The organism is Arthrobacter crystallopoietes (assembly GCF_002849715.1).
Taxonomy (GTDB): domain Bacteria; phylum Actinomycetota; class Actinomycetes; order Actinomycetales; family Micrococcaceae; genus Crystallibacter; species Crystallibacter crystallopoietes.
Genome location: NZ_CP018863.1, coordinates 3,290,837 through 3,403,094 on the forward strand (window position 1 = coordinate 3,290,837; position 112,258 = coordinate 3,403,094).

General features: G+C 64.6%; 109 protein-coding genes (2 of these 109 cut by a window edge). 57 read left to right on the top strand and 52 right to left on the bottom strand.

The window, feature by feature from the left end; translation table 11 throughout:
- The 5 genes from AC20117_RS15360 to AC20117_RS23735 all read left to right on the top strand — a co-directional run.
- A protein-coding gene (locus tag AC20117_RS15360) for an IclR family transcriptional regulator (RefSeq protein WP_158300478.1) crosses the window boundary here: on the top strand, positions 1-139 show its 3' end. 1,418 nt of this gene lie to the left of the window's left edge; the window shows 139 of its 1,557 coding nt (coding positions 1,419-1,557); the start codon falls outside the window, past its left edge; its stop codon occupies positions 137-139.
- A gap of 212 nt (positions 140-351) precedes the next feature.
- Positions 352-1,446 carry a Gfo/Idh/MocA family protein gene (locus AC20117_RS15365; protein ID WP_074698901.1) on the top strand — a complete coding sequence of 365 codons (1,095 nt, stop codon included), beginning with the start codon at positions 352-354 and terminating at the stop codon, positions 1,444-1,446.
- A gap of 4 nt (positions 1,447-1,450) precedes the next feature.
- A complete protein-coding gene (locus AC20117_RS15370) occupies positions 1,451-2,335 on the top strand; it encodes a sugar phosphate isomerase/epimerase family protein (RefSeq protein WP_074698898.1) in 885 nt (294 codons plus the stop codon).
- 27 nt (positions 2,336-2,362) lie between these two features.
- Complete coding sequence (iolG, locus tag AC20117_RS15375; RefSeq protein WP_074698895.1) at positions 2,363-3,379, top strand: inositol 2-dehydrogenase; 1,017 nt, start codon at positions 2,363-2,365, stop codon at positions 3,377-3,379.
- Positions 3,380-3,543: 164 nt separating this feature from the next.
- Complete coding sequence (locus AC20117_RS23735) at positions 3,544-3,732, top strand: LacI family DNA-binding transcriptional regulator (RefSeq protein ID WP_211482266.1); 189 nt, start codon at positions 3,544-3,546, stop codon at positions 3,730-3,732.
- Positions 3,733-5,329: 1,597 nt separating this feature from the next.
- Here AC20117_RS23735 and AC20117_RS15385 read toward each other — a convergent pair.
- The 3 genes from AC20117_RS15385 to AC20117_RS15395 form a co-directional block, all read right to left on the bottom strand.
- Positions 5,330-6,418 (bottom strand): Gfo/Idh/MocA family protein, encoded by a 1,089-nt coding sequence (locus AC20117_RS15385; RefSeq protein WP_074698892.1) that lies wholly within the window; start codon positions 6,416-6,418, stop codon positions 5,330-5,332.
- An 83-nt stretch (positions 6,419-6,501) separates the two neighbouring features.
- On the bottom strand, positions 6,502-6,702 hold the full coding sequence (locus tag AC20117_RS23645; RefSeq protein ID WP_074698890.1) for a hypothetical protein: 201 nt from the start codon (positions 6,700-6,702) through the stop codon (positions 6,502-6,504).
- An 83-nt stretch (positions 6,703-6,785) separates the two neighbouring features.
- On the bottom strand, positions 6,786-7,667 hold the full coding sequence (locus AC20117_RS15395) for a sugar phosphate isomerase/epimerase family protein (RefSeq protein WP_101632616.1): 882 nt from the start codon (positions 7,665-7,667) through the stop codon (positions 6,786-6,788).
- A 582-nt stretch (positions 7,668-8,249) separates the two neighbouring features.
- On the opposite strand from AC20117_RS15395, the gene AC20117_RS23740 reads away from it, so the two are divergent.
- Together AC20117_RS23740 and AC20117_RS15405 are read left to right on the top strand one after the other, a co-directional pair.
- Positions 8,250-8,438, top strand: a complete 189-nt coding sequence (locus tag AC20117_RS23740) for a hypothetical protein (RefSeq protein WP_074698885.1) — start codon at positions 8,250-8,252, stop codon at positions 8,436-8,438.
- 300 nt (positions 8,439-8,738) lie between these two features.
- Positions 8,739-10,235, top strand: coding sequence for a sugar porter family MFS transporter (locus tag AC20117_RS15405; protein ID WP_074698882.1), 1,497 nt, complete (start codon positions 8,739-8,741; stop codon positions 10,233-10,235).
- Between the two features lie 556 nt (positions 10,236-10,791).
- Here AC20117_RS15405 and AC20117_RS15410 read toward each other — a convergent pair.
- Both AC20117_RS15410 and AC20117_RS15415 read right to left on the bottom strand, forming a co-directional pair.
- Entirely contained in the window at positions 10,792-11,868 is a 1,077-nt protein-coding gene (locus tag AC20117_RS15410; RefSeq protein ID WP_236777330.1) for an ROK family glucokinase, read from the bottom strand.
- 131 nt (positions 11,869-11,999) lie between these two features.
- Positions 12,000-13,016: a sugar phosphate isomerase/epimerase family protein gene (locus AC20117_RS15415; protein ID WP_074698881.1), complete on the bottom strand. Its 1,017-nt coding sequence runs from the start codon at positions 13,014-13,016 to the stop codon at positions 12,000-12,002.
- 673 nt (positions 13,017-13,689) lie between these two features.
- Between AC20117_RS15415 and iolC the strand changes: the two genes are divergently transcribed.
- From iolC to AC20117_RS15455, 8 genes are all read left to right on the top strand, one after another.
- On the top strand, positions 13,690-14,682 hold the full coding sequence (iolC, locus tag AC20117_RS15420) for a 5-dehydro-2-deoxygluconokinase (protein ID WP_074698878.1): 993 nt from the start codon (positions 13,690-13,692) through the stop codon (positions 14,680-14,682).
- The gene (locus tag AC20117_RS15425; protein ID WP_074698876.1) at positions 14,679-15,596 is read left to right on the top strand and encodes a Cgl0159 family (beta/alpha)8-fold protein; all 918 of its coding nucleotides are present in this window, start codon (positions 14,679-14,681) and stop codon (positions 15,594-15,596) included. Before iolC ends, AC20117_RS15425 begins: the two co-directional genes overlap by 4 nt.
- Positions 15,597-15,610: 14 nt before the next feature.
- Entirely contained in the window at positions 15,611-17,554 is a 1,944-nt protein-coding gene (gene iolD, locus AC20117_RS15430) for a 3D-(3,5/4)-trihydroxycyclohexane-1,2-dione acylhydrolase (decyclizing) (RefSeq protein WP_074702807.1), read from the top strand.
- Positions 17,555-17,584: 30 nt separating this feature from the next.
- A complete protein-coding gene (locus AC20117_RS15435) occupies positions 17,585-19,081 on the top strand; it encodes a CoA-acylating methylmalonate-semialdehyde dehydrogenase (protein ID WP_074698874.1) in 1,497 nt (498 codons plus the stop codon).
- 56 nt (positions 19,082-19,137) lie between these two features.
- Positions 19,138-20,058, top strand: coding sequence for a sugar phosphate isomerase/epimerase family protein (locus AC20117_RS15440; protein ID WP_074698871.1), 921 nt, complete (start codon positions 19,138-19,140; stop codon positions 20,056-20,058).
- Between the two features lie 44 nt (positions 20,059-20,102).
- Entirely contained in the window at positions 20,103-21,116 is a 1,014-nt protein-coding gene (locus tag AC20117_RS15445) for a Gfo/Idh/MocA family protein (protein ID WP_074698868.1), read from the top strand.
- A gap of 97 nt (positions 21,117-21,213) precedes the next feature.
- Entirely contained in the window at positions 21,214-22,086 is an 873-nt protein-coding gene (locus AC20117_RS15450; protein ID WP_074698866.1) for a sugar phosphate isomerase/epimerase family protein, read from the top strand.
- A 23-nt stretch (positions 22,087-22,109) separates the two neighbouring features.
- Positions 22,110-23,582: a sugar porter family MFS transporter gene (locus AC20117_RS15455; RefSeq protein WP_083339896.1), complete on the top strand. Its 1,473-nt coding sequence runs from the start codon at positions 22,110-22,112 to the stop codon at positions 23,580-23,582.
- Between the two features lie 199 nt (positions 23,583-23,781).
- Here AC20117_RS15455 and AC20117_RS15460 read toward each other — a convergent pair whose 3' ends face one another.
- Positions 23,782-23,997, bottom strand: a complete 216-nt coding sequence (locus AC20117_RS15460) for a hypothetical protein (RefSeq protein WP_074698863.1) — start codon at positions 23,995-23,997, stop codon at positions 23,782-23,784.
- 422 nt (positions 23,998-24,419) lie between these two features.
- Here AC20117_RS15460 and AC20117_RS15465 point away from each other — a divergent pair, with 422 nt between their 5' ends.
- From AC20117_RS15465 to AC20117_RS15475, 3 genes are all read left to right on the top strand, one after another.
- A complete protein-coding gene (locus tag AC20117_RS15465) occupies positions 24,420-25,868 on the top strand; it encodes a sugar porter family MFS transporter (protein ID WP_074698861.1) in 1,449 nt (482 codons plus the stop codon).
- Between the two features lie 106 nt (positions 25,869-25,974).
- Complete coding sequence (locus tag AC20117_RS15470) at positions 25,975-26,997, top strand: LacI family DNA-binding transcriptional regulator (RefSeq protein WP_074698858.1); 1,023 nt, start codon at positions 25,975-25,977, stop codon at positions 26,995-26,997.
- A 313-nt stretch (positions 26,998-27,310) separates the two neighbouring features.
- Entirely contained in the window at positions 27,311-27,715 is a 405-nt protein-coding gene (locus AC20117_RS15475; protein ID WP_074698856.1) for a tautomerase family protein, read from the top strand.
- Between the two features lie 2 nt (positions 27,716-27,717).
- Here the strand turns inward: AC20117_RS15475 and AC20117_RS15480 are convergent, their stop codons facing one another.
- The 6 genes from AC20117_RS15480 to AC20117_RS15500 form a co-directional block, all read right to left on the bottom strand.
- Complete coding sequence (locus tag AC20117_RS15480; RefSeq protein ID WP_074702805.1) at positions 27,718-28,488, bottom strand: SDR family oxidoreductase; 771 nt, start codon at positions 28,486-28,488, stop codon at positions 27,718-27,720.
- A 17-nt stretch (positions 28,489-28,505) separates the two neighbouring features.
- A complete protein-coding gene (locus tag AC20117_RS23945; RefSeq protein WP_236777331.1) occupies positions 28,506-28,991 on the bottom strand; it encodes a Gfo/Idh/MocA family protein in 486 nt (161 codons plus the stop codon).
- Positions 28,982-29,293, bottom strand: coding sequence for a Gfo/Idh/MocA family oxidoreductase (locus tag AC20117_RS23950; RefSeq protein ID WP_236777629.1), 312 nt, complete (start codon positions 29,291-29,293; stop codon positions 28,982-28,984). Before AC20117_RS23950 ends, AC20117_RS23945 begins: the two co-directional genes overlap by 10 nt.
- Entirely contained in the window at positions 29,256-29,918 is a 663-nt protein-coding gene (locus AC20117_RS15490; protein WP_236777332.1) for a phytanoyl-CoA dioxygenase family protein, read from the bottom strand. Before AC20117_RS15490 ends, AC20117_RS23950 begins: the two co-directional genes overlap by 38 nt.
- Positions 29,919-30,042: 124 nt before the next feature.
- Positions 30,043-30,945: a 5-deoxy-glucuronate isomerase gene (iolB, locus tag AC20117_RS15495; protein WP_074698850.1), complete on the bottom strand. Its 903-nt coding sequence runs from the start codon at positions 30,943-30,945 to the stop codon at positions 30,043-30,045.
- Between the two features lie 61 nt (positions 30,946-31,006).
- Positions 31,007-31,747, bottom strand: coding sequence for a GntR family transcriptional regulator (locus AC20117_RS15500; RefSeq protein ID WP_074698847.1), 741 nt, complete (start codon positions 31,745-31,747; stop codon positions 31,007-31,009).
- A 303-nt stretch (positions 31,748-32,050) separates the two neighbouring features.
- Between AC20117_RS15500 and AC20117_RS15505 the strand changes: the two genes are divergently transcribed.
- The 6 genes from AC20117_RS15505 to AC20117_RS15530 all read left to right on the top strand — a co-directional run bounded on the left by AC20117_RS15505 (position 32,051) and on the right by AC20117_RS15530 (position 38,324).
- Positions 32,051-33,046, top strand: coding sequence for a substrate-binding domain-containing protein (locus AC20117_RS15505; protein WP_074698844.1), 996 nt, complete (start codon positions 32,051-32,053; stop codon positions 33,044-33,046).
- Positions 33,047-33,112: 66 nt separating this feature from the next.
- The gene (locus AC20117_RS15510) at positions 33,113-34,153 is read left to right on the top strand and encodes an ABC transporter permease (RefSeq protein WP_074698841.1); all 1,041 of its coding nucleotides are present in this window, start codon (positions 33,113-33,115) and stop codon (positions 34,151-34,153) included.
- A 41-nt stretch (positions 34,154-34,194) separates the two neighbouring features.
- On the top strand, positions 34,195-35,109 hold the full coding sequence (locus AC20117_RS15515) for an ATP-binding cassette domain-containing protein (protein WP_418202221.1): 915 nt from the start codon (positions 34,195-34,197) through the stop codon (positions 35,107-35,109).
- 51 nt (positions 35,110-35,160) lie between these two features.
- Positions 35,161-36,165, top strand: a complete 1,005-nt coding sequence (locus AC20117_RS15520; RefSeq protein ID WP_074698839.1) for a Gfo/Idh/MocA family protein — start codon at positions 35,161-35,163, stop codon at positions 36,163-36,165.
- Positions 36,162-37,244: a Gfo/Idh/MocA family protein gene (locus AC20117_RS15525; RefSeq protein WP_074698837.1), complete on the top strand. Its 1,083-nt coding sequence runs from the start codon at positions 36,162-36,164 to the stop codon at positions 37,242-37,244. Before AC20117_RS15520 ends, AC20117_RS15525 begins: the two co-directional genes overlap by 4 nt.
- A 57-nt stretch (positions 37,245-37,301) precedes the next feature.
- Positions 37,302-38,324: a Gfo/Idh/MocA family oxidoreductase gene (locus tag AC20117_RS15530; protein WP_074698834.1), complete on the top strand. Its 1,023-nt coding sequence runs from the start codon at positions 37,302-37,304 to the stop codon at positions 38,322-38,324.
- 82 nt (positions 38,325-38,406) lie between these two features.
- Here AC20117_RS15530 and AC20117_RS15535 read toward each other — a convergent pair whose 3' ends face one another.
- On the bottom strand, positions 38,407-39,252 hold the full coding sequence (locus AC20117_RS15535; protein ID WP_074698831.1) for a TIM barrel protein: 846 nt from the start codon (positions 39,250-39,252) through the stop codon (positions 38,407-38,409).
- Positions 39,249-40,364 carry a Gfo/Idh/MocA family oxidoreductase gene (locus AC20117_RS15540; protein ID WP_074698828.1) on the bottom strand — a complete coding sequence of 372 codons (1,116 nt, stop codon included), beginning with the start codon at positions 40,362-40,364 and terminating at the stop codon, positions 39,249-39,251. The genes AC20117_RS15535 and AC20117_RS15540 overlap by 4 nt, the downstream gene beginning before the upstream one ends.
- Before the next feature lie 205 nt (positions 40,365-40,569).
- Here AC20117_RS15540 and AC20117_RS15545 point away from each other — a divergent pair, with 205 nt between their 5' ends.
- The gene (locus AC20117_RS15545; protein ID WP_236777333.1) at positions 40,570-41,592 is read left to right on the top strand and encodes a LacI family DNA-binding transcriptional regulator; all 1,023 of its coding nucleotides are present in this window, start codon (positions 40,570-40,572) and stop codon (positions 41,590-41,592) included.
- On the opposite strand, the gene AC20117_RS15550 is transcribed toward AC20117_RS15545, so the two are convergent.
- The 3 genes from AC20117_RS15550 to AC20117_RS15560 all read right to left on the bottom strand — a co-directional run bounded on the left by AC20117_RS15550 (position 41,589) and on the right by AC20117_RS15560 (position 44,008).
- A complete protein-coding gene (locus AC20117_RS15550) occupies positions 41,589-42,797 on the bottom strand; it encodes an MFS transporter (RefSeq protein ID WP_083339495.1) in 1,209 nt (402 codons plus the stop codon). The two genes, AC20117_RS15545 and AC20117_RS15550, sit on opposite strands and share 4 nt — an antisense overlap.
- An 86-nt stretch (positions 42,798-42,883) precedes the next feature.
- On the bottom strand, positions 42,884-43,528 hold the full coding sequence (locus AC20117_RS15555; protein WP_074698821.1) for a DUF998 domain-containing protein: 645 nt from the start codon (positions 43,526-43,528) through the stop codon (positions 42,884-42,886).
- A 15-nt stretch (positions 43,529-43,543) separates the two neighbouring features.
- A complete protein-coding gene (locus AC20117_RS15560; RefSeq protein WP_074698819.1) occupies positions 43,544-44,008 on the bottom strand; it encodes a GNAT family N-acetyltransferase in 465 nt (154 codons plus the stop codon).
- A 119-nt stretch (positions 44,009-44,127) separates the two neighbouring features.
- Between AC20117_RS15560 and ppk2 the strand changes: the two genes are divergently transcribed.
- Entirely contained in the window at positions 44,128-45,063 is a 936-nt protein-coding gene (gene ppk2 / locus AC20117_RS15565) for a polyphosphate kinase 2 (RefSeq protein ID WP_074698817.1), read from the top strand.
- 48 nt (positions 45,064-45,111) lie between these two features.
- Positions 45,112-46,431 carry an alanine racemase gene (locus tag AC20117_RS15570; RefSeq protein ID WP_083339494.1) on the top strand — a complete coding sequence of 440 codons (1,320 nt, stop codon included), beginning with the start codon at positions 45,112-45,114 and terminating at the stop codon, positions 46,429-46,431.
- Here AC20117_RS15570 and AC20117_RS15575 read toward each other — a convergent pair.
- The 3 genes from AC20117_RS15575 to AC20117_RS15585 all read right to left on the bottom strand — a co-directional run bounded on the left by AC20117_RS15575 (position 46,403) and on the right by AC20117_RS15585 (position 49,390).
- On the bottom strand, positions 46,403-46,924 hold the full coding sequence (locus AC20117_RS15575) for a hypothetical protein (protein ID WP_074698811.1): 522 nt from the start codon (positions 46,922-46,924) through the stop codon (positions 46,403-46,405). The genes AC20117_RS15570 and AC20117_RS15575 overlap by 29 nt on opposite strands.
- A gap of 61 nt (positions 46,925-46,985) precedes the next feature.
- A complete protein-coding gene (locus tag AC20117_RS15580; RefSeq protein ID WP_236777586.1) occupies positions 46,986-48,584 on the bottom strand; it encodes a RecQ family ATP-dependent DNA helicase in 1,599 nt (532 codons plus the stop codon).
- 353 nt (positions 48,585-48,937) lie between these two features.
- Positions 48,938-49,390, bottom strand: a complete 453-nt coding sequence (locus AC20117_RS15585; RefSeq protein ID WP_074698806.1) for an Lrp/AsnC family transcriptional regulator — start codon at positions 49,388-49,390, stop codon at positions 48,938-48,940.
- A 124-nt stretch (positions 49,391-49,514) separates the two neighbouring features.
- Between AC20117_RS15585 and AC20117_RS15590 the strand changes: the two genes are divergently transcribed.
- A complete protein-coding gene (locus AC20117_RS15590; protein ID WP_074698804.1) occupies positions 49,515-50,849 on the top strand; it encodes an MFS transporter in 1,335 nt (444 codons plus the stop codon).
- A gap of 2 nt (positions 50,850-50,851) precedes the next feature.
- Here the strand turns inward: AC20117_RS15590 and AC20117_RS15595 are convergent, their stop codons facing one another.
- From AC20117_RS15595 to AC20117_RS24230, 4 genes are all read right to left on the bottom strand, one after another.
- A complete protein-coding gene (locus AC20117_RS15595) occupies positions 50,852-51,292 on the bottom strand; it encodes an Hsp20/alpha crystallin family protein (protein WP_074698801.1) in 441 nt (146 codons plus the stop codon).
- 92 nt (positions 51,293-51,384) lie between these two features.
- The gene (locus AC20117_RS23550; RefSeq protein ID WP_170064961.1) at positions 51,385-51,537 is read right to left on the bottom strand and encodes a hypothetical protein; all 153 of its coding nucleotides are present in this window, start codon (positions 51,535-51,537) and stop codon (positions 51,385-51,387) included.
- 36 nt (positions 51,538-51,573) lie between these two features.
- Complete coding sequence (locus AC20117_RS15600; protein ID WP_335644189.1) at positions 51,574-52,788, bottom strand: ABC transporter ATP-binding protein; 1,215 nt, start codon at positions 52,786-52,788, stop codon at positions 51,574-51,576.
- Positions 52,785-53,411 carry an ABC transporter transmembrane domain-containing protein gene (locus tag AC20117_RS24230; protein WP_335644190.1) on the bottom strand — a complete coding sequence of 209 codons (627 nt, stop codon included), beginning with the start codon at positions 53,409-53,411 and terminating at the stop codon, positions 52,785-52,787. The genes AC20117_RS15600 and AC20117_RS24230 overlap by 4 nt, the downstream gene beginning before the upstream one ends.
- A gap of 126 nt (positions 53,412-53,537) precedes the next feature.
- Between AC20117_RS24230 and AC20117_RS15605 the strand changes: the two genes are divergently transcribed.
- A complete protein-coding gene (locus AC20117_RS15605; RefSeq protein WP_074698798.1) occupies positions 53,538-53,999 on the top strand; it encodes a MarR family winged helix-turn-helix transcriptional regulator in 462 nt (153 codons plus the stop codon).
- A gap of 73 nt (positions 54,000-54,072) precedes the next feature.
- A complete protein-coding gene (locus AC20117_RS15610) occupies positions 54,073-54,321 on the top strand; it encodes a hypothetical protein (protein ID WP_074698795.1) in 249 nt (82 codons plus the stop codon).
- A 45-nt stretch (positions 54,322-54,366) separates the two neighbouring features.
- Here AC20117_RS15610 and AC20117_RS15615 read toward each other — a convergent pair whose 3' ends face one another.
- Positions 54,367-54,714: a hypothetical protein gene (locus AC20117_RS15615; RefSeq protein WP_139186713.1), complete on the bottom strand. Its 348-nt coding sequence runs from the start codon at positions 54,712-54,714 to the stop codon at positions 54,367-54,369.
- 220 nt (positions 54,715-54,934) lie between these two features.
- Between AC20117_RS15615 and AC20117_RS15620 the strand changes: the two genes are divergently transcribed.
- Positions 54,935-55,630 (top strand): response regulator, encoded by a 696-nt coding sequence (locus AC20117_RS15620; RefSeq protein ID WP_074702803.1) that lies wholly within the window; start codon positions 54,935-54,937, stop codon positions 55,628-55,630.
- A 48-nt stretch (positions 55,631-55,678) separates the two neighbouring features.
- Here AC20117_RS15620 and AC20117_RS15625 read toward each other — a convergent pair whose 3' ends face one another.
- A complete protein-coding gene (locus AC20117_RS15625; RefSeq protein WP_074698791.1) occupies positions 55,679-57,253 on the bottom strand; it encodes a GAF domain-containing protein in 1,575 nt (524 codons plus the stop codon).
- A gap of 381 nt (positions 57,254-57,634) precedes the next feature.
- On the opposite strand from AC20117_RS15625, the gene AC20117_RS15630 reads away from it, so the two are divergent.
- Positions 57,635-57,892 (top strand): hypothetical protein, encoded by a 258-nt coding sequence (locus AC20117_RS15630; RefSeq protein WP_074698789.1) that lies wholly within the window; start codon positions 57,635-57,637, stop codon positions 57,890-57,892.
- A gap of 240 nt (positions 57,893-58,132) precedes the next feature.
- Positions 58,133-58,483 (top strand): hypothetical protein, encoded by a 351-nt coding sequence (locus AC20117_RS15635; RefSeq protein WP_074698787.1) that lies wholly within the window; start codon positions 58,133-58,135, stop codon positions 58,481-58,483.
- Positions 58,484-58,513: 30 nt separating this feature from the next.
- On the opposite strand, the gene AC20117_RS15640 is transcribed toward AC20117_RS15635, so the two are convergent.
- On the bottom strand, positions 58,514-59,017 hold the full coding sequence (locus AC20117_RS15640) for a hypothetical protein (protein WP_074698785.1): 504 nt from the start codon (positions 59,015-59,017) through the stop codon (positions 58,514-58,516).
- Between the two features lie 231 nt (positions 59,018-59,248).
- On the opposite strand from AC20117_RS15640, the gene AC20117_RS15645 reads away from it, so the two are divergent.
- The 3 genes from AC20117_RS15645 (at position 59,249) to AC20117_RS15655 (ending at position 63,350) form a co-directional block, all read left to right on the top strand.
- On the top strand, positions 59,249-59,809 hold the full coding sequence (locus AC20117_RS15645) for a hypothetical protein (RefSeq protein WP_074698782.1): 561 nt from the start codon (positions 59,249-59,251) through the stop codon (positions 59,807-59,809).
- A gap of 30 nt (positions 59,810-59,839) precedes the next feature.
- Positions 59,840-61,171 (top strand): DUF2254 domain-containing protein, encoded by a 1,332-nt coding sequence (locus tag AC20117_RS15650; RefSeq protein WP_074698779.1) that lies wholly within the window; start codon positions 59,840-59,842, stop codon positions 61,169-61,171.
- 112 nt (positions 61,172-61,283) lie between these two features.
- A complete protein-coding gene (locus AC20117_RS15655) occupies positions 61,284-63,350 on the top strand; it encodes a transglycosylase domain-containing protein (RefSeq protein WP_236777334.1) in 2,067 nt (688 codons plus the stop codon).
- On the opposite strand, the gene AC20117_RS15660 is transcribed toward AC20117_RS15655, so the two are convergent.
- Positions 63,347-63,772 (bottom strand): hypothetical protein, encoded by a 426-nt coding sequence (locus AC20117_RS15660; protein WP_074698773.1) that lies wholly within the window; start codon positions 63,770-63,772, stop codon positions 63,347-63,349. The two genes, AC20117_RS15655 and AC20117_RS15660, sit on opposite strands and share 4 nt — an antisense overlap.
- 464 nt (positions 63,773-64,236) lie before the next feature.
- Here AC20117_RS15660 and AC20117_RS15665 point away from each other — a divergent pair, with 464 nt between their 5' ends.
- The 3 genes from AC20117_RS15665 to AC20117_RS15670 all read left to right on the top strand — a co-directional run bounded on the left by AC20117_RS15665 (position 64,237) and on the right by AC20117_RS15670 (position 67,622).
- On the top strand, positions 64,237-65,346 hold the full coding sequence (locus AC20117_RS15665) for a heparan-alpha-glucosaminide N-acetyltransferase domain-containing protein (protein WP_074698770.1): 1,110 nt from the start codon (positions 64,237-64,239) through the stop codon (positions 65,344-65,346).
- A 380-nt stretch (positions 65,347-65,726) separates the two neighbouring features.
- Positions 65,727-65,867: a hypothetical protein gene (locus AC20117_RS23375; protein WP_158300479.1), complete on the top strand. Its 141-nt coding sequence runs from the start codon at positions 65,727-65,729 to the stop codon at positions 65,865-65,867.
- A 234-nt stretch (positions 65,868-66,101) separates the two neighbouring features.
- Positions 66,102-67,622 carry an SLC13 family permease gene (locus AC20117_RS15670; RefSeq protein WP_083339491.1) on the top strand — a complete coding sequence of 507 codons (1,521 nt, stop codon included), beginning with the start codon at positions 66,102-66,104 and terminating at the stop codon, positions 67,620-67,622.
- 69 nt (positions 67,623-67,691) lie between these two features.
- Here AC20117_RS15670 and AC20117_RS15675 read toward each other — a convergent pair whose 3' ends face one another.
- Both AC20117_RS15675 and AC20117_RS15680 read right to left on the bottom strand, forming a co-directional pair.
- Positions 67,692-68,735, bottom strand: coding sequence for a matrixin family metalloprotease (locus AC20117_RS15675; protein WP_083339490.1), 1,044 nt, complete (start codon positions 68,733-68,735; stop codon positions 67,692-67,694).
- Between the two features lie 67 nt (positions 68,736-68,802).
- A complete protein-coding gene (locus tag AC20117_RS15680; protein ID WP_074698767.1) occupies positions 68,803-69,111 on the bottom strand; it encodes a hypothetical protein in 309 nt (102 codons plus the stop codon).
- 221 nt (positions 69,112-69,332) lie between these two features.
- On the opposite strand from AC20117_RS15680, the gene AC20117_RS15685 reads away from it, so the two are divergent.
- The 5 genes from AC20117_RS15685 to AC20117_RS15700 all read left to right on the top strand — a co-directional run bounded on the left by AC20117_RS15685 (position 69,333) and on the right by AC20117_RS15700 (position 75,418).
- The gene (locus AC20117_RS15685) at positions 69,333-72,212 is read left to right on the top strand and encodes a GH25 family lysozyme (RefSeq protein ID WP_335644191.1); all 2,880 of its coding nucleotides are present in this window, start codon (positions 69,333-69,335) and stop codon (positions 72,210-72,212) included.
- 175 nt (positions 72,213-72,387) lie between these two features.
- The gene (locus AC20117_RS24365; protein WP_244520179.1) at positions 72,388-72,603 is read left to right on the top strand and encodes an SRPBCC family protein; all 216 of its coding nucleotides are present in this window, start codon (positions 72,388-72,390) and stop codon (positions 72,601-72,603) included.
- The gene (locus AC20117_RS24370; RefSeq protein ID WP_244520178.1) at positions 72,600-72,872 is read left to right on the top strand and encodes an SRPBCC family protein; all 273 of its coding nucleotides are present in this window, start codon (positions 72,600-72,602) and stop codon (positions 72,870-72,872) included. The genes AC20117_RS24365 and AC20117_RS24370 overlap by 4 nt, the downstream gene beginning before the upstream one ends.
- A 337-nt stretch (positions 72,873-73,209) precedes the next feature.
- Positions 73,210-73,554, top strand: a complete 345-nt coding sequence (locus AC20117_RS15695) for a PRC-barrel domain-containing protein (protein ID WP_139186712.1) — start codon at positions 73,210-73,212, stop codon at positions 73,552-73,554.
- Between the two features lie 211 nt (positions 73,555-73,765).
- Positions 73,766-75,418, top strand: a complete 1,653-nt coding sequence (locus tag AC20117_RS15700; RefSeq protein WP_158300480.1) for an LpqB family beta-propeller domain-containing protein — start codon at positions 73,766-73,768, stop codon at positions 75,416-75,418.
- Positions 75,419-75,475: 57 nt separating this feature from the next.
- Here the strand turns inward: AC20117_RS15700 and AC20117_RS15705 are convergent, their stop codons facing one another.
- The 3 genes from AC20117_RS15705 to AC20117_RS15715 form a co-directional block, all read right to left on the bottom strand.
- Positions 75,476-75,946 (bottom strand): DUF4383 domain-containing protein, encoded by a 471-nt coding sequence (locus AC20117_RS15705; protein ID WP_074702798.1) that lies wholly within the window; start codon positions 75,944-75,946, stop codon positions 75,476-75,478.
- Between the two features lie 124 nt (positions 75,947-76,070).
- The gene (locus tag AC20117_RS23955) at positions 76,071-76,316 is read right to left on the bottom strand and encodes a hypothetical protein (protein WP_236777335.1); all 246 of its coding nucleotides are present in this window, start codon (positions 76,314-76,316) and stop codon (positions 76,071-76,073) included.
- Positions 76,317-76,801: 485 nt separating this feature from the next.
- Entirely contained in the window at positions 76,802-77,092 is a 291-nt protein-coding gene (locus tag AC20117_RS15715; RefSeq protein WP_074698762.1) for a DUF1540 domain-containing protein, read from the bottom strand.
- A 435-nt stretch (positions 77,093-77,527) separates the two neighbouring features.
- Here AC20117_RS15715 and AC20117_RS15720 point away from each other — a divergent pair, with 435 nt between their 5' ends.
- The gene (locus tag AC20117_RS15720; protein WP_074698759.1) at positions 77,528-78,859 is read left to right on the top strand and encodes a S8 family serine peptidase; all 1,332 of its coding nucleotides are present in this window, start codon (positions 77,528-77,530) and stop codon (positions 78,857-78,859) included.
- Between the two features lie 173 nt (positions 78,860-79,032).
- On the opposite strand, the gene AC20117_RS15725 is transcribed toward AC20117_RS15720, so the two are convergent.
- From AC20117_RS15725 to AC20117_RS15740, 4 genes are all read right to left on the bottom strand, one after another.
- Positions 79,033-79,254, bottom strand: coding sequence for an SCO4848 family membrane protein (locus AC20117_RS15725; RefSeq protein WP_074698756.1), 222 nt, complete (start codon positions 79,252-79,254; stop codon positions 79,033-79,035).
- Positions 79,255-79,267: 13 nt separating this feature from the next.
- On the bottom strand, positions 79,268-79,768 hold the full coding sequence (locus AC20117_RS15730; RefSeq protein ID WP_074698754.1) for a DUF2505 domain-containing protein: 501 nt from the start codon (positions 79,766-79,768) through the stop codon (positions 79,268-79,270).
- Positions 79,769-79,844: 76 nt separating this feature from the next.
- On the bottom strand, positions 79,845-80,054 hold the full coding sequence (locus AC20117_RS15735; RefSeq protein ID WP_074698751.1) for a helix-turn-helix domain-containing protein: 210 nt from the start codon (positions 80,052-80,054) through the stop codon (positions 79,845-79,847).
- Positions 80,055-80,169: 115 nt separating this feature from the next.
- Positions 80,170-82,269, bottom strand: a complete 2,100-nt coding sequence (locus AC20117_RS15740) for a M1 family aminopeptidase (RefSeq protein WP_083339487.1) — start codon at positions 82,267-82,269, stop codon at positions 80,170-80,172.
- 281 nt (positions 82,270-82,550) lie between these two features.
- On the opposite strand from AC20117_RS15740, the gene AC20117_RS15745 reads away from it, so the two are divergent.
- Complete coding sequence (locus AC20117_RS15745) at positions 82,551-82,829, top strand: DUF1707 domain-containing protein (RefSeq protein ID WP_074698746.1); 279 nt, start codon at positions 82,551-82,553, stop codon at positions 82,827-82,829.
- A 9-nt stretch (positions 82,830-82,838) separates the two neighbouring features.
- Here the strand turns inward: AC20117_RS15745 and AC20117_RS15750 are convergent, their stop codons facing one another.
- Positions 82,839-83,774 (bottom strand): HNH endonuclease, encoded by a 936-nt coding sequence (locus AC20117_RS15750; RefSeq protein ID WP_074698743.1) that lies wholly within the window; start codon positions 83,772-83,774, stop codon positions 82,839-82,841.
- Between the two features lie 23 nt (positions 83,775-83,797).
- Positions 83,798-85,111, bottom strand: coding sequence for a UDP-glucose dehydrogenase family protein (locus AC20117_RS15755; RefSeq protein ID WP_074698741.1), 1,314 nt, complete (start codon positions 85,109-85,111; stop codon positions 83,798-83,800).
- A 282-nt stretch (positions 85,112-85,393) separates the two neighbouring features.
- Between AC20117_RS15755 and AC20117_RS15760 the strand changes: the two genes are divergently transcribed.
- The 3 genes from AC20117_RS15760 (at position 85,394) to AC20117_RS15770 (ending at position 89,061) form a co-directional block, all read left to right on the top strand.
- Complete coding sequence (locus tag AC20117_RS15760) at positions 85,394-86,248, top strand: hypothetical protein (RefSeq protein ID WP_074698740.1); 855 nt, start codon at positions 85,394-85,396, stop codon at positions 86,246-86,248.
- Between the two features lie 24 nt (positions 86,249-86,272).
- A complete protein-coding gene (locus AC20117_RS15765; RefSeq protein ID WP_083339486.1) occupies positions 86,273-87,322 on the top strand; it encodes a M20/M25/M40 family metallo-hydrolase in 1,050 nt (349 codons plus the stop codon).
- Between the two features lie 206 nt (positions 87,323-87,528).
- Positions 87,529-89,061, top strand: coding sequence for a M28 family peptidase (locus tag AC20117_RS15770; protein WP_236777336.1), 1,533 nt, complete (start codon positions 87,529-87,531; stop codon positions 89,059-89,061).
- A gap of 24 nt (positions 89,062-89,085) precedes the next feature.
- Here the strand turns inward: AC20117_RS15770 and AC20117_RS15775 are convergent, their stop codons facing one another.
- Complete coding sequence (locus AC20117_RS15775; protein ID WP_158300481.1) at positions 89,086-89,724, bottom strand: VanZ family protein; 639 nt, start codon at positions 89,722-89,724, stop codon at positions 89,086-89,088.
- Positions 89,725-89,774: 50 nt separating this feature from the next.
- Positions 89,775-91,493: a sensor histidine kinase gene (locus tag AC20117_RS15780; protein ID WP_074698736.1), complete on the bottom strand. Its 1,719-nt coding sequence runs from the start codon at positions 91,491-91,493 to the stop codon at positions 89,775-89,777.
- Positions 91,494-91,707: 214 nt separating this feature from the next.
- On the opposite strand from AC20117_RS15780, the gene AC20117_RS15785 reads away from it, so the two are divergent.
- A complete protein-coding gene (locus AC20117_RS15785) occupies positions 91,708-92,538 on the top strand; it encodes a response regulator transcription factor (protein WP_074698734.1) in 831 nt (276 codons plus the stop codon).
- 64 nt (positions 92,539-92,602) lie between these two features.
- Here AC20117_RS15785 and AC20117_RS15790 read toward each other — a convergent pair whose 3' ends face one another.
- The 4 genes from AC20117_RS15790 to deoC all read right to left on the bottom strand — a co-directional run bounded on the left by AC20117_RS15790 (position 92,603) and on the right by deoC (position 95,868).
- Positions 92,603-92,995 carry an Hpt domain-containing protein gene (locus AC20117_RS15790; RefSeq protein WP_158300482.1) on the bottom strand — a complete coding sequence of 131 codons (393 nt, stop codon included), beginning with the start codon at positions 92,993-92,995 and terminating at the stop codon, positions 92,603-92,605.
- 226 nt (positions 92,996-93,221) lie between these two features.
- A complete protein-coding gene (nhaA, locus tag AC20117_RS15795) occupies positions 93,222-94,568 on the bottom strand; it encodes a Na+/H+ antiporter NhaA (protein WP_074698730.1) in 1,347 nt (448 codons plus the stop codon).
- A 296-nt stretch (positions 94,569-94,864) separates the two neighbouring features.
- On the bottom strand, positions 94,865-95,104 hold the full coding sequence (locus AC20117_RS15800; protein ID WP_074698728.1) for a hypothetical protein: 240 nt from the start codon (positions 95,102-95,104) through the stop codon (positions 94,865-94,867).
- A 56-nt stretch (positions 95,105-95,160) separates the two neighbouring features.
- Positions 95,161-95,868: a deoxyribose-phosphate aldolase gene (gene deoC, locus AC20117_RS15805; protein WP_074698725.1), complete on the bottom strand. Its 708-nt coding sequence runs from the start codon at positions 95,866-95,868 to the stop codon at positions 95,161-95,163.
- Between the two features lie 130 nt (positions 95,869-95,998).
- On the opposite strand from deoC, the gene AC20117_RS15810 reads away from it, so the two are divergent.
- The 3 genes from AC20117_RS15810 (at position 95,999) to AC20117_RS15820 (ending at position 100,091) form a co-directional block, all read left to right on the top strand.
- Complete coding sequence (locus tag AC20117_RS15810; protein ID WP_074698723.1) at positions 95,999-97,654, top strand: ATP-binding protein; 1,656 nt, start codon at positions 95,999-96,001, stop codon at positions 97,652-97,654.
- Between the two features lie 94 nt (positions 97,655-97,748).
- Complete coding sequence (locus AC20117_RS15815; RefSeq protein WP_074698721.1) at positions 97,749-99,284, top strand: putative bifunctional diguanylate cyclase/phosphodiesterase; 1,536 nt, start codon at positions 97,749-97,751, stop codon at positions 99,282-99,284.
- Positions 99,285-99,293: 9 nt separating this feature from the next.
- The gene (locus AC20117_RS15820; RefSeq protein ID WP_074698719.1) at positions 99,294-100,091 is read left to right on the top strand and encodes a class I SAM-dependent methyltransferase; all 798 of its coding nucleotides are present in this window, start codon (positions 99,294-99,296) and stop codon (positions 100,089-100,091) included.
- A 30-nt stretch (positions 100,092-100,121) separates the two neighbouring features.
- Here the strand turns inward: AC20117_RS15820 and AC20117_RS15825 are convergent, their stop codons facing one another.
- From AC20117_RS15825 to AC20117_RS15835, 3 genes are all read right to left on the bottom strand, one after another.
- Entirely contained in the window at positions 100,122-100,349 is a 228-nt protein-coding gene (locus AC20117_RS15825) for a hypothetical protein (RefSeq protein WP_074698717.1), read from the bottom strand.
- A gap of 133 nt (positions 100,350-100,482) precedes the next feature.
- A complete protein-coding gene (locus AC20117_RS15830) occupies positions 100,483-101,319 on the bottom strand; it encodes a hypothetical protein (protein WP_074698715.1) in 837 nt (278 codons plus the stop codon).
- 151 nt (positions 101,320-101,470) lie between these two features.
- On the bottom strand, positions 101,471-102,256 hold the full coding sequence (locus AC20117_RS15835; RefSeq protein WP_074698712.1) for a VOC family protein: 786 nt from the start codon (positions 102,254-102,256) through the stop codon (positions 101,471-101,473).
- A gap of 261 nt (positions 102,257-102,517) precedes the next feature.
- On the opposite strand from AC20117_RS15835, the gene AC20117_RS15840 reads away from it, so the two are divergent.
- Positions 102,518-103,981, top strand: a complete 1,464-nt coding sequence (locus tag AC20117_RS15840; RefSeq protein WP_074698710.1) for an aldehyde dehydrogenase family protein — start codon at positions 102,518-102,520, stop codon at positions 103,979-103,981.
- Positions 103,982-104,127: 146 nt separating this feature from the next.
- Positions 104,128-104,466, top strand: a complete 339-nt coding sequence (locus AC20117_RS15845; protein ID WP_074698707.1) for a hypothetical protein — start codon at positions 104,128-104,130, stop codon at positions 104,464-104,466.
- 23 nt (positions 104,467-104,489) lie between these two features.
- Here AC20117_RS15845 and AC20117_RS23380 read toward each other — a convergent pair whose 3' ends face one another.
- The 4 genes from AC20117_RS23380 to nirB all read right to left on the bottom strand — a co-directional run bounded on the left by AC20117_RS23380 (position 104,490) and on the right by nirB (position 110,762).
- Complete coding sequence (locus AC20117_RS23380; RefSeq protein ID WP_074698706.1) at positions 104,490-105,470, bottom strand: hypothetical protein; 981 nt, start codon at positions 105,468-105,470, stop codon at positions 104,490-104,492.
- Between the two features lie 266 nt (positions 105,471-105,736).
- Positions 105,737-106,936: a uroporphyrinogen-III synthase gene (locus tag AC20117_RS15855; RefSeq protein ID WP_236777337.1), complete on the bottom strand. Its 1,200-nt coding sequence runs from the start codon at positions 106,934-106,936 to the stop codon at positions 105,737-105,739.
- The gene (gene cobA, locus AC20117_RS15860) at positions 106,933-107,958 is read right to left on the bottom strand and encodes a uroporphyrinogen-III C-methyltransferase (RefSeq protein WP_074698701.1); all 1,026 of its coding nucleotides are present in this window, start codon (positions 107,956-107,958) and stop codon (positions 106,933-106,935) included. The genes AC20117_RS15855 and cobA overlap by 4 nt, the downstream gene beginning before the upstream one ends.
- Before the next feature lie 35 nt (positions 107,959-107,993).
- On the bottom strand, positions 107,994-110,762 hold the full coding sequence (nirB, locus tag AC20117_RS15865) for a nitrite reductase large subunit NirB (RefSeq protein WP_074698698.1): 2,769 nt from the start codon (positions 110,760-110,762) through the stop codon (positions 107,994-107,996).
- 396 nt (positions 110,763-111,158) lie between these two features.
- Here nirB and nirD point away from each other — a divergent pair, with 396 nt between their 5' ends.
- Both nirD and AC20117_RS15875 read left to right on the top strand, forming a co-directional pair.
- The gene (nirD, locus tag AC20117_RS15870; protein WP_074702795.1) at positions 111,159-111,581 is read left to right on the top strand and encodes a nitrite reductase small subunit NirD; all 423 of its coding nucleotides are present in this window, start codon (positions 111,159-111,161) and stop codon (positions 111,579-111,581) included.
- Positions 111,578-112,258, top strand: the 5' portion of a protein-coding gene (locus AC20117_RS15875) for a sirohydrochlorin chelatase (RefSeq protein ID WP_236777338.1). The gene runs 237 nt beyond the window's last position; 681 of the gene's 918 nt are visible here — the first part of the coding sequence; the start codon lies at positions 111,578-111,580; its stop codon lies beyond the right edge, outside the window. Before nirD ends, AC20117_RS15875 begins: the two co-directional genes overlap by 4 nt.

Genomic DNA, 112,258 nt, shown 5'->3' on the forward strand with positions numbered 1-112,258 from the left:
TGTGGTCGCTTCCCTGTCGGTCAGCGGGTTACGCGACGGGATTCTTACCTCAACACCTGAGTCTGCGGGTGCAATCGCCTTGGCCAGCGAGGGGGCCCGGGAGTTGTCAATCTACCTGGGTGCCCCTTCCATGTCTTGAACGGCCCCGGCTGCCGACGCGCCTGCGGATGCATGATGTGACCCGGCGTACTTGACCGGTGGGGTGTGAGATGAAATACTTTGGACAAGTTGTCCACCCAGCGGCACTTCGGGAATGAAGAATCAAATTCCTCCCCCATCTTTCCCCCTCGGTCCCGGACGCCGGTTCCGGTTCCATGGGAACCCTTGTACCAAACAAACAGGAGACACGTCATGAAGCCTATCGTTGTCGGATTGCTGGGTATCACACACCCCCACGCCTCAGCACGGGTTCGGGCCCTGCGGGAGATCGAGAACGTTGAAGTCGTCGCCGCAGCCGACACCGATCCCCGGCTGACATACTTCACCGAAAAGTACGATGTTGAAGCCCGCAGCATCGAGGACGTGCTGGGCGATGACCGAATCAACGCAATTATGGTTCATTCCAAGAGCAAGGACATGGTTCCTCATGCGCTCCGCGCGCTTGCCGCCGGAAAATCGGTGGTCGTGGAGAAGCCCGGGGGCGGTACCGTGGAGGACCTTCTTCAATTGGCCGAGGCAGAACGTACGGCTGCCCAGGACCAGATTGTCCAGGTGGGATACAACGTGCGTCTGGCCCCGAGTATTGAGCGGGCACGCGAGCTCATCGCTGGAGGCACCATAGGAGAGGTCGTCACTGTATCGGCCCGGGGGTCGGCGATGGTCGGTGAACATCTGACTGACCACTTGAACCAGCCGGCTGACATGGGGGGAGTGCTGTGGATTCTGGGGTGCCATATGCTCGATTCGCTGGTACACATGTTCGGCGCTCCGCAGTCAGTCAATGCCCGCGTTCATAAGTCCCCCAGATTGTCGGACGGGAAGAGCCGCGAAGACTCGGCGTCGGTGCTATTGAATTACCCGGATCTATCCGTTACGTTCAGCTTTGACGGGCATGACAGCCTGGAATGGTTCGAAAGCTCGCGGATCTTCGTTTACGGCACACGCGGAATGCTCGAAATTGGTGTTCTGCCGCAAACGTTGCGCGTACACGTTGATCAGGCCCGTGACGGCTACTTGCCCGGTTGGAATGAATGGACCGAATCCCATTTCACACCACCGTTTGCCCGCACCGAAGCCAATAAGTTCTCTGAGCTCCCGGAGTTGGGGAACATCTCGAATTTCCATACCGAGATGCGAGGCTGGGTGAATTCGATGCGAACCGGAGCGCCAATCGTAGCTCCGGTCGCCGACGCGCTGAGCGTCGCTCAAATCGTTGAAGCCAGCTACCGATCCAACAACGCCCAGGGCGCTGAAGTTTCACTGGCTGCCCAGGTCCCCGTCAGCTAGGAGCATGATGAACACGCATTCCCCCACCAGCGCTCCCGCGCTGATCGCCACCTGCTGGACCAGCGCGGGAGACGCTGCTCCACTACGCCCCAGTGAGGCGAGTCCAATTGCCCTCAGCGACCGCATTGCGGCCATCGCCGCAACTGGGTGGGCGGGCATTGGTTTGGTTCATGCCGATTTGATACTGGCCCGGGAAACTATCGGTTACCCGGAACTGGCCCGACAGATCAGCGAGGCAGGGTTGTCAATCACCGAAATTGAGTTTCTAAACGATTGGTGGGCCACAGGTAGCGCCCGTGAATCCTCCGACACGATCCGTGCAGATCTGTTCGAAGCGGCCACCGCGCTGGGGGCCCGCCACATAAAGATCGGTGCTGGCAACGCCGACGTGCCGCTCCCCATCTCCGTGCTCACTGATGCCTTCGGCGAGCTGGCAGACGATGCGGCATCCACGGGCATCCAACTTGCTCTGGAAGCCACCCCTTTCTCAAACCTGCGCACCACACAGGACGCAATCAAGGTAGTCACGGCAACCGATAGCCCATCGGCCGGACTGATGATCGACATCTGGCACACCGCGAAGACCGGACTGTCGCATGAGGAACTATGGTCCATCGTCCCGATGGACCGGGTAGCTGCCGTAGAGATCGACGACGGCTATTACGACACCCTGGGCACGATCTTCGAGGACACCATCAATCGACGGACCTATTGTGGCGAGGGCGAGTTCGACACCGCTGGTTTCGTGCAACATGCCCTTAAAGCAGGCTATCGCGGCCCCTGGGGCGTGGAAATCATCTCCGAAACCCACCGCAACACCCCGGTATACGAAGGCCTGCAGCACGCCTTCAACACCGCTGTTGCCAGCTTTCCCAACGTCTCCTCCTAAGCGCCATAACCGAAGGAATACACAATCATGAGTTCATCCCGTCCTCTCCGCCTTGCGCTGTTCGGCTCAGGCCGCATCGGACAGGTCCATGCCCGCAACCTCGCGGCAGATCCCGATATCGAATTGGTACTGATTGCCGATCCGTTTATAGACGCAGCCCGTGCCTTGGCTTCCCAAACAGGAGCCCGCGCAGTCCAGGACCCCGAGGAGGTGTTCGCTGCACAGGATCTTGACGGGGTCATCATCGGCTCACCGACCAACACTCACGTGGACCTCATGACCCGTGCTGCGGAGCGGGGCCTAGCAGTCCTCTGCGAGAAACCCATTGACCTGGACCTAGACACGGTCCTGGCCTGCCGTGATCGAGTCAAGAACGCCACAGCCCCCATCATGCTCGGATTCAACCGCAGATTCGACCCGGGTTTCGCAGCGGTCAACGCGCGTGTGGAAGCCGGCGAGATTGGGCCTCTGGAACAGCTGACCATCATCAGCAGGGATCCGGCGCCGGCCCCACGCGGCTACCTCGAGACTTCCGGAGGAATTTTCCGGGATATGACCATTCACGATCTGGATATGGCACGTTTCTTCGTGCCGGATATCGTCGAGGTCACGGCTGTTGGCGCCAACCAGTTCAGTGATGATATTCGAGAGCTTGGCGACTACGATTCCGTGGTCGTGACACTGCGTGGACGCGGCGGCGAGCTCATATCGATCACCAATTCGCGCCATTGTTCTTACGGATACGATCAGCGTCTGGAGGCTTTCGGCCCTGAAGGCATGCTCGAAGCGCGAAACTTGACTCCAACCGCTGTGCGCAAGCACGACGCCAGCGGTACAGAGCTACAAGACCCCATTATGAATTTCTTTCTGGAACGATATGCCGAGGCATACCGCTTGGAGTTGCAAGCTTTTGCCCAAGCGATCCGGAGCGGGACCACGCCGAGTCCCGGGTTCGCGGATGGGCTAGCTGCGTTGGTGTTGGCCGATGCCGCCGTCGAATCTGCTCAGAATGGAAAAACCGTTACGGTCGAACAGATTTGGTGACATTCTCGGTCTACCAGCCGAAAAGGCCGCCAACTTCAAGATCGTGGCCATTGGAAAGGATCGATTGACCGCTGGTCGATTTTCGGATGCACCCGTCGCGCTCGGCCAGACGAAGCCGGCGGCAAAGCTGAAAACTACCTGTCAGGGGTAAGTCGGGGTGAAGCATGGCACATCCGTTTACAGTGCGTGAGATTGCCCGTCAGGCGGGTGTCAGCGTTACAACGGTTGACCGGGTTCTACACGGTCGACCGGGGGGTGCGGTCCGGGACTGCCGGGCAAGTGCAGCAGGCAATTCAGGACTTGGAAGCGCAGCGACACCAAATGTAGCTGGTGGGACGCCGTCTCATGATTGACGTCCTGGCAGCTACGCCGGCCTGGTTCCATATGACGGTTCGCAGGGCGCTGGAAGACGAGCTGCCTTCCTGCGGCCGGCGGTTTTCCGAACTCGTTTCCATCTGCATGAACGCTGGCCAAAGGAGGATTGTGTTACCCGGATGGATCAAATCGCGGCCAAGGGCAGCCACGTGGTTCTTATGGCACCGGACGTACAGGAGGCGGTTGCGGCCGTCGATCGATTACAAGCGGTTGGCATTCCTGTGATCACCCTCGCCTCCGACCTGCCGGTAAGCCGGCGGTTAGCCTACGTAAGCATCGACAATCGTTCAGCCGGTGTCACCGCGGATATCTCCTTTCCCACGAGGACAGCCGGGCGACATCGCAGTGATCGGGGGCAGCGATTCCTTCCGCGGTGAAGAGGAACGGGAGATGGGATTCCGGGCGGCGCTACGCCGTATGGAACCGGAGCGCCCCGTGCACTACCTGGACGGTTCGCACGGATTGAATGAGAACCGCGGGAGACCATGATGGGGGAGCTGAACGAGGATCAGTGCTTGGCGGGCGCCTACTCCATCGGAGGTGGCAATTCGGGAATCTTGGCGGCCTGTGACGCTGCAGGGCGCCAGCCAACCGTGTTTATTGGACATGACCTGAACGACGATAATCTTGCGCTGCTGCGGACCGGCAGAATCGACGCGCTGCTGCACCACGATCTGCGGCAGGATCTCAACCGATGCTGCAGGATCCTGATGCATCGCCACGGGCTTTGTCCAATGAGCCGCCGATCGAGGCTTCGAGAATGGACGTCGTTACCCCATATATAACATCCCGGGTCGGCCTGTAGCCGCGGTCCGGCACGGCCTGATACCTCAGGACCCGCAGGCTCATAATCCGTGAGCGATGGTTTCGTATGGCGTGCGCCATGCGTTAATGCCAACTGCTCGTTAACCCCGAACTTGGGCGTCTCTTCAATAAGATCCATTCGATCCGAAGCCGCTTGCCTCTTCTCGCCTGGCGGTTCTGCAATGTTCGTCGCGGGGAACCGCAGGGCACGCGTAACTCGGGTCAGGGCTCGGCTCTGGCAGTGGTCTGCCAGGAGCGTCTCTCGTCCCGGAAGTTGACGGAACGTACGCAGGGAAGTGCAGACTGATCCTTCCGTCGAAGATAACTACCAAGTCCTCACCGCTCATTAGGACGAGCTGGACTGATGTGAGAGTCGGTAAAGCGCTACGACGTCTTCCCGGAACCTGGCCTTGGAGATATAAAGATCCAGGGTGGAATCGATACGCCGGTTCGCCGTATGCGCGAGGTCGGCGAGGTCTCCATCGACTGCAGGAGCTTGACGCCACCTAGCTTCGACGAGGTACGTGTGGTCCCGCTGTCTAGTGGAAGGTCCCTCTCATGGAATGCATGTGCCCTTAGACGGCAATCGAGCTATTGGAGCGGGACCATCGAGAGTAGCAGCTGGCCACCGGTCAGGCCACGGCGCGTTCTTTGACTACACCGATGAAAGCGTCCAAGGGCTAAGCCATGGGCGCTTATCCGATCAGATCCGTCCTCCGGAGGATCCATTGTTCGCGGATCCTCCGGGCCAGAACAGGCGCGACCGTAGTACTAGGCGGAGAACGGCACCAGGTCGACAGCGGGGACCGGCTCGGCCGTGCCGTCGAGGACGTCGCGCAGCGCCGGGACCGCTACCGGTTCACTACGGGCGAGGGACAATTGGGCTGCATCTGCCACGAGGGACGCGGCTACGGCGTCGAACGGCGTGCACGGGTTCTCACGCTCCCCTAGGACTAGTTCGACAAACGCGACCAGTTCGGCCACGTACGCGTCGACGAACCGCTCGGCGAACGTCTGATGGGCGGTCCCGGCCGGGAACCCCACGTCGGGTTCCGCGGAACGCAGGGCCGACCGGTCGTCGAGGCCAACGACCACGGTGTCCTTGGATCCCTGTACGTCGAGGCGTACATCGTGCCCCGCCCCGTTGTAGCGGGTGGCCGTGGCCATGGCGACGGTGCCATCGGCGAGGGTGAGCGTGGCCTGCGCCGTGTCTACGTCACCCACAGCGCCGATTTCAGGATCGCCGTTGTTGGTGCCCCGTGCGTAAACCTCGACGATCTCCTGACCGGTCAACCAGCGGATCACATCGAAATCGTGCACAGCCATATCGCGGAAGATCCCACCGGAGGTCGCGAGGTACTCCACCGGGGGTGGAAATGCGTCCCCTGACACGGCCCGAAGTCCGTGGAGCCACCCGAGATCGCCAGCGTCGAACCGGCGTTTGGCCTCCTGATAGCCCACGTCGAAGCGGCGCTGATGGCCAATCTGTACGACGCCGGAAGCTGCCTCGATTTCTTTCAGCAGCGGCAGCGCGCCGACGACGTCGGAGGAGACGGGCTTCTCGCAGAACACCGGTATCCCGGCGGCGAGGCCGGCACGAATCAGGTCGGGGTGGGTTGCGGTGTTGGTCGCGATGACGAGGCCGTCGATGCCTTCGCTGATCAGTGTGTCGACACTCTCGGTGGCCCGCAGACCGAACCGATCGGCAACCTGGCGGGCTGTCTCCGGCGCGGCATCCGCAAGCACGATTTCGAGCTGCACGCCGCGAGCTGCCACTTGGTCACGAACCGTCAGCAGGTTCTGGGCATGCATCTGGCCGATCCGGCCGACGCCGACGAGTCCCAGGGTCAAAGTTTTCATTTGTCTCTCTTTTCTCTCAAGTCTCTTCGATAAGCGAGTCGTCCGTGATCACGGACGCAACTCGAACGGGTGTCTCTGTAGGCTTATCCAGCACTGGCTGCGGCGACCCCGGCGACCGCCACCGTCCGGCCTTTGGCGGCGGATTGGGCGAAGGCTTGCGGCTCGTCATTGTATGCCTGTGCGTAACGCTCGAGGAAGAACGGCATGTATGGCTCTGCCTGCTCCGTGCCCGTCGAGTTGTACTTCTTGACCAAAGTTGGCGTGACGTTTCCGACGGACAGCATGCCCTCGGGGCCGAAGGCCTCGAGGCGCTGGTCATAACCGAAGGAACAGTGGCGTGCGCCGGGGTCAAATTCCGGTCGGTTCCCTAGCCAGCCGTCGGGAAGCAGGCGAGTGCGGTGTCCTGGGCTTTCTTCAGACCATCGAGGACGGGGAGGGCACGGTGCTCCGCCGAGATTATCTCGACACCCCACGGTCCCGTCCATCCCGCTTCCAGAGTGCGCTCGACGAACGTCCGCGAATCGAAGTCGCCCTCGCCGCAATATGCACGGTTGTTGATGGTGTCCTCGAAGATGGTCCCGACGGTTTTGTGGTAGCCGTCGTCGACCTCGATCGCCGCAACGCGTTCCATCGGTACCACCTTCCACAGTTCCTCGTGGGATAGCCCAGTCTTGGCGGTGTGCCAGATGTCGATCAACAAGCCCGCGGATGGGCTGCTCGAACGTCCCACGACCTCCACGGCTTCCTGCGTGGTACGAAGGTGGGAGAACGGGGTGGCCTCCAAGGCCAGCTGGATGCCCGCTTCGGCGGCCTCGTCCGCGAGGTCGGCGAAGGCGCCAGCGATTGTCGATAGGGGCAGCGGCTGTTCGGTCATACCCGCTCCGACTTTGATATGCCGGGCTCCCAGCACCTTTGCGGCCTCGAACAGGTCTGCACGGATACCGTTAGCTGCAGCACGCTCTTCACCGGTGGTCCACCAGTCGTTGAGGAACTCGACCTCGACGATTCCGATGCCGGCGTCGCGGATCATGCGCGACAGTTCGGGGTAGCCGATCGTATCGCGAGCCGCAACAAGGTCGGCATGCACCAGGCCGATGCCGGACCACCCGGTCTGGGCGACAGCGGCAATGCGCTTGGCCAGGGGCACTGGGCTTGTCTCATCGGCCCGCATGGGCGCGGCGTCGCCGGCGCTGGTCCAACAGGTGGCGATCAGTTGAGGGGTCATGGTCTCTTCTTTCGTCGTGCTCATGCTGGGTCCACCTCGATCGAGGTGCCCTGCTGGTTTCGGATCGGTAGGTATCGACGGCGGGCTACGGCCAGCGCATCCGTGACCAGGGACACGATGGGCCAGCCAGCGCGGATGCAGTCGACCTCATCCGCGCATGCCAAGTGGGCTTGGCGACCGCGAGTGACCGGCGTCCGCTTACCGTCGCAGTCCCGCGTAATGGACAATGTGTCCAAAGCATTTCACGAACACTGCTCGAGGGTCAAACTATGACCCAGAACACTTCGGATGCCTCCGGCCCCTGGCCCATGGGATCCGATTCTGCCTGCGGGGCACCAAGGTGCCGGTCGGCCTCCATGCTTTCTTGACGCACCGGCTCGGCGACAGGCAGGCCTTGCATAGCAGCTGAATGACGGCCCCTGCTTACCCCACTCTTCGTTGCTTGGCCATCCCGCGCCCGGCGCCCCAGGGGTGGCAGGCCTGCCTGCGGTAGCGTAGGCCACCTTCATGTCGCACCAGCGTCCGCCCCCAGGAATAGACTCGATCGAGAAGTAATCTGGATCACTTTTAGCGCGTTTTTATGCTACTGTATGAACGTCTTGTCCGTTGTGTACTACTTGGCAGAACTGGGAATACGCTCAAACTGGACGTGATCGCCGTAGCTTCATCAGCGGTGCCACCGCGGCCACCGCGGCCGGCGCGGCCGGCGGGGTCGGCAAGGCCGTCGGTGCCATCGCCGGCGGATTGATCATCGCTGCGATGAGCAACGGCGTGCAGCTGATGGACGTCGACTAGTCGGTTCAGCCCGTCGTCAAGGGCCTGGTGCTGCTGCTGGCCGCGGTCTTCCGCACCTACAACAAGCGCAGCTGCGATTCCCGCTGAACCACCAGGCCACCCACCCGTTCGTTCTGTCGGAAGGTCCTCACATGTTTGCCCGGACATTCGAGCCGCACTCCACCCGCACCCGCCACAGCACCACGTAGCATCCTGCATTTCCGGCCGAAACGCCGCATTCAAATTACGACCAATCCATCATTTGAGGGCGCCATGCGCGATTCACAAATACATCATCCAGGTAGCGACAAAGGAGTTTAAATGTCTCAAAAATCTACTGTCGACAGACAAGTCACCCTTCCGCCGTTGACCAGTGGACCGCATCGGAAGCGGCTCGGATTGATCTCGACCGTGGCCTGTTTGGGCGGCCTGCTGTTTGGGTATGACACGGGTGTGACCAACGGGGCCGAGGGGCCGATGGCCCAGGACCTGGGGTTGAACCTGATCCAGTTGGGCGTGGTGATCAGTTCGCTGATCTTCGCGGCGGCGGTTGGAGCTCTGGTCTGCGGCCGGATCTCGGATGCATGGGGCCGACGTAAAACGATCATCATGCTGGCGGTGCTGTTCTTCGTGGGCACGCTGCTGGTGGTCTTCTCGCCCGCGCCTCCTGAGCCGGGAACGTTCTCCCTTACGGGGTTCGCGGTCTTGGTATGCGGGCGGATCATGATCGGCCTAGCCGTCGGTGGGGCCTCGACGGTGGTGCCGGTGTATCTGGCCGAGCTGGCCCCATTCGAGATCCGTGGGTCGATCACGGGCCGGAACGAGCTGGCGATCGTGATTGGTCAGCTGTCCGCATTCGTGATGAATGCGATCATCGCCACCTCGCTCGGCGGCATCGTAGACGGCGTGTGGCGAATCATGTTCTCCGTCTCCGCGGTGCCGGCGATCGCATTGTTCATCGGCATGCTGCGCATGCCCGAATCCCCACGCTGGTTGACCGAGAAGGGTCGGTACGGTGAAGCTTTGGCAGTGCTGGAGTCGGTCCGTCCGGCCGAGCGCGCGAAAGCTGAGCTACGGGAGATCGAGCACGTAGCGGTCAAGGAGGTCGAGGAGCACCAGATCGGCTTGAAGGCAGTTCTGACGAACAAGTGGCTGCGGCGGATCGTCCTGGTTGGCATCGGATTGTCCGTAACCCAGCAACTGACCGGTATTAACTCAGTCATGTACTACGGCACGCGCATTCTGGAGGAGTCCGGGATGTCAGCGCAGCAGGCCGTACTCGCGAACATCGCGTTCGGCGTCGTGGCCGTTATCGGCGGCATCATTGCCTTGTGCAACATGGACCGGCTTGACCGCCGCACCACGTTTATCATCGGGTTGTCGTTGACCACGACCTGCCACCTGCTGATTGGGGTCGCCGGCATGCTGCTTCCCGAAGGCAACCCGGCCCGCCCAATCGTGATCCTGATCCTCGTGGTCGCATTCGTGCTCTCGATGCAGACATTCCTGAACATCGCTATCTGGGTGTGGCTTGCAGAGATCTTCCCGCTGCACATGCGCGGGCTGGGTATCGGCGTCTCGGTGTTCTTCGGCTGGACCATGAACGGCTTCCTAGCCCTGTACTTCCCGACGCTTGTTGGCGCGGTCGGCATTTCCGGCTCGTTCTTCCTCTTCGCGGGCATCGGCCTGCTGGCCCTGCTCTTCGTAATCACCCAAGTCCCCGAAACCCGGGGCCGCTCCCTCGAAGACCTCGAGGAAGACGTCTCCACCGGAACGATCTACCACGTCGTCAAGCCCGCCGACGCCCAACATTCCTGACACCCAGAGCTCTACCCTCCGGAGCTTAATCCCCCGGACCCGTGAAGTGACGCCAGCGAGTTCGCCGCAAGCCAACCTGCCCTGTACCGGTCATCGTCGAAGTCCTTCCAGCCGTTGCCGTACTGGGGGGATTACGGCCCACGTGGAGCGGGGAAACTTGTACCTGTCGGTCACCTGTTGATGCTGGTCTGGAACCCTGCAAACCCTCGTGGCGGGGAACCTTGAAGCCATGAGCGGGGATGACTGGCGTTTCTACCTGAACGCGGAAGACAAGATCCTGAACTTTGTCCATTGCCGCCGCGTCCGCGCTGCTGGGCTTTGAAGAAACCTGAGTCCTCGCCGACGTGCCCGGGCACCTGATCGACCTCGCATAGCAACTCTTCAGACTGCACCAAACGGCCGCCTAATCACCGAATCCTTGCCGGGCGGATACCCCGCCCGGCAAGGCCCGGCCCCGCCCGCGCGTTCAGGCAAAAGGATAAAGAACCATGATTGACAGCAAGAGGAGCGGTGAAAGCACCGCCCGGACAGCCGTGCTCACATAGACCCCCAGGGCTTACCGCCAGGAGAAGCGGGCAATGTCGGCAGCCCCGATGAGCCCCGCCTTCGGTCCCAGTGCCGCCAGCTCGATGGGCGCTGCGGGACGGAAACCGCGGCCGGTGAGGTTGCGGCCGAACGCGCGGCGGGTGGGTTCCAGCAGCAGCTCGCCTGCCTCGGAAAGTCCACCGCCGATCACGAACATCCCGGGGTCCAAAGCCGCGGCAAGGTTGGCCAGGCCCAAACCGAGCCACTCGCCAATGTCCTCGATCAACTGGATGCTGGCCGGATCGCCCTCGCGGGCCAGGGAGGTGACGACGGCGCCCGTGATGTCCTCCGCCCGGCCATCCACCGCGCGGAGCCATTCCTGGGCAACCGGGGAGTTGGCCCGGGCAAGTTCGCGTGCCTCGCGGCCGAGGGCGTTGCCGGAGGCATATTGTTCCCAACAGCCGCGGTTCCCGCATTCACAGCGATGGCCGTGCGGGACGATGACCTGGTGGCCGAACTCGCCGGCCACGCCCCAGTTTCCCCGTTCGAGCCGACCGTCGAGGATGATGGCACCGCCGATGCCGGTTCCGAGCGTGATGCAGACCAAGCGGCTCTGGCCGGTGCCCGTGCCGAAGCGGCACTCTGCCCACGCCGCGGCATCGGCGTCGTTGGTTACGCTGACCCGTCGGTGCAACAGCTTTTCGAGATTCGCGCGTACAGGTTCATTGCGCCAAGCCAGGTGCGGGCTAAACAGGACCGTGCTGCCGCTGCGGTCCATCCAACCGGCGGCGCCGATGCCCACCGACAGGATGCGGTGTTCGGATGATAAAGAACGGACCAAGGAGACAATGACCTGCTCCACTTCACGCGCATCGTGGCCCGGCGTGGCGCGGATTTCTTCGACGAGGATGCGGCCGTCCGCGTCGACGACGCCTGCCGCGACTTTGGTGCCCCCGATGTCGATCCCAATGGACAGCCCGCGGCGTGTCAGCCGGCTGGGCAGGCGGAGCTGGACGCGTGCACGCGGAACCCGGCCATTGCGCAGCGCCGGGGAATGAACTCTTGGTGTGCGCGGGCGGCCCGGGTCGTCGACTCTCATCTGTTTCATATTAGGGGCACTTCTCCCAGCTGACCGTGACCGGCGGCTTCGATGACGGAGAATTGGGGCCGTGCTTGACCCAGTGGGGCGGCATCTCGACGATGCCGCCCCTTCAGCCTGTACGCGATGTCGACGGCGTCCTATCGCTGTACCAACGACGCTGTCAACGCGGCATCAGCATCCTTCAAGACATTGGCTGCGACCTCAAGGCCTTCGATCCTGCCAAGAGAGACATCCTCATGCTCGATGTTCACGAGCATTTCGGGATCGACTTCGTAAAGTGCCCGCAGGAACTCCGTCCAATAGGCGGTGTTATGTCCCTTGCCCAGCGCGACGAAGTCCCACGCGGATTCCTTCGGCCACTCGTTCGCCCATTCGTCGCCACCCAGGTTGGTGCGCTCCTCCTCGGGCAAGAGGCGCCGGAACCGGTTATCAAGAACCCCGTAGAGGGCAGCAGTCTCCGTATTAACCCGAACGTCCTTGGCGGCGGCCTGCACCACCAATGGCCCAAGATGGCGGACCACGGCGACTGGGTCCATCTGCTGCCAGAAAAGGTGCGAAGCGTCGAGTTCGACGCCGATATGTGTCGCCTTGGTCAGTTCCAGCAGCTTGAAGACGTCGGCAGGGTTGAACACGAGGTTCTGCGGGTGGAGTTCCAGCGCGACTTTGACATCGAGGTCCCGGGCCAGCTGGTCGGTTTCCTTCCAGAACGCGGCCGCGACTTCCCACTGGTAATCCAGAACGTCCAGGGCCGCGGAGTTCCAGGCGTTGACGATCCAGTTGGCACGGGTGGCGCCGGGTTCACCGCCGGGCAGACCGGACATGGTCACGACACGGTTTTGCCCGAGGCGGTGGGCGAGGCGGATCGAGCGTCGAATGTCCTCGGCGTGCTTGTCCCCGATGGCGCGGTTGGGGTGCAGGGGATTGCCATTGCAATTCAGCCCTGCCATCGATACGCCGGTGCCTTCAAAGATGGCCAGGTACTCGTCGCGCGCGGCGTCGCTTTCCAGGATCTGGTCGATGTTTGGGATGTGGACGGGCGGCAGGAATCCGCCGGTGTTGATTTCGATGCCTGTCAGCCCGAGGTCAGCGATGACCTCGAGTGCTTCGGGCAGCGGGCGGTCGTGCAGAATTGCGTTATAGACGCCGAGTTTCACAGGAAGACCTGCTTTCCGTTGTTGAGGGGCGATTCGCTGACGGCTGCCAGCAGTCCCAAGTTGTGCACACCTTCGTCGAAAGTGGTGCAGAGAGGCAGACAGGACGCCTCCTCAATGCCGCCTACCCCTTGCAGAAATGCGCGAGAACGGTATCCGAAGGCACAGTTCTGGCCGCAACCGACGCTTGGGGCCCTACCGCTCGGCGGGCGGCCCTAAATGCGCCGCTCCGAAAAGCAGAGGCAGTGGCGACCAGGGCGAACAACCGCAAGGGACGGCCCCTGACAATCTAGGATGACGGTCATTGCCGGCTTTTCCACGTCGTTGCCGCCACTCGAAGCGACATTACGGTTTGCACTTTGTCCTGTCAATGTTCTTTGTAGAGGGGGCAGCCTCCATGCTCAACGTTCCAATGGGTGGTCGGTTACGGATCGGCCGTGCGGCCCGGCCCAGTCAGCTCCCAATAGACATGAGGGGTCGGATGCGTCGATTCCGCGTGCGGCCAGGTCCAGTTCTAGCTCTACAACTCGAGATTTTTACGTTGAATGTAAGTATGTCAGTACAAATGTTTGACAGGACATTTCCAGTCGTGCAAAGTAGTTGGTGTGGTTCGGCTCACAGCCTGCCACCAGGCGGCCGCGAAGGGCCCCCCGAAACAGAAAGGCCGAGGATCTAAGTGGCTCACGATTTGCTTACTATGGGACGGATCAGCGTCGACATTTATCCGAATGACATCGGGGTCGGGCTGGCAGACGTCAGTTCGTTCGGCAAGTACCTAGGCGGTTCTCCGTCCAACGTTGCCGTAGCGGCCGCGCGGCACGGCCGCCGTAGCGCCATTATCACCCGTACCGGCGAGGATCCGTTCGGAGAGTACCTGCACCGCGAACTGCACAAATTCGGTGTGGATGATAGCTTCATCACCGCAGTTCCGGGTCTGCAAACTCCGGCAACGTTCTGCGCCATCATGCCGCCGGAAGACTTTCCGCTTTACTTCTACGGTCGTTTCCCCACCGCCCCGGACCTGCAGATCGCGGCCAGCGAGTTGGACCTGAGCGCCATCCGCGAGGCCGGGATCTTCTGGTCCACTGTGACGGGCCTGTGCCAGGAGCCCAGCCGATCCGCCCACCTGGCTGCCCATGAGGCGCGTCGGCGTGAGAACCTGCAAGCCGGCCAGTACACGGTTCTTGACCTGGACTACCGCCCGATGTTCTGGGGCTCGGAAGAGGAGGCGCGCGAGCAGGTCGCGAAGATACTGCCGCACGTCACCGTGGCCATCGGCAACGACAAGGAATGCGCCGTCGCCGTGGGTGAAGGCACCCCCGACGAGCAGGCGGACCGGCTCCTTGAGGCCGGCGTCGAGATCGCCGTGGTCAAGCTTGGACCCGAAGGCGTGATGGCCAAGACCCGCAACGAGCGGGTGGTCTCGGCCCCGGTGCCCGTGGAAACGGTGAATGGCCTCGGCGCGGGCGATGCCTTCGGCGGCGCCTTCTGCCACGGACTGCTGTCCGGCTGGCCCCTCGGGTTGGTCCTGGACTACGCCAATGCCTCCGGCGCACTGGTGGCCTCGCGTCTGTCCTGCGCCGATGCCATGCCCACGCCCCACGAGGTCAATTCCCTGCTGGCCGAACGCGGCCGCAACGTCCCGGCACCCGTGGAGGCAGTCCGATGAGCGAGTTCGACGACAACCCGCGCCGCTACGAAGATCTTTCTCGTATCCGGCTCGAAGATCCCGATGCCGTGGCCCGCGCCGCAGCCGTCCGCCGGCCGCACCCGGGACTCAAGTTGGGCGAGCAGAACTTCATCGTAGCCGCGGACCATCCCGCCCGCGGCGCCCTCGCCGTCGGTGATAATCCCACCGCGATGGCGGACCGGCGCGACCTGCTGGACCGGATGCAGGAAGCACTGGCCAACCCGGCCGTGGACGGCGTGTTGGCCAGCCCGGACATCATGGACGACCTATTGCTGCTCGGTGCACTGGACGGCAAGCTGCTGTTCGGGTCGATGAACCGCGGCGGCCTGGCCGGCTATGTCAACGAGATGGACGACCGCTTCACCGGTCACACCGCCGCGGCGCTGGAGGCCCTCGGCGCCAATGGCGGTAAGATGCTCACGCGCATCTGCCTGGGCGACCCTGCCACCGTCGCCACGCTCGAATCCACGGCCAAGGTGATCGATAGCCTGGCCGAGCGCCGGCTGGTCGCCATGGTGGAGCCGTTCATCTCCGTCTGGGACAACGGGCGCATCCGCAACGACCTGAGCACGGATGCCGTAATCAAGTCCATCGCGATCGCCTCCGGCTTGGGATCCACGAGCGCCTACACCTGGATGAAGCTGCCCGTAGTCCAGGACATGGAACGCGTGATGGCAGCCACCACCATGCCCACCGTCCTGCTGGGCGGGGACCCGACCGGCACGCCGGAGGAAATCTATTCAAGCTGGGGAGCTGCACTGCGGTTGCCCGGAGTCCAGGGCCTGACCGTTGGCCGGACCTTGTTGTATCCGAAGGAGGGCAGCGTGAAGGAAGCAGTCGCTACCGCCGCGGCCCTGCTGAACACCCGTACCGGACAGGAGATCGCCAGCTGATGGCAACCCGCAGAATGACCGTGGCCCAGGCGGTTGTAGAGTTCCTAGGCAAGCAGTACACCGTGGATAACGTCGGGGGAGCGGAGTACCGTGAGCGGCTGATACCGGGCATGTTCGGCATCTTTGGCCACGGCAACGTTGCCGGCGTGGGCCAGGCGCTGAAGCAGTGGCAGGTCCAGGACCCGTCGCTCATGCCGTACTACCAGGGCCGCAACGAGCAGGCCCAGGTGCACCAGTCCGTTGGCTACGCCCGGCACATGCGCCGCCGCGCCACCTTCGCGATCTCCAGCTCCATCGGCCCCGGTTCGTCGAACCTGCTGACCGGCGCCGCGCTGGCCACCACCAATCGGCTGCCCGTGCTGCTGCTGCCCTCGGACACGTTCGCCACCCGCGCGGCGGATCCGGTGCTGCAGCAGTTGGAGCGCCCGGACGCGTACGACATCACGGTCAACGACGCCTTCCGCCCGCTGTCCAAGTACTTCGACCGCGTGACCCGCCCGGAACAGCTGTTTTCCGCGTTCCACCACGGGCTCCGCGTGCTGACGGACCCGGCCGAGACCGGTACCGTCACCATCTCCCTGCCGCAGGACGTGCAGGCCGAAGTGCTGGACGTGCCCGAGGAATTCCTGACCGAGCGCGAGTGGCGGATCCGCCGTCCCGAGCCGGAAGAGGATGACATCCGCCGGGCCGCCCAAATGATCCGCGCGGCCAAGCGGCCGCTGATCATCGCCGGCGGGGGCGTGCTGTACTCCTTCGCCAACGAGCAGCTCGCCGAGCTGGCCCAACTGACCGGTATCCCCGTGGCTTACACGCAGGCCGGTGTCGGCGTGCTGCCCTGGGACGCCCCGTACTGCCTCGGCGCGGTGGGTTCCACCGGTACGACGGCGGCCAACGCCGTCGCCCGCGAAGCAGACCTGATCATCGGCATCGGGACTCGCTACGAGGATTTCACCACCGCTTCGCGCACGGCGTTCCAGAACCCGGACGTGCAGTTCGTCAACATCAACGTGGCCCCGATCGACGCGTACAAGCAGGGCACCAGCCTGCCGATCGTCGCCGACGCCCGCAAGAGCCTGGTCAAACTGGTGGAGAGTCTCTCCGGCTACCGCGTGGCCGGCGACCTGGAGCAGCAGGTGGCCGCGGAGAAGGACCGCTGGAACAAGACGGTGGACACCGCGTTCGACACCCGGCACACCCCGCTGCCGAGCCAGAACGAGATCATCGGCGCCGTCAACCGCACCATGGACGCCCGCGACGTGGTCATCTGCGCTGCCGGCTCGCTGCCCGGCGACCTGCATAAGATGTGGCGCGTGCGGGACCCGTTCGGCTACCACGTGGAATACGCGTACTCCTGCATGGGCTACGAGATTCCCGGCGGCCTCGGCGTGAAGCGCGCCGCCATCGACGAGGCCGACCGCGCCGCGGAGGGTTCGGCAGGCGCCCAGGCGCGCGACGTCATCGTTATGGTGGGTGACGGTTCCTACCTGATGATGCACACCGAGCTGGTCACGGCGGTGGCTGAGGGGATCAAGCTCATCACGGTCCTGATCCAGAACCACGGTTACGCGTCCATCGGCGCGCTGTCCGAATCGCTCGGGTCTCAGCGTTTCGGCACCAAGTACCGCACGCTGGACAAGAAGCACCACACGTTCGACGACGGCGAGAAGCTGCCGATCGACCTCGCCACCAACGCGGAATCGCTGGGTGTGCGGGTGATCCGGGTGGAGCCGGGCCAGAACGTCATCGCGGACCTGGAGGCTGCGGTCGCCAAGGCCAAGGCCGAGCCGGAAGGATCCGGCCCCGTGCTGATTCATGTCGAATCCGATCCGCTGATCGACGCCCCGGACTCCGAGTCCTGGTGGGACGTCCCGGTGGCCTCTGTCTCCGAGTTGGACTCCACCCAAAACGCCTACCGCACCTATGCAGACCACAAGGCCCAACAGAAGCCCCTGATCTAGTAATTTTCCACTGCAACACGAGGAGCAACCATGACCACCACTATCACGCACTTCATCAACGGAGCTGAGACCGCCGGCGAGGGCGACCGCACCCAGCCCGTTTACAACCCGGCCACCGGCGAGGCCACGGGCGAACTTCGACTGGCCAACCGGGCCGACATCGAGGCCGTGGTCGCCGCGGCGAAGGCCGCCTCCGAAATCTGGGCCGAGACCTCGCTGACCAAGCGCACCGCCGTGCTGTTCAAGTTCCGCGAACTACTGGCCGCCAATGTGCAGGAGCTGGCCAAGATTGTCACCAGCGAGCACGGCAAGGTTGTCTCCGACGCCGCCGGCGAAGTGGGCCGCGGCCTAGAGGTCGTCGAATATGCCTGCGGCGCTTCGCAGTCGCTGAAGGGCGAGTACTCGGACCAGGTCTCCGGCGGGATCGATGTCTTCTCCTTCCGGCAGCCGCTCGGCGTCGTCGCCGGCATCACCCCGTTCAACTTCCCGGTGATGGTGCCGCTGTGGATGGCACCGGTCGCCATCGTTACCGGCAACGCGTTCATCCTCAAGCCGTCGGAGCGCGACCCCTCCGCCAGCCTGTTCATGGCGCGGCTGTGGAAGGAAGCCGGACTGCCCGACGGCGTCTTCAACGTGCTGCAGGGCGACAAGGAAGCCGTTGACGGCCTGCTGACCCACCCGGACGTGGACGGCATCTCCTTTGTCGGGTCCACCCCGATCGCCAAGTACGTGCACGAGACCGCCACCAAGCACGGCAAGCGCGTCCAGGCTCTGGGCGGCGCCAAGAACCACGCGGTGGTCATGCCGGATGCCGACATGGACCTCGCCGCGGACCACATTAACGCAGCGGCCTTCGGCTCTGCCGGACAGCGCTGCATGGCCATCTCCGTAGCCGTCGCCGTGGGCGACGCGGCCGAGTCCCTGGTGGCCAAGCTGAAGGAACGCGCCGAGGCCGTCAAGGTTGCCAACGGCATGGAGCCGGACGCGGACATGGGCCCGGTCATCACCCCGCAGTCCAGGGCCCGCCTGCAGAAGATCGTCGGCGAGGCCCAGGAAGACGGCGCCGCCTTGGTCGTGGACGGTCGCGACTTGCTGGTCAAGGACCACGAGAACGGCTTCTTTGTCGGCCCGACCGTCATTGACCACGTCCGCCGCGAGATGACCGCCTACCAGGAGGAAATCTTCGGGCCGGTCCTCGCCGTGGTGCGGGTGGCCAACATCGAGGAGGCCCTCGAGGTCATCAACTCCAACCCGTACGGTAACGGCACCGCCATCTTCACCTCCTCCGGCGCCTACGCCCGCGCCTTCACCAGGGGCGTCACGGTAGGCATGGTAGGCGTGAACGTCCCGCTGCCGGTGCCGGTTGCCTGGCACTCCTTCGGCGGCTGGAAGGACTCGCTGTTCGGCGACCACCACATCTACGGACCCGACGGCGTGCGCTTCTACACCCGCGGCAAGGTGGTCACCCAGCGCTGGCCCGAACCGAAGCAGGCCTCCAACGCCTCCTTCGCGTTCCCGTCCCACTGACGCGCGTTCCGGCCCGCAGACTGACCCGCCACTACAAGGCTGAAAGGACTGATGAAATGTCCGAGGTTGAGAACAAGCTGATCATCGGCACCGCCCCCGACTCCTGGGGGGTATGGTTTCCGGATGATCCCAAGCAGACCCCGTGGGAGCGCTTCCTGGACGAGGTAGCCGAATCCGGCTACAAGTGGATCGAGCTGGGCCCCTACGGCTATCTGCCCACCGACCCGTCCCGTCTGGCGGACGAGCTGAAGGCGCGCGACCTCAAGGTCTCCGCCGGCACCGTTTTCACCGCTTTCCACCGCGGCGTGGACCAATGGGACATCGCGTGGGAGCCGGCCCGCAAGGTCGCGGAACTGACCGCGGCCATGGGCGGCGAACATATTGTGGTCATCCCCGCCATGTGGCGCGACGACGTCACCGGCGAGGCCGTGGAGAACGGCGAGCTGACGGTGGAGCAGTGGGACGACCTGTTCAACGGGCACAACCGCCTGGGCAAGGTGCTCTCCGAGGAATACGGCCTGCAGCAGCAGTTCCACTCCCATGCCGACTCGCATGTCTGCGTGCAGCCGGACATCGAGCGCTTCCTGCAGAACACGGACCCGCAGCTGGTCACGCTCTGCCTGGACACCGGCCACGCCGAGTACGGCGGCGCCAGCAGCGTGGACCTGATCGAGAAGTACCCGGAGCGGATCGGTTACCTGCACCTGAAGCAGATTGACCCGGAGGTGCTGAAGACCGTCCGCGAGCAGAACATGACCTGGGCCGCCGCGAATCTGGCCGGCGTCATGATCGAACCGCCGAACGGCCTGCCGGACCTGTCCAAGGTGATCGACGCCGTCGAGAAGCTGGACAAGCCCATCTTTGGCATCGTCGAGCAGGACATGTACCCGGTGGCCGACTTCGGCGTGCCGATGCCCATCGCCAAGCGCACCTGCAGCTACCTGCTCTCCTGCGGCTCCCGGACCCGCGTCCAGTAGCCAGTCCCGAAACGCACGCACCCACCAAGCAAGAAGGAAACACCATGAGCCAGAACCTCCGCGTTGCCGTCATCGGCGCCGGACGCATGGGCATTGACCACATCCAGCGCATCCACCGCCGCATTCACGGCGCCGAGGTAGCCGCCGTCGTCGATATCGACCTGGACCGTGCCAACGCCGCCATTGCCGACATTCCCGGCGCCGTGGCGCTGACGGATGCCCAGGCTGCCCTGGATAATCCGGACATCAACGCCGTGTTGATCGCCACTCCCGGGTTCCTGCACGAGGAGATCCTGCACGCCGCGTTGGTCAAGGACATACCCATCCTGTGCGAGAAGCCGCTGACCCCCGACGCCGAGTCCGCCTGGAAGGTTGTCCAGGCGGAGGAGAAGCTGGGCCGCAAGCGGATCCAGGTGGGCTTCATGCGCCGTTACGATGCCGAATATGCCCAGCTGGGCAACATCATCCGCAGCGGCGAGCTCGGCGAACTGCTGGTGCTGCACCACCAGCACCGGAATCCAGCCACGCCGCCGGGTTTCACCAACGAGATGCTGATCAACGACTCGGTGGTCCACGAGTTCGATGCCGTCCGCTTCTTCACGGGCGAGGAAATCACCTCGGTCCAGGTGCGGATGGGCAAGCGCACCCGCAACGCTCCGGAAGGCCAGCACGACCCGCAGCACGTACTGCTGGAGACCGAGTCCGGCGTCCTGGCCGACGTGGAGATCTACGTCAACGCCCAGTACGGCTACGAGGTTGCCACGCAGGCCTCCTTCGAAGAGGGCGTGGTCAGCATCGGCAGCGACTCCGGCCCCTACGTGCGGACGCAGGGACGCTGGGGTGGCACGGTTACGCCTGGCTTCGAGGAACGCTTCGGCGCAGCGTACGACGTCGAAATCCAGGCGTGGGTCGATGCCGCGCTGAAGGATGAGATCGGCGGCCCGAGCGCCTGGGACGGCTACGCCACGGCTGCCTGCTGCGAAGCCGGTGTCGAGGCGCAGAAGACGGGCGGCAAGGTCACCGTCGCACTGAACCCGAAGCCCGCGCTCTACAACTAAACACCCATGGCGGGAGGCGCCCGGCAAGTCCCGGCTCCTCCCGCCGTTCCATGTCCGCCCCGCCCCGAATCCCCCGAATCCACGAGGAGCGCTACCGATGAAGATCGCCCTGGATCCCACCCCGTTCCACCACAGCCACTCTGTGCTCGAGTTTCCCAAGGTCGCCGCGGAACTCGGCTACAAGTACATCCAGCTCACCCCGCACAAGGACGTTCTGCCGTTCTTCACCCATCCAAAGGCCGATGACGCCTTGGTTGCCGATTTGAAGAAGGCCTGCGCGGAGGCGGACGTCCAAATCGCGTCGGTGCTGCCGGTGCTGCGCTGGTCCTCCCCGGATGAGAACCTGCGCCAGGCCGCGGTCCGTTACTGGAAGCGCGCGGTGCAGATCGCCGTCGATCTCGGAGTGACCCAGATGAACACCGAATTCAGCGGCCGGCCCGAGCAGCCCGAGGAGTCGGAGGCCGCGTTCTACCGGTCCATGGAGGAGCTCATCCCCGTCTTCGAGCGTGAGGGCGTGAACGTGGCCATCGACCCGCACCCGGACGACTTCGTCGAAGAGGGCCTGGCCGCCTGGCGGGTCATTCGCGGCGTGAACTCCCCGAATCTGGGTTTCGTCTACGTCGCTGCACACAGCTTCCACATGAAGGATGAGCCGGCCGACATCATGGAGGCGGTGGGGGACCGGCTCCGGGTTGTCCACGTCGCGGACACCATGAACCACCACGCCTCGCACGGGCTGCGCTACATCACCAACCCGCCCGGCAATCCGGTGCGGGTGCACCAGCACCTTAAAATCGGTGACGGCGACGTGGACTGGCAGGAATTCTTCGGCGGACTGGCCGAGAACGGCTTTCTGGACCGGCCGGACTCGGTCATGGTCTCCAGCGTCTTCGGCGAAAACGAGAACGCCCTCGAAGTCTCCCGTTACCAACTGCAGACCATGAAGGAATACGTCGGCGGGTTCCAGTGACCGGCACGTCCGACGGAGAAGACATGAGCACTGCAAACACGGTGAATACAGCTGCGGGCGGTCCTGCCCGCGCGGCACGGCCGGAGGGCAAGCCGAACAAGGCGCTCAAGCGCATCACCGCCATCAGCACGCTGGGCGGACTGCTCTTCGGTTACGACACCGGTGTCATTAACGGTGCCTTGCCCTTCATGGAGGAGGATCTCGGGCTCACCCCGTTCACCACCGGGCTGGTCACCAGCGCCTTGCTGTTCGGCGCTGCCTTCGGTGCTCTGATGGGCGGCCGGCTCGCCGACCGGTACGGCCGCCGGCGGATGATTATGGCCCTCGCCGGCGTCTTCCTCATCGGAACGCTGGGCGTCTCCTTTGCACCGAACGTGGAGATCATGGTTCCGTTCCGCTTCGTCCTCGGCCTGGCCGTGGGCGGTGCCTCCGCCATGGTTCCGGTGTTCCTGGCGGAAATGTCGCCGGCGCACCTGCGAGGACAGGTGGTCACGCGGAACGAACTGATGATCGTCAGCGGCCAGTTGCTGGCCTTCGTGACCAACGCAGTGCTGGGCAACGTCTGGTCCGACGAGCTGCACATTTGGCGCTGGATGCTGGTGCTGGCCACGCTGCCGGCGATCGCCCTCTGGATCGGCATGCTCCGTGTCCCGGAGAGCCCGCGCTGGCTGGCCTCGATCGGCAGCTTCGAAGAGGCCTTCGAGGTGCTGAAGAAGATCCGCACTGCCGCGACTGCGCGCAAGGAATTCGACGAGGTCCGGCACCTGGCCCGGGAAGACTACGAGTCCAAGAAGGGATCCTTCCGAGACCTGAATGTCCCGTGGATGCGCCGGATCTTCCTCATCGGCGTGGGCATTGCCATCTGCCAGCAGATCACCGGCGTGAATTCGATCATGTACTACGGCACGGAGATCCTGAAGCAGTCGGGCTTCGGTACCCAGGCGGCCCTGACCGCGAACATCGCCAACGGAGTGATCTCGGTCCTGGCCACCTTTGTGGGTATCTGGCTACTGGGGCGCGTGGGACGCCGGCCCATGCTGATGGTCGGCCAGATCGGAACCATCGTGGCGCTGGCCCTGATCGGCGTCTTCTCCATGATGCTGCCGGAGGGAACGGCACGTGGCTTCGTCATCCTGGGCCTGACGGTGACCTTCCTGGCCTTCCAGCAGGGCGCGATTTCCCCGGTGACCTGGCTGATGCTTTCCGAGATCTTCCCGCTGAAGATCCGCGGCCTCGGCATGGGCAGCACAGCGTTCATCCTCTGGATGGTCAACTTCGCCGTCGGCTTCAGCTTCCCCATCCTGACCGGGCAGATCGGGATCTCGGGCACGTTCTTCATGTTCGCCGCAGTCGGTATTTTCGCAGTCCTCTTCGTGAAGGCCTACCTGCCCGAGACCCGCGGCAAGAGCCTGGAGGAGTTGGAGGAACAGTTCCACAGAGGCGATATCGGTGCGCTGCGCCGGCCCGGCACCTCCGAGTCGGTAGCCACCCACTAGACCCGGCCAACGCAGCCGCGACTGCGCGCATTTGCCCGATCTGTGGCCATCGTAGACAGCGGCGGTGTCAACAATGGCATATTCCTCAATGAGAGCGATTTGTTCCGCGGAATCTGCGCGTTCGGGGCAACGGTTAGCGGCAGCACCTGGTGCGGCTTCGACCGATGGCTGGGTGGCAGGTGGCCTAGCATTCCGGCGTTCAGCGAGCGGTTGTCCATCGTTCGATGGTGGTGCGAAAGGGGACCTCTTCGCTTGTGTCCACGGTGAAGTGCGTATAGCTGTGGCGCGTGACGAGAATGCCTTGTCGTTTTCGGGCGGCGTCAACTTGGGCAATAGCCACGGCCGCTTCAAGTTGGTCATGGAACGTGGCCGGGCTGCCGATAATGACCTCAAGGGGTAACTGTCCAGATTGCATGGGGGGCTCCTTCTTGCAAATTCTGGGGTATCGATGGGGTGAAAGTCCGGTAGCTCACGTAACACTCGGGGCAGGAGATCCGGACAAACTTTCTGAGTGTCTTTATGCCCGTGATGTGCTCTGTGGTGTAAATCGTGGGGCCCTGCGCCCCATGTGTCAAGGATATGTAGTGACATACTTACAAATCGGTGTTTTGAATTAGATCTGCTCTACATCCTCTGTTGCTTGATCCAGTTAGTGCCCGCCTCGGCCCTCCTCACCCGACTTGAATGGGGGAGGGCCGGACTTTGACCAAATGTCTTTACAAAGTCTTGACCTCGGCGTTGGAGCGCTCTAATCTGATTTGTACGTGACCTGGCACACATGTGCAGGAATCCCCAAACTGAAACCCCAGCACAGCCATCGATCCAAGGAAGTCACCAATGTCGTCGCATGCAACAAGCCGGCCCGCAACGGGCTCCAAGCACCGCGGGTATCTGACCCGCCTCACGGTCATATCCACTCTCGGCGGACTTTTGTTCGGCTACGACACAGGAGTCATCTCCGGGGCGTTGCTGTACATGCAGGACACGCTGAACATGAGTGCCGTAGAGGAAGCGATGGTAGTCAGCGCTCTGCTGTTCCCCGGTGCCGCAATCGGCGCGCTGAGCGGTGGCCGGATGGCTGATAAGCTCGGCCGCCGCGGCACACTCCTCGTATGCGCGCTGCTCTTTCTCGTCGGTGCCCTGGGCTGCGCCGTTGCTCCCACGGTCGGGTTCATGGTCGTGGCCCGCGTCGTCCTGGGCCTGGGCGTTGGCGCAGCGGCGGTTACGTGCCCCCTATATCTGGCAGAAATGGCTCCGGCACACCTGCGTGGCCGGATGGTCACCATCAACGAACTGATGATCGTGACCGGCCAGATGCTCGCCTTTGCTATCAACGCGCTGCTCGATGCACTCATCCAAGACCCGGGGGTCTGGCGCCTCATGCTGGGCGTGGCATCAATCCCCGCCATAGCACTTCTGATCGGGATGCTGGTACTGCCCGAATCCCCCCGCTGGTTCGCGATCCGTGACCGTTTTGCCGATAGCCGCCGCATCCTGGATCTCAGCCGCAGCCCGGAGGAAGCCGACTTCGAATACGGAGAAATCGTGGCATCAGCCGCCACTGCCCGGAACGAGCGATCCCATGCATGGCGGGACTTAAGGGACAACCCGTGGATGCGCAAGCTCCTGTGGATCGGCATTGGTCTCGCCGTCGTCCAGCAGGCCACGGGCGTCAATACCGTGAACTACTACGCCCCCTCGATCCTCGAGCGCAGCGGACTCGGCGTCAGCGCGTCGTTGGTCGCGACTATTGCAGTGGGCGTGACATCAGTTGTGATGACGGTCCTGGGTATCTGGCTTCTTGGCTTCATCGGACGACGACGCATGCTGATCATCGGGTTCTCAGGTGTCGTTGCCTCCCAGGCGATCCTCGCCGTCGTCTTCCAGCTGCCTCAATCCGACGTCGTCAGCTATACCATCCTGGCCGCCATGATGCTGTTCGTCGCTTTCGTGCAGTGCTTCATCGGCACCTGCGTCTGGTTGCTCCTGTCGGAGATTTTCCCGATGGCCATCCGAGGCTTCGCCATGGGGATCGCGGTCTTCGTCCTTTGGACGGTGAATGCGGCTATATCCTTCCTGTTCCCGATCCTCGTCGTCGCTCTGGGTTCCACTGGCACCTTCACGGCATTCGTCCTGGTAAACATTCTGTCCCTCGTATTCGTCGCCAAGTTCGTGCCGGAAACCAAGGGAAAGTCGTTGGAAGAGCTGGAGGTGCACTTCCGCACCGAAGGTTTGCCGATTGTCGTGCCCCCGGCCACACCGGGCAAGAATGCAGTGAGCCTCTGAAGCTCGGCGTATACGCCGGTGCACATTCGAGGGCGGCGGCCTCCCAGGGCCGTCGTCCTTTCAAGGTACGCTTGCGCGCAGGAGGCCGTCATTGCCGGGGAGTGAAGTGAAACAGCAGGGAGCGACTAAGCGGCCCACCATTGAGGATGTTGCACGGGAAGCGGGCGTTTCGCGTGCACTCGTTTCGCTGGTGCTGCAAGGATCGCCCAAGGTTAGTGCGACAAAAAGACACGTCGTGGCCGAAGCCATGGCCGCACTCGATTACAGGCCGAGCAACGCAGCACGCTCCCTTGCCAGCGGCCGGACCCGCGTCGTCGGAGTTTTACTCGATGACCTGGCCAACCCCTGGTATGTGGAATTGCTCGACGGACTGCAGTCCATATTCGGTGAGAAGAACCTGCGCATGGTCCTCGGTGACCCCCAGTACCTCGCCCGTGCAGGGGAAAGCCCGGTGGCCGCCTTCATGGAGATGCGTGTCGACGGACTTGTCATCGCGGGAGACATTCGCCCCGACGACGATCTTGCTCGCGCAACCATGAGCACACCGGCAGTCGTTGCCGGGACGCGGGCCTTCGAGCTCCCGGCAACAGACCTCGTGACCAACGACGACATCGCCGGTGCCCGTTTGGCGGTCGAGCATCTGATTGGTCTGGGGCACCGGGACATCGCCTACCTCGCCGCCCCCACAGGTTCCGCTGCGGTCCGCGCCACCTCATACTTGGACACGATGGCCCGCCATGGCCTCCAGGAGTACGCCCGCGTGGTTCAAACGGACATGACCGAGGTGTCCGGTTTCGCGGCAATGAACCGGCTCATCGACAGCGGCCGTCCACCGACTGCGGTCTTCGCGGCCAACGACATACTTGCCATCGGCGCCCTCTCCGCCGCCGACGAACGGTCCCTCAGCGTTCCCTCAAAACTTTCGCTGATCGGGTACGACAACACCTACCTTGCCAATATCCGGCACCTGTCGCTGAGCAGCGTAGACCCGGTCAGCCGTGAAGTGGGCAGTCGCGCAGCGCAACTGCTTGTTGAACGGATGGCGGACTCCAACTTGCCGCAACGCACCGAAATGCTGACCCCCCGCCTGGTCCTCCGCAGCAGCACCGCGTCCTTCACGCTTCCTTAAGTCGTGGACTTTCATCCCGTTGCATTTGAGCAGTCCATATTCCTCAACCGCAAAACAGTAAGGCGGCCAGCTTCACGTCTGCCAACGGCTGTTGTCTAACCATCACAAGCTACCTAGCTCAGCCTGCCCTGGGTTGGAGGGGCAAATGCCCGCCACGCGGACGAGGGTGCGTCCTGTATTGGGGTTGCGTGTTTCCCGTAACGCGAGCCTGCACGTGCGGAAGGGTGCTGCGCTGGGGGAGATGGCGACCCCTTTACCTATGAAGTTGATATTGTTAGTATGTCAGGACAAACTACCCTAGAAGGAGGCGCACGTGCCGCTGATCCGCATTGATGTCATCGAAGGCCGTTCCGAGCAGGAGCTGGAAGCCGTCAGCCAGGCCATCCACACCGCGGTCGTCGCGGAATACGGGATCCCCGAACGGGACTACTTCCATATCCTGACGGTGCACCCTCGGGGCCAGATTGTCGCCCAGGACGCAGGTCTCGGGTTCGAACGGTCCCGTGGCATCGTCATGATCCAAATCTTCACCCAGGAAGGCCGCAGCGCCGTGGCCAAGACCAGTCTCTTCGAGGCAATCCATAACTCGCTGGCCGAAGTGGGAGTAGCCAGCGAGGACGTCTTCATCGGCTACATGGAAAACGGGCCGGGGGACTGGTCCTTCGGCTTCGGCCGGGCCCAGTATATTACCGGCGAACTGGCCGTCCCGAAGCGCTGAACTCAGTCGTACGCGCCGGGGACGGTCTGGTCCCAATCGATCGCCGAGCCTGTGACCACGCCGGACCGCCCGGAGAGCAGGAACACCACGAAGTCCGCAAGCTCGTCCACTTGCCCGAGCTTGCCCATCGGCTGCGACATCCCGGCCTTCTCCAGCCAGTCGTCGCCGGCATTGTGGAAGCGGCGCTGAATGGCATCCTCACCCTCGGTTTCGGTCCAGCCGATATTGAGGCCGTTGATCCGGATCCGGTCCCAGCGGTGCGCGTGCGCGGCGTTCCTGGTGAGCCCGGCCAGGCCGGCCTTGGTCGCCACGTACGGCGCGAGGTAGGGCTGACCGCCATGTGAGCTCATTGTGATGACGTTGGCGATGCTGCCGGATGCCCCGCGTTCGAGCAGATGGGCAATGACCTGCTGCATCAAGAAGAACGGCGCCTTCAGATTCACCGCCACATGGGCATCGAACAGCTCCTCGGTGGTGTCGAGCATGGTTCCCCGCGTAGTCAGCCCCGCGGCGTTTACCAGCGCATCGACCCTCCCAAAACGCTCGACGGCGGTCTCCACTACCGTGCCTACCTGCGCCAGATCGGCCAAGTCGGCCTTGATGAACACGGCCTTCGTTCCGGCTGCTTCGAGCCGTTTCACCGTCTCCAGTCCCTTGTCCGCGTTGCGACCGACGACGGCGACCGCTTCGGCCTGCTGATCGGCTGCGGCCAGGGCAATGCCGGCCCCGAGCCCCTGCGTCCCGCCGCTGACCAGCAGGACCTTGTCCCTCATCAAGCCACCAAATCCCACTACTGCTCTCCTCTCGATCGTTGCCGCCGGGAGTTCGTGATGGCCACCTGCTCGCCGCCCGCGCCGGCCAGGACAACGACGGTGGAGTCATAGTCCCCGGCGTCGCGGATGTAGTCGCTGAAAAGATTCGAGCCGTGTGCGGTCACCTGGACGATGTTCGGGAGGAAGAACCGGGCCATATCGAAATCACGGATCGTAATGTCGCGGAAGATGGCGCCCGAAGTGCGGATGTACGGCTCGGGTGCCGGCGCCGGATCCCGGCTGGTGATGGCCAGTTGCTTAAGTCGCCCGATCTCGCCCGAGCCCACGCGCCGCCGGACGGCCGCGAAGGACGGGTCGAACCTGCGGTTGAAGCCAATCATGATCGGCTGCGCCGCGCCGGCCACCGCCCGCTGGCAGGCGCGGGCGCGTTCCAGATCCAGGTCCGCGGGCTTCTCGCACAACACCGCCAGACCTCGCTCGACGGCGGCCATGATCAGGTCCACGTGGGTGGGTGTCGGCGAGCAGATGATGATGCCATCCAGCCATCCAGCCTTCCATCGTCCAGAACCTGCTCGGCAGACTCCACGGCGGTCGCCCCGTACAGGGCCTCCAGCCGCCGGGCGTTCTCGATGAGCGGATCCGCCACCCACGCGAAGTCGACCCCTGGATGTGCTGCTAGGCTGGCGGCGTGGACCGCGCTGATCCGGCCGGACCCGATCAGGCCCAGCCGGAGCGGGCGGCCGGAGCCGCTGGCGTCCGCTGCCACGTCAGCCCACCTGCGTTCGGCGGCGCTGCTGCTGGGCATTCAGCTCCGACTCGAACGCCGCCTGGTCCATGCCGCTCGCCAGCGCGCGCAGCGCCAGCTGGGCTTGGCTCTCGGGGGCGATGCCGCCGATCGGCCGGTCCCGGTCGAGGTTCGTGGGGAAGGCATAGCCTTGGGCTGAAGCCGCCACGACGTTGCGCATAGAGCGCTCCGGCGCGCCGGCCACCCGCTGTTCCTGCAGTACCGGATAGAGCGCTTTGCTCATGGCGGTGCGGTTCACGGTTTCCATGACTCGGCCGAACGCGGACGAGACCTGCAACAGGTTGGCCGTGCTGCGGATGTCCGCGGTGCGGTTGTGCCCGGCCCCGTGGAATAGAGCGGGGTTGAAGAACGCGGCGTCGCCCTTCTCCAGCGGGAGCTGGACATAGTTCTGCTCGAAATACTCAGTGAACTCCGGCCGGTGGAATGCCACGTAGCCGGCCGGGTACTTGTGCGAATGGGGCAGGTAGAGCGTGGGCGCGGATTCCACCGGCATGTCGCAGTGGGCCACCGCGCCCTGCAACGTGAGCGCCGGGGAGAGCAGGTGGATGTGCGCCGGATACGTCTGTGCCTCCTCCAGCCCCATGAAACCCAGATGGTAGTCGCGGTGCGCCGGCCAAGGCGTCAAAGACCGACGTCGTTACCCCGCACAACATCCCGGCCGGACTGTAGGCAGCCCGGCCGGGAAACGGGGTTTTCCTAGTCAGCTGAGGGAGAACCAGGGGCGCGGAGCCGTGCTGTGCCTCGGGTGGTCAGGCGGTAAAGGGCAGCCGCGGGTCCATCTCCTGGCCGTCCCAGGTCTGGCGGACCCAGCCATGGTGCGGGTCGTCGCTGATCAACCACTCCCGCACGCGGCCGGGACCGGCCATCACGTTCAGGTAGTACAGGTCGTAGCCGGGAGCAGCCATCGCTGGTCCATGCCAGCCGTAGGGGACTAAAACAACGTCGCCGGTGCGGACCTCGGCGTTGACATCGATGGGGCGCTCGTCTGAGGCATAGACGCGGGCATAGCCGATGGGGTCCACTCCTGCGGGGGCCGGCGCGCCCTGGGCCAGCCGGGTTTCGAAGTAGTAGATCTCCTCAAGGCTGGTCTCGCCGTCCTTCTCCTCGTCATGTTTGTGCGGAGGATAGGAGGACCAGTTGCCGGCCGGGGTGATGACCTCGCAGACAATGAACCGGTCCGCCTCCAGGGCTGCGGGTGTGCCGAAGTTGTGCACCTGGCGGGAGCAGATCCCGGAGCCACGCAATTCCACGGGAGTGTCTTCGGCCTTGATCAGGCGGACGGGATAGCTGGCCTTGGCGGGCGCCAGTGCCACGGCTATGCGTCCGCCCTGAGGCGATGAAATGGCGACGGCGGTTTCGATCCCCGTGTAGAGCACGTCCGAGGGGCCAGTGAAGACGGAGCCGCGGCCACGGAGCTGGTAGTCCGTGCCGTCCACCGTCACGGTGAAAGCACCTTGCAGCGGAATGACGATCCGTTCCTCGGCCTCGGCCGCGAGCTTTACGGCCTCGCCGGCCGCGAGCTCGGCGATCTTGATGCCGGTATGCGCCCAGCCGTCCACCGGAGTGGGGCTGTCGGACGCACCGAGCGAGACTTGCCAGGCGCCGTCGCCGGCGGTTCCGAGGGGGTAGACCCATTGCGTTGACTCGGGCATAGCTGGAGGCCTTTCAATTCAGGATCGGGATCGGGATGAGGGAGAGACAGAAGCCCGGCGATCAGCGCTGGACCAAGGTCATTTCAAAGCTGTAGGAATCGGCTCGGTAGACATGGTGGCCGGTCTCGACGTTGCGCCCGGTGTCGTCCACAGCGGTGCGCTCCATCGTGACCAGCGCCGAGCCTGCCTCGGTTTCGAGCAGGCCGGCCTGACGTGGATCAGCGACCATCGCGCCGATGCGCTGGCTGGCCAGGCGGAAGTTCACGCCGGCGTCGCGCAGGATCTGGTAGAGGCCCAGCTGTCGAAGGCCTTCCTCGGTGATGTCCGTGATGTCATCCCGGACCCAGTTCTCCATCAGCGCCAGCGGTTTGCCGCCAACGCTCCGCAGCCGGGTGAAGTGGTAGACGCCTACGCCCGAGGGCAGATCGAGAGCCTGGGCAATGGCAGCATCTGCCTTGCCATGACGGAACTCGAGGACCTCGGTGGTGGGCTTCTGTCCGGTGCGCTGAAGGTCGTCGAATAGGCTGGACAGCTCCAGGTGCCGACGGACCTGATTCGAAACCACCTGCGTGCCGACGCCGCGCTTGCGGACCAGGAGGCCGGAACGGACCAGCTCGTCCATGGCCTTGCGCATGGTGGGCCGCGAAAGCTTCAGCTTACTGGCCAGCTCGATCTCGTTGTCCAGGCGGGAGCCGGACTCCAGCACGCCGCTGTGGATGGCCGCCTCAATGCCCTGTACTACCTGATGGTAGAGCGGCACCGGGGAGGACCGGTCTATCGGGATATTGAGGTCTGCGCTCATTGCTCCTCCTCCGCCTGCTTTCTGGTCTATTGACTGTCTGGTCGAAATGTTAGGACAAATCGCCTTGCGGTGATGGTATCAGCGATTTCGAACCACCGGAGGGCCATCCTTTACTGCCTCGGCGTTCGTCTTCGTAACGGTTTCTTCGCAATGTGAATATGTCCTTACATACTATTGACTTCTGTGATCCCTGTCACCCATGCTTGGTGTCAAGGCACTGACCGAGCATTCGCTGACGGATGCCGGGAGGCAGTACCACCGGTCTTCGGGGAAGGCCGGTTCACGAAAACAAAGGAGATTCTCGTGTCACACAAGCTTTCGCTGCGGAAACTGGCGGCTGCGGCGGTCCTGGTTCCCGCACTCACCCTCACGGCCTGTTCCGCTGGAGGTCGCGCCCCCGAATCAGGCGGGGAAGGCGGCGGCGGTGCCGTTGCCGAGACCGAGCGCATGAACATTGCCCTCATTACGCACGCTGCCCCGGGCGACACATTCTGGGACATCGTCCGCAAGGGCGCGGAGGAAGCTGCCGCCAAGGACAACGTCGAACTGCAGTACCTCTCCGATCCCGAAGGCGGCCGCCAGGCCCAGCTGATCGAGCAGGCAGTGGATCAGGGTGTCGACGGCATCGCCGTTACCCTGGCGAAGCCGGACGCGCTCGCCTCGGCACTGAAGCAGGCCACCGATGCCGGCATCCCTGTGGTCAGCATCAACGCCGGCGAGGACCGCTTCGCCGATCTCGGCGCGTTCACCCACTTCGGCTCGAACGAGAAGCTCGCCGGCGAGGCCGTTGGAGAACGGCTCGCTGCGGACGGCTACGAGCATCCGATCTGCGTGATCCAGGAACAGGGCCACGTGGGCCTGGAGAACCGCTGCGCCGGCGTCAAGGCCAAGGTTCCCGATACGGAGATCCTCTACGTCCAGGGCACCGACATGACCCAGGTGCAGTCCACCGTTACCGCGAAGCTGCAGGCAACGGACGCCGCCGACGTCGTTATTGGCCTTGGTGCGCCGTTCACGCTGACCATCCTGCAGTCCATCGAAACTGCCGGCAGCGAGGCCAAGGCTGCGTCCTTCGACATGAATGCCGAGCTGGCCCAGAAGATCGTGGACGGCGACGTCATCTTCACCGTCGACCAGCAGCCCTGGCTGCAGGGTTACGGCGCCATCGACGCGCTGTGGCAGAACCAGCGCGGCGGCTTCGAGATCGGCGGCGGCCAGCCGGTCCTGACCGGCCCGACCATCGTGGACCAGGAGAGCGCCGCCGAGGTTCTCGAATTCGCCGAGCAGGGCGTCCGCTAACCCCACCGTTGACCGCTGTGGCGGAGCCCGCAAACGGTTCCGCCACAGCATCCAAGGAGAAATGACATGACTCTCACAGCAACAGCTCCCGCGGCAGATGAACGGGTAGCCAAGAAAAGTACGCTCAGCAAGCTGTTGGGCCGCCCGGAGATCGGCGCCCTGGTCGGTGCCGTCGCCCTCTTTATCTTCTTCGCCGCGGTGGCGCCCGTGTTCCTGCAGCCAGGCTCGATCGCGACCGTTCTTTACGGCGCCTCGACCATCGGCATCATGGCCGTGGGTGTGTCCCTGCTGATGATCGGCGGCGAGTTCGACCTCTCCACCGGTGTCGCCGTGATCAGTTCGGCGCTGACGGCGTCGCTGTTCAGCTGGTACTTCTCCATGAATATCTGGGTTGGCGTGGTGCTGGCGCTGGCTCTCTCGCTGGGCGTCGGTTTCATCAACGGCTGGATCCTGATCAAGACCAAGCTGCCCTCCTTCATCGTCACCCTGGCGACGTTCCTGATGCTGACCGGCCTGAACCTCGGACTGACCCGCGCCATCGGCGGCAGCGTTTCCACCCCCTCCATCGCCAACATGGACGGTTTCGAATCGGCCCGTGCCATCTTCGCCTCCTCGGTGAACATCGCAGGCGTGGACGTGAAGATCACCGTCTTCATCTGGATTGCCATGGTCGCGGTGGCGTCGTGGATACTGCTGCGCACCAAGATCGGCAACTGGATCTTCGCCTCGGGCGGCGACGCCGATGCGGCGCGCGCGGTGGGCGTCCCGGTGGTGCGCACCAAGATCGGACTGTTCATGGGCGTGGGCTTCTGCGCCTGGGTGCTCGGCATGCACAACCTTTTCGCCTTCTCCACCGTGCAGTCGGGTGAAGGCATCGGCAACGAATTCCTCTACATCATCGCTGCCGTCATCGGCGGCTGCCTCCTCACCGGCGGCTATGGCTCGGCGATCGGCGGCGCGATCGGCGCATTCATCTTCGGCATGGCCAACAAGGGCATTGTTTACGCCGAGTGGAACCCGGACTGGTTCAAGTTCTTCCTGGGGCTGATGCTGCTCCTGGCCACCATCGTCAACCTCGTGGTGAAGCGCCGGGCCGAGCAGAAGTAAGCGAACCGGGCCAGGCAAGACCTAAGCAGGAGCTAAAGGAAATGACCATCATGAAAAACAGGGACATCACGCAGGACGAGCTGCTTCGCGGCGAGAAGGACCCGCTGACCAGCACACCGGTCCACCTGCTGGAGCTGGACAAGGTCGGCAAGCACTATGGCAACATCATCGCCCTGAGCGACGTGACCATGGCCGTGGACGCAGGCCGCGTCACCTGCGTCCTCGGCGACAACGGCGCCGGAAAGTCCACGCTGATCAAGATCATCGCGGGCCTGCACAAGCACGATGCGGGAACCTTCTCGATCTTCGGCGAGCCGCGCCACCTCAATTCACCCCGCGAGGCGCTGGATGCCGGCATCGCGGCCGTGTACCAGGACCTCGCCGTCGTCTCGCTGATGCCGATCTGGCGCAACTTCTTCCTCGGGTCCGAGCTGACCACCGGTGTCGGCCCGTTCAAGCGGCTGGACGTCGAGACGATGAAGCAGATCACCAAGAAGGAACTGCAAGAGATGGGCATCGACCTACGCGACGTGGAGCAGCCCATCGGCCAGCTCTCCGGCGGTGAGCGCCAGTGTGTGGCGATCGCCCGCGCCGTCCACTTCGGGGCCAAGGTCTTGATCCTGGACGAGCCGACCGCTGCGCTGGGCGTGAAGCAATCCGGCGTCGTGCTTCGTTACATCCTGCAGGCCCGCGACCGCGGCCTCGGCGTCATCTTCATCACCCACAACCCGCACCACGCCTTCCCCGTGGGCGACCGGTTCCTGCTGCTCAAGCGCGGTAAGTCCATCGGCTACTACAACAAGAAGGACATCACGCTCGAGGAGCTGACGGCGCAGATGGCCGGCGGCGCCGAACTGGCCGAGCTGGCGCACGAACTGGAGTCGCTCGGCGGCCACAGCGACGTCGTCGCGGAAGTCGAGGCCGAGGTCGCGAGCACCGAACCGCGCCGCAGCTAAACCGGGCGGCAGCTAGACCGCAGGCAACAGGAACCGACAGGAAAGAGGAGCATGACAATCCGCACGGGAGTGATTGGCGCCGGCGTCATGGGCGCCGACCATGCACAGAACCTGGCCCGCAACATCGGCGGTGCTTCACTGTCCGTCATCGCGGACATCGACGCCGAAAGGGCACAGGCGTCGGCGTCGGCCCTCGGAGCCCGCGCGGTGTCGGATCCGCTGGAGCTGATCAAAGCGAACGACGTCGATGCCGTGGTCATCGCCTCCCACGATTCCACTCATGCGGAGCTGGTCCAGGCCTGCCTGGACGCCGGTAAACCGGTGCTCTGCGAGAAGCCGCTGGCCCCGACGGCGGCGGAAGCGCGCGAAGTCGTGGAGGCCGAGCGAAGGGTCCGCGATGATCAGGGCCGGTCCCTGGTCAGTGTGGGCTTCATGCGCCGCTTCGACCCGGGGCACCTGGAGGTCCGTGAGGCTATCGAGGAGGGGCGCCTGGGCCGAACGCTGCTACTGCACGGCATCAGCCGCAACGTCTCCGCCGCGCCGGGTGCGACGAGCGAGTCCGCCGTCACCAACTCGGCGATCCACGAACTGGACTCCTTCCCCTGGCTGCTGGATAGCCCGATCACGGAGGTGGCCTGGGTGCCCGGCATCCTCTCCACCTCGGAGGCGGCGTCTGGGCTGCAGGATCCGGCGTTCATGATGATGCGCCTGGGCTCCGGTGTGTTGGCCACCCTGGAACTGTTCCTCAACGCCGGGCACGGCTACTCGACGCAGTGCGAGGTGGTCGGCGAGCACGGCACCGGCCGCTTCCTGGAGCCGGCCTCCGTGGCCTACAACGCGGACCTGAAGAGTTACACGCAGTACCCGCAGGACTGGCGGCCGCGTTTCGCCGAGGCCTACCGGCGCCAGTTGCAGGCTTGGATCCACTCGCTGCAGGAGGGGACAGGTTCACCGCTGGCCAGCGCCGAGGACGGCCTCCGCGCCACTCTGGCCGCTGAGGCCATGGTGGCGTCCATGCACAACGGAGGCGCCTTCACCCCGGTGGAACAGGTATGAGCGCGACACTAAATGCGCGCTTTCCTGACGCGCTTCCCGGCAGCCGCGTGCCGGACTCCCGGGACGCGCCCCCGCTACGGTGGGGCATCGCCGGACCCGGCTGGATCGCGGAGCGCTTCGCCGCCTCCTTGCAGCAACACACCCGCCAGATTGTGGCCGCCGTCGGCTCACGGTCTCAGGAGCGCTCCAGAGATTTCGCAGGACGGTTCAGCATCCCTGCGGCCTACGGCAGTTACGAGGAGCTGGCGGCGGCACCGGACGTGGACATCGTCTACGTGGCCACGCCGCACAACCACCACCACGCCGTCGCTCGCCTGGCGCTCGAGGCCGGCAAACACGTCCTGATCGAGAAGCCGATCGGCATCAACGCGCGGCAGGCCGAGGACATTGCCGCCTTGGCCGAGGCGCGGGGCCTGCTGGCCGCCGAAGCGCTCTGGACGTTCTTCCTGCCCAAGTACGACGTCGTGCGGCAGCTTCTCGACGCCGGTGCCCTGGGGCAGTTGGTCACCGTGCTGGCCGAATACGGCGAGCATTTCGAACCCGGCCACCGCATATTCGACCCGAAGCTGGCCGGCGGACCGCTGCTGGACCTGGGCACGTACCCGCTGGCGTTCATCTCCTCGGTACTCGGCCTGCCCGAGACCGTGCACGCCGTCGGAACCCCGCACCCGGCCGGCGTCAACGGGCAGATCTCTGCCGTTATGGATTTCGCCGGCGGGGTGCACGCGGTGATCAGTACCAACCTCTATGGGTTCACGCCGACCACAGCTACTATCGTGGGCACCGAAGCTACGCTCACCCTGGACGGCCCCTTCAATGCGCCCGGCGGCTTCACGGTCCGCACCGCGGACGGCCGGGAATTGCGCTACGAGGAACCGCCTGGTGATCACGTGGCGGGGCTACACTTCCAGGCCGCGGCGGTGGCCCGCGCGATCGCAGCCGGTGGGCTGGAGGTGGCGGAGCGTCCCTTGGCCGAATCCATCAAGACGATGCGGCTGGCCGACGAACTGCGTGGCCAGCTGGGCATCAGCTTTCCCGACGGGCAGCACGCCGCAGCCACAGCAAGCCACAGCGACTAGCCAGCCTCACACAACCGCACCATACTGAGCAGCCGCACTCACCTAGCAAAGGAAACTATGAAGAACGTCACCCTCGGCCTCGCCGGCGCCGGCCGCATCGGCACCATGCACGCCAAAAACATTGCTGCCCTCAATGCAGACCTGGCCGAGCAGGGCATTCAGATCCGGCTGCAGATTACCGACGTTGCCGCGGACCACGCGCGCACCGTCGCCGAGTCGGTCGGTGCGAAGTTTGTCCCGAGCGTCCGGGAGATGCTCGACGGCGGGATCGACGGCCTGGTCATCGCCACCGGAACCGCAACCCACCCGGAGCTCATCCGTGCCGGCGTGGACGCGGGCGTGCCCGTCTTCTGTGAAAAGCCCGTGGCCGGGAACGTCGCAGACTCGCTGCCCGTGCTGGATTACATCCGCGAACACAACGGCGTCGTGCAGATCGGCCACCAGCGCCGCTTCGACGCCGGCTACCTGGAGGCTAAGCGCCGGCTCGACGCGGGGAAGCTGGGCTGGATCCACTCCCTGCGGGCCGTCACCGGCGACATGTTCCCGCCGTCGGTCGAGTTCCTTGCCACCTCCGGCGGGCTGTTCCGCGACTGCTCGGTGCATGACTTCGACATCCTGCGCTGGCTGACCGGCCGCGAAATCGTGGAGGTCTACGCCCGCGGCTCAAACAACGGCGATCCCGCCATCGGCGCCGTGGGCGACGTGGACACTGCGCTCGCCGTCGTTACTTTCGACGACGGGACCGTCGGCACCGTCTCGGCGACCCGCTACAACGGGGCCGGCCACGACGTGCGGCTCGAAATCCAGGGATCCAAGTCATCCGTCATGGTGGGGCTGGACGAGAAGACTGCGGTCCGGTCAACCGAGGCCGAAGTCGAGTTCCCGCAGGGGGAAACCCACAAGACTTTCGCTGAGCGGTTCGACGCTGCCTACCGGGCCGAGATGCTGGCGTTTCTCGAACTGATCCAGGGCCAGCGGGAAAACCCTTGCACGCCCGAGGACGCCGTCGCTGCCTCCAAGGTAGCCGACGCCGCCCAGCTGTCCTTGGAGACCGGCATCCCGGTCAAAGTGGAGCTCTGACTCTCTCCCAGCCACGAGGCCCGGACAAGGCATCGGGGCCAGGACCCCCGATCGGTGATCCGGGGTCCTGGTTGCGCTGCTGCTAACCGGTGGAGATTCCAGCACCGAACGGAACCGAGTGCCGTAGCGTGAACGCTTCACGGAAGCGTGCCAGCGCTAGCTCGCTGTCGGATTCGGCCCACGCCTCCATCCCGACTGTTCCCTCATAGCCGATTGCGTCCAGCGCTCGGGCAATGGCCGGGTAATTGATCTCACCGGTGCCCGGTTCGCAGCGTCCAGGCACATCCGCCACTTGGATCTCGCCGATATGCGGGAGGGCGCGGCCGAGCAGGTCGATCAAGTTCCCTTCCCCGATCTGCGCGTGATAGAGATCGAGCATCATCTTCACATTCGGGTGGGACACGGCCTCGACCATTGCCAGCGTGTCCTTGGCTCTGGCGAGCGGGATGCCGGGATGATCAGCGATGGTATTGAGGTTCTCGAGCGTGAACGTAACCCCGTGCTCTGCCCCAAGCTCGCCCAGCTTTTCAAGCGTCCGTAGTCCCGCGAGCCACATCTGTCCGGTAGCGCGGTACGCCGGACGGGCAGCCTGCCCGTCTATTAGCTCGGCAGGGTGGATAACCATGCGGCTCACTCCCAATTGCAGCGCCGAGGGTATGAGCTCGGCGGCGGTGCGGAGGACATCGTGCGAGGTATCTGAATCGATGACGCTGCCGGCGGAGTAGCCGGTCATCGAGGAGAACGTGGCACCTGTAGCAACGAGTTGTTCGATGTCGTGCTTGCGGGTGTCCCAAAGCTCGACGTCGAAGCCTGCGGCTGAGATCCGGCGGATGCGTTCCTCCATGGGAAGATCCAGGAAAACCATTTCTGCGCAGACAGCCAAGCGGATGCCGGCTGTGTCCTGGTTCGGTGTGACCTTCGCGTTCATCGGGCGTCCGCCGGAAGTGCGCCGGCCGGAACGGTCGCGGGAAGGACGTTGGTTAACTCGACGGCGGCACCGGTCTCGACGGACTTGATGCAGGCCAAGGCGAGGGCGAGGGCCGCGCGGGCATCGGCGCCGCCGGGTGCGGCAAGCTCAGGAGCGGGCGTGCCGTCGCGGCGGCTTCGGATGACCTTCGCGAAGTGGGCGATTTCCGCGGTGTAGGCATCATGGAACAGCTCCACGTTCAGCCGCGGAGTTTCGCCGCCGAATCCCTCCGCTGTGTAGCGAGTGGCTGACGTTTCCTGCAGCGAACCGGCCTGGACCATTCCGGCGGAGCCGAATACTTCGCCGCGTACGTCGTAGCCGTACAGTGCACTGAAGTTCGCTTCGGCGACGGCGATGGCTCCGTTGCTGTAGCGGATAGTGACGACGGCGGTGTCCAGATAGCCCGCATCCTTGAGGGAGGGTTCCACTAGTGCATCGGCCACCACATGGACCTGCTCCGGGACAGCGCCCTGGTTGAACCAGTTCAGGGTGTCGAAGTCGTGAATCAGTGTCTCGAGGAAGATAGTCCATTGCGGGGTTCGGTCCGCGTTGGGGATGGCGTCCGTCGTGTTCGGATCGCGGGTAAGCGAGCGCAGCAGGCGCGGCTCGCCCACTGTTCCGACGTCGATGGTGCGCTTGGCCGCGGCGAAGTCTGCAGCGAAACGACGGTTGAAGCCAATTTGGAGTTCGATGCCGGCCGCGTCGACGGCGGCCAGCGCCTCGTCCAACTCTTCGAGGGTTCGGGCGGCCGGCTTCTCGCAGAACACATGCTTGCCGGCCACAGCGGCTGCTGCGATCAGGGACGAGTGGAAGCGCGCCGGTGCTGCGATAATGACGCCGTCGATGTCCGGATCGGCAAACAGGTCAGTCGGATCGGCAGTAACCTTCGCGACGCCGAGTCGATCTGCCAGTTCGGTTGCCGGTCCAAGGGCAGGATCGGCGATCGCCTCAAGGCGGGTTCCGCCGATCCGGGTGGCTACGCTTTCGGCATGGAAAGCGCCCATCCAGCCGGAACCGATCAGCGCCAGCCGGACCGGGGAAGCCGATCCGGTGCTGCGCTCAATGTAGGCCATGAATGCTCCTTTTAACGACGGGGTCCTGCGCCGGTTGGCTTGGACTAGAACGATCTAGTGAACGGGACGAATCAACTCTGGCATACGTGGACAGCGCTGTCTAGATCGTTCTAGTATTCATTTTGGGGCTTGTAAGAATCGAAGCGGCTGCGAGAATCTCCTCGAAGAACTGGCTCCCGTAATGTGGGGCAGAGAGCAAAGGAGCATGATGCGAAGACAGCCTGAGCGCGCGCCGACGCGCAGGACAACGCTTGCGGACGTCGCTGCGGCGGCTGGTGTATCGCGGGCGTTGGCTTCGATCGTAATGCGTGGCGCCGAAGGTGCCGGCGAGGTCACCCGCCGCCGCGTGCTCGAGGTTGCCCGCGAACTGGGCTACCGTCCGGATTCCCGGGCGCGCCTGCTGCGCAGCAGCCGGACGAGGCTTCTTGGCGTCACGTTCACGCTCTCCGAGCCATTCCACGGCGAGGTGGTCGAATCCATTTATGCTGCAGCGGAGGCTGCCGGTTTCGACGTTGTGCTCAGCGCCGTGGGCACACACCGGCCGGAATCCCGCGCGGTGGAGTCGCTGCTGGACGCGGGCGTTGAGGCCGCACTGATGATCTCGCCGTCCTCCGCCCCGCACGAGCTAGCGGGCTATGCGCGTCAGGTTCCGGTGGTCAGCCTCCTCAGCCCCACGTCGGCTGAAGGCGTTGACGTAGTCCGCAGCGATGACGGCGCCGGCGTCCGTGCAGCCGTGGAACATCTGGTGTCGCTGGGGCATCGGAATATTGTGCACATCGACGGTGCCGGAGCAGTGGCCGCGGACGAACGCACCGCGGCCTACCGGACCGCCATGCAGGAGTACGGGCTCGCGGCCGACATTCGGGTGCTCCATGGCGGAGCCCACGAAGAAGACGGGCTGCGCGCGGCTGGCAAACTGGTGGCCGGTTCGATCCCGGACGCCGTAGTGGCCTTCAATGACCGGTGCGCCCTGGGCGTGCTCGAGGCGGTCCGACGGGCGGGCCTGAACGTTCCCGAGGACCTCTCTGTGGCTGGATACGACGACAGTCAGCTTTCCCGCCTCAGTCACGTGCAGCTGACCAGCGTCAGCCAGGACGCGCCGCGGCTGGCTGCAGCTGCTGTTGCGTGCGCGGCGGCGCGGCTAGCCTCCGAGGAGCCCACCGGCCTGGTCCACCAGCCACAACTGGTGGTCCGGAATACGACAGGCCCCGCTCCCGCACGCGTCTAGCGTGCGCTATCTGCGGGCATCGCCGTCGTCGTTGTTCGCCTCGTAAGTTCACGCGACACTGGCACGGCCAAGAGGATAGCCACGGCGCACATCCCTGCCAGGAGGAAGAAACCGGCGTCGAACGAGCCAAGCAGGTCCTTGGCTGACCCGAGCAGGTACAGCGAGAACAGGGCGCCGATGTTCGCCCAGAAGTTAGAGAAGCCACTGATCGTTCCCGCAAATTCGCGTCCTAGCGCGCGGACAGGAATGTCGAAAAGCGGACCGAAGTAGATCTGAACCAGGAATTGGTTGACGGCCACCAGGACCAGCAGGGCGGCGGGGGACTGGGCCTGCACGATCAGCAGCAACGTTCCGCCGATCAGCACTAGCGCTGTGGAGATGACGGCCACGGGACGATTGAAGCGGTCCGCGATGTAGCCGCCGAGGAAGTTCGCCGGGGCAGAAAGCAGAGCGCCCGCAGCGAGGACAAGACCCGCGGCTTGCAGCGACATGTCCTTGTCCGCGACCAGATAAGTGGGCAGCCACATCGCTGTTCCGCCGGTGACTGCCAAGCGGACAAATTGGATGCCTGCGCAGAGCCAGAGAATGCGCTCGCGCATGAGGGTCACCAGCTCGTGGATCCGGACAGGCCGGGTGTCCTGCCCGGTTCCAGGTGCCTCCGGCGTCTTCCAGAACAGGACCAGGAACAGCAGGCCCATTGCGGCGAAGATGAGAAAGAGATTGCGCCAGCCAAGCGGACCCACCAAGACCGGCCCGAGGGTGTTGAGGAAGATGTTGGAGGTGAAGCCCAGCGCCACAAACAGTCCCATCGCGGTGGCGCGGCGCTCGGGCGGGAACTGGCGCGACATTAGCACCATGCCTGGCGCGAACATCAGTGACCGGAATATCCCCGATACTGCCTGGTCCAAAAGTAGCCAGCCAAATGTCGGCAGCAAGGCAAAACCTAGGGCTGTCAGATTGACTCCGAGGGTGCCGATCAGGAATACCCGTTTGGCACCGAAGCGGTCCGCGAGATATCCCGCGGGAATCTGCATCGCCGCATAAGTGGCCGTGGTCGCAATGGCGAACAGCCCGGACTCGGTAAACGTCAGTCCAAGCTCCGTCCGGATCAGTGGAAGGAACAGCGCGATGCCTGCATATGCCAAGGACTGAGAGCTCTGGCACAGCACGATCAAGGCGGCGATAAAACCGCGTGAACTCCTCATCGGACCAGTCTTGCAGGTCGGCCGCGTGGTGAAACATCTTGCAGGTAATGCACAGTCGCAGATTGCATCGCAATCCATCCAATCGCTCAGGGGGCGGACCGGCGGATAGCGGCGGCGACGGCGAAAGCCCAGCCAAGGATGCCGACCAAACAGATCCGCTCCGCCAAGCCGAGCAGTTCCGGAGCAAAGCCGATGGTCATGCCAAGGGACGCGAGCCCGGCGCCGGCCAGCAGGGTGAAGGCCAGTGCAGCAGGATACGCATTGCGCAGTTTCGGACTGGTCCGGATCCACAGTGTCAGCAGGACGAAGGCCGCCAACGCGGCGAGGAAACCGAGACTCGCAACGTAAAGGTGGATGGTGCCTTCGGCAGTGGAAACCCGCAGGCCGGATGCGCCGGCAGCATGGACATCGGCCGAAAAGAACGCCAGAACACCCGAGCACACGCCTCCGACTGCCAGGAGCCAGGAGCCGGTACGCCGCAGTCCCGTCGCCGGCCCCGTCCCGCCGATGGCTGCAATCACGCAGAAAGTCATGGCGGCGCGGCCGAGGAAATTGAGGTTCATGATCCAGCCGAACGGGCCCACCGCGAGGTTGCTTTCGGCGTCGCTAATTGGGTTGTAGTGCGGCGGCAGCAGGTGAAGGACAACGTCCACCACGGCGTAGAGCACGGCGCCGGCCATGGCAGCCGCCGCGTATCGGCGTCGGCCCGCGGTGAGCGGCTGCGTTGTCATAGGCCCAGCATTCCACTAAAGCGGGAGCACCATCCTGTAGTTGGTCATCGCTACGCCGAGTGTGACGGGGTGCTGCTCCGCGACCACGGCGAAACCATGCTGCTCGAAGAACGGCCGGGCCGTGATGCTCGCATTGGTATACAGCTCGGATGCGCCGGCTCCTACTGCGATGCCGTGGAGATGCGTCAGGAGGGCGCCGGCGACACCGCGTCGACCGAACCTGGGGGCGACAAACATCATGTCGATGTAGCCATCGTCTCCGACGTCGGAGAAGCCGGCAACCTCGCCCCCGATGGTGGCCACGTAGGTATTGCGCGACTTCCTGGCCAAGTTCCATTGGGCGACATCCCGTTCAACTGGCCGCGCCCATGCCGCGATCTGCTCCGCTGAGTAGTGCGCTGAAGCGGTCTCCGTCACCGCCGCCAGGAACAGGCTCAGCGTCGCTGCGGCATCGGTTTCGGCGTAGGGGCGGATCTCCATCCCCTGATTCCATCACGCCCCGCGGCCGCCGGTCGTCGCCGCAGGCGGAGCGAGTTCACCAACCGTTCACCCGGCGTTGTTAGAGTGCCGTGAATTCGCGAGCCGGAAGGGGTGGTTGGATGACTCAGGACGGCAAACATTGGTCGATTGAGAATCAAGGCTGGGTCAGGGAGAACCTGCGTGAGGCCATCGACCAGCTGGTGAAGCTGGGTTACTCGGTCAGGGGCGGGCAGGGTGAGGACCCGGAGCTGATTGATCCTGGTGGTTCGGCCGTGGAGACGTGGCGGGATGACTACCCGTACGACGAACGGATGTCCCGGGAGGAATACGAGCTGGAGAAATACCGGTTGCAGGTGGAACTGCTGAAGTTCCAGTACTGGAGCCAGGACCATGACCGTAAGCACGTGATCGTTTTCGAAGGCCGCGACGCGGCGGGCAAGGGCGGGACGATCAAGCGCTTCGCCGAGCATCTGAATCCTCGGGCCGCCCGGACGGTGGCGCTGGGAAAACCCTCGGACCGTGAACAGGGCCAGTGGTATTTCCAGCGCTACATCCACCACCTGCCCACGGCCGGCGAGATCGTGCTGTTCGACCGCTCCTGGTACAACCGGGCCAACGTGGAGCGTGTGATGGAGTTCTGCAGTGCTGAGGAGTACGAGACCTTCATGGACCAGGCGCCGGTCTTCGAACGGATGCTGGTGGACTCCGGAATCCACCTCACCAAGTTCTGGTTCTCGGTGACGCGGCACGAACAACGTACCCGTTTCGCGATCCGCCAGATCGACCCGGTGCGCCGCTGGAAGCTCTCGCCGATGGACCTTGCCTCCCTGGACCGGTGGGAGGACTACACCCAGGCGAAGGAAGACACGTTCCTGCGCACCGATACGGACCACGCCCCGTGGATCACCATCAAGTCCAATGACAAGAAGCGGGCGCGGGTTAACGCGATGCGCTTTTTCCTCAACCAGTTCGACTACGAGGACAAGGACAGCTCCGTGGTTTACGAGCCGGATCCGCTGATTGTGCGCCGCGGCCGCGAGGCAGTAGGCGACTGACCCGCAAACGTGAGCCCCGCCGTCGTCGGCCCACTACGCTGGAGACAAATGCCAACGACGACGACGAAAGGCGGGGCGACGTTGAACCCACAGCAGCAGGTACAGCAGACCCGGATGATCAGCGCGGACGACAAGGGACTGCCAGGCGACGCGGCCGGCCGGAGCGTTGAGGAGTACGTCGCGGCCGGTCCGGACCTGGCGGATTTCTGGACTCCCTTGCTGGTGCTGGACGAGGAAGCCCTGGCACACAATGTCGCGTTCATGGCCGGCTGGCTGAGCGAGCGGGACCTGGAACTGATGCCGCACGGCAAGACCACCATGGCGCCGCAGCTCTGGCAGCAGCAGCTCGATGCGGGCGCCACGGGCATCACCGTGGCCAATCCCAGCCAGCTGCGGGTGGGGCGGGCGCGTTCCTTCAGCTCGCTCCTGCTGGCGAACCAGCTCACGGACCCGAACGCGATCCGCTGGGTCGCCGGGGAGCTTCAGGATCCCGAGTGCTCCATCTGGTCCTGGCTGGATAATCCCGCTGCCATCGCCGTTGCCGAAGAAGCCCTGGGCGGGGTCACGCTGGCCCGGCCGCTGTCCGTCCTGGTGGAGCTCGGCGCGCCGGGAGGACGGACCGGCTGCCGCAGCGTGGACGAGGCGGTTGCGCTCGCCGAAGCGGTGCATGCCTCACCGGTCCTGCGGCTGGCCGGGGTGGCCGGCTACGAGGGAGCGCTCGGGCATGACCGGGACAAGGCGACGCTGGACTTCCTCCACCGCTACGTTTCGGATCTGTTGGAGCTGCACCGTCGGATCGGGCACTTGTACGACGACGCCGACGTGCTGGTGACCTGCGGCGGCAGCAACTATCCCGACGTCGTGAGTGAGCTGTTCGAGCAGGCGCGGAAGTCCGACACGGCGCGGTATGTCCTGCGGTCCGGCGCCTACATCACCCATGACCACGGGATCTACCATGCGCTCTCGCCCTTCGATCCGGACCGCGCGTCCACCGGCGACGAGACCCTGGAGCCGGCGGCGCGCGCCGTCTGCCGGGTGCTGTCCCAGCCGGAGCCGGGGCTGGCGCTGCTCGATGGCGGCAAGCGGGACTTCCCCTATGACGAGGGTTTCCCGATCCCGCTGACCGCCGTGTCCCGGACAACGGGGCAGGCTTCCGATCTTCGCGGGGCGACCGTGAGCGGGATGAATGACCAGCATTCCTTCCTGCGGACGGCCGACGGCGCCGAGCCCGCCGTGGGGGATCTGGTGGTGCTGGGGCTGTCGCACCCGTGCACCATGTTCGACAAATGGCGGCTCATCCCCGCGGTGGAGAGCTTCACACCCGGGGCCAGTGCCAAAGTCACCCGCCTGATCGAGACGTTCTTCTAGGCTCCGAGGGATCTGGCCAGCTGGACGACCGGCGCCGCAGAGCCGCCCGACACGAGCCATTCGATGGGCGCCACCGGCGCACCGTCGAGAACCAGCTCCGGTTTGGGAAACGGAAGAACCCGGCGATGGTCTGCGGGTGCAGGTCTTCGGCCATCGCCGCCAGAACCAACCCAAGATGTGGCAGGAGCTGGCCGCGATCGAACTGCCAGTCAGGGAACAGCAGCCTGCCGTGGGCGGTATAGGCGTAGATTTTCCTCTCTGCTTTGTAGCGGCGGAGCGTAGAGGGAGCAAGCTTGAGCATGGCGCCCACCTCCGCGGCCGTGTGGGACGAGGCGGCCAGCAGTCTTTCGGAGGCGGCACGGGCGGCCGATGCCCGGGCGACTTTATCGGAGCCGCCGTCCACGCCGGAATGCTGCCTCCAGAATTCCAGCTCGGAGGCCGGCAGACGCACGGTACCCGTCGCGCGACCCTGCTCTCCATCTCTGGCGGCCATACGGTCCTCCTTGGTGAATCCACAGTTTAGGCCGCTGCCCCAACTGTCGGAGGTCGCGGGACTAAGCCGCGCCGCCGCCGTCGTACGTCAGCAGTCCTTCATCTTCCTCGATGGCTTTCAATGCCAGGTCCCGGTAGCCCACCGAGTCGAAGAGCACGGTGATGCGGTCCGGCTGTGTTCCCATGACAATGCCGTGGCCCCACTCGCGGTGCATGACGGGCCGCTGGATCTCGTAGCCCTCCGGCATGGCCGCCTCGTGCGCCTCCGCCTCGGCCTTGGAGCCCTCTTCGCAGTTGTCGCAGTTGCCGCAGTAGCCGTCCGTCTCCTCGCCGAAGTAATTCAGCAGCCAGTCCCGCCGGCAGGTGTCCGTCTCGGCGTAGCCGCGCGCCATTTCGATGCGCGACTTGTCGATCAGCCGGCGCGATTCGGATTCGGCCAGCGCCTTCTCCACCGCTTCCTCGGTGCTGACGGAGCTGACGGCACGATAGCCCCTGCGGTTCACCGCGATGCTGCCGCTGTGCTCGAGAAGGTTCAGCACCCGGGTCTGCTTCCGCGGCGTCAGGCCGGTGTGCTCGCGCAGCCCGGCGGCGCGGATGGGGGAGTGGTCGCGGACGGCCTCGAACACCGCGGCGAGGTCCTCTTCGGCCGGGGTGCCGCCGACAAAGAACTGCTGCATCCCCAGGTCCTCCGAGCGGTAGTGCAGCACGGCGCGGGCAGGCTCGCCGTCCCTCCCTGCCCGGCCGATCTCCTGGTAGTAGCTATCCAGCGAGTCGGTGATGTCCGCGTGCACCACAAACCGCACGTCCGGCTTGTCGATCCCCATGCCGAATGCGGTAGTGGCCACCACGACATCCACCTCGTTCGCGTGGAAGCGCTCGTGGATAGCCTTCCGCTCCGAGGCCTTGCGCCCGGCGTGGTACGCGTCCGTCCGCAGCCCGCGCTCGGCGAGCTCCGCGGCGTAGAACTCGGTGTCCTTGCGCGTGGCGGCGTAGAGCAGCCCCGGCCCCCGGAGCTCCGCTAGCTGGTCCAGCACGGCGTCCTGTTTGCCGCGTTCCTCATGGTGGCGCTGCACTCTCAGGTTCAGGTTGGGCCTGTCAAAACTGTGCACAAAGGTGTGCGGATCGCGCATGCCCAGCCGGTCCACAATCTCGTTGCGCGTCTGCGGCGAGGCGGTCGCGGTCAGCGCGATCACCGGCGGATGGCCCAGCCGCTTCACCACCGCGGTCAGGGTGAGGTAATCCGGGCGGAAGTCGTGGCCCCACGACGAGATGCAGTGCGCCTCGTCCACCACAAACAGGCTGATGTCCTGCTTGGCCAGCCGCGCCATGGTCTCCTCGCGCGCCAGCTGCTCCGGCGCCAGGAAAATGAACTTCGCCTCCCCGTTCTCCAGCGCCTCCCACGCGGCCCGTTCGGCCGTGGCACGCACCTGCGAGTTGATCGCGAAGGCCCGCTCCGCCTGCAGGTCCGCGTTGATGGCCTCCACCTGGTCGCGCTGGAGTGCCAAAAGCGGCGAAACAACGACGGCGGTGCCCGGCATTGCCATGCCCGGCACCTGATACACGGCAGACTTTCCGTGCCCGGTGGGCATGACGGCGAGAACGTCCCTGCCGCCCACGGCTGCCTCCATGGCTTCGAGCTGGCCCTCGCGGAGGGTCTCCATGCCGAAGGAGTGCTCGGCGATGTCCCGCAGCTGCTTCGCCGTCGGCTGTTCTGAAGTTTGTTGATCTACGTTTGCCACTTCTCGATCTTCTCCCGTGATCGACCGGGATGGGGGAATCGGCCCGGATTGGTGCGGGCAGTAAAGATTACGGGATGTCGTAACAAACGATTCACCAAAACGGCACATCAGTTGGCAGAATGGCCAAGGCAAAGCTGGCCGCGATACTACCCCCTAAGACGCTGGCCGCTCCGGACCGGATGCTTTCCCCCATTCATCCGTCCGGAACGCCCCGAAGGCCCCCGCTCCGAGACTGGCGGGGGTCTTCGCTTTTTAACCGCCTGGTCTGGCGCGAATCAAAGTGGGAGTGGCCTGTTCTCGACGACGCTCTTCATCACCAGGGTGGAACTCAATTTCTCCACACCAGGAAGCGTGGAAATGCGGTCGTCGTAAAGCTTCTGGAAGGCCCGGAGGTCCTTCGCGACCACCTGCAGTAGATAGTCCGGGTCACCGAAAAGCCGCTGTGCCGTCAGAACGTTAGGGATGTCAGCTACGGCCGGTTCAAAGGCGTCCAAGGTGGCCCGGCTGGCATCGCGCATGGTGACGAAAATCAGTGCGTCAAAACCCAGTCCGAGAGCTTCTGCGTCTAGATACGCACGGTAGCCGCCTATCGCGCCGGATCGCTCCAGGGCACGGAGGCGGCGGTGGCAGGGCGACATGCTCAGGCCTACCCGCCCAGCCAATTCCGTCAGGGAAAGCCGGCCATCCGCTTGGAGCTCCGCAAGGATCTTCCTATCAATACCATCCATATGGAAGATTCTTCCTCAAAGCGGGCCTGCGGGGGAAAATCGTGGAAGCACATTCCACGATTATTCTTCTACTCTCTTCATAGGCCTTCAATCCTGGGGGTACAGCACCGATCGGAAGCCATACATGACGACGCCCATTCCGCCTGCTCCTGCAGCCACGGCCCCCGTCCGGAAACGGGCCGGCTTACACCGCGCCTGGCTGGTCGCGGCGGTAACCCTGCTGGCGCTGGTGGCTACCGCGGCGTTCCGCTCCACGACAGGTGCACTATTTGCCCCGATCGAGGGTGAATTCGGATGGACCCGCACCCAGCTCTCGGGCGCGGTGACCGCCAACCTCATCGTTTACGGCTTGGTAGCACCCTTCGCGGCCGTGCTCATGGAACGATTCTCCATGCGTGGGGTGGCCGCCGCTGCCTTGGGCCTGGTCGCCGCGGGGAGCGGCCTGACCCTAGCGATGACCGAGATCTGGCAACTGTGGGTCCTTTGGGGTGGTTTCGTGGGCGTGGGAACCGGGGCGATGGCCTTGGTATTCGGTGCCGTGGTTGCCAACCGGTGGTTCGTAAAACACCGCGGGCTTGTTATGGGCATGTTCTCGGCAGCCAATGCGTGCGGGCAACTGGTGTTCCTTCCCACCATCGTCCACCTGTCCAGCAACCACGGCTGGCGCGTCGCGTCGCTGATCGTGGCTGTCTTTGCCTTGGCCATCATTCCCCTGCTGTTCTGGCCCTTCGCCGATACCCCTGCGAAGGCCGGCACCACACCCTACGGCGCGGAAAGCGGTACCACCACACCGGCGTCTGCATCACCAGCAGCCCGCCGTCGGGGAGCGGCCGCCGAAACCCTGCACGTCCTCGGCCAAGCGGCCCGCTTCCGGGCTTTTTGGATCCTGGTGTTCACGTTCTGGGTATGCGGTTGGTCCACCAACGGCCTGATTCAAACGCACTTCATCCCGGCCGCGCACGACCACGGCATGCCCGCCACCACCGCCTCGGGATTACTGGCGCTGATCGGGGTGTTCGACGTCATCGGCACCATCGCCTCGGGCTGGCTCACCGACCGCATCCGGCCCTGGATCCTGCTGGTCATCTACTACGGATTGCGTGGCTTCTCACTGCTCACCGTCCATGCGCTGCTCGGACCGTCTGTGGATGCGGTGCTCTGGATCTTCATCGTTTTTTACGGGCTTGACTGGGTGGCGACCGTTCCACCCACCGTCGCCCTCTGCCGGGAGCATTTCGGAATCGAACGCTCCTCCGTAGTCTTCGGCTGGGTCTTCGCCTCCCACATGGTCGGCGCTGGGATCGGTGCACTCACCGCCGGCATCGGACGGGACATCGCCGGCAGCTATCTGCCCGCCTGGATCACCGCCGCGGCCCTGTGCTTCCTCGCCGCGGCCTCCCTGTTCCTGCTGCCACGCAAAACAGCGACCACACGGGAGAAGCAACACAGCACGAGCTGATCTCACCCGCGGTTGATCTGCACCCTGCGCGGCGGAGTTCCAGCCGGCTTGGGCGGCATCGGCGTCCGGACTTCCAGTACGCCGTCGCGGTAGGTGGCGTTGATGTCATCCGTGTTTACGCCATCGGGCAGCGTGACCTCCCGGGTGAACGAGCCGTACCTGAACTCCGAGCGGTAACTGTCCTTGTCCCGGTGCTCGGTCTGTTCCCGGCGCTCGGCCTTGATGCGCAGGACGCCGTCCGAAACGGACACGTCCACATCCTGGTCCGGGTCGATGCCCGGCAATTCGGCCCGCACCACCATCGTCTGGCCATCCACGAACTCCTCGACGCGGATGCCCGAAGAGGACTCCATTTCCGTATCGAAGAAACGTCGGAGCGGTTCCAGCAGTTCGCCGGGGGACCTGCGCGGGTCGAATGGAAGTCTCTTGTGCTGCTCAGTCATGGCCGTGTCCTTTCAGCGGGGTTTCTTCCAGATTCCCACCGGAGGCACATGATGACAAGGAACAAAGTCCCGGCTGTGATGCGGCCCGGGCGTCAGTCCTGTTCGCGGGTCAGCAGCAGGACGGCGCCGGAGACCACCAGCACGGCCAGGCCCACGTAGAGCAGGAACTTCACGGCCTGGACGGCGATGCCCAGCACCAGCAGGACGATGGCCGCAATCAGGAGGACGGTCAGCAATTGCTTCATGCTCCCAGTATGCCGCAGCCCCTTGCCCCGGCCCGCTCAGGCCGCCAGCGCGGCGTAGCGGCCGTTTTCTTCCACCAGCGTGAGGTGGGTTCCGGTCTCAACGATCCGTCCGCCGTCGAGCACTGCAATCTGGTCCGCGTTGCGGACGGTGGAGAGCCGGTGCGCGATGGTGATGGTGGTCCGCCCCTGCGCCAGCCGGTCGAAGGCCTCCTGCACGGCACGTTCGGTCCGGGTGTCCAGCGCGCTGGTGGCCTCGTCGAGGATGAGCACCTGGGGGTTGCGCAGCAGCGTCCGGGCGATCGCGATGCGCTGTTTTTCGCCGCCGGAGAAGCGGTGGCCGCGGGAGCCCACCATGGTGTCGTAGCCGTCCGGCAGCGCCATGATGTGCTCGTGGATCTGCGCGTCGCGGGCGGCCTGTTCGATCTGCGCGTCGCTGGCGTCCGGCTTGGCGTAGCGCAGGTTTTGGCGCACGGTGGTGTGCAGCAGGTAGGTGTCCTGGCTGACCATGCCGACCACGGAGGCCAGGTCCGCCAGCGCCATGGTGCGGATGTCCACGCCGTCGATGGTGATGCGGCCGGCACCGGGATCGTGCAGCCGGGCGGCCATGGAAGCGAGCGTGCTCTTGCCTGAACCGGTCTGACCCACCAGCGCCAGGGTGGTGCCGGCCGGAACGTCCAGGCTGACGCCGTCGATCGCGGGCAGTTCGCTGCCCGGGTAGCTGAAGCTGACGTCCTCGAAGCGCATGTGGCCCTTGAATTCGGCAGGAACAACGACGGCGGGGGAGGCCGGGTCCTTGATCTCCACCGGCAGGTCGAGGTACTCGAAGATGCGGGCGAAAAGGGCCAGCGAGCTGGTCAGCGTGATGCCGACGTTCAGCAGTCCCATCAGGGGCCGGAACAGTCCGCTCTGCAGTGCGGTGAACGCCACCACGGTACCGATGGTCATGTTCCCGGCGGTGGCAGGCAGGCCCGCGGCCAGGTAGATGACGGCGGGGACGGCCGCGAAGATGATGCTCATGGTGGCCATCCGCCAGCGGCCGGCGAGTTCGGAGCGCAGTTCCAGGTCCGTGAGCCGTCCGGAGGACTCGGTGAAGCGGGCGGCCAGCGCCGGTCCGGTGCCCAGGGTCTTGCTGAGCTGGATGCCGCTGACGGAGAGCGACTCTTCGATGGTGACGTTCATGTTCGCCAGCTCGCGCTGCTTGCGGGCGGTGATTTCGCGCCGCATGGTGGCGACCTTGCGGGTGAGGATCACGGCCGGGGCATCACCAGCAGCGAGATCAGGCTCAGTTGCCAGGACAGCGCCACCATGGCGACGGCGGTGGCCACCACAGTGGTCAGGTTCGCCGCGATGCTCGTGGCAGTAGACGTGACCACCGTCTGCATGCCGCCGATGTCGTTGGTGATGCGGGACTGCACTTCGCCGCCGCGGGTCCGGGTGAAGAAGCCGATGGACTGGCGCTGCAGGTGGGCGAACACATCCGAGCGCAGCCGGTGCATCACCTCCTGGCCGATCCTGGTGCTGATCCAGGTCTGGACCACGCCGAAGGCGGCCGTGATAACGGCGACGGCCAGCATGCCGGCGGTCAGGAAAACCAGCAGCCGGACGTCCTGCTCGGGCAGCGCGGTATCGATGACGGCGCGCAGCAGGAAGGGCGAGGCCATCGAGACCACGGAGGACGCGATGATGATGGCGGTGACGAGCGTGAGCTGCCAGCGGTAGGGGCGGAACAGCGCCGCGATGCGCCGCAGCGAAACGTGCTGCGCCTGGTCGCGTTCCGCGGCGGTAGGCGTACGGACGGGACCGCCGCCGGGTCCGCCGCCTCTGCCGCCGCCGAGGCCGAAACTGATGGTATTGATGGATTCCGTGGGAACCACCCCGTTTCTCTCGAGGGGCGCCAGACCGTTCTGTTTGGACGGCCGGTTGATGACTGAGGGCCCGGCAGAATTGCTGAGGTAACCTCACTATGAGGGTACAACCGCTACCGCTGATAGTCTATTCCCGTGGCTGATGAAAACCTGCTGGATTCCTTTTGGGCTGTAGCCCGGCGGCTGCGGCACCTCTCCCGGGACGCGCTGGCGCCGTGGGATGTTGCGCCGTCGCAGTCGCGGGCGCTGGGCATGCTCAGGCGCCACGGCCAGCTGCGGCTGGGGGAGCTCTCCGAACGGCTGCATATTGTTCCGCGTTCCGCCACCGAAGTGGTGGACGGACTGCAGGAGCGGGGCTGGTGCGTGCGCCAGCCGGACCCGGCCGACCGCCGGGCCACCGTTGTCACCCTGACCGACGCCGGCCGCGAGCTGTCCGAGGCCATTCGTGCGGCGCAGCTGGAGCAGGCCGAGAAGTTCTTCGCGGTCCTGGCCGACGAGGAGCGCGCCGAGCTCGCGGCCACCCTGGGCCGGCTCCTGCGGACCGAAGAAGGCGCCGCCCTGACCGCCGACCGGGCGTCCGAGAACCGCGCGCACTAGGTCTCGCCAACACGGGCTAACCATGCTGTGATGGAAAGAGCACCAGCTCGTCCAGTCTCGCCGCGGAGCGGCTATGTCCAGTCAGGAACAGACGAAACTCGGCCGGTACCCGGCCAGCCACCCCCGCTTTTTCAACGGCCTTGCGATAGTCGCGGCCTACGCGGCAGTGCTGTGCTGGATCGGCTTTATGGGCTTTCTGGCCGCCAGCAACGGACTGTCGGGTGTAGGGGCGCTGGTCTTCATCCCCATTCTGGCAACCCTGTCCGCCGTAGCCATCGCGCGCTTCGCGAGAAGGTCCCGGCCCCGGCGGACCCGGCTCTAGTACCGGCGGGTGCCGCGAGGAGCGTCGCTGTCGGAACCAGAAGCGTCAGAGCCAGAAGAGGAACGTCGCGGCGACCAGCCCCACCACCACGGCGGCGCCGCCGGCGATCCAGAGCGGTTTGCGGCGCGAGGCCGGGGCCGGCGTCGTTGTTTCAGGTTTTGGCGCCTGCACATAGCGTGTTGCCGAGGATGGCTGGCCTTGCGCGGGCGGGACGATCTGGATCATTCCGGTCCGCAGTTCCTTGCGGGCGGGCAACGCGGGCTGGGCCGGTACGGACAGCTTGGCTGGCAAGGGGACCACGGGGATCATGCCGGTTGGGGGTACCGGATCGGCAGCGCCGCTGCGGATGTCGCGCCGGCGGGGGTAGGGGGCGTTTTCAGCCGGGGGATTCATCAACTCGACTTTCAGCCGGGCAAGCCGGACGTCGGATGGAAGTGTTTTCTCCATCCTATGGGCCCGGCCTGCTTCAAAAGCCCTAGCCAGATAGCGTTTCCATCACATTTCCCCGAAGGACCTTCGCCACTTGGCGAAAACGGTGGATCTGGTAAGAATGAACTAAAGGACCGGACCAGATGACCGAGCACATGGGGGTGCCATCGTGATTGGGGAACAGGTGGACGAGGCAGCGCGCTCCCAGCCGAATTCGGCAGAGGGCACCATCAAGGTTTTTATTCTCGATGACCACGAGCTGGTCAGGCGCGGGCTCCAGGACCTGCTGGAGGGCGAGGGCTTCGAGGTCATCGGCCAGTCCGGCTCGGCCCGGGAGGCCACCGGCCTGATTCCGGTTCTGCGTCCGGACGTGTCCATTCTCGATGCGAGGCTGCCGGACGGCACCGGGATCGAGGTCTGCCGGGATGTGCTCTCCGTGGATCCGTCGCTGCGGTGTGTGATTCTGACAAGTTATGACGACGAACGTTCCCTGCGCAGCGCGGTCATTGCCGGGGCGCTGGGTTATGTGCTCAAGCAGATTGTCGGAACGGATCTCGTGGCGGAGCTGCGTAAGGCCGCCAACGGGGAGTCTCTTTTTGAGCCGGATCTGAAGGCCCGGATCCTGCAGGGGCTGGCCCGGCCCGAGGCAACGGATCCCCGGCTGGAGGCGCTGAGTCCGCAGGAGCTGCGCATTCTGGCGCTGATCGGCGAGGGCCTGACCAACCGGCAGATCGGCGACCAGCTGTTCCTGGCCGAGAAGACCGTCAAGAACTACGTGTCCTCCATCCTGGCGAAGCTCGGATTCGAACGTAGGACCCAGGCAGCGGTGTTCGTGGCCAAGGCCGCCGGCGAAGCGCAGCCCGACGGAGTCGGGCAGTAGCAGGCCGGGTAGCGGTTGGCCGGATCCTGCCGCCGCCCCGCCAGCCGGCTACTCCAACGGCACTGTCCAGACCAGGCTTGTGCCTTGGCCCGGAGCGCTCTTGATCTCCAGGGTGCCGTGCAGTTCTTCCGCCCGTTGCTCGAGGTTGGCCAGGCCGCTGCGGCGCAGGGGGTCGGCGAACCCGCGGCCGTTGTCCTCGATGGCCAGCCGGACGCGGTTGTCGCTGGCCGCGACGGAGACCTCGATATGGTCGGCATCCGAATGGCGCACCGCGTTGCTGAGCCCCTCCCGGATAACCGCCAGCAGGTGTTCGGCCACCTTGTCCGGCACGTCCGAATCGATGGGACCGGAAATTTCGAGCCGCGGCGTGAAGGCTGACGCGCGGGTGCCTTCCTGCACGGCCCGCACAATCCTGCTGCTGAGGACTTCCTCCTGGGCGTCGGCGCGCAGGGAGTAGATCGTGTCGCGCAGCTCGCGGATAGCTTCGTCGAGTTCCCGGGTGACGTCGGAGATCCGCTCTTGGGCACTGTCCTCCATGGTGTAGCGGCGCAGGCTTTGCAGGTTCAGGCCGGCGGCAAACAAACGCTGAATGACGACGTCGTGCAAGTCCCTGGCAATCCGGTCCCGGTCCGCAAAGAGCACCAGTTGTTCACGCAGCCGCTGGCCCTGCGCCAACTCCATCGTGAGCGAAGCATGCGTGCAGAAGATCTCGGCCATGTCCAGATCAACGGGGTGGAAGCCGTCGGCTCCGGCCGCCCTGCAGAGCACCAGCAGGCTGGGTTCGCCGCCGCGTGGGGACAGCCGGGCCACCAGCGCGGCCCCCAGCCCCTCCGCTTTTTCCGGATCCACCAGATCGGCCGCTTCGCACAACACGGGTCTTCCGGTCTCCAGCACGGAGTGGAGAACGGTGAGCGAGACCGGGACACTCTGGCGGACAATTTCCCCCGCGCGCTCGCCCGCGGCAGCTTCGCACCGGGCGATCATCCCGTCCTGGGCCGGTGTGGCGAACACCGCCAATGCAGCTCCCGACGGCGCCAACGCGTGGTCGACGATCAGATCGCGCGGGTCCTGCGACTTGGAAGGCAACCGCATGCTCAATTCCATCGAGGCCTGCAGCCACTGTTCACGGCGTCGCAGGGCCTCGAACAGGCGGGCATTTTGGACCGCTACGCCTGCGGCCGCGGCCAGAGTGGAGACGAAGTCCTCGTCCCGCTCGGTGAAGCTGCCGCCGCCTCTCTTCTCCGTCAGGTAGAGGCTGCCGAAGACCGCGCCGCGGACGCGGATCGGCACCCCGAGAAAGGACTGCATCGGCGGATGATTGGGCGGAAAGCCATGGGCGTCCGCGTGGCCGCTGAGCGGGTTGAGCCGGAGCGCCACGGGTTCGCGCAACAGCAGCCCGAGCACACCGTGCCCGGTCGGCAGGTCCCCGATACGGTGGTGTTCCTCCTCATCGAGACCAACCGTAATGAAGTGGCTCAGCGACGTGCCGTCTTCACCGGCAACGCCCAGCGCGCCGTACTGGGCATCCACGAGCTGGCAGGCCGACTCCACCACCCGCCGCAGGACGGTTTCCAGGCTCAGGTCTTCGGCGACCGCCATCACGGCCGCGAGGAGATGCTTCATCCGGTCCTACCTCCAACCGGCGAATCGGGAATCCCCATACGTCCCCCCAACCGATGTTCGTACTCTGCAGCCCGGCTGTTGCGCTAAAGCTCTGGACTGTTATCTAAGTTGCCGGGGGCAACACCCGTCAAGCTTTTACGGAGCCGGATCACGCAGCCGTACTGCTGCAGAGACTTCCTAAACGCGGCAACCACCCGCCGTCGTACGTGCTGAATGGTTCGATCAGCGGCTATTTGCGCCTTTATAACAATTGGGGGACGAAAGGCCCTCCTCTTTCCAAGGTTGCTAGGGCAGACTCTTGGTCATGCGGCTTCCGACAGCCGCTGCGCCGGAACGAGGACGTCCGGCACAAGTCTTGAGCAAGACCGGAGGCAACCCCTTATGGTTCTACCCGCCTGGCAAGATGACGAAGCCGCAACAGCGGTCCCCACGATCGGGACCGGACCGGAACTGCCGTTCTGCGAGACCTGCCGCTCAGACCAGTATCTGATTATCGAAGAGTTCGTTCCGCCCCGGCTGCAGCCCAGGACGGGTCTCACCTCAGCCGAAGCCAGCTACAGCTGTCTCAAATGCGGGCAGTTCAGCGGCCATGAGGTGCCCTCGGACTGGGAGCCGCCCGGGTGGTTTTGGTACGCCTGACCCGAAGCCGGGACTTTGGGCCCTATTGGCAATGGCCAGGGCACGGGAGTCTTTAGGAGGTGCATATCGGGAGCCAGCAGGGGGGACTGGCCGCACTACACATGTGGCAATCCCGATTCCGTACCGGTCCCGTGCAAAGGCGCTCGGGATTTAGTACGGAAATGCAGCCGTGGACCGCCTAGGCTATCGGCGGTCCACGGCAGCCATCAGCAGTTCCCCGGAGATCTCAGAAGGACGGGTATGACAACCACACAGCTAGTACGCAATGCTCGGGACCAGACCGGATTCACCGGCGCAGCCAGCCGGAAACTCAAAGTGCTGGTGCGTCTGGACACGACGATGCAGTCCGCGCGGATCCAGGTGGGCGGCACGGTGACGATCCAAAACCTCAAGGCGCTCTACGCGATTGCCCGGCGTACCAACTCGCTGGTGCCCGGCATGGAAATAGTCGTTGATTTGTCCAGGGCCCACGCCGGCGCCGAAGCACTGGCGGATCTGCAGACCGCGGTAGAGCGTGGCTGCCTGCCGGAGAAGTCCGACCCGCTGCATTCCGAATGCCGGCTGCAGGTGCTGGAGCCCCTGGCGGCTTAGGTATCCGCCGGGCGGCATGGCGACGGCGATTTAGTAGGCCGGCGCCGAGGCTGTCTCCGTGGCGTTGGGCGACGGGGCGCCCGGGGGCAGGTACTGGCGGTAGGGTTCCAACGTGCCGTCGAAGACCGGAACCAGCAGCTCGGTGCTCTCCGAGCCGACCGTGACGGTAACCGGCACGCGCGAGCCCGGCGGTTCGGTGATTGTCGGGAGCTGATGGGGATTGGTGTCGAAGCCATAGTCCGTGCCGCCGTCGACCGTTACCGTCACTTCACTGTTCGCATCCGCGATGGTGACCTCGGTCGGCTCGTCGGCGGTGTTGGACAGCGTGCCCAGCAGGCGGCCCGGCTGGCCTTCGGCCGCGGCAACGATCAGCAGGCTCCGCACCTGCATGGGCCCAATGTCCGCGTTGACCCCGTTGGCCACCGGGTCTGTTTCCTCCACGTCCGTTTCTGCGCAGCTTGAGAGCGAAAAGGCCATGGCAAGGGCAGCCAGCACGGCGATCAGATGCCGCAGGGCGGTGCCTGGTTTTCTCATGGTGGGGTCCTAACGTTGCTCGTCCAAAAGGTACGTATGCCCAACATAAGCACACTGATCAATGGGGACAACAGAATTGACCGGATCGTAACCGCTCGGGTGCGGATGCAGAACGGGGAGATAACGCCGCGGGTTCCCCGGTTTCGGTTCCGTCACGTCCGTTGACCTCTGTTCCGGCGTGTTTCTACGTTGAAAACAGCTGAATCAACTGCACGCCGAGGGAGCAGGACCATGTCGATTCATCATTCCAAGAGTGATCACTTCGGGAGCTGGCTGGTCCGCCTGGGGCTTCCGGGCGCCTTGGTTTTCGGGTCACTCGGCCTGGCCGGCTGCGGCACGTCGGGACCCGAGAGCGGGGTCGACGTCGAGGACGTCCAGGAGGCTGCCGACGATCCGTTGGGAGCCGAGGCACCGCGCTCGGCGTCGCCGTCGGTGCCGGGCGGCCCCTATGAAGGACTGTACGACCAGAAGTTCGTCGACGAACTGGATTCGCTCGAAGGCCAGACCGTCACGATCTCGGCCGACGTGAACGAGGTGGTGGCGCCGGAAGCCTTCACCATCGCCGGCACCGACGACACGACGGTTGAGCCGCTGCTGGTGATTTACGACGGCGACCTGGCCGACCTCGAGCCAGGCAAACCGGTACGGGTCAAGGGCGTGGTCCACACGGTGCTGGACCTGCCGTACATTGAGGACGATCTGGGCGCGGACCTCGACGACCCCCTCTACGCCGCGTGGGACCAGGAGCCCTACATCATGGCAGTGAAGGTGGATATGAATCCTAGCGGCTGACAGAAGCCCCGGCTGCGGCAGAATGAGGGCATGAAGAGGCGCAGCGAACGCATCCGGGACGCCCTGCGGACCCAGCTGTGGCCGGTGCCGGCGATCGCCGTCGTTCTCTCGGTGGGACTTGGCATCTTCCTGCCCCGCCTCGATGCCGCCGTGGACGACAGCCTGCCGCCGGCGGTGACGGCACTGCTGTTCGGCGGCGGACCGGAAGCAGCGCGTTCGGTGCTGGAGGCCATTTCCGGGTCGCTCATCACGGTGACGTCGCTGACCTTTTCCCTCACGGTGGTCACGCTGCAGCTGGCCAGCAGCCAGTTCTCCCCGCGGCTGCTGCGCACCTTTACGCGGGACCGGTTTGTGCACTTCACGCTCGCGCTGTTCCTGGCCACGTTCGTCTTCGCGCTGACCGTGCTGCGGAGCGTGCGGACCCAGCAGGACGAGGACGGTCCGTTCGTCCCGGAAATCTCCGTCACCGTCTCGTTTGTGCTGTCCCTGGCCAGCGTGATGGGGCTCGTTCTGTTCCTGGCGCACCTGACGCGCGAGATCCGGGTGGAAACGATGATGCGCAACGTGCACGAGGAAACCAAGGTCACCATCGACCGGATCTTTCCCGCCGGCGCTCCGCCCCAGCCGCAGGAGCCCCAACCGGGTCCGGGTAGCATTCCCATCACGTCCGCCAGTTCGGGCTTCCTGACCAGCATCGACGAACAAGCGCTGCTGCAGGCGGCGCGGGAGACCGGGACAGTGGTGCGGATCGATCGGGAACCGGGCAGCTCGCTGATCGAAGGCGTGCCCTTTGCCCGCGCCTGGAAGCCAGGTTCCGGCAGAGCGCTGAACACCGAGGAAGCCGCTGAGCTGGGGAAGCGGGTGAACGAGGCGGTGGCCACCGGCTTCGAGCGCACCAATGTGCAGGATGTGGCCTTCGGCTTCCGCCAGCTGGTGGACGTGGCGGCCCGCGCGCTGTCCCCGGGGATCAATGATCCGACTACGGCCATCCATGTGCTGGGACACCTGTCCAGCCTGCTGTGCTGCCTCGTGGACCGGAATCCGGGACCACGCATGATGACCGACAACGACGACGGCGGCCGGGTCCGCGTGGTGCTCGCGCTGCCCGGCGTGGAGGAGCTGCTGGACCTGGCCGTCAGCCAGCCGCGCCTGTACGGTGCCAAGGATCCGACGGTCGCCGCCCGGCTGATCGAGCTGCTGCGGGAAGTGGCCTGGTGCGACAAGCACCGGCGCTACCGTGCCGCCGTCGCACGGCAGCTCGAACAGCTGCGCAGCGCCATCGAAGCGGCCTCGCTCGAGGAGAAAGAGCGCATCCGCCTGATACAGGCCGCGGACGAAACGGCCGCCCTGCTCGCGAACTGAACGCTTCCCGCCGTCGTTCTCGGATTGTAATCCACAGCGGTTGCTTTCTCGAAGCAATCGGTCAGGGTTGCACCTTACAGTTAAAGCCATGCGCATTCACAAAACTCCTATATTGGACAGCTCGACGAAGCTGGGCAAGCTGGCCCTCTTCTTCGGCGTGAGCGTGCTGTGCGGCGTCCTGGCGGCCGGCCTGTTGGTCCCGTCCGTCGCCGTGGCCGCCGCAGGAGCCAACACTTCAGTGGACATTTTCGATCAGCTGCCCAGCGATCTCGAGACCAATCCCATGGACGAGCCCTCCACCATCTACTCGGCGGACGGGGAGCTCATTGCCACCTTCTACGCGGAGAACCGGGTGCCGGTGACGCTGGACGAGGTGTCGCGGCACATGCAGGATGCCATCATCTCCATCGAGGACACTCGGTACTACGAGCACAACGGCGTGGACCTGCAGGGCATCATGCGCGCCGCGGCCAGCAACCTCGCCGGCGGGAGCCTGCAGGGAGCGTCCACGCTGACCATGCAGTACGTGAACAATGTGCTGATCGACAACGGCGTGGAGGCCGGCAAAAGCGGTGACGAGCTGACCATCAGCGGCACAAAGAACATCACTGACAAACTGCGTGAGGCCAAGCTGGCCATCGCCGTCGAACGGGAGTACTCGAAAGAGGAAATCCTGCAGGGCTACCTGAACATTGTTCTGTTCAGCGGCCAGACCTACGGCGTGGAAGCCGCTGCGCAGACGTACTTCGGCATTCCCGCGGCGGAACTGAACATCCCGCAGTCCGCCATGCTCGCCGGCATGGTCCAGTCGCCGAACTACTTTAACCCGGTCACCAACCCGGAGGCCACCAAGGAACGCCGGGACACGGTGCTGGGTGCGATGCTGCGCAACGGGAAGATCACCCAGAAGGAGTACGACGACGCCGTCGCCTCGGATCTGGAGATTGACCTGCAGCCGGTGCAATCGGGCTGCGTGGGGGCAGAGCTCGCCGCCTACTTCTGCAACTACGTGGAAAACGTGGTCATGCAGTCCGACGCCTTCGGTGAAGATGCCGCCGAGCGCGCCAAGCTGCTGGCCCGCGGCGGCCTCAAGATCCAGACCACCTTGGATTCGCGGCTGCAGGAGGAAGCCCAGGAGCAGATCGAGGAGCAGGTGCCTGTAGGCGATAGTTCCGGCGCCGGTTCGGCAATGATCTCGGTTGAACCGGGTACCGGGAAGATCCTCGCGATGGCGCAGAACACCAACTACACGCCCGAGGCAGGCGAGGGCAACACCGAGCTGAACTTCAACGTGGATCCGGACATGGGCGGAACACCGTACGGCTTCCAGCCGGGCTCCACAGTGAAGCCGTTCACCACCGTTGCCTGGCTCGAGGCCGGGAACGCGTTGAGCGACGTGGTGGACGCCAGCCGCACTTACTATCCCGGCGGGTACAACTGGACGGCCAGCTGCCTGCCGTCTACCGCGTACTTCAGCGAGTGGGATTTCAAGAACGCGCTGCCCGGCTTTGACCGTCCGATGACCGTGAGCGAGGGGCTGACCTCGTCGGTCAACTCGGCAACCGCGGCCCAGGCCGCGATGCTGGACCTGTGCGAGATCCGCGACGTGTACAGCAAACTGGGCGTCCACCGCGCGGTGGACGGTGAGCCGATGGTCGTGAACAACCCGTCCTTCGTGATCGGCGGGCAGGAAGTGTCGCCGCTGACCATGGCAGCCGCGTTCGCCACCTTCGCCAGCGGGGGAGAGTACTGCGAGCCGATCGCCCTGACGGAGGTCAGCGACTCCGAAGGCAAGAGCTACGAGATCCCGGAACCGGCGTGTGAGCAGGTCCTGGCACCGGGTGTGGCGGCAGCCATCAGCAAGCCGCTGCAGGACCTGGTGCAGGAGATGCCGGGCAACATCACGCCCATCGGTGTGCCGGCCGCAGCGAAGACCGGCACCACCGACCTCTCCGAGCAGACCTGGACCGTCGGCTACACTGAGGGCATTTCCACCGCGTCCTGGGTGGGCAACTGGACGTCCTACTCGTCGCTGAACTACGTCCCGATCAACGGCGTGGCCCGCGACTATGTGGACGGCTCCACCATCGCCGGGGCGCAGTGGACCGAGTACATGCGCGAAGTGGCTCCCCTCTACGAGACCGGGGACTTCGGCGAGATTCCCTTCAGCATGCGCTAATCATCCACCAGCTCCAGCTCCGCGGTGGCAGTCACCTGCTCGCAGGCCCCTATGGTGCAGGTGGCCAGGAAGATGCGGGCGACGGCGGTTCCTTCGGCGAAGGCGAAGAAGCCGCCGGATGCCAGCACGGACACCTCCACGCTTTGCTCGGTGCCGGTGCAGTCGACCGGAGCTGCGAACCCGTTGCCGGTAGCGACCCGCTCATCGTCGATGGTTTGGGCGATTTCGGCGAAGACGTTCGCATTCTGCCCGGTGTCGCACTCGTAGGTGATGGACAGGATGACAGCCGCGCCGTCACCGAGGAGTGCACCCTCGTCGGGCGCGGTGATGGTGCCGGCTGCGCTCGCGGGAGCAGCAACGGAAAATGCGGTCAGGAGTGCGGCGGCTCCGGCGGCAGCCAAAGCGCGGAACATGGTTTTCATGATGGGGAAGTCCGATGCGACAAACGAGCGGGATTTTGGGGAGGTCGCCTAAGAAGGCTTGGTTCCGCTGAGCCGGAGCGCGCACTGTGCCACTTGTTCCGCCATTTTATCCGTCCGTTCCACGCCGGCCCTGTCTGTAACGCAAAAATAACGGGTCGGCACGTTGTCTTGTACCGGCGGCGCGGCGCTACCACCAAGGGACGGATTCGTTCCGTCGTGGTGTCTGTGTCTGTCAGGCCCGCGAGCATCAAGGAAGGAATCTGCCATGCCCTCTCGTACCGTTCACGCACCACTCCCGGGCCAATCACAGACGCCTGGGTCGGGAAGCTCGCCGCGAGTGGTCGGCGTCGACGTTGCCCGCGGCGTTGCCCTCATCGGGATCGTGGTCCTGAACATCCTGCCCACCGAAGGCGACACCCCAGTTCGTTTCGACTCTGTTCGGGGGGCGGGCGGCGGCCCTCTTCGTGCTGATCGCCGGGATCTCCATCACCTTGCAGTCCGGGGGCAGACGGCCTCCCTCGGGCCGTGCGATGACCGCGACTCGGACCGCCCTTGCCCTGCGCGGCCTGATGATCATCGCGATAGGCCTGCTGCTGGGCCCGACGGAAACCTCGGTAGAGATCATCCTGGCCTACTACGGGATCCTCTTTCTGCTGGCCATCCCGCTGCTGGGCCTGGGCAGGCGGACCCTGCTCGCCCTGGCGGCCGTCTTCGCGGTGCTCGGCCCAGTGGCGATGCAACTGGTCCGTGCGTGGTGGCCGGACATGCCACGCCTCGACGCCGAGTACACCTTCGCCCTGGCCGGTGCCAACCCGGGAACGTTCCTCACCGACATGCTGTTCACGGGGAACTATCCCGCCCTGCCCTGGCTCGCTTACATCTGCGTGGGGCTCGCGGTCGGCCGCTTGGACTTGACGTGCCGGAAGGTCGGCGCCGTCCACCTCGCTGCGGGGACCTCGCTGGCTGCCTCCATGTGGGTCCTGTCTGCACTTCTGCTGGGTCCGGGCGGAGGCTACGAGCGGCTCGTCGCCGCAACACCGCTGCTGGACAGGGCACAGATTAACCAGTTTATGAGCCTCGGTGAAGCGGAGGCGGCGGACGCGCTGCCGGCCACCACCGGCTGGTGGCTGGCGATTCTCGCCCCCCACACGTCAACCCCCGTCACCATCCTCAGCACCCTTGGAACCTCACTCGCCGTCCTCGGCGTCATACTCCTCCTCGTCCCGCACCTAGGCAGGATTACCAGTCCCTTTGGCGGCGGCGGGTTCCATGACTCTGACCCTCTACTCCGCTCACGTGATTATCCTTGCCAGCGACGTTCTCGACCCGGAACGTCCGGTCATTGCTATCACCATCCAATGCATCCTCTTCCTCCTCGCCGGCGTCCTCTGGCGCAACGCCGTCGGCAAGGGTCCCCTGGAAGCAGTCGTCGCCGCGGCCACCGGCTGGCTCCGCACTCTGGTCCTCACCGGCCGCCGCCCCGGCGCCCAGCCCAGACCGGTCCGCAGCGAGGCAGGGCAGAACGTAATCTTCGACGCCGAGGGGCATGGAACAGCCTTATCAACTTCTGCTAATCAATCCCGCACAAGCGGGAGAGGGCCCGTGCCAACGGCCCAGTCCATTTCGGAGACACCGACAAACGACCGCGGCGCCGCCGGGCATTCCGCCTTTCGGCCGGCCGACTCCTAGTCCGGCAGCACACAGACTCCTCTCGGATCCTGTGCTATTGCACACTGACGGGGTGCCGCCGCGTCCCATAGTCTGTGACCAAGACCGCAATCCTCAGCCGGAAGACCGGTCCGCACTCCGTCCGGGGAGTGCAGGTCCAGGGCCTCGACCGACCTCTTGCCCTGACGTCCTGGAACCGAACGGTGCCGCGGCAGCAGACCCTGCCGCGGCACCGCATCTGGACCCTCCCGGCTGCAGGACGAGAAGCCGCATCTAAGGACTGGCAATGACCCACACTGTTCTCGAAGACACACCGACCAAGCTCACACTCGATTCAACCAACGGCATCGCCGCAGAGGCGTTTCCGGACGCCTGCGGTTTCGGCTCCGGCCGCTGCCCCTACTGCGACGGTCCTGAAACGGACTGAACACGGGCAGCTTATTCTCGTTTTTATTTCCCGACCGGCTCGAGATTGTTAGGCCCCACCACAACTTATATGTGGATCCTACCAATCAATGTGCTTTAGGTATTTCTCAGCTGGCAATCCTTCCTCTACGGTAGATCGATGTGACTTGCGCCGCAGTAGTCGGCGCTTCAAATTTTTCTTGAGCTCCTGCTGTCCTGAAGACAGTTTCCAAGGGGCTTCCCCAAGGAGTGAAGTATGACCGCCGTAAGAGAACATGATGCGGTAGAGGCGCCAGTCTCGCCGCTGGCCGCCAAGGTCACGAAGATCAAGTGGCCGATTGTTGTGGCCGGCTTGATGCTGGCCGTAGCGGCATTTTTCCTGTTACCGGACAGCCTGTCTTTGCAGGCCCGAGGTGTTGCCGCAATCGGAATTCTCATGGCCACATGGTGGATGACCGAAGCTGTTCCGCTGGAAGTAACTTCACTGTTGCCGTTGGTCTTGTTTCCGATTACCGGTGTTGCAGACATTGGAGCGGCGGCTGCTCCGTATGCCAATAACGTCATCTACCTGGTTCTGGGCGGCGTGATCCTTGGGCTGGCGACCCAACGATGGAACCTGCACCGCCGCGTGGCTCTGCTGATCATTTTGGCGGTGGGTACCAGGCCGAGCCAGATTGTCTTCGGTTTGATGCTCGCCAGCGCCCTGATCACAATGTGGGTGAGCAACACAGCGACAGCTGTCATTATGGTTCCCATTGGCGGCGCCATCCTCGCGTTGATCAACTCTCTGGAAAATTCCAAAGTGACGCCCAAGCTTGCTGCTTCCATGCTGCTGGGCATTGCGTACGCAGTGACCATCGGCTCCATGGGCACATTGATTGGCCAGCCTCCGATGGCTCTGATGAAGGCATACCTTGCGGACAATTACGAGATCACCGTTGGTTTCGGCCAGTGGATGCTGGTCGGCGTACCTTTTGCGGCGTTCATGTTGGCAACGGCGTGGCTTGTGCTAACGAAGATCGTCTTCCGCTCTGAGGTCGACGAAATTCCCGGCGGCAAGGAAATCATGCGCGAGGAGCTGCGCAAACTGGGCGGGCTGACCAGCCAGGAGAAGCGCGTTATCGCAATCTTTGCCGGCGCCGCTTTCTGCTGGATCTTCCTGCCGTTCATCGCCAAAATCCCGGCCGTTGCTACGGCGGTTCCTTTCGCAGCGAACTTCAATGACACCTCCATCGCTGTTCTCGCCGCGCTGCTTGTCTTTGTGGTTCCTGGCGATAAGCCCAAGAACGGCCCCTTGCTCGAGTGGTCCGCGACGAAGGAAGTTCCCTGGGGCCTGCTGCTGCTCTTCGGCGGTGGCTTGTCCTTGTCCGCACAGGTAACAGCCACGGGACTGAGCGAGTGGATCGGTAACAGCGTGTCGGGCCTGGCGGACGTACCGCCCATCATCTTGATTCTGATCATCGTCATTATCCTGCTGGCAATCACGGAGATGACCAGCAACACGGCAACCGCCGCGGCATTCATGCCGATCATGGCCTCCGTGGGCGTCGGGGTGGGTATTGATCCGCTGGTCATGGCCATCACGGTCACCCTCGCAGTTTCCGGCGCTTACATGCTTCCGGTTGGCACGCCGTCCAACGCTGTGGCCTTCGCCGCCGGTGGAGTTTCCATCAAGAGCATGGTTCGGGGCGGAATCTGGCTCAATATCGTCAGCATCGTCATGATTCCGGTCGTCCTGATGACTCTCGTACCATTCGTATTCGGCGTGGGCGTCTAACAGCTCCCGCTGAATGAAGCCGACGGCGGCGCTTCCTATAAAACGGAAGTGTTGCCGTTGGTGTTTGCGTCAAAGCTCGGGGACACATTCCCCTTGGCCGAGGAGGGCGAGGCCGGCACGGTCCCCGTCGCCGAGTTGTGTCTGCGAGTTCCCGCCCGCGTACATCAGCTGGCCCGGATCATCCACGTGGTCCAGCCCCAGGACGTGGCCCAGTTCATGCACGACGACGGACCGTGCACCTTCCCAGCCGCCGGGGTACTGCAGCACCTCGCGCATCTGCGGGCCGTCCAGCTCCACCTGCCCGGTGACATAAACCATGGTTTCGCCCTCGAGGCCCACGGGGGAGCTGCCGCCCAGGCCGATGGTGTCGCCGTCCAGGTCCGGATTGTCCGCGGGCGTTGACCAGGCAATGAGTACCGGTGCCCAGCGCTCACCGTAGCGGTCCGGTTGGTACTTCGGCCGGCGGGACTGCGGCGCCTCGGTGGTTGCGCCGTCGTTAATGAACTGCAGCCCGGAAGCCGCCGAGACAATGCCGACGGCCTCCTCGATCATTTCCGCTCCTCCGGCCGGTGCGCCCTCCGCGCGGACCACATAGTGGATCGGCCGGCAGGGGTCGAAGGCGACGAAGGGCTGGTCCAGCCCGTCGAATTCGAGGAACCGGTACTGATCCGATCCGGTGGCGGCCGGCGGCGTGCCAAGCGGCGCGTCCGCAGCTTCAACGCCCGACGGCGGCATCTCGGCTGCCGCCAAAAACCCGGGTAGGGCGTTGAGCACCCGGCTCCCCATGGCCGGGGCCAGCAGCAGGGCGCCGACAACGGTGATGGACACCGCGGTGGTCAGCCAGAGAGGGTACCGGCGGTTCCTGGGGATGCCACCGTGGTTCCTGCGGCGTCGAGCGCGGCGCCGCGTGCGGGTGGAAACGGGGGAAGCAGCGGGCGCCGGGGGAGTCCGCCAGCCCGCCGGGGCCGGTCCCTGCCCCAGGGCCTCGTCCCGCGCCCACTGCGGGATGCGTCCGGACGCGGAACTGCGCAGGCCCTCCGGTGTCCCGGTGATCCTGCGGCTGATGTTTTCAGCGGGCGGAGGGTACGGTCCATCCCCACGGCTATACGGCATTTGCTTCCCCCAATTGCCTGATTCATCCGGCCCTAGTCCGCGGCCAGGGCAATTCTTCGGCCGGCGGCTACCGGGCCAGCAGCAGCCAAAGAGCTCCCACACATGCTGCGACGGCGAATGCTGCGGTGATGGTCCGGGCCTGCCGGAGCCGCGGGCCCGTCCGCAAATCCCGGCGCATGGGCAGCGGGATGCCCGAGGGCGCTTTGACCAGCGGGACCGCCAACATGCCGGTGGGCGGAACGGGATCGGCGGTACCGAGGCGGATATCGCGGCGGCGCGGATAAGCGAGGGGATTCGTCGCGTAGCTCATGAACCTGTCTTTCAGCCGGCGGCCGGCATGGGTTGCAGTGGTCAGGTGAAAAGTTACTTGGATCACCTTGGGAATACCTTGCAGCCCCTGACAAGCCACAATGCCCCGGGGCGCCAGTCAGCCGCGCGAGCGTGATCAAACCGTAACCCAAGCGAGTGGTGAATCGGTTACTCTTATTCGGCGCCGCGTGTCTCGGATTGGGGCGGTGCACCAAGTCTCGCTATCTGGAGTTACCTGTGAACATTGTTCATTCGCGCCCGCCTGCCTGCGGCCCTTTATATAAACGATTGACCTTGCGGAAGGCCTGGCAGCGTGCTGTCTCCGGCGCCACCGCCCTGACCATCAGCGTTGCCGGAGTGCTCGTCATGCAGCCGGCAGCTGCGGCCGAGTCCCTCCCCGCCCCGGCCGTCACGGTGACCGAACCAACCGAAACCCAGGCACCGCCGTCGTCGGTTGAAACCGGCTTGGCCAAACCGCAAACGCTGCCGGACATACTCGAGCCAGCGGAACCGGCGGAAGACGCCGCACCGGTGGAAATCCCCGCCGCCGATCCCGCCGACGAGCCGTCGGAAGCGCCGGCTGTTGAAGCGCCGGCGGTCCCCGAGCCGGAGCAGACCGCCACCGAACCCGCCGAAGATGCGGGCGCCCCCGCGGCGGACAAGCCCGTCGAGGTGGACGTGGACAAGCTGACCCAGGCGCAGAAGCTCGCGCTGCTGGAGAAGCTGCAGGGCGAACACGGCGCCGAGATGGGCAAGGGCCTGGAGATGCGCCAGGAACGCGAAGCGGAGCTCAAACAGGACGACGCGCAGGAGGAGCTCGCCGAAACGCTCGATGTCCTCGAGATCGAGCGGACGGCAGCCGTCACCATTGCCGCGGCCACCAACCGCAACCACTGGCGGGCCCCGGGCATCCAGGGCATGGACGTCTCCGGCTGGCAGCCGAGCGTGAACTGGCAGACCGAATGGAACCTCGGCGCCCGCTTCGCCTATGTGAAGGCCACCGAGGCGACCAGCTACAAGAACCCCAGCTTTGGCGGCCAGTACTCCGGCTCTTACAAGGTGGGCATGATCCGCGGCGCCTACCACTTCGCCATTCCCAACGTCACCAGCGGCAAGGTCCAGGCGGACTACTTCGTCAACAACGGCGGCGGCTGGTCCGCCGACGGCAGGACGCTGCCGCCGCTGCTGGACATCGAGTTCAACCCGTACCCGGAGCTGGGCAACACCTGCTACAACATGAGCCCCTCGCAGCTGGTCAACTGGGTACGCGACTTCTCCAACCAGATCAAGGCCCGGACCGGCCGGGTGCCGGCGATCTACACCAACGGCAGCTGGTGGAACCAGTGCCTGGGCTACAGCAGCGCCTTCAAGGACCACCCGCTGCACGTCGCGCATTTCTCCACCGGCAATGTCACCTACCCGTGGCTGCCCGCCGGCTGGACCCGCTTCGATATCTGGCAGTACAGCGAATCCGGCCCCTTCCTGGGCGACTCCAACGTCTGGCGCGGCACGCAGGCGCAGCTCGTCGCCTTCGCCAAGTACCCCAACGGCGTGAGCGCCCCGGCACCGGCCGTGGCGCCGAAGCCGGCCGGCGATTACACCGTCACCAGTGCTATCCCCGGCGACCTGAACCGTGACGGCAAGACCGACATGGTCTCGCGCCGCACCGACGGCAGCCTTTGGTACTACCCCGGCAACGGGGCCGGCGGCTACGGCAATGCCGTGAAGATCGGCGGCGGCTGGTACATCTACAACAAGCTGATCGGCGCCGGGAATTACGACGGCGATGCTTACCCTGATCTGCTGGCCCGCCACCGGGACGGCTCGCTCTGGCTCTACCAGGGCACCGGCGCGGGTGGCAGCCAGGCCTTCAAGCCCAGGGTCAAGGTCGGCTCGAGCGGCTGGAACCAGTTCACCGAGGTCATTGCGGCCGGCGACCTGAACGGGGACCGGCGCGGAGACCTGCTGGCCACGCGCGCTGACGGAACCGTATGGTTCTACCCCGGCCTGAGCACCGGGAAGACCGGCTCCCGGGTCCAGGTGGCTGCGGGCTGGAACTACACCAAGCTCGTTGCTCCGGGCGACTACTCCGGCGACGGCAAAGCGGATGTCCTTGCGGTCAAAGCGGACGGCACGCTGTGGCTGTACCGGGGGACCGGCCGGAAGGCGGCCATGAATGCCTCGTTCGGCGTGCCGCAGAAGGTCGGCTCCAGCGGCTGGCAGAAGTTCAGCCAGGTCCTCGGCGCGGGCGACAACAACGGCGACCGGATGCCGGACGTCCTGGGCATCTACCCGGACAAGTCGCTACGTTTCTATGCCGGCACCCAGATGCAGGACAGCTCCGGCATGCTGCCGCGCCTGGCCGCCGGAACGGGCTGGAACGCCTACAACCTGGTGGCGACGCCGGGCGATTTCAACGGCGACGGCAGGGCGGACCTGGTGGCCAGCAAGTCCAACGGCACCCTGTGGTTCGCCGCCGGCAACGGCAGGGGCGGGCACGCCGCCGCGGTGCGCATCGGCACCGGCTGGCAGATCTACACCGCACTTATCGGCGTCGGCGACTTCAACCGGGACGGCGCCAACGACCTGCTGGCCCGCGAAACGGACGGCTCGCTGTGGCTCTACAAGGGCACCGGCAGGGTCAACTCCATCAGCGAAGGCTACATGCCCCGGATCCGCATCGGCGCCAGCGGCTGGAACCAGTTCAACACGCTGCTGGGCGCCGGCGACGTGAACCGGGATGGCAAGAAGGACCTGATCGGCGTGCGCCCGGACGGCACGGCGTGGCTCTATCCGGGAACCGGGACGGGCAAGGTTTCCGCGCGCAGCCGGATCGCCACCGGCTGGAACAAATACGATCACCTCACCGCCGTCGGCGATTACGACGACGGCGGCACCGGCGACCTGACGGCCCGCAAGCCTGACGGAACACTGTGGCTGCTGGCCGGACGCACCACCGCCTCCTCGGGCGGTTGGTTTGCCGCGGAACGAAAGATCGGCAACAGCGGCTGGTCGCAATACAACCGGATCCTCGGGCCCGGAGACGCCGGCACGGACAACAAGGCGGATCTGCTGGCTACCAGGCCGACGGGCGCTCTGTACTACTACGCCGGCACGCGCTTCACGAACAGCGGCGTGAAGCCAGGGGTGCTCAAGGGCACGCTGTAAGAGTCCCTTCTGCCAAGCAGCATCAGCGGCAACACCAGGCGGCGGTTCCGGTTCAAGTTGACTGGGGCCGCCGCTTTGTGCTGCCGGAATCCTTGACCGCACCGCCCGGCAGGCGGATGCTGAACCACACGAGTGCCCCGTCCGGGGTGCGGGCTGTTCATGAAGGAGCTTTGCTGTGCAGACTCTGGACCGGGATGAGCTTATTACGTACATTAACGTTGCTCCTGAGGCCGTTTACGCCATCGTCGCGGACGTCACCAGGACACCTGAATACAGTCCGGAGGTTGCCGAATGCGTCTGGCTTGGCGGCGTTTCAGGGCCCAAGGTCGGTGCGAGGTTCAAGGCCCGCAATATACGGTCGGGCGGGCCAGCTGGCACAATAAGCCGGTGATCACCACGGCGGAGCCGGGCCGGGAGTTCGCGTTCGCCCGGACCGAACCGTTCGCCGGGACCCTGGTCTGGCGCTATCGGTTCGAGCCGGACGGATCTGGAACGCGGGTGACTGAATCCTACGAAGTAGTGCGTCCGATCACGCGGATCGGCTGGTGGATCATCGAATCTGGCAGCAAGGAGAACAAGAACCGGCGGGCAGTCATGCACGGAGGCATGGCCCAAAGCCTCCAGCGGCTCAAGGCACTGGCTGAAAGCAGGGCACGCTGAACGACGACGAACACGCGGCCGAGAACACGGACAACGAGCGGGATCTGGTTGCGTCCGCGCCTCGAAACGGACGGTGGCCTGCCCATCATCACCATGGCTGGCTAAATTTCCTGAACCCCCTCGGCGACGACAACCAGCTCCTGCTCGAATTCGACCTTCTGCTAGGTTTTCCGTCATGCCGGCGGCGAGGACCATGGTGTCCTCACCGACGATGAAAACGTTCGGTCCCGAGGCAAAACCGGCATTAGTGTTCCCGGCTCTGGCGGCGCCATCATGCTGGCACTACGCTGGGCTGAACAAACCATCAGTCTGCTTATGAACGGCGGGAGTCCTTGCTATGAGTGATTTAGGCGACGTGCGCGAGGGAATGGATGTTTTCGACGCATCCGGTGAAAAAGTTGGAACGGTGAAGTCCGTTAAGTTCGGTGATCCGGAGGCGACCACCGCCGAGGGGCAGACCTCCGAGCGGGACCCCAACATCGTCCAGGCCGTGGCGACTGCACTGAGCGGCCAGGCGAACCTGCCGGAAGAACGCAGGGAACGGCTGCTGCGAATGGGCTATGTCGAGGTGGACGGAAAGGGGTTTGGAAACAACTTCTTTGAAGCCTCCGACGCCGTAAAGCGCGTCTCCGGGAACGCTGTACACCTGAACCCCACCCGCGGGGAACGGACAAAATCCTGACCCTGCAATAAGCCTTACCGACATCGCACGCGTACAGCCGCCTCCCAGCGGGCCTGGAGTGCGCTTGAAGTTTGACCGGCTAGTGTGATGACCGGCCACTGCCGGTGATTACCCACGGGGAGGTGACCTTCCACTGCCGAGGCGAGTGGCCGACGTCGTTGTTTGGAAGGACATTATCGTTTTGCGCTCAGCGTTCAGGACACTGGCTGCCGTGTTGCTGTTTGGACTGGCCCTCGCAGGATGTTCTTCCATTCCGGAAATGGGGCCGGTAGATAGGATCGAACCGCCGACCGAAGGGGCTCCGGTCGGGGAGTACACGTTCAATCCGCCGGGACCCGAACCTGGTGCCGGACCGGAGCAGGTCATCGAAGGTTTCCTGCTGGCGGGTACCGCGACCCAGGATGATTACGGTACGGCCCGGGAATTCATGGCCCCGAAGCTCGCTGGCGAATGGCGGTCCACCGAGCGGACGCTGGTGTACGACGGCGGGGTGAAGATCACCAAGGCAGCCGGGGAGCACGCCTACGTCCTGAACTTCGAGGTTGCCTCCGTCATCGACGCCCGCGGCATCAGGGTAACTGCGGATCCCGGGACCACGCGTTCCGTGCCGGTGGAACTCGAACAGGTGGACGGCCAGTGGCGCATCTCCGGTATTCCGGACGGGACGATGGTCTCCGCTTCGGACTTCCCCGTACTGTTCGAGGCATATACCGCGTATTTTTTCGACCCCACCTTCAGCTATGCCGTCCCCGACATCCGGTGGCTGGCCAGCCGCCAGGGAGTCGCGGCGAGTCTGGCCACATTGATGCTCGAAGGGCCCGCACCTTATTTGGCCGAAGCGGTGGTGAGCGCCTTCCCGGAAGGCACCCGGCTCGCGCAACAGGCGGTGCCGGTCGAATCAGGTGTTGCCGGCGTGGACCTGACGTCCGACGCCCTTGACGGCACTACCTTCCTGGACCGGCAACGGATGCAGCAGCAGTTGGAGCTGACCCTCGGCCCGTTGAACACGGTGAGCAGCATCAGGATGTCGGTGGGCCAGCGCGATGTCGAAATCGGCGACAGGGCCGCAGCGGGATTCGAACCGGCGGTGAAGGATCCGGCGGTCGGAAGCAGGCAGATTGCCGTGCTCGACGGCGAGCTGGTCTTCTATGAAGGATCTGCTCCCGTGCAGGACACGCAGCTGCCGAAGGTCTCGCAGCTGAATCCGCGCGAACCCGCACTGGCTCCCAACGGGGACGAAGCCGCCTTCCTCGGCGACGGCGGATTGTTCACGATCGGCGCGGACGGAGCGGTCAGGAACGTGGTCGCCGGCGCGGAACTGACAGGTCCGAGCATCGGCCCGTTCGGCTGGGTTTGGACCGCATCCGGCCACGGCGGCACTGTGTCGGCGGTTCCGCTGGACCAGAGCGGCGGGTCTGCAGCGCCGGTCGCTGCACAATGGCTGGCAGGTGTGGAAGTGACGGACTTGAGGATTTCGCGCGACGGAACCCGCGCCCTGCTGATCACGCAAGAAGGCGGGGAGGGCAAGGTGCAGCTGGCGGGCATTGTCCGGGACGGGGACGGGGCGCCGCTCCGGCTGAGCGAGCCTAACGAACTGCGTTCCCCTGTCGCCGCCGACAGCGCAGTATGGGCAGACGAAACAACCGTGGCGGTCCTGGACTCCGGCGGAAGTGAGGCAGCCGTGCTCGGGCTCGACGGCAGCTCCGAGGAACTGGGGGAGCTGGACGGCATGGAAGAAATCAGCGCCGGCAATGGACCGGACAACATTTACGTCCAGACCCCGGATGCTGTCTACTCGCGCGTGGGGCACAGCTGGGCGGCACAGCCACCCCCGGTGGTGCTGGACCCGGCCTTCCCAGGCTAAACGGCGAATCCCAGTGTCAGGGCTTGAGGGCACCTGCGCGTGCTCGAAGCGCCTGGATCATCGCCTTTCGCGGTCCAGGTTCTTCGGACCTCTGATCAGGCCGAGACCGAAGAGGACCGCGCCGAGCACCAGATGGAACCAGTTGTCCACTTCGCCCGCGGGCACCCACAAGGTAGACCCGTACCTGACGTTGATGAGTCCATAGGCCGCGCAAGCTACATTGAACAGCCCCAGCCCGATCAGGGTGGCTTTTGTCGCGCCGGCACTGCGCTGGGCAGCAGCAAAAATGCCGGCAGCGAACAGCAGCATCAAAACATTGTGCGTAATGGTGACCGGCAGCAGCCCGAAGAGGAGGGCATCGGTGCCGATACCGGTTACCTCCAGCTGGCCGTACTCGGCGGTAATGCCCGGGATGAAGCCAAGGATTCCCAGGAGGCCCAGGACTATGGCGACGACCCGCGCGGTTTTCTGCACCGGCGTTGCCTGAGCCCGGCGTTCGTCCGGACGCGGTTTGTTGATGTTGACCATTTTCTTCTCCCTCGGATTGCGGCCGGCAAGGCCGTGCTTCCGTCTGTTGACCAGCCCCACTATCCGTTGTTCATCCGGCCGTTCCGGAGCCCAAGAGCGCGAGCATGCAGAGTAGGGACGCCTATCACCTCACCGGGGGATAGGAGTAGGCAGGGTAGATGTACCCGGGCGCCCAGTAGGGCGTATAGCCGTAGAGATCCTCGTAGTAGCCGCGTTCCTCGACAATGTCGGGATCGTAGGTGGGCGCACCTGCTATCTTGTCTTTGGCCTGGTCGATACGGACTTCATCGGCACTGATGCCGGACACGGCTTCAATGGGAATGAAGGACTTTGTCTGGCCCAGCCCGAGGAACCCTCCGGAAGCGACCACCAGGAAGCGTACTTTGTTCTCCGTGGGTCGACCAGGAGGTCGTCGACTTCGCCAAGTTCCTCGCCGTCTCTGGCCTTGACGTTCCTGCCGCGGATGTCTTCGTCATCTTGGGATACGGTCCGGGCAATGTCGCTGAGCTTTTGGAGACTGGCGGCTTTATCGTCTGTCATGGTTTCTCCTCGTCGGCAATTCAGTATCGAGCGGTCGGCGGTGTGTTGTGACGGACTCCCCTATTCCGGGCGGTCTTTTTTCGTACCGTGTTTTTCACGTTACGGAGGGCGCAGAGGGGCTGCAACGGATGTTATTCACCTGTGACTCCATCCGCCGCCAAGGCGGCGGGTACATCGTTTCATCCGCCGGAATCGTGATTGCCATGCCGATTTTCGGCATGGCAATGCGCTGGAGCGGTCGGTGGACCACTCCAGCGCAAGGGCCAGGCTATTAGCGCTGCGGTACTGGAAGCCCGTGACCGGGCGGACCCGCTGCTACTTGTGTGAGTACGTCAGGCAGTCCGCGTTGTCTGCACCGGGGCCGACGTGGACTTCGGGTGCGTTGCAGAGCAGGCTTTCATTGTGGACGCACTCCGCCCGCTGGCACGCACCCACCTGGGCGAGAACCTTGGGCAGGCCGCCATGCTTTCCGATGTCAACAAACGTTGCACAGGCGGCATGGTCTTCGCCTCCGCCGACGGTGATGGCAAACGCGGTACAGCCTTCATGATCATTGAACCCGCAGCGGGTCACGCTGCAGTCGGCAACACTGGTGGTAACAGTCACGGCAGAACCTCCATGTCAGGTCGTCCGGGACGGACGACGCCTCTTTCCACGGTAAGCCCGAAAGGAGCTGAAAAATTAGTGCTGATTTAATGCGCTATTTCCCGCTGCGCCGGATGCGCTGGAGGGATTAAGGAAGATTCTGTGGTCCACGCCCATAGAGATGCAGCCTCAGGATCCGCCCATGCCGGCGTGCAGGAAGGCCGCGCAGGGCAGGTCGGCCTCCGGCTCCGTATCCGGACTCACCTCCGGAAACGGTGGATATCCTGGCCGAAACGTCATGCGGAACATGATTTCGCCCCAGCTATGGACGCCTCTTCCTCCGGGGTCCATACTGTGATTCCAAAGGGGTTTATAACGATATGGTGAAGCGCTTGGGGGCAGGTGGCCGCATATCGATTTTGGGGTATTGGGATCGAACCTGCTTCGGAGGAAATCATGGGGAGTCTGCATCCAGCAGCGCGCCGGTGGCTGGCCATTCTGGCCGCATCGGCAACTGCTACGGCCGGAATGGCTTTTCTCGGATCGCCGGCACTGGCCGAGACCGAAGACGACTACATCGTCGTGCTAAAGGACTCCGTTGCCGATGTCGAGGACGTCGCGGCGGACCATCAGAAGGAATTCGACGTCGACGAGACCTCGACCTACAGCGAGGCCATCTCTGGCTACGCCGCGAGCATGACCGCTGCCAACGCCGAGCAACTGGGCAATGATCCGGCGGTGGCGTACGTCGCCTTGGACCGGCAGTTCACCCTCGCGGCGCAGAAGACGCCGGTCAGCGTGACGCGCACCGGGGCTGATCAGTCCAGTGCCAAAGCCGGCGACGGCGCGGGTTCCGTCGACGTGAACATTGCCGTCATCGACACCGGCGTCGATGCCACGCATCCGGACCTCAACGTCCGCGGCGGCGTCGACTGCAGCAGCGGCTCCGCGGTAAACGTGCCGGCGCCGGTGGATGTGATGGGCCACGGCACTTCGGTGGCCGGTGTGGCGGCGGCCCGCGACAATGATCTGGGCGTGGTGGGAATGGCTCCCGGCGCACCGATCTGGTCCGTGCGGGTGCTGAGCGACGCCGGGACAATCTCGGAGTCCAGCCTGATCTGCGCCTATGACTGGGTGACCCAGACGCGGACCGATAACAATGCGGACAACGACATCGCGGTCGCCAACGTGAGCATCGCCGGACCGGGTACCGACGACGGCGCCTGCGGCAGCCAGAGCGGGGACCCGATGCATGCGGCGATCTGCCGTTCGGTCGAGGCCGGGGTGACTTACGTGGTGGCGGCCGGCAACGGTGCGACCGATGTGGCCGGCGTCGTTCCTGCCGCCTACGACGAGGTACTGACGGCGACGGCGATCGGCGACTTCGACGGCAGGCCCGGCGGCGAGGCATCGCCGGTGTGCCTGGGCCAGGACGTGAGTGCCTACGCCAACGATGACAGGCCCGCGAGCTTCTCCAACTTCGCCACGCAGGGCGACGATCTGGAGCACACCGTCGCCGGACCGGGCGTCTGTGTTGAAACGACGGCCCGCGGCGGTGGTACAGCCTCCCCGCACGGCACCAGCTTTGCCTCCCCTGCGGTGGCCGGAACCGTGGCGCTCTGCCTGAACCAGGGCACCTGCACCGGATCCGTGGCGGACGTGGTGGACAGCTTCGTGGATGCGACCGAGAAGTACAACAACGACAACCCGGACCACGGCTACGAGGGAGACCCGCAGCGGCCGGGCTCGATCTACTACGGCCACCTCATCCGCGGTTCGCTGTTCTAACCAAGTCCGGCTTTGACGGAGGGCACCGGCGCCGGACGGCCAGCTCCCGTTAACGCCAGAACGTCCCTGCCGGTACCGACGCCCTCGTGGGAGGGACGATCTGGTGCGGCAGGGACGTTCTCGCGGGAAAACCTCGGCAAGTAGGCTGAAGCTAAGCCGCCAGGGGGCTGAAGCTAGCCTGCCAGCAGCCGGAAGCCGATCACCAGCGTGGCGATGCCCAGGATCATCGACGTGGTGATCAGCATGAACCGGGTGGTGAGGTAGCTGGTCATATTGCCCTTGTCGTCCTTGGACCGCGGGTCCTTCCAGACTTGGAGCAGGAACGGCACCCAGGCGATGACGCTCCACAAGCCGGCGAAGACCAGGACCCAGGACAGGGCGGCAGGTACGTTCACAGTCGGTAAGCCCCTATGCCCGGCCGGCGATCCAGGCTTCGGCCTGCTCCGCCTGGATCCGCAGCGCCTTGCCCAGCATCGGCTCGGCTGCGGAGGCAATCTTGCCGCCGAGGAACGGGATGCCGGAGGTGACTTCGCCTTCGAGATCCACGCGGGTGGAACCGCCATCGGAAACCAGCTTCTGCACGGCGGCCACATCAACCGGCGCACCGGCGATCTTGACGCCGACGTTGACGGTGCGGGAGCCGTCGGCCTCCGGTGCCTGCCACTGCTCGGTCTGCGTCACGTTCAGGAACTCGCCCAGCATCTTGCGCGCAATGTCCGGGAGCCGGGTAGTGGGAATATTCCGGACCACGGTGAGGGTGAAGGGACCATCAACGTCGCCCTCCTGCTCCACGGAGACCAGGCTGCCGCCGACCATTTCGCTGATGTGGCGGAGGAAGTCCGCGCTGACAAAGGTCTCGGTGACCTGGGCAACGGGGTGGGACAGGTTGGTGGAGGCGCTCAAGGCCATAGGTGGACTCCAAAGATCGGTCTCGGTTGGGATCAGAGTCCATCCTACTGTCTTGTACGGATGCGGCGCCCGCGCGTCAGCTCGACGGATCGGCCTCCACGGCGGCGTCCGCCAGATAGTCCGCGACCGCCGTCTCGTTGATCCGGAACGAGTGGCCGATGTGTACGGCAGGCATTTCGCCGGAGTGGACCAAACGGTACACGGTCATCTTGCTGACATTGAGCCGGGCTGCGACGTCCGATACTGTCAGGAAGTTGCCGATGTCCAGGTTCTGTTCAGTTGACATTTTTCCTCCCCAGGAAAGGTAAAGCCACTGTAGGCCTCGGCTGTGGCGTGGGTGGCGGAAACACGCTGGTGTTGTCGTTTCGATACCGCGGGTGGCCCGCCGTTACCTGATCGCGTCACAGGGCACCGGGCTTCCCCGGAGTAAAGAGCCAGGTGTCGAACAGCTCCGTCAGGTCCTGCCCCGAGTACTCCTGGGCGAACTGGATGAACTGCTTCGTGGAGACAACCTTGCCGGCTTTTCCGGTGCTCCAGCTCTTCAGCAGGCCGAAGAACGTGTCGTCGCCGAGCTCCTCGCGCAGTGCGTGCAGCACCATCGCGCCGCGGGCCTGCACGGAGGCGTCGAAGACCCGCTCCGCCCCCGGATCCGAGATGCGCAGGTCCCAGAAGGGATCGTCCGCCGGAATGCCGCCGTAGAATTCGAACGCATCCTGGGCCTTGCCAAGATCCTGTTCCTCGTTCCACAGCCACTGTGCGTAGGTGGCGAAACCGTCCGCCAGCCAGGCATCCCGCCACGAGGCGATCGACAGGCTGCCGCCGAACCACTGGTGCGCCAGCTCGTGCACCATCATCGAGTCGGCGCTGGCCGGATCGTAGAACCAGTCTTCCGAGTAGGTCGGCCGGCTCTGGCTCTCCAGCGCAAACCCCAGACCGTCAATTCCACTTACGACGCCGCCGGCCGCCTCGGCGGGATAGTCACCGAAATTGTCGGCCAGGAAACCGATGATTTCGGGCTGGCGGGCCAGTCCCTTTTCAACCCGGGCGCCGATGGAGACCGGAGTGGAAACGCCGGCTTCCCAGTCATCTTCGTTGCCGGGGCTGCCTTCCGGCGCACCGGGAATGGTCCAGCCTTCCAGCCGGTCCCGGTTGCGGTCGTTCTCGAAGGACGTGGTGCCCTCGTCGGTGGAGACGATAATGTCCTCGATCAGCACGCCGTCGCGCTGGCCGTTGATGTCGCTGGCGTAGGTGATGGAGAGCTCCACGTCCGTGCCCTTGTAAGCGGACAGGTCGAACTCCCACTTCTCCCAGCCGTCGCTGGTGCCGCTGGCAGCCCACCACTTGCCCGAGGTGCCTTCGGCCGTGCAGCCGCCCTCGCCGTCGTCGGTTTGGTAATGCTTGAGGAACGGGTGCACCTCGTGCCAGGCCGGGCAGGCCAGGCCGGTGTCGTCGGTGGCGTGGCCGGTGGTGTCCTTGAGCGTGGTCCAGTCCTCGGCGCCGGCGGTGCGGGCCTCCACGAACGCGAAGTCCCAGCCCGGTTCCGTGTCGCGTTCGAGCCAGAAGGACAGCTCGGCGCCGTCGTTGGGAATGCTGATGGTGCGGCTGAGCCGCTTGTAGGAGGAGTCCGAGGTGTGGGACCAGGCCAGGCCGTTGCCGTTGCGCGGGGTGATGACGGACTTCAGTTCCGGATCCAGCGCGTCCCAGTAGTCGATGCCGTCCTTGGCGTAGGAGTCGATCTCGAACTCGCCCACGCTCATCGAGGCCAGGTACGCCGGCAGTTGTTCCTTGGCTTCCCACGTCCACGTGGTCCGGCCGCCCTTGGACTTCTTGCCCTTCAGCGCGCCGTTGGCGAGGGCTTCCCAGCCGTCCGGCACGGAGATGTTGTAGGTGAAGGTGGCCTTGTCCCGCGGGTGGTTGTTGGACGGGAACCAGGTGGGAGCGGTCAGCGGGTGGCCAGTGACGGTGGCGCCGGTTTCGGTGTGGATGAAGCCGGCCAAGCCTGGCTCCTTGATGGTCTTGGGCACGCCCGAGTACTTGACGACCACGCTGAACTTGTCGCCCTCGCGGATATTCTGCGGCGACCGTACCTTCAGCTCCCCGTCCTCCGGAACAGACCAATAGGCCGAGAGGCCGTTGACCTCGACGGACTCCACCGAGAGTCCGCGCAAGTCCAGGTTGAAGGCGGACAGATCCTGGGCGGCGCGGGCGCTGATGGTGGCAACGCCGTCGAGCTTGTCCGTGGGCGGATGATAGGACAGGTCCAATTGGTAGTGCTTGACGTCGTAGCCGCCGTTGCCGGCCTGCGGGAAGTACTTATCGCCCACGCTTGCCGCACCGGGCTGGGCTTCGAACAACCGCGGATCGGGCGCCGCAAGGGCGGCGGTTCCCGGCAGGACAGCCAGACCCGCGGCCAGCGATGCCGCAAGGGCCACCGCGATACCGGTCCTGCGCCATACTGCCGGGCCGGTTGGTTCCGTGCCTGACCAGGATCTGTTGCTCATGCTGCCCCCTGAAACAGCGCAGTCGGTGTCTCTACCTTGCGCTGCTTCTGCAAGTGGTGTCAATGAATACGAGCGGTGCAGTTGTTACTGCGCTCCGGTGCCATTCTTCGTCCCGGTGCTTGGGAAAAAGTTATGTTGCAACGTTTACGTTGCGGTGGCGCGCGCACCCCTGTATCTCCACGCCGGAGATGGGTAATCTGGCTATAAGGAACACCGTTCAGAGGCGACATTGCCCGCGGCTCTACGGCAAGGTTGCTTCGCGTCGAGGGAGATGCATTGCAATGAATGCAGAATGGTTCTTAGTCGGAGGAGCCTGGCTGTTCGGCCTGGTGCTGCTGATGGTCGTGGTGCTGCTGGCTGTCATGGTGGTGCGGGCCTTTGTGACCGCAACCCGTGGCGGGCAGGAGCCGTTCCTGTTGCACCCGGCAGCAACGCATCATGCACCACCGCCCCGAAGTGTGGCACGGCAGATCCTGGACCAGAGGCTGGCCCACGGCCGGATCACTTTGGACGAATATCAGGAGCGGCTGCGCGTCCTCGGCGAAAGCAGCAACGTGTAGCCCGTCAGGTCAGTCCTGGTTCCCGGTGCCTTTGATCTGCAGCAGCCGGGCGGCATCCCGCTGGGCCGCTTCCTCCTCGGGGCTCAGCACTGTTCCGGCAACATGCGGCGGTGCCGCCATCAAGCGCCTCAGTTCAGCCGGGGAGTACGGGACGGGCGTGCGCTGATGCGCCATCGCGTGGCAGTTGGCGCAGAGCGGCACCAGATCGGTCAGCGGATCAAGCTGATAGTCCGTGCCCTGTTCGACGGCCGGAACGATGTGGTGGACCTGGATGTAGTCCTTGCCGAGCCCGCCGTAGGCCGCCCCGAAATTGAAACCGCACGCCGCGCAGCTGGTTCCATGGTGGCGGATGCAGGCCGTCCTCGCCCGCGGGCTGATTTCGTACCGGTTGGCGGCAACCTTCAGCAGCGCCTCATCCGGAAGCGCCCCCGGCACGGCCAGCGTCGCCTCAAACTGCGACGGCCCGGCATAATCGCCCCAGGCGTCACGCAGTGCGGGAAGTTCGGAGGGCGGGATCGGCTCACCCGAGCCACGCACCGAGTCCCACTCCACACCGGGCACGCGGTCAGCCAGCTCGTCGTAGGGAACATGTTCGCCCTGGCGCAGGAGGGCGTCGAAAACGACGTCGACGGCGGCGCCTGATTCCAAGCCTGCGGATCCGGGCGTGGAGACACCGTCCGGTCCCACCACGCCATGGCCGATCAGCCCGCGGTGCTTCCCGCCCGTGAGCAGCAGCCACACCTCGGTGCCCGGGGAAAGCTCCGGCGCCGGGGCCGGGCCTGGGCTCGGGGAAGTCTGTGCTTGCCCGGCGCGATCTTCCGCCAAGCCAAGGCTCCATCTGGTCCGGAACCCGCCGGTTTCGGCGACAAGCTCCACCACCTCGGGGAAGGCCGGCTGCCACGCATCCCAATCGGCAGGATCCCAGCCGAGGACGATCGCGTTCATGGGTTCCTCCCCGGCCGTCGGGATCAGGGGCGGCCGATGCCCTTGTAGGTCCAGCCGGCCTCGCGCCAGATGGCGGCGTCGAGAACGTTGCGGCCGTCGAGGATCTTCTTCTCGTCCACGAGATTTGCGACGGCGGCCGGGTCCAGTTCGCGGTATTCCTTCCACTCGGTCAGGAGTACCAGGGCGTGGGCCTTGGCCAGCGCGGTCTTGGTATCCGGTTCGTAGGACAGCTCGGGGAAGCGGCCCTTGGCGTTGGGCAGAGCCTCCGGATCCGTGACGGTGACGGTGGCGCCCTGCAGCTGAAGCTGCTGGGCGACGCTGAGTGCGGGGGAGTCGCGCACGTCGTCGGACTCGGGCTTGAATGCGGCGCCGAGGACGGTGATGCGCTTGCCGATCAGGGAGCCGCCGACCAGATCGCGGGTCAGTTCGACCACGCGGGAGCGGCGGCGCATATTGATCGCGTCGACTTCGCGCAGGAAGGTCAGGGCCTGGTCGGCGCCGAGTTCGCCGGCGCGGGCCATGAAGGCGCGGATGTCCTTGGGCAGGCAGCCGCCGCCGAAGCCGACGCCGGCGTTGAGGAACTTGCGGCCGATCCGCTCGTCCATGCCGATCGCGTCGGCCAGGGCGGACACGTCGGCACCGGCGGCTTCGCAGACCTCGGCCATGGCGTTAATGAAGGAGATCTTCGTGGCCAGGAAGGAGTTCGCGGCGGTCTTGACCAGTTCCGCGGTGGCGTAGTCGACCACGAGGCGCGGGGTGTCGTTGGATAGCGGGGTGGCGTAGACCTCGTCCAGGGCGGCGGTGGCGCGTGCGCCGTTTTCGCCGGCGGGGACGCCGTAGACGAAGCGGTCCGGGGTGAGGGTGTCCTTCACGGCGTGGCCTTCGCGCAGGAACTCCGGGTTCCAGGCGAGCACGGCGCCGGGTGCCTTGGCGGCGACCATGTCGGCCAGGCGGGCGGCGGTGCCCACGGGAACGGTGGATTTGCCGACGGCGATGTCGCCCTCGTGCAGGTACGGGATGAGCTCGTAGAACGCGGAGTCGACGTAGGTCAGGTCCGCGGCGTATTCGCCCTTGCGCTGCGGGGTGCCGACGCAGACGAAGTGGACCTGGGCGCCTTCGGCGTCGGCCATGGAGGTGCTGAACTTCAGCCGGCCGGTCTCCTGGACCTCGGTGAGCAGTTCCGGCAGGCCGGGCTCGAAGAACGGTGCGCGGCCGGCCTGGAGCTCGGTGATCTTGCGCTGGTCCACATCGATGCCAACGACTTCATGACCGAGCTTGGCCATGGAAGCCGCGTGCACGGCGCCTAAGTAACCACAGCCAATGACGGAGATACGCATACAGATCCTTTGAACGAGACTTCTTGGAAAAACCCTATTGACAGTATCCCGCAAACATGAAGAGAAGATTAAAACGCTACGGAACTTGAGCCGACCTTGAGGTTCATGCCTTAGGGTGTGGACAAGCCTAAACGCTTGTGCCATCTGGGGACGGCCACGCGATGGGCGATTATTGGGGAGTTGGGGAACTCATATGTCTGTACTTTTTCGCGTCCAAACTGCCATCCATCAGTCTGGACAGAAATACCGAACAGCCAGCCGTGCAGAACAGTTGGTGCTGCCATGACCGGATTCATGAGCGAGCGCGTCCAGGCCGCTGCGGACAATGGAACGGTTCTGGTCGGCGTGCTGTGTCTGGCCCTGGTGTTCCTGTTTTTCGCGCTGCAGCGCAAACCGCCTCGGTCGCTGAAGACCGATCCCGCGATGCTGCCGTCCACGTTTTTCACGGGCGTCATGGCAGCGGCCCTGTTCGCCGGGCTTACCGGCGGCGGGATTTCAGAGATGATCGGGGCAGGCCTGGCGGCGGGCGGTGCCTATGGGTTGTTCTGCAGCTTCGTCCGGCAGCGGCCCGCGCGGTCCGTCAGCCTGCACCTTGTCCGGTCTTTCATCGAGTTCATCATCGCCGCGGCGGCAGTGTTCTATGCGACCACCGCCTACTTTGAGCTGGCGGCGCAGTCGTCCGCGGCCGGACTGCCGCGCCCGTTCTGGACGGCGGCCTACATTGCGCTGCTGGCCGCCGCGTTCATCGCGGTGCTGCCCAATACGCTCCACAAAATGGGCAGCCACGGTTCCATTCTGGACGTGGGGATATGCACCTACGCGGCCCTGGTATTGCTGACCTTCTGCCTCGCGCCCACCGGCCTGGCGACGTTGGAGTTGCCCGGCGACGGCTGGATCTGGGCGATCGCCGGCGTGGCCGTGGTCCTGATTGCCAGTGTGCTGGCGCCCGGGGCGGTGACGGCGGCCGGCGGGCTGTTCCTGCTGCTAGGCGGGGTGTTGCTGGATGCCGCGGTCGGGGCGGATTTCTTGCCGTCGTCGCTTGTCTCCGCGTCGGTTCTGGGCGCTTACGCGGTCTGCTTCTGGCTGTGCCTGAGTTTGACGCGAAAAGTACTTCCGCCGGTCGTGCAGATGCGCTAGGTTTCAAGGCAAGGGGGAACATCCATGAAAATGCATAGAGGTGCCCGGGCAGGTCTTGCCGCAGTGGCCGCGGCCGCCGTCGTTGTTCTTGCAGGTTGTTCCGCCGCTCCGCCGCCGCTGGTTCCCACACACAGCGCCGACACCGGTGCATTGCGCGAGGCCGTCGACGCCCGGAACATCATGGACCACCTCGAGGCCCTGCAGGACGTGGCCGATGCCAACGGCGGCAACCGTGCCGCCGGCACATCCGGCTATGAGGAATCCGCCCGGTATGTCGAGGAGCAGCTGCGTGCCGCCGGTTACGACCCGGTGCGCCAGCACTTCAGTTACGAGCACGACCATGGCCACGGCGACGACAGCGACGGCGAAAACATCGAGACCTTCAACATCCTCGCGGAAACCGGCGGCAGCGACGAGCACATCATTGTGGTGGGCGGGCATCTGGATTCGGTGCCTCGCGGACCCGGCATGAACGACAACGCCAGCGGGGTGGCGGCCATCCTCGAAACGGCACTGCGGATGGCGGATTCCGGGATCGAGCCGACCAACAAGGTGCGGTTCGCGTTCTGGGGCGGCGAGGAGGACGGGCTGTACGGTTCGCGGCATTACGTGGACGAACTCAGCGGCAACGAGACCGGGCAGCATTCGGTCTACCTGAACCTGGACATGGTGGCCTCGCCCAACGGCGTACGATTTGTGCACGACGGCGACGGCTCAACTTTCGGCGACAACGTCCCCAATGGTTCGGATGAGATCGAGGACGTTTTCCTTGACTATTTTGCCGACCGCGGGCTGGAGGCGGCGCCCACTCCCTTCTTGGACGGGGATTCCGACTACACGGCGTTCCTCAAAGCCGGGATTCCCTCCGGCGGGCTCTTCACCGGCGACGCGGGTACGAAGAGCGGGGCTGAAGCGCAGGACTTTGGCGGCCAGGCGGGAGTGGTTTACGACCGTTGCTACCACGAATCCTGCGACACGATCGAGAATGTGGATACGGAATTGCTGGAGGAACTGGCGGACGCACTGGCGCACACCACCATAGCCTTCGCCACGGCCACTGCCGTGGAGGAATGAGCGGGCTTAACCCGGACGGCAGCGTGACTATCGGCCTCATTTTCCGAATCATGCAAGAGGTTTTTGTCAACCCCTGATGATGTCTTTGCCTCTTCGAAGGCCGAACTGGTTGTGCGCTCTTCCGGCCCGAGAATCCCTCGACTAACGTCAGCCACACGACCGGTGTTGGGGGCCATGCCGGGCGACATTCAACCGAAATCAGGGGAATGACGAAAATGAATCATCGTCGCAATAAGCGTGTCGGGGCGATAACCGCCGTCGTCGCTTTGGCACTCGGCGCCGGGCTGCCCGCCAACGCGGACAACGGAACGGACACGGAAAAGCTGCGTGAAGCCGTTACTGCTGATGGCATCTATAACCACCTTGAGCAACTCCAAAAGATCGCCAACGACAACGGAGGCAACCGCGCAGGAGCAACGGAGGGGTACGAGGCAGGGGCGGAGTACATCGAGTCCGAGCTGGAGGATGCGGGCTATGATCCGGTGCGCCAGTACTTCGACTACCAGCAGTTCATTGAACACACGCCCTCGGAGTTGGCCCAGGTCTCGCCGACGGAGAAGACCTATGTCAACGGAACCGACTTTACGACCATGGAGTACTCAGGTGCCGGCGACGTAACGGCCGCAGTAACAGCAGTGGATGTGAATTTCGCCGATCCGGCCGCCTCCACTAGCGGGTGTGAAGCCGCCGACTTCGAAGGCTTCACACCCGGGAATATCGCACTGATCCAGCGGGGCACTTGCACATTCGGAGTAAAGGCACAGCTGGCTGCGAATGCTGAAGCGTCCGCGGTCATCATTTTCAATCAAGGCAACGGGGACGACCGGAGCGGCCTCTTGAACGGCACGCTGGGCGAAGCGGTGGCAATCCCGACCGTCGGCACGACCTTCGCAGTGGGCCAGGATCTTGCCAAGGATCCGGCGACAACGGCAAGCGTCACGGTTGACGCCGAGGTCAAAGATTCCACCACGTTCAACATCCTGGCGGACACCGACGGACGCGCGGACCGCACCGTGGTGGTCGGCGCCCACCTGGACAGTGTGGCCGAAGGCCCCGGCATCAACGACAACGGCTCCGGCAGCGCGGCCATCCTCGAGACAGCCATACAGATGGCCGAGATGTACAAGGACGAAGACGGACCGCGCAACCGGGTGCGCTTCGCCTTCTGGGGCGCCGAGGAAAGCGGGCTCGTCGGCTCCACCTACTACGTCTCGCAGCTGAGCAAAGAGGAGATCAAGCAGCACGCACTCAACCTGAACTTCGACATGGTCGGCTCCACCAACTTCGTGCGTTTTGTGTACGACGGCGACGGCGATGCTTTCGGCCAGGTCGGCCCGAACGGATCGGCCCACATTGAACATGTCTTCAACGACTACTTCACCTCGCAGGGGCTAGCGTCAGCCCCGACGGCCTTCGACGGTCGCTCCGACTACGCTGCCTTCATCGCGAACGGCATTCCGGCAGGCGGCTTGTTTACGGGTGCAGAGGGAGAAAAGACGGCTAAGGAGGCGGAAAAATTCGGCGGTATGGAGGGGGAAGCCTATGACCCCTGCTACCACCAGGCCTGCGACGATATCGAAAATGTGAGCATGACGGCGCTGGATGAGATGTCCGACGCGATCGCGCACACCACGCTCACCTTTGCCGAGACCACTTCGGCAGTCAACGGCACGGCCAAGGGTGGCTCCAACACCGGTACTGCTGACATGAAGTTCAAGGGCAATGCCGCACAGAAGTAGCCGAAAATAACCCCAGCATTACAGCTAGCGGTTAGTGCCGCCGTCGTTCATCTGTTTCGGATGTTCGGCGGCGGCGTCCTCGTTGGCCATACGCCGGTATTCGAGGAACGCGTACAGGATTACCAGGCCCAGCGCCGAGCCATGGGTGTTGGCGAGCACATCCTGCATGGTCCCGAACCGACCGGGCAGGAACATGTCCTGGACCAGTTCGATCAGGAACGAGACGGCGAAGGCAGCCGGCACGGCGATCCAGCGGTAGCCCGCGCGCAGGAGGGTGCCGCCCAGCAGACCGATCGGCACGAACATCACAATGTTGGCGCTGGTCTCGACGAAGTTGTAATCGATCCAGTCCGGTGCGCCGAAGGAGTGCAGCTTCGCCAGCACCTTCAGGATGGTCCCGCTCGCATCGCGGTCCACCGGCGTTGGCCACAGGACGACCAGGGCCACTGTCAGCAGGTAGCCGATCAGCAGGAAGCCGGGCAGATGCCCGCGGCGCCCACCGGCAGGTGCGGTCAGCAGCCAGGCTTCGTTTTTGGCATCGTGCCTTCGCCGGAACCAGGACTCCAGCCCGGCCCAGGGCCGCGACCGGCGTATCGCCAGCACGGCGGACTTCAATCGTGCCGACAGTAGCGCCAGTTTCGTCCCGAACTCCTTACCCTGCATCCCCAACTTCGCTGCCCACGTCCCCAGCTTGGTCCCTAACGTTTGCCGCATCAAATCCTGTCCGCCGACGCCGCCTCCGTGGGACGGACCGGGTCACCGCCGTGGGCCGGAAGCAGGACCCTGAATGTGGTGCCCTTGCCGAGCTCGCTGGTGAAGTCGATTGTGCCGCCGTGCGCTTCCACGATCGCCTTGGTGATCACCAGGCCAAGGCCAACTCCGGGGATGGCTGCGCGGCGGACCGTGGGAGTGCGGAAGAATTTGGTGAAGACCCCGCCCCGGTCTTCTTCCGCAATGCCCATGCCGTGGTCCTCCACCTCGAAGCCGACGCTGCCCTCTGCCCGCCACGCACTGACGGTTACGCGGCCGCCGGCGGGGGAGTACTTGATGGCATTGGAGAGCAGATTGTCCATCACCTGGCACATGCGGTCATGGTCAATGAATGCCTCGAGATCGTCGGGGCTTTCATTTACCAGCACGACGCCGGCTTCCTCCGCCCGGGGCGTTGCCGAGGCCAGGCAGGAGGCGATGACCTCGGCCAGATCAGCGCTGCGTTGCTCGATCTTGGCGGGGCCGGAGGCGGTAGTGAGAAGGTCCGAGACGAGCTGGAGCAGCCGCTCTGCATTGCGCAGCGCCACGCTCAGGCATACGGCCATGGATCCGTCCGGATCCTTCAGCTGGGTTTCTTCCAGCGCCAGATCGAGGTAGCCGATGATTGAGGTCAGCGGTGTGCGCAGCTCGTGCGACACGCTGGCCACGAAATCGTCTTTGGCAGCCAGGGCGTTCACCAGATCCGTGACATCGCTGAAGGCAACTACAGAACCGGCGAAGGTGCCGTCGTCGTCCCGCATGGATCTGGCGGAGATGGACATGGCCCGTTGCTGCTTGCCCTCGCCGATCCAGACCAATTCGTCGGAGAAGGTCTCCCCGCGCACGGCCCTCAGTACCGGCCGTTCCTCCGGCGGGATGGGCGAGGTGCGGTCCGGTTTATACACGTGCAGCTGGCGTTCGTTGGGGTCATTATTTCCCGGGGGAGCGGCCAGCATGTGGTTCTGCAGCTGGCGCCGGTTCATCAGGATGTCGTGTCCGTCCTTGTCCACGGCGACCAGGCCGACGCCGACCGTGTCCATCATCGTCTGCATGAGCCTGGAGCGGTCCCTGGTTTCATCCAGAACAGCCTGTAGTTCGCGGTCTTTGGCTTCAAGAACTCCCTGTTTGTCCGTCTCGCTCAGGCTGAATATCGACGCCGTAACGCAGATGGCGAGCATGATGATGGGAATCAGGAAAGGATCGGCCAGCCCGGCTGCAGTGACCGGTTCACCGGAGGTCAGGACTGGTACCCAGACCAGCAGCAAGGGTGCGAAGAAGCTGATGATTCTGGCGGTAACTGGCGCAATGCCGGACCATGCCAACCAGAACACCGGGAAAACCGCCAGCATGCTCAGCCCGCTCAGCGACTCCGCCCCGCCTGTCCTCAGCGCTGCCACGACAACGAAATCCAGCAGTGGGATGACCCAGTAGGTGGGGTAGGGCAAACGATCCCAGGGGACCAGAAAGCTGGCTGCCGTCAGAATTGCCAGCATGATTAGCCCCGCCTGGAAAGCGACGTTGTCAAGGGTGGTCGGGAAGAAGATTGCCGCCACCAACGCCACCAGGGCCACGCAAATCACCAGCGGCATCTGGCTCAGGAAGACGCGGTACCGCAGATTCAGCTCATGAAACTGCTTCCGCACGCCGATCATGGCCAGCGCGTTTTTGACGACTGCGGACATGTTCCCCGGTTTCCTGTTGCTGCAGCAGATGAGACCTGATACCCGGCACAGCCTGTTCTACCCGCCGGAAATTCAGTATAAAGGTGGAGCTGTCCCGTTCGGGCAATGCTAGCCCGTCAGCGCCGGAAAAACTGTCCGTGGTGAAAGGTATAATACGAACAGTTGTTGCATCGAGGTGCATCATGGGTGTGCGGGCAAAAAGTTCGGGGGGATTTTGGAAGCATCACGGGTAGCGGTCATTGTTGAAGATGACCGGGACATACGGGACCTCATCGAGGCTGTTCTGATTCAATCCGGCTTCGAGGTCCATGCTGCGGCGAGCGGCGAAGAAGGCGTACAAGCCGTAGAGAAACACGACCCGTCCATTGTCACTCTGGATCTTGGTCTGCCGGATATGGACGGGTTCGAAGTGGCCCGCCGGATCCGTCTCTTCAGCGATAGCTACATCATCATGCTCACCGCCCGTGCCGAAGAGCTGGATACTTTGCTGGGCTTGGAATCCGGCGCCGATGACTACATCACCAAACCCTTCCGCCCGCGCGAACTGCGGGCCCGCGTCGCGGCCATGCTCCGGCGGCCACGTATGGGCGACACTGGTGCGCGTTCCCCGGGGCAGGCGCGGGTGCCGGCTGCACCGGTCAATGGACCGGAGCAGCCGGGAGACAATGGTCAGGCTCAGGTGGCCGAACCGGCGACTAATGGAAACCAGGCCGGCACTTACTCGCACAATGGGCTTCTGCTGAACCACCGCACGCGAACCACCGAGGTCGACGGCCAGGAGATTGAGCTGACCCGTACGGAGTTCGACCTGCTTCAGGCGTTAATGGAAAGTGGGCGCGTTGTGCGCACGAAGACGGACCTTGTCCGCCGGCTCCGCTATGAGGATTATGACACCGGCTCGTTCATCAGCGATGCCGATATGCGTGCTATCGAGGTCCATATCGGTAATCTGCGCAGGAAGCTGGGCGATAATTCGCGCGAGCCGCGCTGGCTGGAGACGGTTCGTGGAGTCGGTTACCGGCTAGCCCCCAAGACTCTCCGCTAACCGACCCCGCCGCATCCGAGCGACCGGCTTAGCCCTCCCCAGGTGCCGGACTGCTTGACGCACTTTAAATGCCGCGATCACCCGTCTGCGGTTCCAAGTAGTCCGCTTGTAGCTGGACCATGGTGGCGCAACCGCACGCCCTGATCTCTTCGAACAGGTCCATCGTGCAGGAAGTCCTGATGTCCTCACCCAGACGGAGGAGCATCACTTGCAGGTTTCCTGCCAACTGGGACAGCCTTCCGGCGCCGGCCATCGCGCTGGAAACCTTCACGCTCAGGACTACGTCCATGGCCGCTTTTGCATCGGAAGCCTGGATAGCTTGGCGCAAACGGGCTTGCCTCTCATCCCAGGTGCCGATGAAGCTCCCGACGAATGTACGGCAGGTCTCTTCATCCTCTAGCTCAGCCGCGAGTCGACGTAGCGCTTCCAGCGAGACAAGCGGCGCAACTTTCGGCATATTGCTACCGCCCTCCTGCCCGTCAATCGGCCGCCCGCACATGATCCCTGGTCCTGCAGTTCGCTATGGGTTTCATCTTGCTGTGAGATGCTCAGGATGCAGGGCAAGAAAGACTCAAGATCGCCTCAAGATTGTCCGAGCGAAGTCTTCGCCAGTCTCTTTGATGCTCTTGGGACCGGCAAACTACAACGGCCTCGTCAAAGCAGCGGCAATCGGCAGCACCGGCTTAGCTTCGGCCCTCACCCTCAAACACATCGGGGATGCCGTCCTGGTCCGTGTCTGCGGTCTCGATTTCCTCGATCTTGCGGTAGTGCCGGTTGCGGGCGCGCAGGATGACGGTAGCAACCAGGGCGGAAACCAGGGAGCCGGTCAACACCGCCACCTTCGCATGGTCATGGTGCTCGCTGCCGAGGACGAAGCTGAGGTCATTGACCAGCAGAGAGACGGTAAAACCAACACCGGCGAGAATCGAGATGCCAAAGACATCGATCCATTTGAGCGTCGGGTCCAGATTGGCCTTACTGAGTTTGGTCAAGGTCCAGGTGGTCAGCATGATGCCGATGGGCTTGCCAAGGAACAGGCCAAGGATGATACCCAGGGCAACGGTATCCGTGAGGGAAGCGCCAAATCCATCCCAGCCGCCCAAGGCGACGCCCGCGGAGAAGAAAGCGAATACGGGAACGGCGAAGCCGGTTGAGAGCGGACGGAAGCGGTGCTCCAACTGCTCGGCGAGGCCGGGCCCGCCATCCGCGCCGCCGTCCTTTTTGCTCCGCAGTACAGGCACCATGAAGCCCAACAGCACTCCGGCAACGGTTGCGTGCACACCGGAGGAGTGCATCAAAGCCCAGGTGATGATGCCCAGCGGCAGCAGGATGACCCACGCGGCAATGTGGTTCTTGGCGAAGAACTTTGCGTACTTCTGGGTCAGGAATGCGAACAGCGCCAGCGGAACGAACATCAGGAGCAGGAACGGGACGTGGACTTCGGCCGTGTAGAAAAAGGCGATGATCGCGATGGCAATCAGGTCATCCACCACGGCCAGGGTGAGGATGAAGATGCGCAGGGCGCTGGGCAGGTGCGAGCTGATGACAGCGAGGACAGCGACGGCGAAGGCGATATCGGTCGCGGTGGGGATAGCCCAGCCTCGCAGCGCCTCGGGGCCGGCTGTGAGGTTGATGACCACGTAGATGAGAGCCGGAACTGCGACGCCGCCGAAGGCCGCGGCGATGGGTACGATCGCTCGGCTGGGGGAGCGCAGGTCGCCGGCGACGAATTCCCGTTTGAGCTCCAGGCCGGTGAGGAAGAAGAAGATCGCCAGCAGGCCGTCGGAGGCCCATTTCCCGATGCTCAGATCCAGGTGCCAGGGCTCGTAGCCGATCTTGAAGTCGCGGATGGCGAAGTAGCTGTCCGCGGCAGGGGAGTTGGCCCAGATCAGCGCTGCTACGGCGGCGATCAGCAGCATGATGCCGCCGACGGTTTCCTTGCGCATCAGGTCGCTGAGCCGGACATATTCCGGATAGCTGCCGCGGCTAAGAATGGTCTTCTTGCCGTTTCCGGGGGCGGGGTTAGTCACTGGTTCTCCAGACGGTTTTTGACATCACGGACGTACTCGACGACCAGACTTCCCGTCACACCGTGAGCCAGTTTACATCCCAGCGCGTGAGCTACGTCATCTGTTACTGCCTCAGGAGCCCACAGCAGACGACCCTGACGGATGTCACGCTGCGGGAGGCAAATTAGTTTGCGTTAACTAGCTGAGCGCACAGCCCAGCTGTAGGTGCCACCGGGTTTTCGGCCAGAGCCGAGCACCGGAGTTCTCCTACAACTAAAGGCTGTGCGCCCAGGTGTGTGGGGCTGTGAAGCCTGGACCTAGCGGGAAGTGTTGAGTTCTTCGTGCGAGTCCGAGCGCCCAAGGATCTCCTTGGGGATGAAGAACGCGAGGGCAAAGAGCAGCAGCCCGATGCCGAAAGCCGGAATTGCGCCGATCTGGGGCTCCAGGCCAAAGGCGACCAGGCTGGCGCAGAAGAGAACCATCATGATGACGAAGGTGATGATGTTGCTGACCAGGTGGCCTTCGCCGGAATGGGAACGCTGCTTGGGGGTTGCCATGGAACTGATTCTCCTCGTTAATGCCGTGCTAAAAGTAGTACCCAAAATTGAGCGGATTAGTATGCAGAAGTAGCTTGCTCACCGTTAACAATAGCCACTGATGAGCTCGCTCCAATTCTCGTGGCGCCGGCTTCGAGCATCGCGCGCGCGTCCTCGAGTGAACGGATGCCCCCCGATGCCTTGACTCCGAGCTCCGGTCCGACCGCCTTGCGCATCAGGGCGATGTCTTCAACGGTTGCCCCGCCGCCGCTGAAACCGGTGGAGGTTTTCACAAAATCCGCGCCCGCTTCGGCCGCGACCTCGCAGACCAAGGTCTTTTGTTCGTCGGTGAGGAAATGTGTTTCCAGAATGACCTTCAGCGCTGCCCCGCCGACGTGCACGGCATCGGCTACGGCAGCGATGTCTGTGTACAGCGAGTTGCGGTCGTTGGCACGGGCTGCGGCGATGTTGATGACCATGTCGATTTCGTCCGCGCCGTCGAGGTTGGCGCCGCGGGCCTCGTAGACCTTCACATCGGTGGGAGTGGCTCCGAATGGAAATCCGATGACGGAGCAGGTCTTTACGCCGGAACCCTTGAGCGTGTTGTGTACCAGGGCAGTCCAGAGCGGGTTGGTGCAGACAGAGGCGAACTTGTGCTCCACGGCCTCCTTGCACACGGCAAGGATGTCTTCACGGGAAGCGTCCGGCTTGAGCAGCGTGTGGTCAATGTAGGAGGCAATCCCGGACATAGTCACCCTTTCGACGGCTTGTTCTGGAGTTCCCATCTTTGCATAGAAGCATGGCCCCCGCATGGGTGACGGCGAGTCGCCTGCGACGGCGGCGAAGGGCCTCGGTCAGGCCGCCGAAAGGCGTGCCCGGGTAGTTCCAGTGCCGATCAAGTGGTGAGATATTGGGATGACACCTACCGCTGACTCACCTGCCGCCGGCGAACGCGCCCCTTTGGCATTGGTCACGGGATGTTCCGACGCCCTGGCAGGCATTCCGGCGGCGCTGCATGCAGCGGGGATAGCGGTAGTGGACGCGGCCGGGGCGGCAGGAGCACCACCGGATGTCGCCGTCGTTGCCGTGGGCCCGGACGGAAACGGAGCCGATGTTCTGGCGGGGCTCTCGGCGGAAGGCGCGGAAGGAACCGGCGGAAACCTGCCGGTCATCCTGCTGGCCGGCGAGGGCATGTCTGCGGAGGAAATTGCGGCCCTGGACGTCGCCGATTTCCTGATGGTGCCTGCCCCGGAACAGGAATTGGTGCTGCGCATCCGTACCTTGCTGCGGCGGACCAAGCGGCAGCAGCGCCGGCGTGAGTCCACCGAGCAGTTGCGCCAGCGCATCCGGGCGATTTCGGCGGCGATCCGTTCATCGAACGACCCGCAGTTCATGGCCGAACAGGTGATCGCCGGTCTGAGCGAGACTTTCGGAGCTGACCGTAGTTGGATCCGTACCTTCGGCGACGAGCGTGTCCCAACGCTGGAAATGGGCTGGGACAATGGCGGCGTCAACGCCTCCGCACCGGCCCTGCCCATGGAGGAGGCAGAGCGGATGGCGGCAATGTTGTGGGAGGACGAGACGGTCTTGGCCGTGCCGGACCACGACGGTGCGGAGCTGCCCGATTGTGAATCCTTGAGCAGAGCGGCCGGCAAGGACGGGCTCAAGACCTCCGTCATTGTGCCGCTAGGACACGGCGGCAAAGCTTTCGGTCTCCTCTGGCTCGCCGGAATAGCCACCGCGCGCGAATGGGCGCCGATCGAGCTGTCGCTGATCCAGCACGTTGCCGGCAACCTCGCCCATGGTCTGGTGCAAGGCCAGCTCATCACAGCCCAACGGCAGGTGCTGGACCGGGTACGTGAACTGGACCAGGCCAAGAGCGAATTCGTCGCCACAGTCAACCATGAATTGCGGACCCCGCTGAGTTCGATCATCGGCTATCTGGACATGATCATGGACGACGGCGTGGGCCAGCTTCCGCACGAAACAGCCAGAATGCTCGAGATTGTGGACCGTAATGCGCACCGGCTGAACAACCTCGTCGAGGATGTGCTCACGCTCTCCAGAAGCGACGCCGGAAACATCCAGCAGACCATCCGGCCGGTCCAGCTTGCCGCTTTGCTGCAGTCCGTGATCAGCACGTTGGCACCTGCGGCAGCGGCCGGTCGGATTGATCTGGGCCTTCGGGCGCCGGCTTCGGACGTTGAAGTGGACGGGGACCAGGAACAGTTGGAACAGGTGTTCGTGAACATCATCTCCAATGCGGTGAAGTTCACCCCCGCCGGCGGCAGTGTCGCCGTCGATATCAGCAGCAGCAGGAGCGACGCAGGGATCCCGCGGGCCTGCGTCAAGGTGCGTGACACCGGGATCGGCATCCCTGCCGACGAGGTCCCCAAGCTGTACGGCCGGTTCTTCCGCGCGTCCAATGCCACCGCCGCGGCCATCCAGGGCACGGGGCTCGGCCTATCCATCGTGCAGGACCTGGTGCACCAGCACGGCGGGGAACTGCACATTTCGTCCCGCCTGAACGAAGGAACCACGGTCTACGTCCAGTTGCCAGCGCGCCGCTAATGGCAGCCGCTTTGGGCAACCGCTTGAGGTAACAGCTGAAGGTAAAGGTTTCACATAAACTGGTGATGTACGTTGCCACTTCGAAGGGGAACCAATGGACTCCGCACCCGCTGAGGACCCGCGGCTGCAACAGTTGGTCGAGGGTGTCGTGAAGCTGGCCACGGGTGATCTAAGCGCCAGGATCGAGCCTTCGGAGAAACGGGACGAAATTGACGCCGTCATCACCGGCGTCAATTTGCTGGCCGAGGAGCTCCACTATATCTACTCGGACCTTGAACAGCGCGTCGAGGAGCGGACCGCGGCGCTGATCGAGGCGCAGTCCAAACTGCAGCGGATGGCGATGACGGATGCGCTCACAGGCCTGGCCAATCGTTCGACCCTGCGTGACCGGACGCAAGAGGCGCTGGCTGCGGCCGAGGGTGGGAAACGGGCGCCAGCCGTGCTGATGCTGGACCTTGATTCGTTCAAGCCGATCAACGACAGCCTCGGCCACAGTGCCGGGGACGAAGTCCTGGTGGAGGTGGGCCGCCGGCTGTCCTCGGCAGTCCGGGACACGGACACGGTGGCACGGCTGGGCGGGGACGAGTTCGCCATCCTGATTCCCGAGGCCACCGAGGCAGACGTCCGGGTGATTGCGGACCGTGCGCTGCGGGCGCTGCAAAGCAGCATCACCGTGGGCACCGTCTCTGTCTGGGCGATGGCCAGCATCGGTGTGAGCATCGGCACCGAAGGGGTTTCGGCAGCATCCCTGCTCCGCGATGCCGACGTGGCCATGTACGAGGCCAAATCGCGCGGCCGGAACAACGTCCAGATCTTCCACCCGTCGATGCTTCATGCCACGCAGCAGCGCTCGCGCACAGCCGCCGAACTGCGCAACGCCATCGAGAACGGCGAACTGTTGCTGTACTACCAGCCCGTGGTGGAGTTGGCGACCGGCAGGATCATCGGGATCGAGGCGCTGGTCCGCTGGGTGCACCCGACCCGCGGCATGATCATGCCGGAGAGCTTCATCCCGGTGGCCGAGGAAACCGGACTCATCGTGGATCTGGGCCGGTGGGTACTGCAGGAGGCGCTGCAACAGCTTAAGTCTTGGAACGACGTCGCACCCTTGCCTTCGCAGCTCAAGCTCCACCTGAATCTCTCGGCCGCGGAGCTGTTGCGGAACGACCTGCTGGAGGACATCGCACGGTCGCTGGAGCGGCGTGGCATCGACCCGGGCCGGCTGGTTTTCGAGATCACCGAGACCGTGCTGATGACCCGGGAGACCGAAGAGGCGCAGGTACTGGGGAAGATCCGCGGGCTCGGCGTCGGACTGCAGATCGACGACTTCGGCACGGGCTATTCCTCCATCAGCTACCTGCGTTCGCTGCCCGCCGATACGGTCAAAGTGGACCAGTCCCTGATCGAGGGGATGGACAACGACGCCGGCCAACAGACCTTCGTGGCGGCCGTTCTACAACTGATCGAGTCGGCCGGGCTGCAGGCCATTGTCGAGGGCATCGAGACCGCGGAGCAGGTTTCCCAGCTGCGCCGGCTGGGCTGCCGCTTTGGCCAGGGTTATTACTTCGGCAGGCCTCTCCCGGCTGCAGAAACCGTGGCTTTACTCAATTCACCCCTGCCGTCTGCGTAAGGTAATTCCATGCCAAAGATCTGGGACTCGGTACTGCTGCTCCCCAAGCTCGCCCGCTTGGCTTCCCGCGTACCCAAAAATCCGCATCATGCGTGGGAAAATTACTGGGCCGGCATCACCCGCACGGGCAAGGACGGCGAGGTCTTGTGGGACGCCGCCGCCGAGTCCGAGCGCCTGAGCTATCTCGCGCCCATCAAGGAACACTTTGATCCGGCGCTGCCGGTGGTCGACGTGGGCTGCGGCAACGGAACCTACACGCGGTGGCTGGCCACCTTGTTCCCACAGGTGCTGGGGGTGGACGTTTCCGCCAGCGCAGTCCGCCGTGCCCAGGCAGAGGCCGAAGCGGAAGGCATCCGCGATGTGGAGTTCGCGGCGATGGACGCGGTGGGCGACGGCGCCGGGAACCTGCTGCGCGAACGGCTTGGTGGCTCCGCGAATGTGTTCCTCCGCGGCGTGCTGCATGTGCTTAAGCCGGAGGAACAAGCACGGCTGGCGGCAAACCTGCACACTGTGGTGGGGGAGCAGGGCCGCGTGTTCCTCGCCGAGACCAACTTCCAGGGCAACCGCTTCGAGTACGTGGGGCATCTGGGCGCCACCAGACACGGCATTCCGCATCCGCTGCGGCGCGCCATCGAGGGCCTGCCCATGCCCGGACATTTCGGCCAGCCGGAACTGACCGGGGTCTTTCCGGACTCGGAGTGGCAGCTGCTGGCTGACGGCCCGGCGGTCATCGAGGCGGTGCCGATGAAACAGGGCTCGGTGACGGAGCAGATTCCCGGCTACTTCGCCGTCCTGCAGGCCAACTGAGCCCTGAAGCTCACTGCCGCCGCAGCTGCGCTATTCCGGACGATGCTCGCGCCCTGCATTGTGCTCGGCTTCCCGAGCCTCTTCCTTGGCTTCTTTCTGGTGCTGTTCGAGCTTTTCCTCGGCCTCGCGCCGCCGCTTCGCTACGGCCCGCGGGTCGTCGACGGGTAAGGCGGCGTCTGGCCGGGCAGGCCCGGTATGAGCGCTGCGGTCATGCTCCCGGTGGCCGTGGCCGGAGGGTTTCGGTTCGTTTTCGTTCATGTGCGCATGGTTCCATATTCGTTACGCCGGCAAAAAGGCGTGTGTGTAGAAGGAGAAGTGGTCTCTGACTCCGGGCCGTTCGCGGCCGGGTGCTCCCGGGGCTCCGCGCGGTGTCGGCCCGGCGCACCCGGAGTCAGAGCTTCGTGCCGGCCAGGAGCTTGGCCGCCGCTGTTCCCCGCGCACCCGCGCAGTTCTTGGTGTAGGTGCCGAAGATGAGTTTGCTGTTCACGCCCATCCGGAAGGCCATGCAGTCCGCCGCCTGTTCTATCCCGCCGGTACCGGTGGTCTTGTAGATCTTGTTCAGCTTGGCCCGCAGTGTTCCCTGCTGCGACGGCGGGTAGAGGCTGAACTCCCGGATGTGCGCGCATTCATGCAGGGCCGCATATTTCAGCAGGTTCCCTGCCGGCCGACGTGCAACATTCATCCGCAGCGACGTGCTGTACGTGTAGCTGTGCAGCCGGTCCTCTTCCAGGATGATCACGTTGGGGCAGTACCTCTTGACCTGGTTGTAGACGGTCTTCTTGTAGCCATTATAAAACCTGGGGTTTTCGTGCCGCAGCGTGACGTGCTTCGATTCCCACCGGGCTTCCTTGCTGCTGGCGTTGACCACCAGGCGATACTTCTTCTTGACGGTGGCCGCAGTGTGGGTAGTCCGGACGGTGACTGCAGTGGAGGTAGCCTTTCCGACCTGCTTCTTCCAGGTCAGCTTCTGCAGCGTGACCCACCTGCCGTTGCGCGATTCCTGCAGCACGCCGGTCCGGTTGGACTTGATGTTCCTCAGGATGTACTGCTGCGAGAAGCGTGTATAGGAGGCGACGTAACCGCCCGCGTTGCTGAACAAAGCCTTCGAATTCGAACTCCCGACAGCCACCACGGACGTGGCGGGCAGTACGGCTGTTGCCGGCGCCGCCGGAAGCATCAGCGAGGCTGTGAGGGCACTGCAGAGCAGGGCAGTAGTTAGGCGCTTCACGTCGAGGTCCTTCTCGAGTGACGGGCAAGGCCCTACTGCCCCGCATGAGGAACTGCCCGCGAATGATTATGGATGGGACTCCATAATCGATGCACCGTGTACCTGGGTCAACGCCCCAATAATGGGTGCCCGGTTTTGAGTATTCCGGAAATCAGGCCTCCACCGCCGGCTCCTGCAGCACCCAGAAAATGGCGCCGTGCGGATCCTGCAACATGGCTATCCGCCCGACGCCCGGAATATCCACCGGTTCCCGTAGGACCGTCCCGCCGCCCTTCTGCGTAATAACGACGGCGGCGTCCGCGTCTTCGGTGCCGAAGTAGACCTCCCAGCGCGGAGACTTGTCCTCGGTCTCGGGTTCCTTGAAGCCTGCCACGTACATCCCCGCGGCCTTGAGCATGGTGAAAGTGCCGCCGTCGACCTGCTCCTCGTGTGCTTCGCCGCCGAGCACCGCGAGGTAGAACGGCACGGCGTGGTCCCAGTTATCGGCTGCCAGTTCGTGCCAGACGATAGTGCCGGGCTCGTTGATCAGCCCGGCTCCGGTGTGCTGCGCGGACTCCCACAGCAGCAGCGGTGTCCCGACTCCGTCTTCGATGGCGGCCATGCGGCCGGACCCGGGGACCTCCGTGGCGGGCATGACGATGAGACCGCCGGCCGGGATCACTTTCTCCAGCGTGGCATCAAGGTCATCGACGGCAAAGTAGGTGTTCCAAGCAGTGGGCACACCCGCTTCCACCGCTTCCGGGGTCTGCCCGGCAATCGCGGCGACGGGAACGCCGCCGATCGTGGCCGTGGCGTAGCTGCCCTGGGCCGAACTGGTGCTGTCCGTGTACTGCCAGCCGAAGAGGGCGCTGTAGAAGGTCTTGGACGCCTCCGGATCCGGCGACTGCAGGTCGACCCATGCCGGGGCACCCTGCGGAAACTTTTCGACTGTGCTCATGGCTGCTCCTGTGTTCGGGCGGCTGATGTTGCAGTTCCCGGCCAGTCTAACCGCGCGCACGGACAGGATGGCGCCGGAGGAGGACACCGGTTTGCCGCTTGCCCGGGAAGCGCAGAAGGCGGGATAAGCACGCACCTATCTTTCCGCCGTCGTGCGTGGTAGCAAGGGAAGTAACCTTATTTTTTTCAATGCAGGCGCGGCTGTGCGTGTTGCAGTGCGCGGGCGCGGAGACCCGGGCGCCTGCCGACAGGGAGGCACATCATGGCAATTCAGCGTGACCTGATCATCGGCGGAAAGCACGTTGCCGCCGCATCCGGCAAGACCACCGAGGACATCAATCCCTACACAGGCCAGCCCTACGCCACGGTGGCTGCCGCCGGTGCGGAGGACATGACCCGTGCTGTCGACGCCGCCGCCGGCGCCTTCGACCAGTGGGCGGGCATGGCCCCCAGCGCGCGGCGCAAGATCTTCCTGCGGGCGGCCGACCTGCTCGAGGAGCGCGCCGAAGACGGCGTCTCCCTGATGGCCGGCGAAGTGGGCGGCGTGCGGAGCTGGGCGCTGTTCAACATCGGCCTGGCCGCGAACATCCTGCGCGAAGCGGCGGCAGCAACCACCGCTCCGCAGGGCGATGTGCTCGCCACGGATATGCCCGGCGTGTACTCGCTGGCGGTCCGGCAGCCGTTCGGCGTGGTGGGTGCCATGTCGCCGTGGAACGCGCCGTTCATCCTGGGCATCCGGGCGATCGCGGTTCCGCTGGCCGTGGGAAACACGGCCGTGCTGAAGCCGAGCGAGGATGCGCCGCTGTCCTGCGGCCTGTTCCTGGCCGACGCGCTGCTTGATGCCGGGATTCCCGACGGTGTACTGAATGTGGTGACCAATGCGCCCGAGGATGCGGCCGACGTCGTGAGCACCATGATCGCCGACGAGCGCGTCCGTTGTGTCAACTTCACCGGTTCCACTGCCGTGGGCCGGAAGATCGGCATGCAGGCGGCCGAGCACCTGAAGCCGGCCGTCCTGGAGCTCGGCGGGAAGAACAGCCTGGTGGTGCTCAAGGACGCCGACCTGGACTATGCAGTGAACGCCGCGGCCTTCGGGTCCTTCATGAACGCCGGGCAGATCTGCATGTCGGTGGACCGGGTGGTGGTGGACAAGAGCTTGGCAGCCGAGTTTACGGAACGGTTCGCGGCGAAGGTCTCCGGGCTGCCGACCGGTGATCCGACCAACCCCGAGACGGTGATCGGGCCGGCGGTCAACGCGAAGTCCGCGCAGCGCCAGTACAGCCTGATCGACGACGCGCTGGCCAAGGGCGCCACCGCGGTGGCCGGCGGCCACAAGCTGGAAAACTCGCTGGTTCCCGCGACCGTGCTGACCGGGACGACGCCGGACATGAAGATCTACCACGACGAGATCTTCGGCTCCGCGACGACCGTGCTGGAGGCCGAGAACCCCGAGCACGCCATCGAGCTGTCCAACGACACCAAGTACGGCCTGACTGCGGGCGTGATCACCGAGAACATCCATGAGGGACTGAAGGTGGCGCAGCGGCTGCGCACCGGGATTGTCCACGTGAATGACCAGCCTGTGGCGGACGAGCCGATGGCGCCTTTCGGCGGGGTACAGAACTCCGGCTACGGCAAGTTCGGGGGGCAGGCCGGGATCGATTCGTTCAGCGAGCTGCGCTGGGTGACCATCCAACAGTACGGCCACGCGCAATACCCGTTCTAACAGCAGATGTCTCTGCTCCTTGCGGTTAGATAACAAGTGAAACGAATGATCGGTAAATCCTTCCATCATCCTGTCCTGCAAGGTATCGTATGTGTCTGTTGTCACTATGAGGATAGTGAACTGAGACTCCCTGGAAAGGGGACAAAATGCCGCATGAGGTGGCGATGCTACGTACCGACGAGCCGGTGGCCACAAGGCCCTCGGACAGCACGTTGGAGCTTGGCGAATTTCTTGGCGACCACGGGGACTGTCTCGTGCAGGAAATCCAAACGCTGTTGGCAGAGCTCGAGGGTAAAGTCACGCGGTACACCTGGCTGAAGTCTTCCCAGGAAACGCCGAAGGAACAGCGGGCCGAGAACATGCGCTCCCTGGCCTTCATGCAGACAGCGTTGGAAGACATCACCGCCACGGTGGTCGGCATCTCAGTGAGCTCCCAGAGCGATCCGGGCATGGAAACTACCGGCAGAATCTCCAGCTGCGGCTAGCGAGCCTAATCGAGTCCGCCGGACTAAGTTGCCAAACGGAGGGCGGCGGTGCGTGCTGCTGCACGCTCCATCGCCTTGATGATCCGGGCCTTGAGTTCTTCCGGATTCGATAAGTCCGACCAGTCCACCCGGAAGAAGTTCCAATGAACCTCGGTGAGGGCGTTCTCCCGTTTCCGTTCATCGAGGATCACCTGGTCCGTGGGCCGGTAGTCGAAGTACTTGCTCCTGCCATCGAATTCGAGGATCAGCAGGATCTCCTTCCAAGCGAAGTCCACCCGGTGATCACCGTGTCTCGTCGAAAGCCGAACCTGCGGTTCAGGCATCGGGATACCGAAGGTACGCAGCAGTAGACGGGTGCGGGTTTCGCCTGGTGATTCGGAGCGGCCGTCGAGAAGGCTGAGGACGTTGCGCGCTTTTCTGATTCCCGGGGCGCCAGGCATCGCGTTGACCATCCCCTCCATCTTGCTCAAGCTGGCTCCGAGCCGCAGCGCATGATCGCCGATGATGACAGCTCGGTGTAGCTCCAGTTCGCGTGCGCAGTCTAATACTGTCCGTTCCAAACTTGTGGCAGTGATTGTCCTGCCTCTCGGCCCTTGTAAAACAACCGTTTCGCCGACAGGCAGAACGCGGTTGTGCGTTTGAACATCCCCTCCGCTGGAGCGCCGGGTGGAGGAGAACGGTTGGCTGAGATGAATTGTCGAGTTGATACTCCAAATGTAGAGATGATGGAGCCGCGCAGCCGTGGTGTGGCTGTACGCGCCGGCATGGGGAGTAGTCAGAAAATGTGCCCGGATCCGCATGAGGTTCTGTTGTTTATGGGTACTTTGTTTCCAGAGCGCTGCGAGTACATAGGCACCCCGTCGAATCCGAAGGACCACGCCCCAACGGACGGCTTCCATTCGTAAGCGTTCACCTATACCGACCTCAGTGAGCTCCGCTGCTGTCAGGACATCCAGCTTGGGCCAAGCGGCTGTAACTCGTGCTTCGACAATATTGCGCTGCATCGCACCATTTTCATGGCGCTGATCAAACCTACGAGTGCCTGCCGCGGGGAATGTGGACAGTACCGGTTATTGGGGGGCGCTGTGTAGGGACTGCCGATTCGGTTGGCACGGTTCGAGTTTGTGCGTAAAGGCGAAGTTCGAACGGGTTATTCGCCCTAAAACGGTTGGGGCCTGCGAAAGCGGTGCTGGCCGGCACCGCTTTCGCAGGCTAGCACCGTTCTCATTAACCAAAGCAAGCTGGCTATTGTCCGTCGGCTGGGCTCGGGCTAGACGTTCAGGCGGTAGCCGCGCTTGATGACCGTGGCCACCAGCGACGCATCAGGCAGTGCCTGGCGGAGCCTGCTGACCGCCATGTCGAGCGCGTGTTCGCCGGGGGCGTCGGGCAGACACTCCAGCAACGCCTCGCGCGGCAGGACTGCTCCGCCGGCGGCCGCCAGCGCTCGGAAGATTGCCAATGGCGTGGGGGACAGGTCCACCCGCTCGCCGCGCAGAATGACCGAGCGGCCTCGGATCTCAAGCTCGCCAAGGGCCGTGTTGAAGCGCTGGATCTGGTTGCCGGACAGGTGCTCCACCACCAGCCGGATGAGCGCGCCCATGCGGTACCGCTCAGGCATGATCGGCCGGACACCGGCATCCTCCAGCGGTTTAGCGGTGACCGGCCCCACCGCGGCGGCAACGACGTCGTACTTGAAAGCGGTCACGAGGGCGTCGAAGAGGCCGAGTTCATGTGCCGTGCTCCACAGGGCGTCCACGGCCGGCGCACTGGTAAAGGTGACCACGTCCAGTTGCCGGGTAATGACCGCCTCGATCAGCCGTCCCACCTTGCCCTCGGCACCCTCCGGCTTGATCCAGCGGTAGGGGGTAACCGTCAGGACCGTGGCGCCGGCGCCGCGCAGCCGGGCCAACTGTTCGGCATCCGTGTACCCGTGCAGTTGGATGGCGACGGTCAGCCCTTCCACCCCTTGTTCCAGCAGCATGTCCACCATCGTGGCTGTGCGCTCGTCGTGGCTGATGCCGGCGTCGTCCAGCCCGGCCGCCCGTACCGCGCCGCGTGCTTTGGGACCGCGGACGAAGATCCGCGACGCCGCGAGGATGTCCATCAGGTCCTCGCCCAGCCCGTGGGCGTCCGCGGCCTCGCACCAGCGGCGCATGCCGTAGGCGGTGGTGATCAGGGTGATGTCCGGGCGGGCGCCGAGAATGGCGGCGGTGTCCTGCATCAGCAGATGGTCCTCCGCAACCGGGGCGATCCGCAGCGCGGGGGCATGCAGAACCTGGGCGCCGCGGCGTTCCAGCGCCGAGATGAGGTCCTCGGCACGGCGGTCCGAGGTGACGCCGACGCGGAAGCCGGCCAGCGCGTCCGCATTCGGGAGCTCCACCAAGGTGCGGAGTTCCTGGTCCGGAGCGCGGGTGAGGTCCTGGCTGGGAGCTGGAGCGGAGGCGGGGACGGCAGCGGCGGCGCCCATCATGCTCCCAACGTGTCGGCGAGCTCGGCCAGTTTGCCGGCGGTTTCTTCGCAGCCGTTGGCCAGCCGGACCACCTCGCCGATGACCAGGATAGCCGGGGGTTTCACTCCGGCTGCACCGGCGGCCGTGACGACGCCGGTCAGCGTGGAGATTGTGGTCCGCTGAGAGTCGCTGTAGCCGCGCTCGACGATTGCCACCGGCATGTCCGCCTTCATCCCGGCGCGGCGCAGCCCGGCGGTGAGCTGGGGCAGCGTGCCGACACCCATCAGCACCACAACCGTCCCGCCGAGGCCGGCGAGGTGTTCGTACTCGGCGTCGGTCAGCGGGGCGTGCCCGGAAACCACGGTGAACAGATGGCTGATTTCGCGGTGTGTCACGGGGATGCCGGCGGCGGCCGGGACCGAAATGGCGCTGGTGATACCGGGGACCACACTGACCGGGACGCCGGCCTTGGCACAGCTGATGACTTCCTCGCCGCCGCGGCCAAAGACATACGGGTCCCCGCCCTTGAGCCGGACCACATTGTTGCCCTCCTGCGCGGACTGGATCATCAGCCGTTCGATCTCGCGCTGCGTGACTTTGTGGTGCCCGGGGCGCTTGCCGACGTCGATCAGCTCGGCCCCCGGTGCGTACTCGGCCAGGTTCCGGTGCGGGGCCAGCCGGTCAAAGAAGACGACGTCGGCCTCCTGCAGTACCTGCCGTGCCCGCACCGTCAGCAGGTCTTCCGCACCGGGACCGCCGCCGATCAGAGTGACATGGCCGCCGGGTGCTGCGGCTTCCTCCCGGGACACCAGCAGCCCACGCCGGCGGCAGGTTTCCGGCAACGCCGACCACCGGGGGTCGCCGTCGTCAATCGCCACCACCAGGGCTACGCCGTCGAGCATTTCCGGCTTGTACGCAGCGGGGGAGGACAGAGTGCGGACGGTGGCGCCGGCGGCACCGTACCGGCGGATTGCCCGCCGCGCTGCCTCGGGAGTGCCGGCGACGAGGACCGTGTAGCCGGTCAGATCCGTATTCGTGAACATAAGGCTTCTCCTTCAGGGGCGGGCGTGGGCAGCGGTTACTGGGCAGTGCGGACAGGGATCGAGGAGCCGAGCAGCACCGGGCCCTCGCCGGCGGCTGCAGCGGCACGTTCGTCCTCGGTTGCGGGGCGGATCATGCCGCGCTCGCTGACGTTGGCGATCGAGTTATCCTGCTGATCCGGCGCGTTCACAAACGAGCGAAAACGCCGCAGCCGGTCCGGGTTTTTCAGCGTAGCGGCCCACTCATCCTCGTAGTTATCAACGTGACGTGCCATTGCTGCCTCGAGGTCATCGGCGATCCCGAGGACGTCATTGATGACGACATCCTTGACATGTTCGATGCCCCCGTCCAGGTCTTCGACCCAGCGGGCCGTGCGCTGCAGCCGGTCCGCCGTGCGGATGTAGTACATCAGGTAGCGGTCGATGTACTTGACCAAGGTTTCGTCGTCCAGATCCTTGGCCAGCAACTGGGCGTGGGCCGGGTTGGCCCCGCCGTTTCCGCCTACATACAGGTTCCAGCCGTCCGCCGTGGCGATCACGCCAACGTCCTTGCCCCGGGCCTCGGCACACTCCCGGGCGCAGCCGGAAACGCCCATCTTGAACTTGTGCGGGGCACGCAGTCCGCGGTAGCGCAGCTCTAGCCGGATGCCCATCGCCACCGAGTCCTGCACCCCGAAACGGCACCAGGTGGAGCCGACACAACTCTTCACATTGCGCAATGCTTTGCCGTACGCCTGGCCCGACTCGAACCCGGCTTCCACCAGTTCCTTCCAGATCTCCGGCAGTTGCTCCAGCCGGGCGCCGAACATATCGATGCGCAGGGCGCCGGTGATCTTGGTGTAGAGCCCGTACTTCTCCGCCACGCGGGCGATCACGCCGAGCTTCTCCGGAGTGATTTCGCCGCCGGGGATACGCGGAACCACGGAGTAGGTGCCGTTCTTCTGCATGTTGGCCAGCGCGCGGTCGTTGGTGTCCTGCAGCGTGCCGCGGCCGCCGTCGAGCGGGTATTCGGCCAGCTGCGACGCGAGGATGGAGCCAATGGCCGGCTTGCAGATGTCGCAGCCCAGCGGGGCCTGGGTGGCCGTGGTGCCGTCCTCGAGCTCCAGTTCCACCGGGAGGCCGAAGCGCAGGAAGATCTCCTCGGCACTGGCCAGCTCGAGGGCGCGCACGGCCTCGAAGAGCTCCGCGCGGGAGAGGGAGAAGTGCTCGCACAGGGCTTTGGAAACGGTGATGCCGCTCTTGGTCAGCTCGGTTTCGAGCAGCTTCTTGAGCATCGGGACGCACGAGCCGCACTGGGTGCCGGCACGGGTGCAGGCCTTCAGCCCGCCGAGGTCCTGCGCCGGGTCCTGGCCCTCGCAGGCGCCGCAGCCGTTGATCGCGTCCCGGATGGAACCGGCCGCCACGTTGTTGCACGAACACAGGATCGCGTCGTCCGGCAGCTCGGTGTCCGGGGCGTCGCCGCCGCCGGCAGCGGAGAGGTACGCGCCGGGTTCGGCAGGCAGCTCGCGGCCCAGCAGCGGGCGCAGGCTCTGGTACGGGGCGGCATCGCCGACGAAGATGCCGCCGAGCAGAGTCTTGGCATCGTCCGTGGTGACGATCTTCTGGTAGACGCCCCGGGCCGGATCCGCGTAGACGATTTCCAACGCGTGCTCCGTCGTGGCGAACGCGTCGCCGAAGCTGGCCACGTCCACGCCGGAGAGCTTGAGCTTGGTGGCGGTGTCGAAGCCGGCGAAGGTGGCCTGCCCGCCGGACAGCCGGTCCGCAACGATCTCGGCCATGGAGTTCGCCGGCGCCACCAGTCCTACACACAGGCCGCCGAAGTTGGCGACTTCGCCCACGGCCCAGATATTCTCGACGTCGGTGGCGCAGGTTTCGTCGATCACGATGCCGCCGCGGGCGCCCATCCGGAAGACGGGGACGAAGTCCTCATCGCCCAGCTCTACCGGCATTCCGGCGGCCCGGCTTGCGGCGGCCTCGGCGTCGGCCTTGGCCCGGTTGTTGACGGTCCGCGCCAGTTCATCGCGTGGCCGGACGCCGATGGAAACCACCACCAGGTCCGCCGGGATGATCCGGCCATCGGCCATTTCGACGCCGGTGACCACCGGTTCGCCATCCGCGCCGGTCTCAGTCAGGACCGCCTTGGGGAAGACGCCGCCGTGCACCTCCAGGCCCTTTTCGGCGACGAGCCGGCCCATGGCCTGGCCCGCGCCCTCGTCCAGCTGGGTGCCCATCAGCCACTTGCCGCCGTCGATAATCACCGGACGGGCGCCGAGGCTCTGCAGCCCGGCCGCGGCCTCGAGCCCCAGCAGTCCGCCGCCGATCGTAACGGCGTTGATGGTGCGGCCGTGCTTCGCGGTCAGTGCGGCGACCTGTTGGTTGATGCCCCGGACGTCCTCGAGCGTGCGGTAGACACTGGTGTGCTCGCTGCCCGGGATGGGCAGGGTGGCGGCGTTGGAGCCGGTGGCTAGCACCAGTTCGTCGTACGGATACCGGCCGCCGCCTTCCGTGATGACTTCTTTGGCAGCCAGGTCCAGGTCCACTGCACGTGCCCCGGTAACCAGGGTGACGCCGTCGTTCTCCCAGAGGCTCTTTTCGCCCAGCGTGAGGTCCACGTCCGTGTCGGTCAGCGCCTTGCTCAGCGCCACCCGGTCGTACGGCAGATGGACTTCCTCGGTCAGCACGGTGATTGCCGTTTGACCCGCAGCGACGGCGTTCCGGGCGCACATGGCCTCGACGAAGCGGTGTGCAGCGGGGCCGCCGCCGATGACCACGATCCGGCGCGATGCAGTGGATTCCAACTGGTTCATGGGCCTACCTCTGGTTAGGGTGCAGTTTCCTGGCGCCGGCCTGAGTCGCGGACCGTTTGAGGGTCGCGGACGGCAGGTCCCGGAGCGTTGCTTTCCAGCCTAGGAGCCCGCCGTTGCGCCCTAATTTCCCTACTGTTTCCCGCAGTTGACTTTTCCCTGGCCATTTCCGGGGTTGGGGGTGAAGAATCCGAAATCTGCCCGAAACATACGACGGCGGGGCGTTGCGTTCCGCTCAATGTGGCCGTGCGGGGCGGGAGGGCCGGCGCATCACAGGCGGGGTGCCGGTGCCGTGAGAACCGTTTTACGAAGCCGAAACAGCGCGGAGGGCCGGATGAAACACGGGCTTCGTAGCGTGGTCGTCATCGACAACCGATCCAACACCGAACGGGGTCCATGATGACCGTACTTACTGCTCCCGAGATTGATCCTGCTGCCGGAACGCTACCTGACGCCCTTGCCGCCGATGCCCTCGACTGGCATACCGTTTGCCGCGTTGCGGATCTGGAAGTTGCCTGGGGCGAGGCTGCACTGATCGACGGCGAACAGGTAGCCCTGATCAAGGTTTCCGCCAGCGAGGTCTACGCGGTTGCCCACCGGGATCCCGTCACCGGCGCCCACGTCATGGCCCGGGGGATCGTCGGCAACAAGGGCTGGCACCGGACGCTCGCATCGCCCCTGCATAAGGAGGTCTACGACCTGGCGACGGGGGAGTGCTTCACCGATCCGGCCTTGGCCCTGCGCGTCTACCCGGTCCGGCTGCGCGAGGGCATGGTCACCGTTGGGCTGCCGGCCGACGCCGCTGTTGGAATCGCCGCATGACTGCTACTGAAGCGCTTGCCAGCACGGGCTTTGGACGCGACGCGATGCTGAACGGGCGGCTCCTGCCCAGGCGGCCGAGGCGGATCCCGCTGCCCGCGCCCGATTCTTCTACGATGCCGGACGATCTTGTCTGCGAACCGTGGGGCGGGTTGGTGGATGTTCACACCGCGGCTTCGCTGGTAGGGGCATCCCATGGCACCAGCTCGCCCGCCGGGCAAGCAGCCATTGGCAACCTGGTCCGCGCCGTGGCCAGGCGCCGGCCGGACCTGAACGTGGCGGAGGCGTTCGTGGATGTCCAGCAGCCCGACGTCTCGACAGTACTGGGCCGGTTGAAGGAGTTGCGTCGGGAGGCCGGAGCTGAGGAGCGCGCCGCCCCAGGTGGACAAACAAGAATTGTGCCGCTGCTGCTTTCCGCCGGCTACCATGTCCACGTCGACCTGGCCGAGGTTGCCGCCGGGCACGAGGGTGTTTCTGTGGCCCGTGCCCTTGGCCCGGACCAGCGGCTGGTCAAGGTCCTGGCCCGCCGCCTGCAGGAAGCCGGTCTGCGCCGCGGCGACCATGTCATCCTCGGCGCCGCCGGCTCCACCGATGCCCGGGCCGTGGCGGACTGCGAAACCATGGCACTGATGCTGGGGAAGTACCTCGGTATGAAGGTGGCCACCGGCTACATCTCCGCC

Bases quoted from the DNA above. Each gene is read 5' to 3' on its own strand.
- AC20117_RS15365 (WP_074698901.1), top strand. From the start codon at position 352: ATGAAGCCTATCGTTGTCGGATTGCTGGGTATCACACACCCCCACGCC.
- AC20117_RS15370 (WP_074698898.1), top strand. From the start codon at position 1,451: ATGATGAACACGCATTCCCCCACCAGCGCTCCCGCGCTGATCGCCACC.
- iolG (WP_074698895.1), top strand. From the start codon at position 2,363: ATGAGTTCATCCCGTCCTCTCCGCCTTGCGCTGTTCGGCTCAGGCCGC.
- AC20117_RS23735 (WP_211482266.1), top strand. From the start codon at position 3,544: ATGGCACATCCGTTTACAGTGCGTGAGATTGCCCGTCAGGCGGGTGTC.
- AC20117_RS15385 (WP_074698892.1), bottom strand. From the start codon at position 6,418: ATGAAAACTTTGACCCTGGGACTCGTCGGCGTCGGCCGGATCGGCCAG.
- AC20117_RS23645 (WP_074698890.1), bottom strand. From the start codon at position 6,702: ATGCTGTCCGTCGGAAACGTCACGCCAACTTTGGTCAAGAAGTACAAC.
- AC20117_RS15395 (WP_101632616.1), bottom strand. From the start codon at position 7,667: ATGAGCACGACGAAAGAAGAGACCATGACCCCTCAACTGATCGCCACC.
- AC20117_RS15405 (WP_074698882.1), top strand. From the start codon at position 8,739: ATGTCTCAAAAATCTACTGTCGACAGACAAGTCACCCTTCCGCCGTTG.
- AC20117_RS15410 (WP_236777330.1), bottom strand. From the start codon at position 11,868: ATGAAACAGATGAGAGTCGACGACCCGGGCCGCCCGCGCACACCAAGA.
- AC20117_RS15425 (WP_074698876.1), top strand. From the start codon at position 14,679: ATGAGCGAGTTCGACGACAACCCGCGCCGCTACGAAGATCTTTCTCGT.
- iolD (WP_074702807.1), top strand. From the start codon at position 15,611: ATGACCGTGGCCCAGGCGGTTGTAGAGTTCCTAGGCAAGCAGTACACC.
- AC20117_RS15435 (WP_074698874.1), top strand. From the start codon at position 17,585: ATGACCACCACTATCACGCACTTCATCAACGGAGCTGAGACCGCCGGC.
- AC20117_RS15440 (WP_074698871.1), top strand. From the start codon at position 19,138: ATGTCCGAGGTTGAGAACAAGCTGATCATCGGCACCGCCCCCGACTCC.
- AC20117_RS15445 (WP_074698868.1), top strand. From the start codon at position 20,103: ATGAGCCAGAACCTCCGCGTTGCCGTCATCGGCGCCGGACGCATGGGC.
- AC20117_RS15450 (WP_074698866.1), top strand. From the start codon at position 21,214: ATGAAGATCGCCCTGGATCCCACCCCGTTCCACCACAGCCACTCTGTG.
- AC20117_RS15455 (WP_083339896.1), top strand. From the start codon at position 22,110: ATGAGCACTGCAAACACGGTGAATACAGCTGCGGGCGGTCCTGCCCGC.
- AC20117_RS15460 (WP_074698863.1), bottom strand. From the start codon at position 23,997: ATGCAATCTGGACAGTTACCCCTTGAGGTCATTATCGGCAGCCCGGCC.
- AC20117_RS15465 (WP_074698861.1), top strand. From the start codon at position 24,420: ATGTCGTCGCATGCAACAAGCCGGCCCGCAACGGGCTCCAAGCACCGC.
- AC20117_RS15480 (WP_074702805.1), bottom strand. From the start codon at position 28,488: ATGAGGGACAAGGTCCTGCTGGTCAGCGGCGGGACGCAGGGGCTCGGG.
- AC20117_RS23950 (WP_236777629.1), bottom strand. From the start codon at position 29,293: ATGCCCAGCAGCAGCGCCGCCGAACGCAGGTGGGCTGACGTGGCAGCG.
- iolB (WP_074698850.1), bottom strand. From the start codon at position 30,945: ATGCCCGAGTCAACGCAATGGGTCTACCCCCTCGGAACCGCCGGCGAC.
- AC20117_RS15500 (WP_074698847.1), bottom strand. From the start codon at position 31,747: ATGAGCGCAGACCTCAATATCCCGATAGACCGGTCCTCCCCGGTGCCG.
- AC20117_RS15510 (WP_074698841.1), top strand. From the start codon at position 33,113: ATGACTCTCACAGCAACAGCTCCCGCGGCAGATGAACGGGTAGCCAAG.
- AC20117_RS15515 (WP_418202221.1), top strand. From the start codon at position 34,195: ATGACCATCATGAAAAACAGGGACATCACGCAGGACGAGCTGCTTCGC.
- AC20117_RS15520 (WP_074698839.1), top strand. From the start codon at position 35,161: ATGACAATCCGCACGGGAGTGATTGGCGCCGGCGTCATGGGCGCCGAC.
- AC20117_RS15525 (WP_074698837.1), top strand. From the start codon at position 36,162: ATGAGCGCGACACTAAATGCGCGCTTTCCTGACGCGCTTCCCGGCAGC.
- AC20117_RS15530 (WP_074698834.1), top strand. From the start codon at position 37,302: ATGAAGAACGTCACCCTCGGCCTCGCCGGCGCCGGCCGCATCGGCACC.
- AC20117_RS15535 (WP_074698831.1), bottom strand. From the start codon at position 39,252: ATGAACGCGAAGGTCACACCGAACCAGGACACAGCCGGCATCCGCTTG.
- AC20117_RS15540 (WP_074698828.1), bottom strand. From the start codon at position 40,364: ATGGCCTACATTGAGCGCAGCACCGGATCGGCTTCCCCGGTCCGGCTG.
- AC20117_RS15545 (WP_236777333.1), top strand. From the start codon at position 40,570: ATGATGCGAAGACAGCCTGAGCGCGCGCCGACGCGCAGGACAACGCTT.
- AC20117_RS15550 (WP_083339495.1), bottom strand. From the start codon at position 42,797: ATGAGGAGTTCACGCGGTTTTATCGCCGCCTTGATCGTGCTGTGCCAG.
- AC20117_RS15555 (WP_074698821.1), bottom strand. From the start codon at position 43,528: ATGACAACGCAGCCGCTCACCGCGGGCCGACGCCGATACGCGGCGGCT.
- AC20117_RS15560 (WP_074698819.1), bottom strand. From the start codon at position 44,008: ATGGAGATCCGCCCCTACGCCGAAACCGATGCCGCAGCGACGCTGAGC.
- ppk2 (WP_074698817.1), top strand. From the start codon at position 44,128: ATGACTCAGGACGGCAAACATTGGTCGATTGAGAATCAAGGCTGGGTC.
- AC20117_RS15570 (WP_083339494.1), top strand. From the start codon at position 45,112: ATGCCAACGACGACGACGAAAGGCGGGGCGACGTTGAACCCACAGCAG.
- AC20117_RS15575 (WP_074698811.1), bottom strand. From the start codon at position 46,924: ATGGCCGCCAGAGATGGAGAGCAGGGTCGCGCGACGGGTACCGTGCGT.
- AC20117_RS15580 (WP_236777586.1), bottom strand. From the start codon at position 48,584: ATGGAGACCCTCCGCGAGGGCCAGCTCGAAGCCATGGAGGCAGCCGTG.
- AC20117_RS15585 (WP_074698806.1), bottom strand. From the start codon at position 49,390: ATGGATGGTATTGATAGGAAGATCCTTGCGGAGCTCCAAGCGGATGGC.
- AC20117_RS15590 (WP_074698804.1), top strand. From the start codon at position 49,515: ATGACGACGCCCATTCCGCCTGCTCCTGCAGCCACGGCCCCCGTCCGG.
- AC20117_RS15595 (WP_074698801.1), bottom strand. From the start codon at position 51,292: ATGACTGAGCAGCACAAGAGACTTCCATTCGACCCGCGCAGGTCCCCC.
- AC20117_RS23550 (WP_170064961.1), bottom strand. From the start codon at position 51,537: ATGAAGCAATTGCTGACCGTCCTCCTGATTGCGGCCATCGTCCTGCTG.
- AC20117_RS15610 (WP_074698795.1), top strand. From the start codon at position 54,073: ATGTCCAGTCAGGAACAGACGAAACTCGGCCGGTACCCGGCCAGCCAC.
- AC20117_RS15615 (WP_139186713.1), bottom strand. From the start codon at position 54,714: ATGAATCCCCCGGCTGAAAACGCCCCCTACCCCCGCCGGCGCGACATC.
- AC20117_RS15625 (WP_074698791.1), bottom strand. From the start codon at position 57,253: ATGAAGCATCTCCTCGCGGCCGTGATGGCGGTCGCCGAAGACCTGAGC.
- AC20117_RS15630 (WP_074698789.1), top strand. From the start codon at position 57,635: ATGGTTCTACCCGCCTGGCAAGATGACGAAGCCGCAACAGCGGTCCCC.
- AC20117_RS15635 (WP_074698787.1), top strand. From the start codon at position 58,133: ATGACAACCACACAGCTAGTACGCAATGCTCGGGACCAGACCGGATTC.
- AC20117_RS15640 (WP_074698785.1), bottom strand. From the start codon at position 59,017: ATGAGAAAACCAGGCACCGCCCTGCGGCATCTGATCGCCGTGCTGGCT.
- AC20117_RS15645 (WP_074698782.1), top strand. From the start codon at position 59,249: ATGTCGATTCATCATTCCAAGAGTGATCACTTCGGGAGCTGGCTGGTC.
- AC20117_RS15650 (WP_074698779.1), top strand. From the start codon at position 59,840: ATGAAGAGGCGCAGCGAACGCATCCGGGACGCCCTGCGGACCCAGCTG.
- AC20117_RS15660 (WP_074698773.1), bottom strand. From the start codon at position 63,772: ATGAAAACCATGTTCCGCGCTTTGGCTGCCGCCGGAGCCGCCGCACTC.
- AC20117_RS23375 (WP_158300479.1), top strand. From the start codon at position 65,727: ATGACCCACACTGTTCTCGAAGACACACCGACCAAGCTCACACTCGAT.
- AC20117_RS15670 (WP_083339491.1), top strand. From the start codon at position 66,102: ATGACCGCCGTAAGAGAACATGATGCGGTAGAGGCGCCAGTCTCGCCG.
- AC20117_RS15675 (WP_083339490.1), bottom strand. From the start codon at position 68,735: ATGCCGTATAGCCGTGGGGATGGACCGTACCCTCCGCCCGCTGAAAAC.
- AC20117_RS15695 (WP_139186712.1), top strand. From the start codon at position 73,210: ATGAGTGATTTAGGCGACGTGCGCGAGGGAATGGATGTTTTCGACGCA.
- AC20117_RS15705 (WP_074702798.1), bottom strand. From the start codon at position 75,946: ATGGTCAACATCAACAAACCGCGTCCGGACGAACGCCGGGCTCAGGCA.
- AC20117_RS15720 (WP_074698759.1), top strand. From the start codon at position 77,528: ATGGGGAGTCTGCATCCAGCAGCGCGCCGGTGGCTGGCCATTCTGGCC.
- AC20117_RS15730 (WP_074698754.1), bottom strand. From the start codon at position 79,768: ATGGCCTTGAGCGCCTCCACCAACCTGTCCCACCCCGTTGCCCAGGTC.
- AC20117_RS15735 (WP_074698751.1), bottom strand. From the start codon at position 80,054: ATGTCAACTGAACAGAACCTGGACATCGGCAACTTCCTGACAGTATCG.
- AC20117_RS15740 (WP_083339487.1), bottom strand. From the start codon at position 82,269: ATGAGCAACAGATCCTGGTCAGGCACGGAACCAACCGGCCCGGCAGTA.
- AC20117_RS15745 (WP_074698746.1), top strand. From the start codon at position 82,551: ATGAATGCAGAATGGTTCTTAGTCGGAGGAGCCTGGCTGTTCGGCCTG.
- AC20117_RS15750 (WP_074698743.1), bottom strand. From the start codon at position 83,774: ATGAACGCGATCGTCCTCGGCTGGGATCCTGCCGATTGGGATGCGTGG.
- AC20117_RS15755 (WP_074698741.1), bottom strand. From the start codon at position 85,111: ATGCGTATCTCCGTCATTGGCTGTGGTTACTTAGGCGCCGTGCACGCG.
- AC20117_RS15760 (WP_074698740.1), top strand. From the start codon at position 85,394: ATGACCGGATTCATGAGCGAGCGCGTCCAGGCCGCTGCGGACAATGGA.
- AC20117_RS15765 (WP_083339486.1), top strand. From the start codon at position 86,273: ATGAAAATGCATAGAGGTGCCCGGGCAGGTCTTGCCGCAGTGGCCGCG.
- AC20117_RS15770 (WP_236777336.1), top strand. From the start codon at position 87,529: ATGACGAAAATGAATCATCGTCGCAATAAGCGTGTCGGGGCGATAACC.
- AC20117_RS15775 (WP_158300481.1), bottom strand. From the start codon at position 89,724: ATGCAGGGTAAGGAGTTCGGGACGAAACTGGCGCTACTGTCGGCACGA.
- AC20117_RS15780 (WP_074698736.1), bottom strand. From the start codon at position 91,493: ATGTCCGCAGTCGTCAAAAACGCGCTGGCCATGATCGGCGTGCGGAAG.
- AC20117_RS15790 (WP_158300482.1), bottom strand. From the start codon at position 92,995: ATGCCGAAAGTTGCGCCGCTTGTCTCGCTGGAAGCGCTACGTCGACTC.
- AC20117_RS15800 (WP_074698728.1), bottom strand. From the start codon at position 95,104: ATGGCAACCCCCAAGCAGCGTTCCCATTCCGGCGAAGGCCACCTGGTC.
- deoC (WP_074698725.1), bottom strand. From the start codon at position 95,868: ATGGGAACTCCAGAACAAGCCGTCGAAAGGGTGACTATGTCCGGGATT.
- AC20117_RS15810 (WP_074698723.1), top strand. From the start codon at position 95,999: ATGACACCTACCGCTGACTCACCTGCCGCCGGCGAACGCGCCCCTTTG.
- AC20117_RS15815 (WP_074698721.1), top strand. From the start codon at position 97,749: ATGGACTCCGCACCCGCTGAGGACCCGCGGCTGCAACAGTTGGTCGAG.
- AC20117_RS15820 (WP_074698719.1), top strand. From the start codon at position 99,294: ATGCCAAAGATCTGGGACTCGGTACTGCTGCTCCCCAAGCTCGCCCGC.
- AC20117_RS15825 (WP_074698717.1), bottom strand. From the start codon at position 100,349: ATGAACGAAAACGAACCGAAACCCTCCGGCCACGGCCACCGGGAGCAT.
- AC20117_RS15835 (WP_074698712.1), bottom strand. From the start codon at position 102,256: ATGAGCACAGTCGAAAAGTTTCCGCAGGGTGCCCCGGCATGGGTCGAC.
- AC20117_RS15840 (WP_074698710.1), top strand. From the start codon at position 102,518: ATGGCAATTCAGCGTGACCTGATCATCGGCGGAAAGCACGTTGCCGCC.
- AC20117_RS15845 (WP_074698707.1), top strand. From the start codon at position 104,128: ATGCCGCATGAGGTGGCGATGCTACGTACCGACGAGCCGGTGGCCACA.
- AC20117_RS23380 (WP_074698706.1), bottom strand. From the start codon at position 105,470: ATGCAGCGCAATATTGTCGAAGCACGAGTTACAGCCGCTTGGCCCAAG.
- AC20117_RS15855 (WP_236777337.1), bottom strand. From the start codon at position 106,936: ATGATGGGCGCCGCCGCTGCCGTCCCCGCCTCCGCTCCAGCTCCCAGC.
- cobA (WP_074698701.1), bottom strand. From the start codon at position 107,958: ATGTTCACGAATACGGATCTGACCGGCTACACGGTCCTCGTCGCCGGC.
- nirB (WP_074698698.1), bottom strand. From the start codon at position 110,762: ATGAACCAGTTGGAATCCACTGCATCGCGCCGGATCGTGGTCATCGGC.
- nirD (WP_074702795.1), top strand. From the start codon at position 111,159: ATGACCGTACTTACTGCTCCCGAGATTGATCCTGCTGCCGGAACGCTA.